The 115,343-nt window shown below is 47.8% G+C and carries 112 protein-coding genes, 2 riboswitches and 1 other annotated feature (1 of these 115 running past the window's edge); of the genes, 77 read left to right on the top strand and 35 right to left on the bottom strand.

Translation table 11 applies throughout. The features are described 5' to 3' along the window. Positions 1–473 precede the first annotated feature (473 nt). The 7 genes from B9Y93_RS21160 (at position 474) to B9Y93_RS21130 (ending at position 5,213) form a co-directional block, all read left to right on the top strand. A complete protein-coding gene (locus B9Y93_RS21160; RefSeq protein ID WP_085497982.1) occupies positions 474–773 on the top strand; it encodes a LiaF transmembrane domain-containing protein in 300 nt (99 codons plus the stop codon). Positions 774–817: 44 nt separating this feature from the next. Next, positions 818–1,486 carry a PspA/IM30 family protein gene (locus tag B9Y93_RS21155; protein ID WP_085497979.1) on the top strand — a complete coding sequence of 223 codons (669 nt, stop codon included), beginning with the start codon at positions 818–820 and terminating at the stop codon, positions 1,484–1,486. A gap of 7 nt (positions 1,487–1,493) precedes the next feature. Further along, positions 1,494–2,006, top strand: coding sequence for a PspC domain-containing protein (locus B9Y93_RS21150; RefSeq protein WP_085497977.1), 513 nt, complete (start codon positions 1,494–1,496; stop codon positions 2,004–2,006). Position 2,007: 1 nt separating this feature from the next. After that, positions 2,008–2,682, top strand: a complete 675-nt coding sequence (locus B9Y93_RS21145; protein ID WP_085497974.1) for a PspA/IM30 family protein — start codon at positions 2,008–2,010, stop codon at positions 2,680–2,682. A 111-nt stretch (positions 2,683–2,793) separates the two neighbouring features. After that, positions 2,794–3,441 (top strand): cell wall-active antibiotics response protein LiaF, encoded by a 648-nt coding sequence (gene liaF, locus B9Y93_RS21140; RefSeq protein ID WP_085497972.1) that lies wholly within the window; start codon positions 2,794–2,796, stop codon positions 3,439–3,441. A 40-nt stretch (positions 3,442–3,481) separates the two neighbouring features. Then, positions 3,482–4,603 (top strand): HAMP domain-containing sensor histidine kinase, encoded by a 1,122-nt coding sequence (locus tag B9Y93_RS21135; RefSeq protein WP_085497970.1) that lies wholly within the window; start codon positions 3,482–3,484, stop codon positions 4,601–4,603. Then, positions 4,563–5,213 carry a response regulator transcription factor gene (locus B9Y93_RS21130; RefSeq protein ID WP_085498031.1) on the top strand — a complete coding sequence of 217 codons (651 nt, stop codon included), beginning with the start codon at positions 4,563–4,565 and terminating at the stop codon, positions 5,211–5,213. Before B9Y93_RS21135 ends, B9Y93_RS21130 begins: the two co-directional genes overlap by 41 nt. 201 nt (positions 5,214–5,414) lie before the next feature. Here B9Y93_RS21130 and B9Y93_RS21125 read toward each other — a convergent pair whose 3' ends face one another. After that, positions 5,415–5,807 carry a hypothetical protein gene (locus tag B9Y93_RS21125; protein WP_085497967.1) on the bottom strand — a complete coding sequence of 131 codons (393 nt, stop codon included), beginning with the start codon at positions 5,805–5,807 and terminating at the stop codon, positions 5,415–5,417. A 226-nt stretch (positions 5,808–6,033) separates the two neighbouring features. On the opposite strand from B9Y93_RS21125, the gene B9Y93_RS21120 reads away from it, so the two are divergent. From B9Y93_RS21120 to B9Y93_RS21100, 5 genes are all read left to right on the top strand, one after another. After that, a complete protein-coding gene (locus B9Y93_RS21120) occupies positions 6,034–6,825 on the top strand; it encodes a YwmB family TATA-box binding protein (protein ID WP_170936566.1) in 792 nt (263 codons plus the stop codon). A gap of 112 nt (positions 6,826–6,937) precedes the next feature. Then, positions 6,938–8,479, top strand: coding sequence for a glucose-6-phosphate dehydrogenase (gene zwf, locus B9Y93_RS21115; RefSeq protein ID WP_085497961.1), 1,542 nt, complete (start codon positions 6,938–6,940; stop codon positions 8,477–8,479). Between the two features lie 121 nt (positions 8,480–8,600). Continuing rightward, the gene (locus B9Y93_RS21110) at positions 8,601–9,047 is read left to right on the top strand and encodes a hypothetical protein (protein WP_085497959.1); all 447 of its coding nucleotides are present in this window, start codon (positions 8,601–8,603) and stop codon (positions 9,045–9,047) included. Positions 9,048–9,288: 241 nt separating this feature from the next. Next, the gene (locus tag B9Y93_RS21105; protein ID WP_085497957.1) at positions 9,289–10,872 is read left to right on the top strand and encodes a peptide chain release factor 3; all 1,584 of its coding nucleotides are present in this window, start codon (positions 9,289–9,291) and stop codon (positions 10,870–10,872) included. 204 nt (positions 10,873–11,076) lie between these two features. After that, positions 11,077–12,171: a MerR family transcriptional regulator gene (locus B9Y93_RS21100; protein ID WP_176228996.1), complete on the top strand. Its 1,095-nt coding sequence runs from the start codon at positions 11,077–11,079 to the stop codon at positions 12,169–12,171. A 106-nt stretch (positions 12,172–12,277) separates the two neighbouring features. On the opposite strand, the gene sspI is transcribed toward B9Y93_RS21100, so the two are convergent. Next, positions 12,278–12,493, bottom strand: a complete 216-nt coding sequence (gene sspI, locus B9Y93_RS21095; protein ID WP_085497952.1) for a small acid-soluble spore protein SspI — start codon at positions 12,491–12,493, stop codon at positions 12,278–12,280. Positions 12,494–12,666: 173 nt separating this feature from the next. Here sspI and B9Y93_RS21090 point away from each other — a divergent pair, with 173 nt between their 5' ends. Next, positions 12,667–13,335 carry a potassium channel family protein gene (locus tag B9Y93_RS21090; RefSeq protein WP_306456764.1) on the top strand — a complete coding sequence of 223 codons (669 nt, stop codon included), beginning with the start codon at positions 12,667–12,669 and terminating at the stop codon, positions 13,333–13,335. Positions 13,336–13,340: 5 nt separating this feature from the next. Further along, positions 13,341–14,144, top strand: coding sequence for a TrmH family RNA methyltransferase (locus B9Y93_RS21085; RefSeq protein ID WP_085497948.1), 804 nt, complete (start codon positions 13,341–13,343; stop codon positions 14,142–14,144). Between the two features lie 320 nt (positions 14,145–14,464). Here the strand turns inward: B9Y93_RS21085 and B9Y93_RS21080 are convergent, their stop codons facing one another. Both B9Y93_RS21080 and B9Y93_RS21075 read right to left on the bottom strand, forming a co-directional pair. Continuing rightward, the gene (locus B9Y93_RS21080; protein ID WP_085497947.1) at positions 14,465–14,800 is read right to left on the bottom strand and encodes a winged helix-turn-helix transcriptional regulator; all 336 of its coding nucleotides are present in this window, start codon (positions 14,798–14,800) and stop codon (positions 14,465–14,467) included. Between the two features lie 423 nt (positions 14,801–15,223). Beyond that, positions 15,224–16,171 carry a DMT family transporter gene (locus B9Y93_RS21075; protein WP_085497944.1) on the bottom strand — a complete coding sequence of 316 codons (948 nt, stop codon included), beginning with the start codon at positions 16,169–16,171 and terminating at the stop codon, positions 15,224–15,226. 212 nt (positions 16,172–16,383) lie between these two features. Between B9Y93_RS21075 and yunB the strand changes: the two genes are divergently transcribed. Beyond that, positions 16,384–17,514, top strand: coding sequence for a sporulation protein YunB (gene yunB / locus B9Y93_RS21070; RefSeq protein WP_085497942.1), 1,131 nt, complete (start codon positions 16,384–16,386; stop codon positions 17,512–17,514). Between the two features lie 146 nt (positions 17,515–17,660). Here yunB and B9Y93_RS21065 read toward each other — a convergent pair whose 3' ends face one another. Next, positions 17,661–18,671, bottom strand: coding sequence for a M23 family metallopeptidase (locus tag B9Y93_RS21065; RefSeq protein ID WP_370738999.1), 1,011 nt, complete (start codon positions 18,669–18,671; stop codon positions 17,661–17,663). Positions 18,672–19,101: 430 nt separating this feature from the next. Between B9Y93_RS21065 and lipA the strand changes: the two genes are divergently transcribed. From lipA to B9Y93_RS21050, 3 genes are all read left to right on the top strand, one after another. Continuing rightward, positions 19,102–19,986 (top strand): lipoyl synthase, encoded by an 885-nt coding sequence (lipA, locus tag B9Y93_RS21060; protein WP_085497940.1) that lies wholly within the window; start codon positions 19,102–19,104, stop codon positions 19,984–19,986. 86 nt (positions 19,987–20,072) lie between these two features. Continuing rightward, a complete protein-coding gene (locus B9Y93_RS21055) occupies positions 20,073–20,840 on the top strand; it encodes a YutD family protein (protein ID WP_085497938.1) in 768 nt (255 codons plus the stop codon). Between the two features lie 429 nt (positions 20,841–21,269). Then, positions 21,270–22,025, top strand: coding sequence for a CAP domain-containing protein (locus tag B9Y93_RS21050; protein ID WP_085497936.1), 756 nt, complete (start codon positions 21,270–21,272; stop codon positions 22,023–22,025). Between the two features lie 93 nt (positions 22,026–22,118). On the opposite strand, the gene B9Y93_RS21045 is transcribed toward B9Y93_RS21050, so the two are convergent. After that, positions 22,119–22,937 (bottom strand): NAD kinase, encoded by an 819-nt coding sequence (locus B9Y93_RS21045; RefSeq protein ID WP_085497934.1) that lies wholly within the window; start codon positions 22,935–22,937, stop codon positions 22,119–22,121. Positions 22,938–23,015: 78 nt separating this feature from the next. Continuing rightward, positions 23,016–24,224: a sporulation integral membrane protein YlbJ gene (gene ylbJ / locus B9Y93_RS21040; RefSeq protein WP_085498027.1), complete on the bottom strand. Its 1,209-nt coding sequence runs from the start codon at positions 24,222–24,224 to the stop codon at positions 23,016–23,018. A 496-nt stretch (positions 24,225–24,720) separates the two neighbouring features. Here ylbJ and B9Y93_RS21035 point away from each other — a divergent pair, with 496 nt between their 5' ends. Together B9Y93_RS21035 and B9Y93_RS21030 are read left to right on the top strand one after the other, a co-directional pair. Then, complete coding sequence (locus tag B9Y93_RS21035) at positions 24,721–25,107, top strand: globin domain-containing protein (protein WP_085497932.1); 387 nt, start codon at positions 24,721–24,723, stop codon at positions 25,105–25,107. Between the two features lie 98 nt (positions 25,108–25,205). Further along, on the top strand, positions 25,206–25,931 hold the full coding sequence (locus B9Y93_RS21030) for a DUF2225 domain-containing protein (RefSeq protein ID WP_085497930.1): 726 nt from the start codon (positions 25,206–25,208) through the stop codon (positions 25,929–25,931). A 143-nt stretch (positions 25,932–26,074) separates the two neighbouring features. On the opposite strand, the gene B9Y93_RS21025 is transcribed toward B9Y93_RS21030, so the two are convergent. Both B9Y93_RS21025 and B9Y93_RS21020 read right to left on the bottom strand, forming a co-directional pair. Continuing rightward, positions 26,075–26,311: a hypothetical protein gene (locus B9Y93_RS21025; protein ID WP_085497927.1), complete on the bottom strand. Its 237-nt coding sequence runs from the start codon at positions 26,309–26,311 to the stop codon at positions 26,075–26,077. Beyond that, the gene (locus B9Y93_RS21020) at positions 26,308–26,523 is read right to left on the bottom strand and encodes a YycC family protein (RefSeq protein WP_085497925.1); all 216 of its coding nucleotides are present in this window, start codon (positions 26,521–26,523) and stop codon (positions 26,308–26,310) included. The genes B9Y93_RS21025 and B9Y93_RS21020 overlap by 4 nt, the downstream gene beginning before the upstream one ends. A gap of 136 nt (positions 26,524–26,659) precedes the next feature. On the opposite strand from B9Y93_RS21020, the gene B9Y93_RS21015 reads away from it, so the two are divergent. Next, positions 26,660–28,453 carry a M3 family oligoendopeptidase gene (locus tag B9Y93_RS21015; RefSeq protein WP_088548712.1) on the top strand — a complete coding sequence of 598 codons (1,794 nt, stop codon included), beginning with the start codon at positions 26,660–26,662 and terminating at the stop codon, positions 28,451–28,453. A 304-nt stretch (positions 28,454–28,757) separates the two neighbouring features. On the opposite strand, the gene B9Y93_RS21010 is transcribed toward B9Y93_RS21015, so the two are convergent. Then, positions 28,758–30,971 carry a GH92 family glycosyl hydrolase gene (locus B9Y93_RS21010; protein ID WP_085497919.1) on the bottom strand — a complete coding sequence of 738 codons (2,214 nt, stop codon included), beginning with the start codon at positions 30,969–30,971 and terminating at the stop codon, positions 28,758–28,760. Positions 30,972–31,158: 187 nt separating this feature from the next. Between B9Y93_RS21010 and B9Y93_RS21005 the strand changes: the two genes are divergently transcribed. Then, entirely contained in the window at positions 31,159–32,031 is an 873-nt protein-coding gene (locus B9Y93_RS21005) for a helix-turn-helix transcriptional regulator (RefSeq protein WP_085497916.1), read from the top strand. Positions 32,032–32,289: 258 nt separating this feature from the next. On the opposite strand, the gene B9Y93_RS21000 is transcribed toward B9Y93_RS21005, so the two are convergent. The 3 genes from B9Y93_RS21000 to B9Y93_RS20990 all read right to left on the bottom strand — a co-directional run bounded on the left by B9Y93_RS21000 (position 32,290) and on the right by B9Y93_RS20990 (position 35,106). Beyond that, positions 32,290–33,546 carry a methyl-accepting chemotaxis protein gene (locus B9Y93_RS21000; protein WP_085497914.1) on the bottom strand — a complete coding sequence of 419 codons (1,257 nt, stop codon included), beginning with the start codon at positions 33,544–33,546 and terminating at the stop codon, positions 32,290–32,292. Positions 33,547–33,750: 204 nt separating this feature from the next. Continuing rightward, on the bottom strand, positions 33,751–33,978 hold the full coding sequence (locus tag B9Y93_RS20995; RefSeq protein WP_085497911.1) for an alpha/beta-type small acid-soluble spore protein: 228 nt from the start codon (positions 33,976–33,978) through the stop codon (positions 33,751–33,753). Positions 33,979–34,140: 162 nt separating this feature from the next. Next, positions 34,141–35,106 (bottom strand): aldose 1-epimerase, encoded by a 966-nt coding sequence (locus B9Y93_RS20990; RefSeq protein WP_085497909.1) that lies wholly within the window; start codon positions 35,104–35,106, stop codon positions 34,141–34,143. 249 nt (positions 35,107–35,355) lie between these two features. Next, positions 35,356–35,602, top strand: a binding site (T-box leader). Between the two features lie 83 nt (positions 35,603–35,685). Between B9Y93_RS20990 and trpS the strand changes: the two genes are divergently transcribed. Further along, complete coding sequence (gene trpS / locus B9Y93_RS20985) at positions 35,686–36,672, top strand: tryptophan--tRNA ligase (RefSeq protein WP_085497907.1); 987 nt, start codon at positions 35,686–35,688, stop codon at positions 36,670–36,672. 140 nt (positions 36,673–36,812) lie between these two features. On the opposite strand, the gene B9Y93_RS20980 is transcribed toward trpS, so the two are convergent. Beyond that, positions 36,813–37,013, bottom strand: coding sequence for a hypothetical protein (locus B9Y93_RS20980; protein ID WP_085497905.1), 201 nt, complete (start codon positions 37,011–37,013; stop codon positions 36,813–36,815). Between the two features lie 131 nt (positions 37,014–37,144). On the opposite strand from B9Y93_RS20980, the gene B9Y93_RS20975 reads away from it, so the two are divergent. From B9Y93_RS20975 to B9Y93_RS20960, 4 genes are all read left to right on the top strand, one after another. Then, entirely contained in the window at positions 37,145–37,366 is a 222-nt protein-coding gene (locus tag B9Y93_RS20975; RefSeq protein WP_085497903.1) for an alpha/beta-type small acid-soluble spore protein, read from the top strand. Between the two features lie 328 nt (positions 37,367–37,694). Further along, entirely contained in the window at positions 37,695–37,976 is a 282-nt protein-coding gene (locus B9Y93_RS20970) for a hypothetical protein (RefSeq protein ID WP_085497901.1), read from the top strand. A gap of 178 nt (positions 37,977–38,154) precedes the next feature. Next, a complete protein-coding gene (cyoE, locus tag B9Y93_RS20965) occupies positions 38,155–39,081 on the top strand; it encodes a heme o synthase (RefSeq protein ID WP_085497899.1) in 927 nt (308 codons plus the stop codon). A 26-nt stretch (positions 39,082–39,107) separates the two neighbouring features. Beyond that, entirely contained in the window at positions 39,108–39,719 is a 612-nt protein-coding gene (locus B9Y93_RS20960; protein WP_085497897.1) for an SCO family protein, read from the top strand. Between the two features lie 15 nt (positions 39,720–39,734). Here B9Y93_RS20960 and B9Y93_RS20955 read toward each other — a convergent pair whose 3' ends face one another. From B9Y93_RS20955 to B9Y93_RS20950, 3 genes are all read right to left on the bottom strand, one after another. Further along, positions 39,735–40,085 (bottom strand): toprim domain-containing protein, encoded by a 351-nt coding sequence (locus B9Y93_RS20955; RefSeq protein ID WP_085497894.1) that lies wholly within the window; start codon positions 40,083–40,085, stop codon positions 39,735–39,737. Positions 40,086–40,225: 140 nt separating this feature from the next. Further along, entirely contained in the window at positions 40,226–40,357 is a 132-nt protein-coding gene (locus tag B9Y93_RS24400; RefSeq protein ID WP_139829201.1) for a sporulation protein YjcZ, read from the bottom strand. Positions 40,358–40,523: 166 nt separating this feature from the next. Continuing rightward, the gene (locus B9Y93_RS20950) at positions 40,524–41,711 is read right to left on the bottom strand and encodes an MFS transporter (protein WP_085498025.1); all 1,188 of its coding nucleotides are present in this window, start codon (positions 41,709–41,711) and stop codon (positions 40,524–40,526) included. Positions 41,712–41,862: 151 nt separating this feature from the next. On the opposite strand from B9Y93_RS20950, the gene B9Y93_RS20945 reads away from it, so the two are divergent. The 3 genes from B9Y93_RS20945 (at position 41,863) to B9Y93_RS20935 (ending at position 45,640) form a co-directional block, all read left to right on the top strand. After that, positions 41,863–42,297: an ATPase gene (locus B9Y93_RS20945; protein WP_085497892.1), complete on the top strand. Its 435-nt coding sequence runs from the start codon at positions 41,863–41,865 to the stop codon at positions 42,295–42,297. A gap of 5 nt (positions 42,298–42,302) precedes the next feature. Further along, on the top strand, positions 42,303–43,478 hold the full coding sequence (locus B9Y93_RS20940; RefSeq protein WP_085498023.1) for a transglutaminase domain-containing protein: 1,176 nt from the start codon (positions 42,303–42,305) through the stop codon (positions 43,476–43,478). Between the two features lie 107 nt (positions 43,479–43,585). Further along, positions 43,586–45,640 carry a peptidoglycan D,D-transpeptidase FtsI family protein gene (locus B9Y93_RS20935; protein WP_085498021.1) on the top strand — a complete coding sequence of 685 codons (2,055 nt, stop codon included), beginning with the start codon at positions 43,586–43,588 and terminating at the stop codon, positions 45,638–45,640. 164 nt (positions 45,641–45,804) lie between these two features. Here the strand turns inward: B9Y93_RS20935 and B9Y93_RS20930 are convergent, their stop codons facing one another. Continuing rightward, positions 45,805–46,383 (bottom strand): helix-turn-helix domain-containing protein, encoded by a 579-nt coding sequence (locus B9Y93_RS20930; RefSeq protein ID WP_085497889.1) that lies wholly within the window; start codon positions 46,381–46,383, stop codon positions 45,805–45,807. 150 nt (positions 46,384–46,533) lie between these two features. Between B9Y93_RS20930 and B9Y93_RS20925 the strand changes: the two genes are divergently transcribed. From B9Y93_RS20925 to B9Y93_RS20905, 5 genes are all read left to right on the top strand, one after another. Continuing rightward, complete coding sequence (locus tag B9Y93_RS20925) at positions 46,534–47,244, top strand: AzlC family ABC transporter permease (RefSeq protein ID WP_085497887.1); 711 nt, start codon at positions 46,534–46,536, stop codon at positions 47,242–47,244. Next, positions 47,241–47,561: an AzlD domain-containing protein gene (locus tag B9Y93_RS20920; protein ID WP_085497885.1), complete on the top strand. Its 321-nt coding sequence runs from the start codon at positions 47,241–47,243 to the stop codon at positions 47,559–47,561. The genes B9Y93_RS20925 and B9Y93_RS20920 overlap by 4 nt, the downstream gene beginning before the upstream one ends. A 617-nt stretch (positions 47,562–48,178) precedes the next feature. Continuing rightward, positions 48,179–48,913 (top strand): Cof-type HAD-IIB family hydrolase, encoded by a 735-nt coding sequence (locus tag B9Y93_RS20915; RefSeq protein WP_085497883.1) that lies wholly within the window; start codon positions 48,179–48,181, stop codon positions 48,911–48,913. 83 nt (positions 48,914–48,996) lie between these two features. Further along, positions 48,997–49,479 carry a DUF456 domain-containing protein gene (locus B9Y93_RS20910; RefSeq protein ID WP_085497881.1) on the top strand — a complete coding sequence of 161 codons (483 nt, stop codon included), beginning with the start codon at positions 48,997–48,999 and terminating at the stop codon, positions 49,477–49,479. 53 nt (positions 49,480–49,532) lie between these two features. Beyond that, complete coding sequence (locus tag B9Y93_RS20905) at positions 49,533–51,161, top strand: putative polysaccharide biosynthesis protein (RefSeq protein WP_085497879.1); 1,629 nt, start codon at positions 49,533–49,535, stop codon at positions 51,159–51,161. Between the two features lie 113 nt (positions 51,162–51,274). On the opposite strand, the gene B9Y93_RS20900 is transcribed toward B9Y93_RS20905, so the two are convergent. Continuing rightward, a complete protein-coding gene (locus B9Y93_RS20900; protein ID WP_097676322.1) occupies positions 51,275–52,552 on the bottom strand; it encodes a DUF2515 family protein in 1,278 nt (425 codons plus the stop codon). Positions 52,553–52,733: 181 nt separating this feature from the next. Between B9Y93_RS20900 and B9Y93_RS20895 the strand changes: the two genes are divergently transcribed. After that, positions 52,734–53,075 (top strand): thioredoxin family protein, encoded by a 342-nt coding sequence (locus tag B9Y93_RS20895; RefSeq protein ID WP_085497878.1) that lies wholly within the window; start codon positions 52,734–52,736, stop codon positions 53,073–53,075. A gap of 272 nt (positions 53,076–53,347) precedes the next feature. Next, complete coding sequence (locus tag B9Y93_RS20890) at positions 53,348–54,367, top strand: COX15/CtaA family protein (RefSeq protein WP_085497876.1); 1,020 nt, start codon at positions 53,348–53,350, stop codon at positions 54,365–54,367. Positions 54,368–54,531: 164 nt separating this feature from the next. On the opposite strand, the gene B9Y93_RS20885 is transcribed toward B9Y93_RS20890, so the two are convergent. Continuing rightward, positions 54,532–54,711 (bottom strand): hypothetical protein, encoded by a 180-nt coding sequence (locus B9Y93_RS20885; RefSeq protein ID WP_085497875.1) that lies wholly within the window; start codon positions 54,709–54,711, stop codon positions 54,532–54,534. A 323-nt stretch (positions 54,712–55,034) separates the two neighbouring features. Between B9Y93_RS20885 and B9Y93_RS20880 the strand changes: the two genes are divergently transcribed. The 14 genes from B9Y93_RS20880 (at position 55,035) to B9Y93_RS20815 (ending at position 72,311) form a co-directional block, all read left to right on the top strand. Beyond that, a complete protein-coding gene (locus B9Y93_RS20880) occupies positions 55,035–56,825 on the top strand; it encodes a UbiD family decarboxylase (protein WP_085497873.1) in 1,791 nt (596 codons plus the stop codon). A 68-nt stretch (positions 56,826–56,893) separates the two neighbouring features. Then, positions 56,894–57,643 (top strand): Cthe_2314 family HEPN domain-containing protein, encoded by a 750-nt coding sequence (locus B9Y93_RS20875; RefSeq protein WP_085497870.1) that lies wholly within the window; start codon positions 56,894–56,896, stop codon positions 57,641–57,643. A 282-nt stretch (positions 57,644–57,925) separates the two neighbouring features. Beyond that, a riboswitch (SAM riboswitch) is annotated at positions 57,926–58,072 on the top strand. A gap of 222 nt (positions 58,073–58,294) precedes the next feature. Then, complete coding sequence (locus tag B9Y93_RS20870) at positions 58,295–59,320, top strand: methionine ABC transporter ATP-binding protein (RefSeq protein ID WP_085497867.1); 1,026 nt, start codon at positions 58,295–58,297, stop codon at positions 59,318–59,320. Further along, positions 59,320–59,988 (top strand): methionine ABC transporter permease, encoded by a 669-nt coding sequence (locus tag B9Y93_RS20865; protein WP_085497865.1) that lies wholly within the window; start codon positions 59,320–59,322, stop codon positions 59,986–59,988. Before B9Y93_RS20870 ends, B9Y93_RS20865 begins: the two co-directional genes overlap by 1 nt. Before the next feature lie 96 nt (positions 59,989–60,084). Beyond that, positions 60,085–60,933: a MetQ/NlpA family ABC transporter substrate-binding protein gene (locus tag B9Y93_RS20860; protein WP_085497863.1), complete on the top strand. Its 849-nt coding sequence runs from the start codon at positions 60,085–60,087 to the stop codon at positions 60,931–60,933. Between the two features lie 432 nt (positions 60,934–61,365). Next, positions 61,366–62,376: a glycosyltransferase gene (locus B9Y93_RS20855; RefSeq protein ID WP_085497860.1), complete on the top strand. Its 1,011-nt coding sequence runs from the start codon at positions 61,366–61,368 to the stop codon at positions 62,374–62,376. Between the two features lie 138 nt (positions 62,377–62,514). Then, the gene (locus B9Y93_RS20850; RefSeq protein WP_244903521.1) at positions 62,515–63,552 is read left to right on the top strand and encodes a hypothetical protein; all 1,038 of its coding nucleotides are present in this window, start codon (positions 62,515–62,517) and stop codon (positions 63,550–63,552) included. 37 nt (positions 63,553–63,589) lie between these two features. Further along, entirely contained in the window at positions 63,590–65,086 is a 1,497-nt protein-coding gene (wsfD, locus tag B9Y93_RS20845) for a glycan biosynthesis hexose transferase WsfD (RefSeq protein ID WP_085498017.1), read from the top strand. Between the two features lie 31 nt (positions 65,087–65,117). Further along, entirely contained in the window at positions 65,118–66,662 is a 1,545-nt protein-coding gene (locus B9Y93_RS20840) for a hypothetical protein (RefSeq protein ID WP_085497854.1), read from the top strand. Between the two features lie 10 nt (positions 66,663–66,672). Beyond that, a complete protein-coding gene (locus tag B9Y93_RS20835) occupies positions 66,673–67,923 on the top strand; it encodes a glycosyltransferase family 2 protein (protein ID WP_085497852.1) in 1,251 nt (416 codons plus the stop codon). Between the two features lie 16 nt (positions 67,924–67,939). Then, entirely contained in the window at positions 67,940–70,030 is a 2,091-nt protein-coding gene (locus B9Y93_RS20830; RefSeq protein WP_085497850.1) for a cellulose biosynthesis cyclic di-GMP-binding regulatory protein BcsB, read from the top strand. Next, positions 70,027–70,881, top strand: a complete 855-nt coding sequence (locus B9Y93_RS20825; protein ID WP_085497848.1) for a diguanylate cyclase domain-containing protein — start codon at positions 70,027–70,029, stop codon at positions 70,879–70,881. The genes B9Y93_RS20830 and B9Y93_RS20825 overlap by 4 nt, the downstream gene beginning before the upstream one ends. Positions 70,882–70,901: 20 nt before the next feature. Next, a complete protein-coding gene (locus B9Y93_RS20820; RefSeq protein ID WP_085497845.1) occupies positions 70,902–71,339 on the top strand; it encodes a GtrA family protein in 438 nt (145 codons plus the stop codon). A gap of 171 nt (positions 71,340–71,510) precedes the next feature. Next, the gene (locus tag B9Y93_RS20815; RefSeq protein WP_085497842.1) at positions 71,511–72,311 is read left to right on the top strand and encodes an SDR family oxidoreductase; all 801 of its coding nucleotides are present in this window, start codon (positions 71,511–71,513) and stop codon (positions 72,309–72,311) included. Positions 72,312–72,469: 158 nt separating this feature from the next. On the opposite strand, the gene B9Y93_RS20810 is transcribed toward B9Y93_RS20815, so the two are convergent. Continuing rightward, the gene (locus tag B9Y93_RS20810; RefSeq protein WP_085497840.1) at positions 72,470–72,715 is read right to left on the bottom strand and encodes a NifU family protein; all 246 of its coding nucleotides are present in this window, start codon (positions 72,713–72,715) and stop codon (positions 72,470–72,472) included. 90 nt (positions 72,716–72,805) lie between these two features. On the opposite strand from B9Y93_RS20810, the gene B9Y93_RS20805 reads away from it, so the two are divergent. Next, positions 72,806–73,060, top strand: coding sequence for a YuzB family protein (locus B9Y93_RS20805; RefSeq protein ID WP_085497837.1), 255 nt, complete (start codon positions 72,806–72,808; stop codon positions 73,058–73,060). Positions 73,061–73,099: 39 nt separating this feature from the next. Here the strand turns inward: B9Y93_RS20805 and B9Y93_RS20800 are convergent, their stop codons facing one another. Next, positions 73,100–74,179 (bottom strand): NAD(P)/FAD-dependent oxidoreductase, encoded by a 1,080-nt coding sequence (locus B9Y93_RS20800; RefSeq protein WP_085497834.1) that lies wholly within the window; start codon positions 74,177–74,179, stop codon positions 73,100–73,102. Between the two features lie 321 nt (positions 74,180–74,500). After that, the gene (gene mqnE / locus B9Y93_RS20795; RefSeq protein WP_085497831.1) at positions 74,501–75,610 is read right to left on the bottom strand and encodes an aminofutalosine synthase MqnE; all 1,110 of its coding nucleotides are present in this window, start codon (positions 75,608–75,610) and stop codon (positions 74,501–74,503) included. A 286-nt stretch (positions 75,611–75,896) separates the two neighbouring features. Between mqnE and B9Y93_RS20790 the strand changes: the two genes are divergently transcribed. Then, entirely contained in the window at positions 75,897–76,256 is a 360-nt protein-coding gene (locus B9Y93_RS20790) for a HesB/IscA family protein (RefSeq protein ID WP_085497828.1), read from the top strand. 229 nt (positions 76,257–76,485) lie between these two features. On the opposite strand, the gene B9Y93_RS20785 is transcribed toward B9Y93_RS20790, so the two are convergent. Continuing rightward, positions 76,486–76,692 carry a hypothetical protein gene (locus tag B9Y93_RS20785; RefSeq protein ID WP_085497826.1) on the bottom strand — a complete coding sequence of 69 codons (207 nt, stop codon included), beginning with the start codon at positions 76,690–76,692 and terminating at the stop codon, positions 76,486–76,488. A 268-nt stretch (positions 76,693–76,960) separates the two neighbouring features. Here B9Y93_RS20785 and B9Y93_RS20780 point away from each other — a divergent pair, with 268 nt between their 5' ends. Both B9Y93_RS20780 and sda read left to right on the top strand, forming a co-directional pair. Continuing rightward, complete coding sequence (locus B9Y93_RS20780) at positions 76,961–77,623, top strand: YheC/YheD family protein (RefSeq protein WP_085497823.1); 663 nt, start codon at positions 76,961–76,963, stop codon at positions 77,621–77,623. 313 nt (positions 77,624–77,936) lie between these two features. Next, a complete protein-coding gene (sda, locus tag B9Y93_RS20775; protein WP_085497821.1) occupies positions 77,937–78,086 on the top strand; it encodes a sporulation histidine kinase inhibitor Sda in 150 nt (49 codons plus the stop codon). Positions 78,087–78,465: 379 nt separating this feature from the next. Here the strand turns inward: sda and B9Y93_RS20770 are convergent, their stop codons facing one another. Beyond that, positions 78,466–79,467, bottom strand: coding sequence for an NAD(P)/FAD-dependent oxidoreductase (locus tag B9Y93_RS20770; RefSeq protein WP_085497818.1), 1,002 nt, complete (start codon positions 79,465–79,467; stop codon positions 78,466–78,468). A 159-nt stretch (positions 79,468–79,626) separates the two neighbouring features. After that, positions 79,627–80,646, bottom strand: coding sequence for a YeiH family protein (locus tag B9Y93_RS20765; protein WP_085497816.1), 1,020 nt, complete (start codon positions 80,644–80,646; stop codon positions 79,627–79,629). A gap of 262 nt (positions 80,647–80,908) precedes the next feature. On the opposite strand from B9Y93_RS20765, the gene B9Y93_RS20760 reads away from it, so the two are divergent. From B9Y93_RS20760 to B9Y93_RS20740, 5 genes are all read left to right on the top strand, one after another. Next, complete coding sequence (locus B9Y93_RS20760; RefSeq protein WP_085497814.1) at positions 80,909–81,808, top strand: LysR substrate-binding domain-containing protein; 900 nt, start codon at positions 80,909–80,911, stop codon at positions 81,806–81,808. Positions 81,809–82,132: 324 nt separating this feature from the next. Beyond that, positions 82,133–83,329: an NAD(P)/FAD-dependent oxidoreductase gene (locus B9Y93_RS20755; RefSeq protein ID WP_085497811.1), complete on the top strand. Its 1,197-nt coding sequence runs from the start codon at positions 82,133–82,135 to the stop codon at positions 83,327–83,329. Positions 83,330–83,332: 3 nt separating this feature from the next. Then, positions 83,333–83,581: a hypothetical protein gene (locus B9Y93_RS20750; RefSeq protein WP_085497809.1), complete on the top strand. Its 249-nt coding sequence runs from the start codon at positions 83,333–83,335 to the stop codon at positions 83,579–83,581. A 113-nt stretch (positions 83,582–83,694) separates the two neighbouring features. After that, positions 83,695–84,357 (top strand): ribonuclease H, encoded by a 663-nt coding sequence (gene rnhA, locus B9Y93_RS20745; protein ID WP_085497807.1) that lies wholly within the window; start codon positions 83,695–83,697, stop codon positions 84,355–84,357. A gap of 249 nt (positions 84,358–84,606) precedes the next feature. Next, complete coding sequence (locus B9Y93_RS20740; protein ID WP_085497804.1) at positions 84,607–87,114, top strand: YcdB/YcdC domain-containing protein; 2,508 nt, start codon at positions 84,607–84,609, stop codon at positions 87,112–87,114. A 171-nt stretch (positions 87,115–87,285) separates the two neighbouring features. Here the strand turns inward: B9Y93_RS20740 and hemQ are convergent, their stop codons facing one another. Continuing rightward, complete coding sequence (gene hemQ, locus B9Y93_RS20735; protein WP_085497802.1) at positions 87,286–88,035, bottom strand: hydrogen peroxide-dependent heme synthase; 750 nt, start codon at positions 88,033–88,035, stop codon at positions 87,286–87,288. Positions 88,036–88,263: 228 nt separating this feature from the next. On the opposite strand from hemQ, the gene B9Y93_RS20730 reads away from it, so the two are divergent. The 5 genes from B9Y93_RS20730 (at position 88,264) to dnaI (ending at position 94,197) form a co-directional block, all read left to right on the top strand. Further along, entirely contained in the window at positions 88,264–88,560 is a 297-nt protein-coding gene (locus tag B9Y93_RS20730) for a YuiB family protein (RefSeq protein ID WP_085497800.1), read from the top strand. A gap of 503 nt (positions 88,561–89,063) precedes the next feature. Further along, positions 89,064–90,806 carry an ABC-F family ATP-binding cassette domain-containing protein gene (locus tag B9Y93_RS20725; protein WP_085497798.1) on the top strand — a complete coding sequence of 581 codons (1,743 nt, stop codon included), beginning with the start codon at positions 89,064–89,066 and terminating at the stop codon, positions 90,804–90,806. 79 nt (positions 90,807–90,885) lie between these two features. After that, a complete protein-coding gene (locus tag B9Y93_RS20720; protein WP_085497796.1) occupies positions 90,886–91,428 on the top strand; it encodes a flavodoxin family protein in 543 nt (180 codons plus the stop codon). A gap of 198 nt (positions 91,429–91,626) precedes the next feature. Next, positions 91,627–93,165, top strand: coding sequence for a DnaD domain protein (locus B9Y93_RS20715; protein ID WP_085497794.1), 1,539 nt, complete (start codon positions 91,627–91,629; stop codon positions 93,163–93,165). Between the two features lie 75 nt (positions 93,166–93,240). Continuing rightward, complete coding sequence (gene dnaI / locus B9Y93_RS20710; protein ID WP_085497791.1) at positions 93,241–94,197, top strand: primosomal protein DnaI; 957 nt, start codon at positions 93,241–93,243, stop codon at positions 94,195–94,197. 85 nt (positions 94,198–94,282) lie between these two features. Here dnaI and B9Y93_RS20705 read toward each other — a convergent pair whose 3' ends face one another. Continuing rightward, the gene (locus B9Y93_RS20705; protein ID WP_085497789.1) at positions 94,283–94,432 is read right to left on the bottom strand and encodes a YqzM family protein; all 150 of its coding nucleotides are present in this window, start codon (positions 94,430–94,432) and stop codon (positions 94,283–94,285) included. Positions 94,433–94,664: 232 nt separating this feature from the next. On the opposite strand from B9Y93_RS20705, the gene trxA reads away from it, so the two are divergent. Both trxA and uvrC read left to right on the top strand, forming a co-directional pair. Beyond that, entirely contained in the window at positions 94,665–94,985 is a 321-nt protein-coding gene (gene trxA, locus B9Y93_RS20700) for a thioredoxin (RefSeq protein ID WP_085497787.1), read from the top strand. Positions 94,986–95,270: 285 nt separating this feature from the next. Then, a complete protein-coding gene (uvrC, locus tag B9Y93_RS20695; protein ID WP_085498015.1) occupies positions 95,271–97,436 on the top strand; it encodes an excinuclease ABC subunit UvrC in 2,166 nt (721 codons plus the stop codon). A gap of 164 nt (positions 97,437–97,600) precedes the next feature. Here the strand turns inward: uvrC and B9Y93_RS20690 are convergent, their stop codons facing one another. Then, entirely contained in the window at positions 97,601–99,292 is a 1,692-nt protein-coding gene (locus B9Y93_RS20690) for a CPBP family intramembrane glutamic endopeptidase (RefSeq protein WP_085497784.1), read from the bottom strand. A 204-nt stretch (positions 99,293–99,496) separates the two neighbouring features. After that, positions 99,497–99,667: riboswitch (cyclic di-AMP (ydaO/yuaA leader) on the top strand. Between the two features lie 65 nt (positions 99,668–99,732). On the opposite strand from B9Y93_RS20690, the gene B9Y93_RS20685 reads away from it, so the two are divergent. After that, a complete protein-coding gene (locus B9Y93_RS20685) occupies positions 99,733–101,091 on the top strand; it encodes a TrkH family potassium uptake protein (protein ID WP_244903520.1) in 1,359 nt (452 codons plus the stop codon). A gap of 68 nt (positions 101,092–101,159) precedes the next feature. Then, entirely contained in the window at positions 101,160–101,822 is a 663-nt protein-coding gene (locus B9Y93_RS20680) for a potassium channel family protein (RefSeq protein ID WP_085497782.1), read from the top strand. 93 nt (positions 101,823–101,915) lie between these two features. On the opposite strand, the gene B9Y93_RS20675 is transcribed toward B9Y93_RS20680, so the two are convergent. From B9Y93_RS20675 to B9Y93_RS20660, 4 genes are all read right to left on the bottom strand, one after another. Beyond that, complete coding sequence (locus B9Y93_RS20675; RefSeq protein WP_085497780.1) at positions 101,916–102,647, bottom strand: hypothetical protein; 732 nt, start codon at positions 102,645–102,647, stop codon at positions 101,916–101,918. Then, entirely contained in the window at positions 102,647–103,546 is a 900-nt protein-coding gene (locus B9Y93_RS20670) for an ATP-binding cassette domain-containing protein (RefSeq protein WP_085497778.1), read from the bottom strand. The genes B9Y93_RS20675 and B9Y93_RS20670 overlap by 1 nt, the downstream gene beginning before the upstream one ends. Further along, positions 103,533–103,922, bottom strand: coding sequence for a GntR family transcriptional regulator (locus tag B9Y93_RS20665; protein ID WP_085497776.1), 390 nt, complete (start codon positions 103,920–103,922; stop codon positions 103,533–103,535). The genes B9Y93_RS20670 and B9Y93_RS20665 overlap by 14 nt, the downstream gene beginning before the upstream one ends. Positions 103,923–104,241: 319 nt before the next feature. Then, positions 104,242–105,096 carry a LysR family transcriptional regulator gene (locus B9Y93_RS20660; RefSeq protein ID WP_085497774.1) on the bottom strand — a complete coding sequence of 285 codons (855 nt, stop codon included), beginning with the start codon at positions 105,094–105,096 and terminating at the stop codon, positions 104,242–104,244. Positions 105,097–105,220: 124 nt separating this feature from the next. On the opposite strand from B9Y93_RS20660, the gene B9Y93_RS20655 reads away from it, so the two are divergent. Beyond that, positions 105,221–106,375, top strand: coding sequence for an MFS transporter (locus B9Y93_RS20655; RefSeq protein WP_085497772.1), 1,155 nt, complete (start codon positions 105,221–105,223; stop codon positions 106,373–106,375). Positions 106,376–106,492: 117 nt separating this feature from the next. Here the strand turns inward: B9Y93_RS20655 and B9Y93_RS20650 are convergent, their stop codons facing one another. Continuing rightward, complete coding sequence (locus B9Y93_RS20650; protein WP_085497770.1) at positions 106,493–107,383, bottom strand: LysR family transcriptional regulator; 891 nt, start codon at positions 107,381–107,383, stop codon at positions 106,493–106,495. A 309-nt stretch (positions 107,384–107,692) separates the two neighbouring features. Between B9Y93_RS20650 and B9Y93_RS20645 the strand changes: the two genes are divergently transcribed. The 4 genes from B9Y93_RS20645 to B9Y93_RS20630 all read left to right on the top strand — a co-directional run bounded on the left by B9Y93_RS20645 (position 107,693) and on the right by B9Y93_RS20630 (position 111,651). Further along, positions 107,693–108,367: a succinate dehydrogenase cytochrome b558 subunit gene (locus tag B9Y93_RS20645; protein WP_085497767.1), complete on the top strand. Its 675-nt coding sequence runs from the start codon at positions 107,693–107,695 to the stop codon at positions 108,365–108,367. 15 nt (positions 108,368–108,382) lie between these two features. After that, complete coding sequence (gene sdhA, locus B9Y93_RS20640; RefSeq protein ID WP_085497765.1) at positions 108,383–110,143, top strand: succinate dehydrogenase flavoprotein subunit; 1,761 nt, start codon at positions 108,383–108,385, stop codon at positions 110,141–110,143. Next, complete coding sequence (gene sdhB / locus B9Y93_RS20635) at positions 110,143–110,907, top strand: succinate dehydrogenase iron-sulfur subunit (protein ID WP_085497763.1); 765 nt, start codon at positions 110,143–110,145, stop codon at positions 110,905–110,907. The genes sdhA and sdhB overlap by 1 nt, the downstream gene beginning before the upstream one ends. A gap of 351 nt (positions 110,908–111,258) precedes the next feature. Then, on the top strand, positions 111,259–111,651 hold the full coding sequence (locus B9Y93_RS20630; protein ID WP_085497761.1) for a hypothetical protein: 393 nt from the start codon (positions 111,259–111,261) through the stop codon (positions 111,649–111,651). Positions 111,652–111,724: 73 nt separating this feature from the next. Here the strand turns inward: B9Y93_RS20630 and B9Y93_RS20625 are convergent, their stop codons facing one another. Continuing rightward, entirely contained in the window at positions 111,725–113,131 is a 1,407-nt protein-coding gene (locus B9Y93_RS20625; RefSeq protein WP_085497759.1) for an aldehyde dehydrogenase, read from the bottom strand. 86 nt (positions 113,132–113,217) lie between these two features. Here B9Y93_RS20625 and B9Y93_RS20620 point away from each other — a divergent pair, with 86 nt between their 5' ends. From B9Y93_RS20620 to B9Y93_RS20610, 3 genes are all read left to right on the top strand, one after another. After that, the gene (locus tag B9Y93_RS20620; RefSeq protein ID WP_244903519.1) at positions 113,218–114,171 is read left to right on the top strand and encodes a metallophosphoesterase; all 954 of its coding nucleotides are present in this window, start codon (positions 113,218–113,220) and stop codon (positions 114,169–114,171) included. Positions 114,172–114,260: 89 nt separating this feature from the next. Further along, on the top strand, positions 114,261–115,019 hold the full coding sequence (locus tag B9Y93_RS20615; RefSeq protein ID WP_085497757.1) for a metallophosphoesterase family protein: 759 nt from the start codon (positions 114,261–114,263) through the stop codon (positions 115,017–115,019). A gap of 118 nt (positions 115,020–115,137) precedes the next feature. Further along, positions 115,138–115,343 carry the beginning of a DMT family transporter gene (locus B9Y93_RS20610; protein WP_085497755.1) on the top strand. It continues 799 nt past the right edge of the window, so 206 of the gene's 1,005 nt are visible here — the first part of the coding sequence; the start codon lies at positions 115,138–115,140; its stop codon lies off the right edge, out of view.

The raw sequence follows: 115,343 nt of genomic DNA, 5'->3' as shown, positions 1-115,343 counted from the left end.
TCCAGTTAAGAAGGACATGCTGTTGCTTGGCTTCAGCTCTAGATATTGAGTTCATGCTTATTCATCATAACCTTATCATAATCAATATTACTTGATTACAAATGATTACAAAGAAAAAGATGTGAATAGTGGCTTGAGTTAAAATGGAATCATGTTCCAGACCTTGAGATCTTATAAGGTGATAAAGGCAACAAGACATAAGAAAGGGTGCTATGATGTGAGGCAAAGGCAAGTCAGAAGTGACGCTGAAATAATTCCTTCTATTATATAGTTAAAAAAGATCATCGGGTATGTGGATTCGCACGATGAAGAGGAGGAGGAGAGGTCTTAGATGGGCTCAATCTTAGGGAGGTTAGGTCCCCCGACTTCGGTCTAGGTCCAAAAACCGCCCGAAGCCTGTTTTGGCAAAATCGAAAACCACCTAAAATAAAGACATAAGCAAACGGGATAAACGAAAGGCGGTGACGAACAGCATGCAACGTAACAATGTAATGGCTTTGGTATTAATCGCATTTGGAGCGCTCATCTTGTTAGGCAAATTAGCCCCGTTCCTTGGAGGATTGTTCGGATACCTTATTCCGATCGCCTTGATTGCATTAGGCTATTATGGAATAAAGGCTGGGAATTCGTTCTTCGGGTGGGTATTCCTCATCATCGGAGCGATTGGCTTGATCGGCAAGTTCTCCTGGCTCATCGGCATTATCTTCGCCGGGGCTTTGATCTTCTGGGGAGTGTCGATGCTGAAGGGGCCTCAAAAACGAAGTCCATTCTGATGAAGTAGTGATCAAACAGATTGCAGTGAAGGAGGATATGGTGAATGAGCGGCATATTTCGTCGAGTAAGAGACATTACACTTGCATCATTGAATGAGCACCTTGATCGCGCAGAAGACCCGATTCAACTAATTGATCAGTTCCTGATGCGCACTCAGCAAGAGATCAACGAATCTGAGCGCTTGTATAAGCAGTATGTGATGCACGCCAATCAGATGAAGCAGCAAATGAATCAAGCAGTGGAGCTGCGAGATCGCAGGGAGCAGCAAGCGCTTATCGCCTTAAAAGCGAATGAGGAGTACGCAGCGAAGCTTGCCCTGCAAGAGAAGCTCATGCATGAGGAGAAAGCTCAGCATTATACAGAACTGTACAATCGCACGAAGGATTCAATCCTTGAATTGGAGCAACAGCTTCATACGCTGAAAGGCGAATTCCAAACGGTGTACGACAAGCGTCAGCTGTACATCGCAAGAATGCAAACCATTCGACTGCAGCAGCGTATGAACGAGCGCACCAATCACTTCGGCGGCAACCAGACCGACGGGATGTTCAGACGTCTTGATGATCGGGTGACCGATATGGAGTGGGAAACGCAAAGTCTAAACAACATTCGTCATATGAATCAGAATATTCAAGGTTCCTATGAGAAAGAAGCGCAGCTGCAGCAAGAGATGCAGCGGCTGCGAGAGAAATTGAACACACCGAAGGAGTGACAAGGCAATGAATAAGAAATTGTATCGTTCCAGACGCGACCGCAAGCTCTTCGGCGTGTGTGGTGGGCTCGCAGAGTGGCTCAATGTGGATGCAACGCTTGTTCGGGTGTTAACAGTCCTAACGATTCTCTTTACCGGCGTTCCGCTGTTTCTATACTTTGTCCTTGCACTTGTTGTGCCAAAGGAACCTCTGCCTTACGGTCCATATGGTCCATACGGCCACAATAGCGGCAATCCTTATGGTCAAGGCTATGATTACCAAGGCTACAACAACGGTGCAGGTTACACAGGCCCAAACAACTACGGAACTCAGGGAAATAACTACGGAACTCAAGGCAGCCACGGACAACGCAATACTTACGGACAATCGTACAACAATAATCAGTCAGGGAGCTATGGTACGAACCGTACAAGCTCAGAGCTTGACTCCATGATGGAAGACATCGAGAAGAAAGCAATGAAAAACGAAATTGAAAATTTGCGCGAGCAACTCGCGAGATACGAGAAAGGGGATAAGTAAAATGGGAGTATTTAAACGTATAAAAGACATGACAAAGGCATCGGTACATGATTTGTTGGATAAGGTTGAAGATCCAGTTGTAATGTTGAATCAATATCTTCGCGACATGGAGCAGGAAATTCGTGATGCTGAAGTAACGGTTGCAAAACAAATGGCAAATGAGCGCCGCATGAAGCAGCGCTATGAAGAGGCAGTTCGTGTTGCTGCTGAACGCGAGGGGCAAGCTGAACGCGCATTGGTAGCTGGACAAGAGGAAATGGCTCGCAAGTTCTTGGAAGAAAAATTGTACTACGATCAAAAGATCATTGAGTTCCAGGATCTGCACGCTCAAGCAAAAGCTCAAGCGGATGAATTGATGCACCAAATGCACGCAATGAAAGACGAGTTCTATAAAATGCGCAATAAGCGCAATGAGTTGTCCGCTCGTGCTCAAATGGCAAAAGCTCGCAAGCAAATGGCATCCATCAACACGCTTCACACCATCGAGAGCGGAAGTGCATCCTTAGGTTTCCACCGTATGGAGGAGAAAATTATGCAATTGGAGGCTGAAGCAGAGGTTGTTCGTGTACCTTATACAAGCGCAACTACTTATCAGCCGCCAGTTGATCCAGAGAAGCAGCTTAAAGTGGAAGAGCAAATTGCAGCGCTGAAGCAGAAGCTTGGCAAAACGGAATAATTGCTTGGGATTTAGCAATAAGTTGTGATATGCTAAATAAGAATGCCTACGGCGATGCGAGCTGCATCGCCGTAGTTGCCTTTTCCACATGAGAAGAACAGGAGGTGCGACATGAAAATGAACAACAGGCTGCTTGCCTACGTGCTGATAGTGGTAGGACTGATGATTCTTATCGGGAAATTTATCAGCTTTGGAACGTTTGTCGCTCTCATTATGCTTGTCTTCGGTGTGAAGAAGATTCAGAATATGGAAACAAAGATAGGCTACCTATTGCTTGGGGTAGGAGGAACCATTCTTCTGCTGGAGCATTTAATGTTATTTATCGGGATCATTGTATTGTCGCTTCTTTATTTCTATTTTCGATCCAGATCCATTCAGCCTCATGTACAAGCCATGAAGCGTCATAATTTGATGACAAGCTTGAAATGGGATCGTGAGCCATATCATTTGTACAGCCAGAGCTTATGGCATATGGTAGGAGAGAGTGATATTGACTTATCCTTGGCTATGCAAGAGGAGGATGAGACCACGCTGTTATTCCAAGGCGTGTTTGGTGACTTTGATATTACTATTCCAGATGATGTTGGCGTTGAGATTGAGGCGACTGTATTATTTGGTCAAATTGATGTCGCACATGACAGAGATACCGGTTTCTTTAACAAATGGACATGGCGCTCGCCGCATTATCATACGTGCGATCAACGCGTTAAGATATATTTGTCTTATATAATTGGAGATGTCGATATCAGGCTTCATTAAGAAATGGACGGATGAGGATGAAAGGAGCAGCGAATCCGCTATGAATAACAAGAAAAGCGTGAATATGGTCATTCGTATGATGGGAGAAACGTTGCTTCTTTCATTTATCTTGCTGTTTATCGTTGTCTACATTATGCAGTCTGCTGGATATGTACAGCCTTTTAACACGTTATATGACGGCGTAAAAGCAACCTTGACTGCTGTAATCGTAGTTGGGGTCGTCGCTATTTTGTTTGGCTTTTATCAAGGATATAAGATGAAGCATCGCATTGAGCTGCTGCGCGAATCGATGGTGCTCTTAGAAAAGGGCAATCTTTCAAGGCCGATGCCTGAGCTGGGTCATGATGAGCTAGGTCAGCTTGCCGAACAGTTGGGCCGAGTCAGCAAGCGCTGGGAGGAGCAGGTTACTTCCTTGCAGCGCTTATCCACAAACAACGCTCAACTTGCAGAGCAGGCGAGAATATCTGCTATTATGGAAGAGCGCCAACGATTGGCGCGGGAGCTGCATGACGCGGTAAGCCAGCAGCTGTTCGCAATATCGATGACCGCCACAGCGGTAAAACGAACATTAGGACGCGACTTCGATCGAGCGGAGCGCCAAGTCGAGCTCATCGAAGAGATGGCATCTGTCGCGCAATCCGAGATGAGGGCGCTGCTGCTTCATTTGCGGCCTGTTCACTTGGAGGGCAAAGGCCTTGTACAGGGGCTGAGGGAGCTGATTCATGAGCTCCAAACCAAAGTGCCCATTGACATGCATTGCGAGGTTGATGAGGATATTCATCTGCTCAAAGGCGTGGAGAATCACTTGTTCCGCATTGTTCAAGAAGCCATGTCCAACGCCCTTCGCCACTCCAAGGCTGAGCGAATGGAGATTAAGCTGCAAAATCGCGAGGATGCAGTGCGGCTTATGATCCGTGATAACGGAGTTGGATTTGAATGGGAAGATCATAAGCAGGTCAGCTATGGCCTGAAGACGATGCAGGAGCGGGTGCATGAGATTGGCGGCTCAATCCAATTCATTACGGCGCCTGGCAAGGGAACGCGTATTGAGATTCGTATCCCATTACCGAAGGATGAGCCAATTTGGAAGGAGGAAGAGGTTGAGGATGGATTCGATAGAGATGGAGATGGAAACGCCGATTCAAGTGCTGCTCGTGGATGATCACGAGATGGTTAGAATCGGCCTTGCTGCAGTGCTAAGCACAGAAGACGGCATTGAAGTTGTTGGTGAGGCAAGCAACGGAGAAGAAGGCATTCGATTGGCATTAGAATACAAGCCAGAAGTGGTGCTGATGGACTTGGTCATGGATGGAATGGATGGCATTGAGACGACACGCAAGCTGCTGCAGCTTCATCCTGATTGCAAGGTTATCGTGCTGACGAGCTATCTAGATGATGAGAAGATGTATCCCGTTATCGAAGCAGGAGCCTTCAGCTACCTCTTGAAAACATCTCGTGCTACAGAGATCGCGGAAGCGATCCGCGCAGCAGCGAGAGGACAGTCCGTACTTGAGTCTCAAGTCGCTTCCAAGATGATGAATCGCTTCCGTCAACCCAAGCCTGCTCAAGCCGCTCATGAGCAGCTGACTGAGCGTGAGATGGATGTCTTGACCTTGCTTGCCAAAGGCAAGTCCAATCAGGACATCGCCGATGAGTTGTTTATCGGTATCAAGACGGTCAAGTTCCATGTTACCAATATACTTGCTAAGCTGGGCGTAGAGGATCGAACGCAAGCGGCGATTTATGCTTATAAGAACGGATTGGCGGAATAAATATAAGCGTTTTGCTTATTTCTATGAAGCTTATGATCAATCGATCGACTGATATGTGACACGCTAAGCCTGACCAGCTCTCAGCTACGACCTTATATCTATAGTCAATAACGTACATGACGAATACACCCCGCAGTCTGAATGCTTTCAGCTGCGGGGTGTATTCGTATGATAGAGAGCGTGAACAAGCAGCAGGAACCTTTAGATAAGAAGGAGAAATAATAAAGCAATGAGGGCAAAGTCGAGCTCAATGCGCGGTCCATAAAAAGGATACGGTTGAGGTTGATAGGGATAGGGAGGCGGGTAACCTCCGCCGCCATAAGGACCATATTGAGACATCGCTGTAGCAGGCGCGGCCGCTTCTTTTTCCTTTGAGGTTTTGGACTTTGATTTTTTCCCTTTCTTGGATTGGCGAGGTTCTTTATGCTCAGCGTGTCCGCTTGAGTCCGAATCCGCTTGTTCATTCAAAATGAGCTTCCCCTGATGACAACGGCTTAGTTGACCTATATATCGACGGCCATCTTGGGTTACTACACAGACAGGTCTGCCGCATAATTGCGCGAGGACCTGCTCATCCAAAGGAATTTCCACCATGACCTATAGCCTCCTGTCAGTATCATGTTGCTACATTGTATTCAGCATAGACACTCGTGTATGGTTGATTACCCAGATCGAGCACATAAATCTGCCTATTCTTGTATAGAATTTCGGATTTTCACGAAAGTGTGTCTAGGCACAAGTAGAGACGATAAAACGTATGCAGTACCGTTCATGTTCTAGATGGGATGTCCTTTTGACAATTAGAAGATGGAGGTTTGCGATGAATAAAAAGCACATAGGCAAGCTTGCAGTATTGTGTCTTATTCTTCTTTCGTTATGCGGTGCGATAAAGGTTGGAATGGAATCCTCATTCACAGCAGGCTGGCTCCAATCTTCTAAAGAGCAAGATCTTGCTCCAGCTGTAGACATGGACAAAAAAGTGAACACATTGTGGGTGTTGGCTGATCTTATTGGCGGTCGCCATCTCCCAACTACAATTACGGTGCAGGGCTCCTTTGGAACAACCGCTGCTCACTTTGAACAAGCGCGCGAGGAATGGAAGAAGACCATTCAGGTGAATGCCAGCTTCAAGGCTGTAACGGAGCATGGCCGGGAGGTATTTCGACTTCATTATCAGGGTTTGGGCTGGGAGAGTCGTGTCCTGATGTTCTTCGAACAGGATGGCAAAGCTTATTATACGGTTACCATTGAAGGAGCTTCAGATGGCGGCAGAAAAGGGGCAATAGAAGAAGCTGAGCGTTTATATATGGTGCTTAAGGAAGCCGAATATGCAGTAGATTGGAATGCTGCTGTTAGAGCAGAGGCCGCGCTCGATCTTAAAGAAGCTTGGAGCAAGGCTGAGCAAGCCATACAGGAGATGGGTGAGGCACTGCCGCTGGATCGATATGAGGATGACCGAACGATCAGTGTCTCTTATCATGTGAGTTACATGGGACAAGGGGTGAAGATGAAGGACAGTACGGTGAATCTTCAGGTCGCAGCACATGAAAATGGAGAAACGGGGTTAACGAAGGTTACTTTTGGGACACCCTTAATAGCAGGAGAATACTAATGGGTTTTGTCTGGAAAGATGGAATCAGGCGCTTTTCTGTGATAAAATGGCATCACATTCGCAAGTGAATAAATAGGTACATCTATAACGAGTGTAAGGATGATGGAGAGAGATGACTGAGATGCAGAATCAAGAAACGGTGTTGTCGGAGGGAGCAGTGTTTTACATATTTGGTGCCACAGGCGATCTGGCGCGCCGCAAGCTGTTCCCTGCGATTTATAGCTTGTACCGTGAAGGCAAATTAACGGAGAACTTCGCTGTTATAGGACTAGCTCGTCGTCCTCGCACGAATGATGAATTCCGTGCTGATGTCCGCGCATCCATCGATGAATTCTGTCGCTATCAGGTTCAGGCGGATGAGGATTGGGGACAATTTGCAAAGCATTTTGAATACAAGCCTTTAGATATTAATCATGTTGACGGTTTCCGTGAGCTTAAGATTCAGACAGAGAGCTTGGAGCGTGAATTCAATATTCCAGGCAATCGTTTATTTTATTTGGCGCTTGCGCCAGAATTGTTCGGCGGCGTATCCCGCAATCTTCGCGATGGCGGAATGCTTGAAACAGAAGGCTGGAGCCGCTTGGTAATTGAGAAGCCGTTTGGCTATGATCTGAAATCAGCGGAGAAGCTGAATGAAGAGCTGCGCAGTGTCTTTAAAGAAGATCAGATTTATCGTATTGATCATTATCTAGGCAAAGAGATGGTTCAGAATATTGAGGTCCTCCGATTTGCAAATGCGTTCTTTGAGCCGCTCTGGAACAACAAGCATATTGCCAATGTGCAAATCTCGATGTCAGAGACAGTAGGGGTCGAAGAACGAGGCGGTTATTATGATCAGGCCGGCGCGCTTCGGGATATGGTACAGAACCATATGCTGCAGATGCTCACGATGATTGCGATGGAGCCGCCTAGCCGTCTGCATCCTGAGGATATTCGCGATGAGAAGGTGAAGGTGCTTCGCTCCTTGCGTCAGTATATGAATGCGGATGAAGTGTCCAACCATGTTGTTCGCGGCCAATATGCGGCTGGCCAGCATCGCGGCAAGGACCTTCCGGGCTATCGCGAGGAAGAGAAGGTCAATCCGGTATCCGATACGGAGACGTATTTGGCGGCGCGTGTATTCGTAGACAACTTCCGCTGGGCCGGAGTGCCGTTCTATATTCGGACAGGCAAGCGACTTCCTGTCAAGACGACGGAAGTCGTTGTGGAATTCAAGAGCATGCCTTCGAACGTCTATCTGGGCAGCAAGCATAAGCTGGAGCCGAATTTGCTCGTGATTCGAGTGAATCCGATGGAAGGCATTTATGTTCGCATTAACGGCAAGACGCCAGGCGCAGAAGGCGGCATTACGCCGCTTGCAATGGATTTCTGCCAAAGCTGCATGATCGGCATCAATACACCAGAAGCGTATGAACGCCTTATCTTCGACGCGGCTCGTGGAGATTCCACTTACTTTACCCGCTGGGATGAAGTGGCCGCAGCGTGGGCCTTCGTCGATCGTATTGCGGAAGCTTGGCAGGGAACCAATGATGATCTGCAAATGTATCCAGCAGGCTCATGGGGACCGGAAGCGGCAGATCAGCTGCTTCAGCAGGACGGCTTCCATTGGTGGCCGGTAAATGGACAAGAAGAGGACACTGTAATCTGGAAATAACATCAAGACGGACGTATGGATGTATAACGCCTAGCTGTGCCCGTCAAGGGCGCAGCTTTTTTCGAAAAGATAAGTTTGGACTCATACATCAAGCGTAATCACAAGAAGGGTTGGATGAATAATGGCTACTTTACCACGTATTTCGCAAAATAGTGCCGTGCTATTGGAGAAGGCGCGCAGTCTTGGCTTGTCGGATGAACAACTGCTTCACATCATTGAGACGAACGACATTACCCCGCTAGCTGATTCTAAGACCGATTATTCGGAATGGGTAAGCTATGCGCGTGAGCATCAAGAGGATCTGGCAGCTGCTGTTGCCGGCGGCTATCAAATGACCTTCAATACGGTATATGGACTGAAAAACTGGCTCAAATTCCGCTATGGCGTGGAAACAGAGAAGGATTATACTGAAGGAGAAGGACGCTTCAACGGTTTGACATTAGATGAGGCTGAGGCACGCTTTGTTCAAGCCGCGCTTGCAAGCAACTGGGTTGTGCTGGTAGAGCCGCAGGGAGATGCTCAAGTGGTCCATCTCGTTATGCGCGCCTTTTATCAGCCTGAAGCATAATAGGCGGCAGCAGAGCAGAGATGCTCTGGATGAGACATGCATTTCTTTTTAATACGATACCATGAGGATTAGGGTGAAGGGCTAAGGGCTACCTTCAAAGCCATTGTCAGCTTCATTCTAAAACGACTGGAAAAGCTTCTATCATGAAACTCTCCGATATGCAGCGAGATTATTTCATATAGAGGCTTTTCTTGTGTTAAAATAGTTCTTATGTGATTTTGTGATGAGAGGGCAATGGTGAATGAGCAAATTATCGGAACAATTACAAGAAGAAGTCGCGAAGCGCCGCACGTTCGCGATCATCTCACACCCGGATGCCGGGAAAACAACGTTGACAGAGAAGCTGCTGTTGTTTGGAGGCGCTATTCGCCTTGCAGGAACGGTCAAAGCGAGAAAAGCGAATCGTCACGCTACGAGTGACTGGATGGAGATCGAGAAGCAGCGTGGAATCTCCGTTACTTCCTCCGTGATGCAGTTCGATTATAATGGACATCGGGTTAACATCTTGGATACGCCAGGTCACCAGGACTTCAGTGAGGATACGTATCGTACGCTTACGGCAGCGGACAGCGCAGTCATGCTGATCGACGTTGCGAAGGGTGTCGAGGCACAGACTATCAAGCTGTTCCAAGTCTGCGCGAAGCGCGGCATTCCGATCTTTACCTTTATTAATAAATTGGACCGTGAAGGCCGCAGCCCATTTGACCTTATGGAAGAGTTGGAGCAGGTGCTTGGAATTCGCGCGGTGCCTATGAACTGGCCAATTGGCATGGGACGTGACTTGTGCGGCATTTATGATCGCATGAAAAATCAGGTTGAGCTGTTCCAAGGAGACGATCACTCCAATATCCAAGTGCAGAAGGTTGAAGATTATCAAGATCCGGTTATTCGCGATATGGCAGGAGAATTTCTTCATAATCAACTGTGCGAGGAGCTGGAACTGCTTGATGTCGCTGGCGATCCGTTCGACTATGAGAAGGTTAGCCGCGGCGAACTGACTCCGCTGTTCTTTGGCAGTGCAATCAATAACTTTGGCCTGCAGACTTTCTTGGAGAACTTCCTGCAGCTTGCGCCTAAGCCTTCCACGCGTCAAGCGACCGAGGGACCGGTTGCGCCTACGGATGAGAAGTTCTCAGGCTATGTGTTCAAGATTCAAGCGAATATGAACCCTGCGCATCGTGACCGCATTGCGTTCCTGCGGATCTGCTCAGGCAAGTTTACCCGAGGCATGTCGGTTAAGCACGTGCGTGTAGGCAAAGAAATCAAGCTGGCACAGCCGCAGCAGTTCTTGGCACAGGATCGGGATATTGTGGAAGAAGCGTATCCGGGAGATATTATCGGATTGTTCGATCCGGGCATCTTCCGCATTGGAGACAGCCTGAGCCAAGGCTCGGAGGTCACTTTTGACGAGCTGCCTACGTTCTCTCCTGAGATCTTTGCCCGTGTTACAGTAAAAAATGCTTTGAAGCATAAGCAATACCAGAAGGGTGTCGATCAGCTTACAGAGGAAGGGACCATTCAAGTCTTTACCAGCACAGGGGTGTTTGATGAAACGATTCTGGGCGTAGTCGGCCAGCTCCAATTCGAAGTGTTCGAATACCGGATGAAGGCTGAGTACGGTGTCGATGTGCAGCTGCAGCGCTTGACGTTCCAATTCGCGCGCTGGGTGGTTGGCAAGGATATTGATCCGACGAAGTTCCGTATTAACTCTCAGCTTGTGAAGGATAAGAAAGACAACTTTGTTGCTCTGTTTGAAAATGAATATGCGATGCGCACCGCGATGGATAAGATGCCGGACGTTCAATTCCTTGAGACGGCACCTTGATCTTGATTGTCATTACGGTGTATAGAAGAGATAGATATCCTGAAGCTTTATCCGCTTGACACATGATATCAATGAAGCCTGCTGCAGCTTAGTCCTGCAGCAGGCTTTTTTAACAGGAAGAGCTTTAAACAGAAATAGCCCCTTTACATTGACGCTGCGTTAATGTCTATAATGCAAGATATAACATCGGATCATGATGCGAGGATGGAACAAATACGAGGAATCGAGGTGATTGCCATGAGAATATTAGAAGCCGCACGGAGACTTGGCATGACAACGCGCACGATCCGGTACTATGAGGAGCGGGGACTTATTGAACTCAATAAGCAGGCGGATAATGGCTATCGGGAAGTAACGGAGAATGATCTAAGCGTGCTTCAGGTGATTGGCATGCTTCGAGAGCTCGATTTGTCCATCGAAGATATTCAGCTGTGTCTTGAAGATGTGCTGCAATCTAATCTAAAAGCGCTCATCCCGTTGCTGCAGCGCAAGCGCGAGCAACTGGGCAAGGAAATGGTGCAGATGAAGCTGCTCATTCGACAAATGGACCAGCTAACAGCGCATTTACAGCATAATAAAGGGGATGACACGATGAATGAAATGAGCAACATTACGGAGCGGTCCAAAATGCTTAAGCAGCTGAGGGAAGGCTGGGAGGATCGGTGGAACTTCAATGATCAATCCCTTCATTATGATCTTGCTGTGAAGAGGCATGAGGATCCGCTCGATGTCCATGCTAATTATGATGAGATATTGAGAAGAACCTGCGAGTCTGCCTCTATTGAATGTGGAGAACAGGGGCTGGATCTAGGCATTGGGACTGGGAATCTGGCAGCCTTATGCAGTGCCAAGGGAGCAGTGATGACAGGACTAGACCAATCAGAAGGGATGCTCATGCAATGTCAGCGCAAGCATCCTGACTTCAAGCTTCTTCTTGGCAATATGATGGAGCTGCCATTGGTGGATGAGAAATTCGACTTTGTCGTCTCTTCGTATGCGCTGCATCATTTGACGGATGAGCAGAAGCTGGTCGCGCTGGAGGAGATCGATCATGTGCTCAAGCCCGCAGGGAGAGTGGTTGTCGCGGACCTTATGTTTGAGAGCGAAGACGCAAGAATCCATTGTATGAAGCGCTTGAAGGAAGCGGGGCGCCAGGATAAGATTGATGATATTCACGATGAGTTCTATGCAGATCGGTCACGGCTCATAAGCTGGTGGCTGAACCACGGCTATGAAGTGCAGGCAGAGCAGATGAATGCCTTTATGCACCTCATATGTGCGATAAAAAAGGAAGCGTAAAGGACGGGGAAAGCGATAGGTCTGCCTGTTCGATAAAACCGTCTTTACATTGAAAAAGACGCGGGAAAAAGACAGCTTCGTTGCATGTCTACCGCGTCTTTGTGGTTTATGTCGTTTTGAGCTGCTGTTGAATCGTATCAATAAATTGTTGCTTGGCCGCATCATCGCTTTGCTTCCAGATCATTTCGAATAGGACGCCGAGTCCAGGCAGAGCCATCTCATCCCCGTCCACGGAATTCACGATCATCTCTTTCACATCTTCGTCGCTTTTGTTGGTCAACTTCTGGGCAATTGCTTGGCGCAAATTCAGCAATACACTCATCGATAGTGCCTCCTTCTGCATTGTATGGCTTCTACTCTATCCTAACCATCTCCTGTTGAACCCATGCATGGAGCAGCAGCACTAGAGGAGATGGCGAGGGTTGGATTGGGAGAATAGTCTTCATTATGGTATACTAAAGCATAATAATGACGGTAATAAAGAAGGTGACTCGTTTGGCAGTTAAGAAGCAGTATGCCGTGCTGGGAATGGGACGCTTTGGCTCAAGCGTCGCACAGAGCCTGAGCAAGATGGGCTTTGAGGTACTGGCCATTGATGAGAGCGAGCAGCGGATTCAAGAGGTAGCCAGCATGGTGACTCATGCGGTATCCGCAGACACAACGGATGAAGAGGCGCTGAAGGCGCTTGGCATTCGCAACTTTGATGTTGTGGTTGTGTCGATTGGACAAGATATTCAAGCCAGCATTTTGACAACGCTGATCCTTAAGGACCTTGGTGTACCGATGATTGTAACGAAGGCAGTCAATGAGCTGCACGGTAAGGTTCTAAGCAAGATTGGCGCTGATAAGGTTGTCTTCCCGGAGCGGGATATGGGGACTCGCGTTGCGCACAACTTAATTGCGCCTAATATTCTCGATTATATTGAATTGTCTGACAACCACAGTATTGTTGAGGTGCGCGCATCCCGCGGCATGGTAGGTCAGAACTTGATTGAGCTCGACATTCGCGCAAGATTCGGCTGCAACATTATGGCGATTAAGAATAATGGACATATTAATATCTCACCGCTTGCCGATTACCGCTTGCAAGAAGACGATATTCTGGTCATTGTCGGTCAGAACGATAATCTAAACAAATTGGAGCTGGCATTTCAGGAATCATGAATAGAATGAGAACGCAGCAAATCACCTCGCTGTCCAATGCGCGTGTAAAGCAGTGGGTTCAGCTTAAGGAGCGCAAATATCGGAACAAAGAGGGATTGTTTATTGCAGAAGGCATCCATCTTGTTCAAGAAGCGCTCCGTTCAAAAGCGAAGGTACATAGCATCGTTTATGATATGGAGCTAGGTCTCCCATCTGAGCTGCAAGAATGGGCACATAAAGGCATGGATGTAGAATGGATTGAAGTGAATGACGCAATTATTCGCAAATGCACCGATACAGAGACGCCGCAGCCGGTATTTGCTATTATCCAAAAGCCAGGCGCTGATTATCGCCTGCTCCTTGAGGCCAACAAGCCTCTTGTCATCGTTGTTGATGGGGTGCAGGACCCGGGCAATCTCGGTACAATCATTCGAAGCGCGGATGCGGTAGGAGCAACTGGAGTCGTGATCGGCAAGGGCTCCGTTGATCTGTACAACAGCAAGACCGTGCGCTCCACCATGGGCTCTTTATTCCATCTTCCGATTGTAGAGGCCGATCTGACCACGCTTCTGCCAGAAGTTAAGGGCCAAGGCATCCATGTTGTAAGCACAAGCCTTCAGGCCTCGCATACCTGTTATTCGTATGACTTTACACAGCCAACATGGTTCGTGGTAGGGAATGAAGGCAAGGGTGTGTCGAGCGAGGTGTCTCTTCTTGTGGAGGATCATATCTTGATTCCGATGAAGGGACACGCAGAATCCCTCAATGTCGCAATGGCGACGACGGTGATGCTGTACGAAGCGCTAAGACAGAGGGAGTTTGCCCTTTGATGGTATCAGGAGCAATAGTCCAAGATGCCGTAATGGTACAACAAGCCTTGTCCCCTAGCTATGAATACTTGTGATGCTGACTCTGGGAATTCTCGTATTTCCTTAATCCTTTATAGGCTGAGCATCATGAATATTATAAATGGCAGCATAACCTCACAAGAGGATTTGCTGCCATTTTTGATGAAGTCACTGCGGATTCGCCTAACAGTGTCTGCAAGAACCCGTTCGAGCTTGTCCGCAAACTCTGATGATACGGATTCAATATTGTCCATATGCGGCGCTAACAGCGAAGTACAGCGCAGATGCGATGTTATGACGAATCACTCTGCCGCATCGGCCAGCTCGACCCATTGGGAAGCCCAAGCTGCAATATCATCAAACAGAGGGGATAAGGCTTGTCCTTTTTCGGTTAATGAATATTCGATTCGAACCGGAGTCTCTGGATACACATCACGTCGAATCAGTCCTTCCTGTTCCAACTCCTTTAAGCGATCGGAGAGTACCTTGGAGCTTAAGTTAGGCAAGGAGTGCTCGATATGTGCGAAACGCTGTGGACCTAGACGCAGCTGATAAACGATAAGCGCAGCCCAGCGCTTGCTCAGAAGTTCTATCGCTTTCTCAAAACGCGGACATAGGGCAGGAATGTCGTGATTCATATCGCTCATCCTTTCGTTTAGAGATCAGTCAGTCGATGAATAAGGGAATAATGGTTAATAATATATAAAATATACTAAGTTACGAATCGTAAGTCAATGAAATGCCGTTTAAATTGTAAAAACAAGGGTGCTTACTGCTCATCCTCATTGCAAGTTGGTAATGACAATGCTCGTTACATTGAGTTGAACATAAAGCAATCAGGGTGTGACTTCAAGTATATCAAAAGCCTCCAGAAACTATCCTCAGGGATAGCGCTGGAGGCTTTCATTTTACAGCGATTTTACGCTTATACAGACATCAAACAGTTTATGACAGGCAAGCACCCATATTTATGTATGCTTGCTGGATCCTGCCGGGTTCATTTATCAGCTCAAATGGCTACCAAATAAGATAGCCGACTGCCTGTGTGTATTCTTTTGGACTTAGCGTGCAGAGCTTACGGGCTTGGATGATTCATTCTTCTGACGAGTTGTTCTCCCCAATATATTGGTGCCAATCACTCCGGCAAGGATCATCACAGCTCCAATCCAATGATAGCTATAGAGCGGCTCGTTAAGGAAGATAACACCTGAGGCAATCGTAATGATGGTGCCGAGATTGCCAAATACACTCATCTTATACGCCTCCAGCTTGGAGAGCGCATAGTTGGAGAGAAAGGCGGTCACGAGAGAGGACAAGACGCCTAGATAAATGATGGACAGCAAGAACTTGGGTTGTTTCAAAGGCATGAAGAACTCATGCATGGTTCCATTGGCTAGATGAGGAATAATGGCTGCAAGGTTGAACACCACAAAGCCAATCCCTAGCATCATGCAGGTCATATCCATCGGCTTATACTGTTTGGCGAGCGGTCGAGCCAATACACTGTACCCTGCTAAGGAGAGCACAGACAGCAGCAGCAAAAATAGTCCAGTTAGATGATCGAACTGAATGGAGGCCCCCTGCATAATCAGTATGAACATCACACCGGCCACCGAGAGCAGAATCGACAGCTTCTGTCCCCAATTGGTTCTCTCCTTTAAGAATAAAGAAGCTAAAAAGACTGTAAATATCGGCACAAGCGCCATCAAAATTCCGCCTTCAGAGGAGGTTGCATGAAGGAGGCCAAAGCTTTGGAATCCGAAAAACAGTGCCGGATACAAAATGCCAAGCGGCATGATTCGAAGGATGTGCTTCCAACTCATGTTAATCTTAATGATGCGTAAGAGCACAAGGATGACAACCGCAATAATGGAAAAGGTAAAGCGGTGAGCAAGCGTATCAAGCGGACTTGCATCCACTAAGGCAATCTTTAGAAACAGGAAGGACAGCCCTACAATAACTGCGTTCAGCACTGCTGCAGCGTAAGCTTTTCCGAGTTCTGGCTTCAAGGGATCACCCCTCCTTTATTTACAAATATTTTCTATATCTCTATATTAACATAGTCGTGCTTCGAATAGTCCAGTGCATAGTGCCACAACATATGTTCGATTATCGACAGCACTGCGAATTTCAAAACAAGCTTTCGAATGGTACAACCCCTCCGATGCATACATATAGTAAGGTACAGGCCCAACCTTGCCAAAAGACTGGAGGGGTGTTCATGCGTTGGGGAAGCCGTAATGTGCTGAAAAGGCTGCTGCAGGACCTGCAACGTCCGAGACGAAACCGAAGATGGGGACGACCTGCGCTCCAGTTTCCAGCCAAATCTCAATCCTTGTTCTCCAAGCGGACAAGATGGCGTTCAGCATCTTCCTTTTCAGAGCGAGGTTATCGCAATCAAAAGATAATTCAAATAAGCAGTCAGGACAAAGCAGGAGGCAAAGCTGTTAAAGCAGCCGGATGGAAGTCGCCTCCTTCTAAGCCGAAGCGAAGGCGGCGAGCTTGGTTCATCGCACTAGTCATTTTCCTTGTCTTATCGGTACAGATGTTTATTTACGTGGATCAGAATTTGAAGGGGCCGCTTATGCACTTGGCCAAGATTCGAGTCAAGCAGGTGGCCACACAAGCGATCAACCAAGCGATTAGCAGTCAGGTGATGCAGGGGCGTGAATTGGATAAGCTCATTGAATGGAAGACAGATAATGAGGGCAAGGTTACAAGCTTTATTCTAAATTACAATGAGCATATGAGGATCACGTCAGAGACAGCAAGCATCGTGCAGCAGACCTTGCTTGATACCGAGCAGTTTGATGATCATATTCCGCTCGGTCAGGCGTTAGGAAGCGCCATTATAGCTTCCTTTGGTCCTCGAATCCCTGTGAAGATGGAGCCTCAGGGCGCAGTGAAGGTAGAGCTGAATACACGGCCGCGTGAAGTGGGCATCAATATGGTGCTGGTCGAAGTATTTGTTAAGGTGGTCGAAGAAGTAGCAATCGTCATCCCGTTTGACTTGGAGCCTGAGGTTATTGAGACCGAAATTCCGATCTCTTACCTGCTTGTCGTAGGGGATGTGCCGATGTATTACTATGATGGAAGCGGGAAGCCGGTCGGAGACAATCGAGATCAAGCGCCATCGCTTGCCTTGCCTCCGCTGCCTTCAGATAAAGATGCTTCAGCAGGAGAAAGGAAAGGGGATGCTGCTGGCATTAGCAGTGATGAGAATAAGGGGATCTCAAGCAATGGATCACGTTCTTCTCACTCTGTCTCAACCGATAGTGGAGAAGCAGCGAACCTGAAGGGACAGACGATTACGGTTCCGCCATTGGAGCCTGGCGATGTGTCAGAAGAATAGCCTAGCAGTAAAGAACGACTGGGACATTAATAAGGACCTCCATGCCGCTGATAAAAAATCTGGCGAGGAGGTCCTTTTGATATGCAGCTATATATGGTGAATCTTACCTAGCATAACAAAACGATGGTAGATCTTCTTGCCTTGTCTTAAGAGGATTTCTTTTTCTGCTTTGCTTTCAGCTTGCGATAGTCGCTGTTTTCCCAGCTTTTTAATGAAGGATAAGGGTCAAATGCATATTCAATAAGCCCTTTGTCCCGATAGATGCCATAATGCAGATGGGGTGGGAATTTCCCTTGTGTTCCGGGCTTGCCGTACCCAGAGCTGCCAACCCAGCCAATGACTTGACCGGGGCTCACGATATCGCCTTGCTTAACATTTTTCTCATAGCCAGACAAGTGAGCATAATAATGGTATAGATTGTTCACATCGCGAATGCCGATTCGCCAGCCCCCATAACGGTTCCAGCCCTTGATCTCGACTACACCGTAACAGGTGCTTCGGACAGGTACACCGTGTGGGGCGAAGATGTCGGTTCCTTCATGGATGCGAAACCCTCCGTAATGCCTCCCCATTCCCCATGTGCTTCGATAAGAGTACGTTGACTTTAAAGGAAGGGGAAAGGTATAATCCGACAGCTGCAAGCGATCAAAGTGCTCGTAGAGCCGGGCAAACTGCTGTATGCGCTGCACCGCTCTGCTGTTCTCATAATATTTCCATAAGCCAATAGCAAAGTCATCATTGCGCAGGGTCGAAGAGCCGATGACGGAAGCGATGCTAAAGAGCAGATCCATGTCATTATCTCGACTTGCTACGCCATCGCCGGATCCATCTCGTCCCATTCCATGAAACCATTGAATGGACTTGGGGTTGCAGTCCTCGTGATCGGGATTTAGCATGCCGGCCCATTTGACAGGGTCTACAAAAATACTGATGACAGGAGCGGTTTGTTCTCGATTTTTTTTGTTAGCCTTGGTTAATGTTCGTTCATATTGGTCAATAGCAGCCAATCGATACCAGGGAATTCCGGTAATGGTGCTGAATCGTTCGTACAGCATACGACGCTGTTCAAACGGATCTGGCTGCTTGGTTTGTTCTTGCTTGGTGGAGCTGTGTTGAACGGCCATCGCTTGAGGTCCAGCTTCTGCCTTGGAAAGCATGCATAAGCTCCATGTTAACAAGAATAAAGTAATCATTATTGAAGTGCGCAGCACATTAGTACCTCCTTATCCGATGCCTTGTACATATAGGATGTAACGGAACTTCTGTTATTATCCAATCAGGAAGTTGTCATAAGGGAATAAATTGATTGGAAATATAAAGTATGCTAAGCTTGGAAAGGTTCTGTAATCGATGATAGGAACTGACCCTTGTCCTTGCATGTAAGGCGCTTCGAGAACTGTAGTATAGCAGTGATGATGCTTTTGTTAACTGTTATAGTGCAGTTTGAGATTCATTGATACAAGAAAAGTCCTTACATATCAACATTTTGCATACCCTGTACTATAAATGGGGTTTCAATGTTTCGATGATTGTGACATAATAATCTCTGAACGAGTTAACAAGTGACATAGAAGAGAGGGTTGCTCCATGAAGAAACAAGGTCCTAAAAAGCCGGATTGGATTCGTATTAAGCTTACGACTGGAGAAAACTATACAGAGATCAAAGATATGATGCGTTCGAAGACGCTGCATACAGTATGTGAGGAGGCGCGTTGTCCGAACATTTATGAGTGCTGGGCAAACCGCACGGCAACATTCATGATTCTCGGTGACATTTGTACTCGTGCATGCCGATTTTGTGCAGTCAATACTGGAATGCCAACAGAGCTTGACCTTCAAGAGCCAGAACGTGTAGCAGAGGCTGCTGAACGCATGGGGCTTCGCCACTGTGTTATTACCTCGGTTGCTCGGGATGATCTTCAGGATGGAGGAGCAAGCATCTTTGCTGCGACCATCCATGCGGTTCGCAAGCGGCTGCCGCTATGCTCAGTCGAGGTATTGATTCCAGACTTTATGGGCAGTGAAGAGGCGCTTAAGGTAGTCATGGATGCGAAGCCTGACATTTTGAATCATAATGTAGAAACGGTAGAGCGTTTGTCTGACCGTGTTCGCGCAAAAGCAAAATACGATCGCACACTAGAGCTTCTCCGTCGTGCAAAGACGATGCAGCCTAAGATTCCTTCAAAATCAAGCATTATGCTTGGTGTAGGGGAAGAATGGGATGAAATCTTGAAGACGATGGATGATTTGCGTGCGCATGATGTGGATATTTTAACGATCGGACAATATCTGCAGCCAACGCCAAAGCATCTTGTTGTAGAGAAATATTATACTCCAGAGGAATTTGCCCTCTTAAAAGAAGAAGGTTTGAAGCGCGGCTTCAGTCACGTAGAGTCTGGACCGCTTGTTAGAAGTTCGTATCATGCGCATGAGCAGGTTCAATCGGCGCAAAAGAACCTCGTGCAGGCATAATCTGGTCGATGATGGTATGAAGGCTCTTATTGCCAGCACTTGCAACATGATATACGATAAAACCATGAGAGGAGGGACGGCTTCGTATGATCTTTATTGGCGGGAAAAGTTATGAACTTGTGAAAGAGCATCGTACGGCATGGAATCCAGAAGTATTCCGGGAACGCTACAGCGAGGTCTTGGAACGCTATGACTATATTGTTGGCGATTGGGGATACAATCAGCTTCGTTTAAAGGGGTTCTTTAAGGAGACCCATCCAAAGTCAACGAAGGATAGCTCGGTATCCAGTATTATGGATTATATTAATGAATACTGTAACTTTGGATGTGCTTACTTCATCTTGGAGAAGGTGCCTAACAAAGGTGGACGCGAGCCTCAGGATGATCTTGGTGGCGAAGGTCAAGCTTCTTCAGAATTGGTTGAGTTCAATGAAACAGCTGCAGCTGCACAGGAAGGGATTGTGTTATCCCCTAAACGAACGCAGGGAAGACAGGAGCAAGAAGGCGCTGAAGCTTCCGTGTCGGCTAAAGCGGAGGAGACCGCTGCTCGACAAGATCGCAAAGAACGTGGAGATCAGCCGCGTCGTGAGCGGTCAGATCGGAAGCGTGCGAATAGAGGATCGGACAAGCAGTCTCGACTCGAGCAGGATGCAGGCAAAGAGCAGCAAGGGGAACGCAAAGAGCGTCCGAATCGCTCTGATCGACAGGAGCGATCGAAGCCAAACCGCAATCGCAATCGATATCACAAGTCTAAGGGAGCCAAATCGCAGGATGCAGGCGATGCCAAGCCTGAACAGCCTAAGTCATCCAACAAGCAGGGTTCTGAGCGGTCGATGGAGAAAGTTCATACCTAATATGGAACTAAAGGATATCTGACTTTGGACAGATGTCCTTTTTTTATGTAGGGCAGAATGCTGCTAATAATTGTAAAACGTGTAGAGGGATAGCTTTCCATGTATCCACGTATTGCAATGAACCAACTTTTCTAGCGGTTTGCGGATCATTATTTCACTATAAATGGTAATCTTGTTTCCATTTAAGGAATATTGGACCTTTCTTATATGATTATGGTGAAAAATCTGTGGTTACAAGGAAAGTTATTAACAAATTGTAATAAATTGCGTCTAATTACATTATGTTTAAAATGAATTGTGCATCTTCTCATGTTACGATCATCTCGTACTCAATAAACCGTCCAGACTTGTATCATCACAAAATGCTGAAGGTCTAAGCAGCCTGCACATGGTGATGATAGTCTCTGCAAGGCGGGAAAAGGAGATGTTATGTTGAAGAAACAATCTATGATGACACTTATCGTCGCAACAGCATTAACCGTAACCCCATTTGTTGCTGGCAGCCAAGCCAACGCTGCAGCAGACCAAGGTAAATCGAGCACATTGTGCAACTATACATGGAATACATCCTTGAATATTCCGGATTCTTGGTTGAAGCAATGGCTCCCTATTGATCTTAAGCTTCCATTCCAGCCTGGACAGGCGCAGGAAGATCAGCAGGCAAGCAAGCCGGGAGTTCCTTCCGAAGAGGTTGAGGTAACAACTCCGGAGCTTCCTCAGCAAGAAACAGAGGTGACGACGCCTCAAACACCGCAAACACCGCAAACACCACAAACGCCGTCGCAGCCAGAGACAACACCAACGGTAACCAAAGATCAGGCTGCATTCGCAAGCCGCGTAGTGGAGTTGGTTAATCAAGAGCGTGCCAAAGGCGGACTAGCTCCGCTTAAAATGGATGACAAGCTGTCCCAAGTCGCCATGATTAAAGCGAAGGACATGTATGACAATCATTACTTTGACCATCAATCTCCAACCTATGGTTCTCCATTTGACCTCATGCGTGCACAAGGTGTGAGCTACAGCTACGCAGGCGAGAATATTGCCAAAGGCCAAACATCGCCCGAGCAAGTGATGCAGGATTGGATGAACAGTGATGGGCATCGTAAAAACATTATGAATCCTAATTACACATCTATTGGCGTTGCTTACTATAATGGCGAGTGGGTACAAGAGTTTACAGGCTGATTGCAGGTATTATAAGATCCTATCTTTATGAATAAACAACCCCCTGAGGGCAGAAGGCTATCTGCTATCCTCAGGGGGTTGTTGTGTGTATGATTATGTTTGGTCTCCATAGCCTAGGAAGGCTTCGCGCACACGATTCCAAAAAGGGAATGGACGATATCGTACAAACGATACGTTCTGGTCGGCGACGCGGCAGCGCACGGCATGCAGATTCTCTATGGGTCTGTTTACATGATCGATGGTCAGCAGCAGGCGCTGCTTTTTCCGAGAATAAATATCAAAATGATGATGCTTCGGCAGCACGATCGGCGAGCCTAAAGTACGAAAGACTCGGTTGTTGATGGAGGCAATCTCAGCAAGCTGTATAGCCGCAATCGTAGGGTGAATCATTGCGCCTCCCAAGCTCTTGTTATAGGCTGTGCTCCCAGATGGCGTGGAGATGCAAATCCCGTCTCCGCGAAACATCTCGAACAGCTCATCATTAATATCAATCTGAGCAACGATGGTGGTGTCTATGCTCTTAATCGTAAACTCGTTAAGTGCAATATGTGTTTCTTCTTCGCCATTCTCATACGTTATGGTAAGCTCAATCAATGGATATTCCACTCTGCGAGGGTGTGCTTCCTCATCATGCTGCTCACACATAGCCTCTACAAGCTCCTTGATCTCATCTGCCTTCCAATCAGCATAGAATCCCAGATGTCCGGTATGAATACCAACAAAACCAAGGGAATCAAGTCGATGCTTGTATTGTTGAAACGCCTGCAGCATCGTTCCGTCACCACCGATCGACACGACGATCTCAGGTTCTTGATTGTCATGAATAAGTCCACGTTCTGCTGCAAGCTGATGCAATTGGGCCGTAAGCTGGCGTGAGAGTTCGTCTCCTCGATCTAACACTGCATACTTCAAGATGGCTTCTCCTTTATGGATGGATTCATATCCATCTTAATCGTTCCGCGCATGGAAAACAATCACGATCTCTGATCATTATCGTCGAAACATGCGAATGATAAACGAGAGCAGCAGGAGAAGAAGCAGGATGGAAGCTAGGATAATCAGACTAGATGAAGCAAATAACCCAAAGTGTCTCCAGCCAGAATCCAACACAGAAGACGAGGATAGATGTAGAAACGTAGGCAGATGCTCTCCCTTGGGGGCAAGCCATGGGAAAAGCGCATAGGCAAGAACAGCAGCGAGTAAACTATGCAGGAATCGAGCAAGCAGGAACGGCTGGTATCTGAGATCCGTTTGATTCAAAATGCTTGCGATCTGAGCATGAACCGACAGGCCTGCCCAAGACAAGACCCATGCCGCGGCCACTGCCTGCATATGAAGCCCGGCTGTCGTTGCGGTGCCGGCTGCCTTTGAACCAATCGTTACTTCGAACAAGCCGCCTGTGAAGGCTTCTGCCAGTGTAGGTGAAAGCTGAAGCCAAGACAGCAGCGAAGACAGCGCTGCATTCCAGCTATTCATGATATTTGTGACAGTGAGCATTTCCATGAAAAAAGAGAAAAATACGACGAGTCCCCCGACGACAACCATCAGCTTCAAGGAGGACTGAACAGCATCACGAAGCAGGGTGCCAAGCGGCCTCCCGTCTTGGATTCTTGCAGTATGCATCGCTTGGAAGGCTTGCTGCAGCATGCTCCAGAGGGAGCCTTCAGGGCTGCGCTTTTTCGCTGACATTGGAGTAGCAGGAGCCTTAGAGTCGTGAAAACGCATGAATAATCCTAACAACAGCCCTGAGCCATAATGGGCAGCAGCAAGGGTCAGGGCGATTCCAGCATGGCCAAAAAAACCGACGGACACGGCACCAATCAAAAAAATAGGGTCAGAGCTTGTTGTAAACGAAACCAGTCGCTCTCCTTCTGCTCGTGTAATCAGCTTCTGCTCACGCAGTTGACTTGTAAGCTTGGCGCCTACCGGATAACCAGAGGCATAGCCCATCGCAACAACAAAGCCGCCCACACCGGGCACACGAAACAACGGTCTCATGACCGGGTCAAGAAGCGTTCCGATAAAGTGCACGATGCCGAAGCCAAGCAGTGCTTCTGAAATGATAAAAAAAGGAAGCAAGGAAGGAAACAGCACGTCCCACCATATGGAAATGCCACGCAGAGAAGACTGAATGGCTTCTCGGGGATGCAGCAGCAGTAACAGAATGAAGAGCAAGGCGAACAGTACAATGAAGAGCATCGAAGCTCTTGAGCGATGCTTATACAACGAATGGCACCTTCCTTCTCTTACGTTCATAGACATGTGAGGGTCCATAATCATCGTATGTGCAGCCAAGCAAGAACATGTCCTAAATAATCGTCAACAAACTGCCGTCAACTTTGTCGAATATTACAGCTGTGTAACAGAGTGCTGTAATCAAAACGTAAAGAAAGCGATTGCATCAAAGGATAGGATTTAGCCGATGCTTATGATAAAATTATATATACAGAGATAAACGTTGTAACTGTAACTAGGGGTGATACGGATGAGTATTATTGCTGGCATCCTTGTTTGTGCTTTCGTTTATGTCATTCGAGAGTCATTAATGGGTCCACCGGAAGAATGGGAATCTTAATAGCCAAGCTGCTTAAGTCATGGTGCTGAATATTCAGCGCCTTTTTTGTTGTAAGCCGCTGGTAATTATCTGATATAATAGAAGAGACAGTGATTATTATAATGATCTAGGAGTATACCTATGGAACGATATCATCAAACTCTATATGAGTTGCTCGGCGGTGAAGATGCCATTCGCCGCATTGTTGAAGCCTTCTACCCTAAGGTACAGGCTCATCCGCTGATTGGCCCGTTGTTCCCAGACAATATCTTGCCTGTGATGGAGAAGCAGCGCTTATTTTTAACTCAGTTTTTTGGTGGTCCAATGCTGTACTCGGATCAGTATGGGCATCCCATGATGAGAGCGAGACATCTGCCCTTTGAGATTACACCAGAGCGCGCTGAGGCTTGGCTGTCCTGCATGCGGGAAGCGCTTAAGGAAGTTAATGTGAGTGAGGAGCTAAGCGCCGCAGTTCTGGCGCGGTTGTCCGGTCCTGCCCATCATTTTGTCAATTCACCTTCTACCTGATGTTCAGATCATCCCGAAGCGTTAAGCACAGAGATATGACATCATAGACACGAACAACAAGAACTCATCATCGATCTGACTAAGGGGGATTCATCGTAATGGAAGTGGAACCTTTATATCAATTAACGGCACATTGTCCAGCTTGTCAGCATGATTTCAAAACATCGCGTATTCGACCGAAATTCAAGCAGGTTGAGCGCATGGATAGTGACTTCTGCCCGCACTACAAGCAAGAGGCGTTGAACCCGGATTATTATGTCGTACAAGTATGTGATCGCTGCGGCTGTGCGACTACAGAGCATGCGAAGAAGACATGGACAGAGCAGGATGTGGCCCAATTCAATGCTCAAGTATCCGCGCATTTTTCGTCACGTGATTATGGTGGGGAGCGAACGCTTGCGCAGGCAATTGAGACTTACAAGCTTGCGCTTCTGACTGCGCAAACCGTGAATGAGAACAGCCGGATTATTGCAGGCTTATTGCATCATATGGCTTGGTTATACCGCTACCAAGGCAATCAGCAGCAGGAAGAGCGGTATATGCGCTTTGCGCTTGATGCTTATCGGGAGGTCTATGAACGCGATGCAGGCAGTGACGTGAATGATGCCCGCCTGATCTATATGATGGGTGAGCTTCATCGCCGATTAGGCGAATTCAATGAAGCGGCCATGCATTTCTCAAGGCTCATTCATGACAAGCGCATCATGGATGCTGCGATGATTCGCGCAGCAAGAGAGCAGTGGGCCGAGATGCGCGAACAGATGCATAAGCTCAAGCTTGAGGTTCCAGATGAAATGTTCGAGGAAAAAAAGTTTACCATTTAACGTCAGTTGACGTTATTTCATGTTATTTGAATAATGGTTCAAGTTGTACTTGAACCATATCTGAACTGATTTATTTGAAGGACATAATCTTAAGCCCCTCCCTTCTGTTGAAGGCAGGGGCTTTCGTGTTAGCTAATGCACAATTATTTGGAACGGACAGGGGTGTCAGCTAGCAAATAATCAGAATCACAATCAACAATTGTCACACGGTGATTGCAGCAGGGAAACACGAGCAGGCGCTTCTTTCCATCATGAATCAGCGGGCGCTCCTTAGGCTTGATGGGCAAGCGAACGTGATGGGCCTGGCAGAAGGGACAATCCTCAACGTAGAGATCTCCCATCATCTCATCGTAAGGGATTGTATTTTCAAATGGAATCATGCTTCTTCAGACTCCGAATCTTCAGATTGGGAAGCAGAGGATGAATTCAGAGCATCCGTGTTCTTATGTTCATCTTCTGCTGCTGACTTGGCTAGCTCAGCAAGTTTTGCTAATAAAATATGCTGCGGCATGTGCATCAGATGCTCGACAGGAACACCAAGAGCTTGGGACAATTTCACAGCTGTATCGGCAGAAATCTGTAATGGTTTCATATTTAAATATTTAACCTCCTGTTAATTAATCCATATTGTCGGTATAATTTAGTTATACACGCTGCGATCTGAAATGACAAATAAGATGCAGCAGGCTGTAAATCATACATATTATAGACCGGAAAGGGTGTTAGATGTGAACAAACCGCTTCAAATGACTTGGGATTTGGAAAATATCTTTCCTGGCGGCTCCTCTTCAGATGCCTTGAAGGCTTCCTTGGCTCAAGTAGAGCAGGACATTCAAGCGATGAATGAGACGCTGATTCGCGTATCAGAGGACACTTCCAGCTTGGACATTCCATCCTTCTCAGCGCTTATCGTAGAGCTGCAAGAAGTGACAAAGCGTCTTCGTGAAGCGAGAGCATTCATCGGATGCCTAACCGCTCAAAATACGAAGGATAAAGCAGCGACACAACTTAGCGGCAAAAGTCGTGCAATCAGCTCCAAGTTTTCTGCCTTGGGCACGCGTGTAGATGAAGTGCTGGCAAAGCTCACTCAAGAGCAGTGGAATCAGCTTCTGGCTCATGAAGAGATGGCGAAGGTTGCCTTCAACCTGAATGAGCGTCGGGAATGGGCCCGGGAGAAGCTTCCTCCGGAGCAAGAAGCCTTGGTTGCAGCCTTGTCTGCAGATGGATACCATGGCTGGGGCGATCTGTATAATACGACGGTCTCACATGTGCGTGTGCCATATGAGGAGAATGGTCAGGTGCAGGAGCTGTCTGCAGGCCAAGCCCATAACAAACTGTCACACCCAAGCCGTGAGGTTCGCGAGCAGATGTTCGAACGCTGGGAGCAAGCCTGGACGGACAAAGAAGACTTTTGCAGTGAGGCGCTGAACCACTTGGGAGGCTTCCGTCTCAAACTGTATGAGCAGCGCGGATGGGATTATATCCATAAGGAACCGTTGAAGATCAATCGGATGACTAAAGAAACATTGGATACGATGTGGGACACCATTGTTAAGAACAAGCCTAAGTTTGTGGAATATCTGAACCGCAAAGCGAAGCTGCTTGGCGTTTCTAAGCTGTCATGGTGTGACGTGGAAGCGCCGCTTGGCAGCCAGCAGACGACGATCTCCTACGACGAAGGTGCTGAGACGATTGTGGCTCAGTTCCGCAAGTTCAGCGAGCGCATGGCGGACTTTGCCGTTCGCGCCTTCGACCATAACTGGATAGAGGCTGAAGATCGCGCTGGCAAACGTCCAGGCGGATTCTGTACGTCCTTCCCGGTTAGTGAACAAACACGGATCTTTATGACCTATGCGGGCACGCCTTCTAATGTATCAACGCTTGCGCATGAGCTTGGACACGGATACCATCAGCGTGTTATGGATGGACTTCCAGCAATGGCCCAAGGCTATGCGATGAACGTTGCCGAGACCGCATCTACCTTTGCCGAGATGATCGTATCGGACTCTGCGGTGAAGGAAGCAAGCAATGAGGAAGAGAAGCTTGCTTTGCTTGAAGACAAGATCTCTCGCTCTATCGCCTTCTATATGAACATTCATGCACGCTTCTTGTTCGAGACTCGCTTCTATGAGGCGAGAAAGCAAGGAATCGTTTCCCCTGAGCAATTGAATAAGTTGATGGTGGAAGCACAAGAGGAAGCTTACTGCGGCGCGCTTGATTCTTATCATCCGCACTTCTGGGCTTCGAAGCTTCATTTCTACATTACGGATACGCCGTTCTATAACTTCCCGTACACCTTCGGGTACCTGTTCAGCACAGGCATATATGCGCGTGCGCAGGAAGAGGGTCCTACGTTTGCGGACCGATACGACGCTTTGCTTCGCGATACGGCCAGCATGACGGTCGAGGAGCTCGCGATGAAGCATCTTGGAGAGGATCTTACGAAGCCTGACTTCTGGCAGCGTGCAATTGATGTAACGGTGAAAGATGTGGAGTTGTTCCTTGAGATGACAAACAAATAAAGCTAGGCAGTGATGCCGAGTATTTATAAAAATAACGGAGCAGGCGCTTGATGCATTCTAACATCAGCACGGCTCGATAACAAAGGCCGCAAGCCTTGCTCGTCTTGAGACGATGCAGGCTTGCGGCCTTTTAAAGTTGCATATTTAGTGATGCTTCAAAGGATGGTTGCTTTTTTGTAGTCGAATAAGACTATTGTTCTGCAATGAGGCGGGCGGTTCATCGCACACTGTTTTCACTTGATGGAAAAGAATGCAGTTAATGAAGTTCCATCAAGCTCGATATACAGAGCCTTGTTCCACCTTTTTACGCTCTAGACATAGCGTAAGGCAGGTCAGCTTCGCTGTAGCTGATCTCTTGCGGCGTCTCAGTCAACTGGAATTGCAGCGTTGCGCCGTTAGCGAGCTCTTCATGAGTCACATACAGCTTGCTCATCTCAGCATTGTTATATTGGATGCCAGATACGTATGTGGAACCTTCCGTCTCATGGTTGGCTTCGATCACGATATCCTTGCCGTTCTCTAGATGAAGCGTCATGCGCTTGAACAATGGAGAACCAACCACATATTGTGGAACACCTGGGCTTAGCGGATACAAGCCCATAGCACCGAATACGTACCATGCTGCTAAGCTGCCGTTGTCCTCATCCCCAGGATATCCATCTGGATTCGCGCTGAACAGTTCATCCATCGTCTTGCGAACCCAGTATTGGGTAAGTGCTGGGTAACCCAATGCCGTATAAATATATGGAATATGGAAGCTTGGCTGATTGCTGATAGCGAATTGGCCGAAGTCAACAAGCGCCATCTCCGACATCTCATGAATCTCGAAGCCGTAGGAGCCAACCTTGAACAAAGGCGCCTCTGCAAACAATGCGTCAAGACGCTCCTTGAACCCTTCACGACCGCCCATTAGGTCCGCAAGGCCGAGGAAGTCATGCTGTACAGCCCAACTGCTCTGCCATGGTCCGCCTTCGCAGTAAGCACCACCCCATTCGTGCTGGTCGAATGGAGACAGCCAGCTTCCGTCAGACAATACGCCGCGCATGAAGCCGATGCTTGGGTCATAGAGCTTGTTGTAGTTTTTCGCACGCTCCATGAGCATCTTATGGTCTTCTTCACGGCCTAGCTGCTTGGCAATCTGAGCGATACAGAAGTCGCCGTAGATGTAGTCAAGCGCATTGCACACACTTTCATGCGTATATAGATCAGCAGGCAAATATCCGTACTTCAAATAATCTGCTGTTCCTTTGCGTCCATAATGCGGATCTTCTGCTGGCGTTGTCGCATGCTTGAACAATCCCTCATAGGCCGTCTCCAGCTCGAAATCTGTGATGCCTTTTACAACCGCGTCCGCGAATGTAACGTCGATTAAGGTGCCTGGCATCATGCTGCGCTCACCAGGAGACATCCATTTAGGCATCCAGCCAGTCTCTTTGTAGGCATTCACAAAGCCTTGCAGGAATTCATTCATGCGGCTAGGGAAGAGCAAGTTGTAGAGCGGGAATGAAGTTCGATACGTATCCCAGAAGCCAATATCGGCAAACAACGGACCGTCTTCAATCTTGCCGTTATAAGGGCTGTAGTGAACTTGCTTGTTTTGTTCATCATACTCATGAATGGCATGTGGGAACAAGCAAGTGCGATACAAGCATGTATAGAATGTAGCAAGCTGCTCTTGGTTGTCGCTTTCGACCTCAATCGTGCCGAGCTGCTTCTCCCAAGTCTTCGCGGCAAGCGCGCGGATGTCCTCGAAGGATTGTCCGCCAATTTCGCGGTTCAGGTTGGTCCAAGCTTGTTCTTCACTGATGAAGGAAGTCGCGATGTTGACGTTCACGATACCGTCTTCAGGCAGCTTAAGTCCTACATATCCGCCAATTCTCTCGCCGGTATGAGACAAGCTCTTGATTGGCTTCATGTGCTCATCGGACAGTCCGCTATCCTCTGCAATAATGTCGCAGTCGAAAGTGAGCACAAAGTGCATGCGGTAGTTGTCTTGCACGCCGCCAGCATGAGCCTTCGTCCAGCCCACAAGGGTGCGCTGCTCTGGGTTGATTGTGACAGAAGATTCACGCGGGAACGCGGACAAAATAAAGCGTGCCGGGCCTTGCTTGGTATCAAAGGCGACGCGCATGCTCGCGCCTCTTGTTGTTGGCGCAAGCTCCAGCGTGCTCATATAGCGTCTCATGTAGATCTTGAAATAGTCCGGTGCTACGCTCATATCCTGCTTGCGGAATGAAGTCGAGCGATCATGAGCAGACAGCTTCAGCGGGCCTGTCTGTGGGAGCAATGTTAGATGCCCATAGTCACCGATCCAAGGGGACGGCTGGTGAGTCAAGCGCACCCCTTCAAAGCGAGTGTGGCTTGGATGGAACCACCAGCCGCCGCCAGCTTCATTCGTTTGCGGAGCGAAGGAGGCCATCGCAAATGGAAGGGCAACGAGCGGCAAGGAATTGCCGTGGGAACGCTGATATACGGATTCTGTACCCTGCAAAGGGTTGACATATTGTAACAGTGACATGAGGATTCTCTCCTTTAAGGTCGTCGTAATGATCCTTTAATTTATCATGATTGAAGCTTGCCGTACTTATTCTTTATTGTAAAAGGATCGGCTCATTTCAACCTATCATAAATTTATAAAACATCTCATGTTTAATGATACAATAGCAGCTGAGAGATCTTTAGCTTGGCAGGAAAGAGGGATAGTCATGTTTCCAAATAACCTTCATGGCGATGATGAAATATATGGTGATTTTCCATTTACGCTAAAAATCCATCAGCTGCCTTCGTCTGTGCCCGCGCATGTCCACCATTTTATTGAGTATACCTATGCCTTTCGAGGAAGGGGAACCGAGCTGGTGAATGGGGTAGCCCGCGAACTGGTGCCTGGGACGTTTACGTTATTGTTTCCGCATCAGGTGCATGAGATCAGGGTGGAGCCTGGGGAAGAATTGCATTTGTATGTTGGCGCGATTGGGTTGAAAGGATTTTTCGGGCCGGAGGATTCGCTTTATTCTCTGCATCGCCTGCTAAGAGATGCAGAGAATGATGCGATGTCCACTTATAGGCTGGATGAAGAGGCTGCTGCGGCGATGATGCATTTGCTTCAGGAGATGCATGCTGAAGTGCTGGAGGAAGGGCCATGGTACCGCATGATGTTTCTTGCGAAGCTGATCCAGCTGTTTATCGTCTTTGACCGATATCGGCAGCGGGCGTTAGAGCCTGCGAGGGATAAACGATTGGTTCAAGGCAGAGGCGGAATGTGGCAGGTCATTCAATATGTATATCAGAACTTTAAAGAGGACATAGGTCTAGAATCGCTTGCTCAGCAGTTCAACTACAGTCCCTCTTATGTGAGTTCTGCCTTTAAGCAGATGATCGGGGAGAATTTCAACTCCTTCTTGGAGCGGATACGGATCGCACATGCGGTTAACCTTCTGCTTGCTACGGATATGAAGATTACAGATATTGCTTATGAGGCTGGCTTCAAGTCGTATTCCACGTTCGTACGCGTGTTTCAGGAGCATATGAAGATGTCGCCTACGGCGTATCGCAAGCATCAAGGAATCGAGACGCAGTAAACCCCGTATGCAGAACAAACACAAATCAATGGAAACGTAGTGAATGGTGAATACAGCTTGCTGAGCAAGCACCAAGGAAATGGAACACAGTGAAGCTGTATGCAAATATAGGTGTGAGCTTTTGGAGCTTATTGCGGCCAGGATATTCGGCTTGCAGCTAGCTGCGAGTTATTGTTCAGCAGTTAGCTTAAAGGGCCGTTCATCAGTCAGCATATGCTGACTGATGACGGCCCTTGTTGGTGTATGTCATGTTGAATCCTATAACTTGAATACTTGAATGATGCGTTGCAGCTGAAGCACCTTCTGCTGAAGCTCTTCAGTAGACTCCAGCATGCTCTGTACGGAATGAATCTGTTCATTCATCGATGCAGAGACCTGCTCCGTTCCAGCAGCTGACTCCTCCGTAATGGCAGAGATGTTCTCGATCGAGCCTGAGATGTTGCGCGCATGCTCCAGCATGAGATCGCTTTCGTTTGCAAAGTTCGTGATTTGATCAGTAATAAATTGAACGCTTCCCACAATATCCTTGAAGATGCGTTCCGTTTCTTGAATCATGGTGGTTTGCGTATACACGACATCTTCGTTCTTCTTAATGTGTACAAGCGCTTGTTGAATACCTTGTTCAATGCCTTTAACAAGCGTGAAGACTTCCTTCGTCATCGAAGAGGATTCTTCCGCGAGCTTACGCACCTCTTGAGCTACGATGGCAAAGCCGAGTCCATGCTCCCCAGCACGCGCAGCTTCGATGGAGGCGTTAAGCGACAGCAGATTCGTCTGCTCAGCGATCTCGGAGATGCTGCGAGTAATCTTCGAGATGCCGTTGGCTTGGCGGGCGAGCTCGCTGATCGTCTCCGCTACTTGCTCGGTAGCTTCCACGTTGCGCTTCATCCCTTCAGTCTGCGTATCAATGGCCGAACGGCCCTTGTGAACCAGCGCTAGTGTCTGAATGCCGCGCTCATTCATTTCTTTGGTGGAATGAGCATACGACGCGACTCTGTCCTCAATCTCCTTCATCGATTCCGTCATTCCCGCAATATCCTCTGAGATCTCGGAAGATCCGACTGCAAGCTCATTAGAGGAGGCTGCCACCTGCTCCATGACGAGCTTCATGTTCTGATTCTTCAAGTACATGTCTCTTCCTGAATCGGAGACATGCTTAGACAGATCTGTCGTCTGCTGAAGAATCTGGCGCAGCTGTTCAACCATGCGGTTGAAGGTGTGGCCTAGATCGCCAACCACATCGTCGGCATTGACTTGAAGCTTCTGCGAGAAGTCGCCTTTAGCGACCTGAATCGCTGAATAGGATATTTCCTTGATCGGAGCACTAAGTGAACGATCAATCATATTCAGGATCGGATAGCTCGCTGCCAGGAGAATCACAACGGCGATCAACCCGACAAGAAGAGAGGCATCAAGCAGGAGAAGAATCAACATGCAAAGGGAGAATAGTCCCAGAATACTGTAACAACCCAATAATAGCTTCTGTCTAAAGCTTAGTGCTGATAACCTATTCAAGTTGACCGCTCCTTCACCAATAGTATCCAAAACTAGGCTTATTATAGCATTGGGTTAATCAAGCAGTCTATGAAAAAGTACCCAGATGGTAAGAATGATGGCGAAAGATATCGAACAAAAGGAGATCACGTAAAATGAGCTCTCAACTTGGCGTTGAAAGCTCGATAATCGTAGTTAAGTATATGGGGTGTAAACAAGAATGAATTAACGTACGGAGCGGCCTTGAAGCTGCTGCTCAGCCATTTGAACAAGACGTTTCGTCATGTAGCCTCCGATGGAGCCTGTATCACGAGTTGTATAGTTGCCATAGTAGCCATCTTGCGGAACTGGGATGCCAAGCTCGTTTGCAATCTCCATCTTCATTTGTTGAAGAGCTGCAGTAGCTTGAGGTACAACCAGGTTGTTTGAGCGGCCGGATTGTTGAACTGCCATGTGGATCACCTCCTTGTGAATGTTATTATGAGAAATAAAGAAGTTAATATTCAAATGATTCATAGTGCTAGAGATGTAAATAATGCCAAGACACGACCATTCTGTGTCTTGGCATTATTTCTTTCCCATAGAACTTATGCTGGCATACAACTTACTTACTCTTTATGGGTTGATTATATCTAGATCCAAAATCAGCTCGACAGGCTCATTAGGCTTAAGCTCGATCAAACCCGTTGTTTCTTGATCAAAAGGAAGGTTAGGGGCATCTGGAAGCCAAGTATACGGTTCTATGCAAATGATCTCATCAGCTTCGCCGCGTGTATATAAGACCCAATGCTTAAAGAACGGCTCATTGCCTGCATAGCGAATGCGATATCCATCATCACGAGTCAGCCAGGCTTCAGGCTTGTGCTCCCCAATGCTGAATACAGTATCGAAGTTGGTTCCCGTAAGCTTCAGGCCATGATTCAAGGCATCGAATGCTTGAAGAGGTTCAGTGCGTCCTGTCATGATGAGTTCCTCGTCCAATTCATAGATGCCGGTAACAGGCACCTTCAAGTTCCAGCGATCAGGCTCGCCATCAATGTTGAACCAAGTATGGGTTCCAAAGCCAAATGGAGCATTCGTATCGCTGAGGTTCTGTATGACGAGCTTCTGTGTCAATTTCCCTTGTGAGAGCTCAAGCGTCATGGCAAGCTCTAATGGCGTTGGATATTGTCTCGTCCAATTATTATCTTCAGCAGTAAGAAGAGTGCAAGTAACGGAGCATATTTCATCTTGAACAGATTCATTTGCCACCGTCCATGCCTGCAATCGATGAAGCCCATGAATATGATTGTCATTTGCCGTGTTTTGATCAAATTGATAATCTACTCCTGCATAGCTAAAGCGTCCCCGGCGAATTCGGCCAGGAGGCATAAGCATTGGAATGCCAAAGTGATAGGGCTTGGTCATATAGTAATCAAGATCGCTCTCAGCGGGTGTGCGAAGCACATCTCGTTCCGCCTTTTTGTCCCAAAGTCGAATGACGTTGCAGCCAAGCGCTGGCAGCAATGTTGCCTCCAGTGTGTCGCTATGAAGAATCAGTGTCTCATATCCATTCCATTGCCCTCTTGTTATCTGATGCATGGTATCTTCTCCTCGCAATCCTTATGTTGATCTCTCCATCATGTGCAGCAGATGCTGACATCACTAGGTTATCACAACGATAATCGTTGGAAAAGTTAACATCGACACAGTGAGCGGCTAAGGAGGAAAGGATCATCTTGGCTTCACCTGCAGGCCATGACCATTTTTTGGTCTTAAGAATTGACAAATGAATGGATTATCATTATTGTATAGGGTAACTTCATGGTGAAGCGTACGATTCACCTGTGGAATAAATCCATGATGAGGATAAGTAGGTTGTTGCCCGCAGCAACAGAGAGCCGATGGCTGGTGGAAATCGGTGCTGTGGAATAGCTGAATGGACCTCGGAGTGCTGGGAGGAACCATCTTAAGATCAGCAAAGGTCGGTATCTTAAGATTCAATGCCCAGCCGCTGACTCGGCGTTATCGGAGTTCAAGGCTTATGCAGTTCAGGCATAAGCGAATTAGGGTGGCACCACGGTCTTTCGTCCCTTTCCAGGGATGGGAGGCCTTTTTTTGTTTGCATTAAATAATCGATCCATGCAAGACAAGGATAAATAACAAGAGGAGTGATGGCACGTGAAACGTGTATTATCTGGTATTCAGCCAAGCGGGCAGCTGACAATTGGAAATTATATTGGCGCTATGAAAAATTTTGTGAAGCTGCAAGAGGATCATGAATGCTTCTTTATGGTCGTCGATCTTCATGCAATTACAGTTCCTCAGGAGCCAGCTATGCTTCGTGAGCAAAGTGAACAAGTAGCGGCACTCTACATTGCGGCAGGCATCGATCCAACGAAGGCGGCAATCTTCCTGCAATCCCATGTCCCTCAGCACGCTGAGCTAGGATGGCTGCTGACGACGCTTACCAATATGGGTGAGCTTGAACGGATGACGCAGTTCAAGGATAAGGCGGCAGGCAAGGATTCTGTAGGCGCTGGATTGTTTGTGTATCCATCCCTGATGGCTGCTGATATTTTGCTGTACAATGCGGATCTCGTTCCAGTCGGGGACGATCAGAAGCAGCATTTGGAATTAACACGTGATATTGCGGGCCGATTTAATCATCGCTTCGGTGAATTCTTCCATGTGCCAGAGCCTTATATTCCTGAGGTAGGCGCTCGGATTATGTCTCTTGATGATGCTTCGAAGAAGATGAGCAAGAGCAATCCGAACCCTGGCAGCTTTATTACACTGCTTGATGATCCTGCCGCCATTAAGAAGAAGATCAGCCGTGCCAAGACGGATTCTGAGGCGCTTGTCAAATATGATCCGCAGAATAAGCCTGAGATCAGTAACTTGATTGGCATTTATGCTCATGTGGCGAATATGTCGATTGCGGAGATCGAAGCGAAGTATGAAGGCCAAATGTACGGTCCATTCAAAAAGGAGCTGGGTGAGGCTGTTGCTTCGATGATTGAGCCGCTTCAAGCTCGCTATCATGAGGTTCGCAAGTCTGGCGAGCTCTATGATGTCCTTCACTCTGGGGCAGAGCGTGCTCAAGAAGTTGCGGAGAAGACAATGGACGAAGTGAAGAAGCGTATGGGATTTGTATTGCCGCGCTAATGCGATGATAGGATATATAGCAAGCCAAAGCTTCATTAATTAGCCATAAACGAACAAAATAAAGAGCAGGATGAAAGCCCTCATTTGGATGTTAGAGGACTGCATCCTGCTCTTTTGCTTATGATTTATGCGGAATGCGGTTAAGAAGAGGCCGAACTGGCTGCGGACCCTCCCTCAGCTCTTCTTCGTCTTGCCTTTACAATAAAACCAGCCCCCATATTGAGAATCGACAAGATGCCAAACAAGATTGCAAGCCAAGCAGAATAGCTCATGGATATCGCAGTAACCATTAGAAGGGCAACAGAGGAGCAGGCGAACCATAATGACAGACCTTTGCTCACGGGAATCTCTCCTTTTCATATGAAGTACAAAAATGATGTGGGTGCGTGAATAACAATCCACTCAACGGATAAAATAAGTTTGCAAGCTTGCAACTACTCATAGCACCAGCTTGAAAGGAGATTTTATTATCATGACAAACAATCAATCTCGCACAAACAATTTGGTCGTTCCTCAAGCTACTGCAGCTCTTCAACAAATGAAATATGAAATTGCAAACGAATTGGGCATTCCAATTCCGCAAGATGGATACTATGGTAACTACACTTCCCGTGACACGGGTTCCATCGGTGGTTACATGACGAAGCGTTTGGTGCAGCAAGCACAACAAACGTTGTCTGGCTACAACCGTTAATCGGCGCTTAGCCAAGTCATCCATACTTGAAGCTCTCGTTGTTAAAAGGTATTTCAAAGGTCGTCCCAAGCGCGCGGGGCGGCCTTTTGCTGTGTTGAGGAAAAAAATGTAACATTATGACGAAGTTAGACCTTGGGAAGTTGCACGCTTCCCTGTATAATTACACTGTACCACGATTTCCATCTTTCGGAAAGAATGTATAGAGGACTGGAGCAGATCGTTCTCTTGCAGCTAGACCCACTCCCTGAAAGCACCATGGTCGAACAGCCGAGACGGTGGGAATAAAGTGAAATGACTTACAAGTCAAAGGTTGAGGAAAGGATTAGATATGAGTCGAATTATATTTGTAGAGTATCGGATTGATCCAGCGCAAAGAGAGAAATACTTGCGATTAATCCAGGCGAAGCTTGCTTCCTATTCGAATGTAGTCTTATATGAAGGAACCGATCAGCCTAATGTATTTGTTGAGCAATATATGGGTACGACTCCGGAGGACTATGTCACAATGAAGCGTATTCGTCTTAACGAAGAGAGTGATTGGGATGAGGTTACAGACTGCATTCCAGGCGGGCGAACCAAGCTTCATATATGGGAATTTGAATCAAAATAATCCTCTCATGGTTAATCGTTCATAAAAAATAGTCATCTAATTGTCAAATTGATGAACGATTGCTGTGGAGATTGTCACAGCTTGATGATATTTGCTATGATGGGTTTGCTGGGAAGTTAGAGCGTAATATCGTTACTTTCTACTTCTCTGTGTGAAACAACAAGGGGGCACGGTGCTAGTGGACAAATCAGTAACTTATCGGACCTCTTCCGATTCCGTGTTGACACCAGGACCAATACGTTTCGGATTATGGAAAGAGTTTATTCAATTAACGAAGCCAGGCATCATTCGCTCGAATCTAATGGCAACGTTTGCCGGATTCTGGGTGGCTGCCCGCTGGGATATCCCTTGGCTCAACCTGCTGTGGGTGCTGCTGGGCACAACGCTAGTGATGGCTTCTTCATGCGTTTTCAATAACTACTTTGATCGCGACTTTGATATGAAGATGGAAAGAACGCGTAATCGAGCGCTGCCAACTGGGCGATTGAAGCCTTCGACGGTATTAGGCTACGCGATCGCTCTCGGCGCTCTTGGAACGCTGGTCCTGTTCTTTTTGGTGAATACGCTGGCCGGAATATTTGGGCTTGTCGGCATGTTTGTGTACGTTGTCGTATACACGCTGTGGCTGAAGCGGACCTCGACTTGGAGCACATCCGTTGGCGCTATCTCTGGAGCGATGCCGCCAGTTATCGGCTATGTAGCCGTGACCGGGCAGGTTGATCTTGCAGCATGGCTGTTGTTTGCTCTGTTATTCCTGTGGCAGCCGCCACACTTCTGGGCGCTCGGCATTCGTCGAGTGGAGGAATATCGTGCAGCAGGCTATCCGCTGCTTCCAGTCGTTAAGGGAATCAAGCGTACGAAGTGGCAGATGATCCCTTATGTGCTGCTGATGCTGCCACTGCCATGGTTGTTCTATGCTTACAACTATACGGGCTTGATCTATGGGGTCCTTGGAACGGTTATTAACGCCGGATGGCTCTATATTTGCATTGAGGGCTTCTGGGCAAAAGACGATGAGAAATGGGCGAAGAAAAACTTCATTATGTCTGTAAATGTTCTAATGCTTCATGTTATTGTGCTTGTGGTGAACACGATTAGCGGATAACAGGATCGACGGGGGGAGAATGTTTCATGGTTTCATTTGCCAAGCGATATTCACTGCAGATCTTTTTATTTGTGCTTGTTCTCATATTTGCCATTGCGGCCACTTGGATGTATTGGCCGAAGAAGCAGGAGCTGCCGATTGAACGGAATGCTCCCGCCTTTTCGATGGAGAATGTGGATGGAAGCACGGTAACGCTTGCCGGTACGAACGGTAAGGTTCGCTTGTTTTATTTCTTTTTTTCACATTGTACCGATGTTTGTCCGCCGACAACCTACATGTTGAATGAAGTGCAGGATCTGTTGAAGGAGAAAGGAGTCTTTGGCACAGAGGCCAACCTCATCTCGGTCACCTTTGATCCACTTCGCGATACAAAGGAAAGGCTGATGACTTGGGCAACGGAGATGAACAAGGCTGATCTGAGCGGCTGGTACTTCTTGCGAGGCGATGAACAACAAACAGCAGAGCTGATGAAGGGATTCGGCTCTGCTGTGATGAAGGACAACGACGGCAATTTCTCTCACACGAATTTGGTGACCTTAGTCGATCAAGAAGGTCGTGTACGCAAGTACTATAATGCTAATGATCTAGAGATTACGGCTGAGACGATTGCTGATGGCGTCATGTCCCTCCTTAAATAATGCGCATGCATATAATCAAGCAAGCGGGGTTGGATCCGGATACACGATGTATTCCTCCAGCCCCGCTTTTTCTAGCTGCTGTATCATATACTCCTCAGGAGTACCTTCTACACCCGCGTAACCTCTTCGGGTATAGATATGTTCAGCGTCAGGGAAGGTATCACGAAGCACGCCGCGGATGCGTTTGCCGGATGGATCGTTATCCATGAACAAATACACGGTACGATCTCCTGCTTGCTTGAGCAAGGCTTCTGTCTTAGTGGTGTTAAGCGTTCCATATGTACACAGGATCAAGACGCGATCATCAACAAGCCTTCGCAAGCGGCTGCGGTCATTTTTTCCTTCCACGATGATGACGATATCCATAGGCTCACCTCAAGCTTTAGACGATTTCTTTATGTTAGTGTACCACAAGCAGCAGAATTGAATCTTGTCTCGACCTCTCACAAAAAACGAACGGCTTGCTGTTAACAGCAAGCCGTATGAGGAGAGAGCGAGATGACATATTAGAACAATCCGGCACGCAAGATAATGACCAAAAGGATATAAAGAACAAGAATTGTTCCAGTAGTCGTCCAGAGGCCAAATCCACCGTAGCCAGGACCGCCGCCTGCGCAAGGATCAACACAATGTGACATTCAATTCACCCCTCTTTCAAATCTCTAAGTCGTGAGACACAATGTATTCTATGTGGCTCTGGGGGAATCGTACTGTGCGTATACCCAATGCGTCCAAACTTAGGTAAACGCCTGTTTATTGGTCAACTGTGAACCCTATGTATGCTCAGTGATTTGGCTGGTCTTCTTATGACGCCTTCGTATTGGGTATCGTGGGAGTGCGAAGGGATGGCGGCAGAATGGCTTTGCGAGCAGGGATAAAAGTAACGGCAAGAATGAGCACCAAAAAAGCGATAAAGAACGGCGAGACATAGGCTCTTAGCTGCCCTGCCAGCAACGGGCCGGCAAACGAGCCGATGGATGAAGCAATGGACAGGTAGGAGAAGATGCGTCCATACTTTACGCCCCCGCTTAAGATTAGTAGATGGGCAGATAGGGCTGGCAATATGACGCCTTTTACCATGCCGATCATAAAGAGTGTGACAATAAGCGGAACAGGCCAATGCACGGCGATTAGGAAAAAGAGGAGCGATAAAATAAAGGTCCCGATCCACGTTCTAGCGTATGCAGGGTAATCGTTTAGAAAGAGCATGCTCAAGGTGCATAATGCGCCTAAGCTTACTGCCGTAAATAAAATTCCGGTATCCATGACGCTTTGAAGCTGGTTGCCGATGAAGGGAAGTTCAAAGAATAGGATGCCTTGCGAACAGGATATGGCTAATGGAAGCACATAGAAGCTCCACGGTACTTGTGGTTTCTTGACCACTGGTGCCAGCTTGTCAGGCTCCGTTAACGCTTGTTCTTGTTCATGATGAGCGGATGGATGCTGCTCAGGCTGCTTGATCATGAATATGGCTAAAAACCCGATGAAGATTAAGCCGATGCCAAGCGCCTGAAAGGCCATCGTAAACCCAATTTGGGACACAAGATAAGCCCCAGCAGCGGGAGATACGACAGAAGCAAGCGTATGGATAAGACCGTTGCCTGCCATGAGCTTGCCTTGCTCGACCTGGGACTTGGCATACCTGGCGAGCAGAGCAAGACAAGCAGGCGAAAGAAATGCAAGCACAAAGCCGCTAATGGAACGAACAACCAAGAGCTGCCATGGATTCGTGACATGTGCCTGGAAGATCATCAGAATCCCGGCTCCAATTAAGCTGATAATAATGAAGATTCGGCTGCCGAAGCGATCAATGCTGTGGCCCGCAATAAGATTGCCTGGTAAATGGGTGAAGGAGTATATGCCCATCATCAGTCCAATAAAAGAGGGGGCTGCTCCCAGTGATACGGCGAAAGGAGTCAGAATGGGATACTGGGCATGTAGATCAAAGAATGCGATGAACAAAAATAAGTAAAGCCAAACGACGGAACGCAACATCGTCACCTCCACATATGCTATGGTATTACTTGTACGCTTTGATGGACGAACTTAGACCCTTTATAATATGGAATGGTATGGTTACGATGGATTGGTCAATGCTGTATAATACGTCTGAATGCTTAATGGAAAGGGAGATTTGAGGCTTATGGATATGAATATGCTGTTTGAATTTATTCAGCAGAACTGGCTGATCTTTTTAATCGCACTGATTATATTGCTCGTTGTCGTCAACGTCGTGAAGACCATGGTGAAATGGGCGCTTGTCATTGTTATTGTCGCAGCTGTGGCTGTCTACAGCGGCATTTCGTGGAATGACATTAACCAAGTGGTTACCACTGTCAAGGATGAGACCGTACAAAAGTTGAAGGATCAAGCGATGCAGGCGATGGTAGATGAAGCGAAGACAGCGACCTACGAACGAAATGCTGACGGCAGCTTTGTGATTAAGTCTGATAATCTTGAGCTGAAGGGAACAGAAGGAAGCAGCAAGGTTGAGGTTGCCTTTAACGGTGTATCCCTTGGCAAGTGGGAGATCAACGATACGATCAAAGCATTTATGGAGACTGCGAAGCAGCGGTGATTGCCATGTGGAACGATATGATTCAAGCGAATGTCGTAACGATCCTTTTTTTGCTTATTTTGATCGTGAATATATGGAGAGGGATGAAGAGGGGCGGCACGGGTTCCATGCAGCACCTCTTTTTTACCATTATTGATGTCGCTTTGACGGTGCTTTCCATCTTTGTTGCGTATCAGATCTCACAGGCGTTCTCTCCTATCGTCTTAGACTGGCTGAAGAAGCTTGACCTTCAAGTGCCTGTCAAGGAGCTTGCCTGGTGGGAAAACATCTATTATACCGCTGTCATCAGCTTACGAGATCTTGCCTTGCTGCGATTTGCCGCGTTATTCCTGCTATTATATCTCGTCATTCGATCTGTGGCAGGCGGATTGGTCGGAGCTCTTTTCTACTTATGGTCGAACGATGAAGGGCGAGCAAGATCGCTTAGCAATGCTGACGGCAGCCAATCTTCAGCAGCCCGTTTTGGCAGCGGTCTTCTTGGAGCCCTTCTAGGCGGGATTACAGGCGCTGTGCGCATCCTGCTGCTCGTGGTGCTGTTGTTTGGATTTGTGACCTTGAATCCAGGCTCGCCTGTGAGCCGTCACATCCAGCAGTCCAACGCCTATCAGCTCGCTGCAGGTCAGGCTGTTGAACCCTTCGCAGGTGATTGGGTGACTGCCAATCTGCCTGTGTTTACAGCGGAGGTGAAGAATCAGCTTACGGCGCTGATGCAGCAGCGCTATGACGTCATTGATATTCAGCTGCCTAAGGATATCGAGAAGGCCGCCTTGGAAGTGACAAAGGATGCTGCAACCCAAGAGGAAAAAGCGCGCAAGCTCTATGATTGGGTGGGGAGCCGTGTGAGCTATGATTGGAATAAAGCCAATCAATATATCGAACAAAGGATATGGAAAGAGCAGACTCCACAGGATACATTTGAGACGAAAAAAGGCGTGTGCATCGATTATGCTCGTTTGTACGCGCTGATGGCGCGAGCAGTCGGCCTTGAGGTAAGGGTCGTAACTGGACTTGGCTATGATGGCAAAGGCGGATATGGTCCGCATGCATGGAATACTGTGCTTGTGGAGGACAAGGGCTGGATATCGCTTGATGCCACATGGGCGAGTACTGGAGATTGGTTCAATTCGCCTAATTTTGAATCGACGCATATTCCCGATCAGCAAGCTGCTTCTGGCACTTAGGATTATGGCTGTAGATGCCTTTGAGCCTGCGTTATGATTATGCTAAACTAGGGCTTGAGGTAAAAGGAAAGTCTCAAGAATGTAATGCAAGAAAGGAAGAAGCAGCTTTGAATCATTCGAACTCCGATGATCCACAGAAGAATGAAATTTCGAAGAGACGCCATTTTTCATTTCGGTTAAATGGCTTTTTCTTCTTTACGTTTGTTGTCTTTACCGTTCTCATTGTTCGATTGGCTATTCTGCAGTTTGTTGAAGGTCCAACGATGAAGGATGCGGAGCTTCGACTTAGCTACAAAGATAATCCGATCGCGCCTATGCGCGGAACGATCTATGATGCATCGGGGAAGTCTAGAATTGCTTATTCGACTTCCACCCAGTCCTTATATTTTAATATGGATAAAAACTACTCCACGGATGAAAACCGTGAGGAAGCCTTGAAGATGGCAAAGAAGCTTGAGGAGATATTCAAGACTTACGGGGACCCGAATGAGGAGCAGCTGACCGCGAAGGAAATTGAAGAGCGGATGGACCTTACGGCTCGTAAAAATTACAGCTGGACGCCGCGTCTCATTAAGACAGGGCTCTCCAACAAGGAGATTGCGTATTTCCTTGAAAATAAGCCTGAATTCAAGGCATTCGAGGTTGTTGAGGACAGCGTGCGCAACTATGACGAAGACAACGTAGCGGTGCAGCTGGTCGGTTATCTGAACAAGTTCAGCGGGGCACGCAATAATTTGGACTACTACAAGGATCTTTATGACAGGCGAAAAGAGCTTCCAGAGGAAATGCGCTATCTGGAAACAGAAGGAGTAGGCGCGGATGGGCTTGAGCTGATGTATCAGGAGCAGCTTCGCGGTAAAAATGGCTCGAAGAAGGTTCCAGTCAATGTCGCGGGCAGAAGCATCGGCCAAGTTGAAGTGACGAAGCCGGAGCGAGGCAATGATCTGTATCTGACGATTCACAAATCTGTGCAGGAGAAGACGGAGCAGGCGATAATGGATCACCTGCAGAAGCTTCGTACTTCGTCTAACTCCTTGGAGTACGCACCGAACGCGCGCTCTGGCTATGCGGTGGCAATGGAAGTGGATACGGGGAAAGTAGTAGCGATGGCGAGCATGCCGGACTATGATCCGAATGTGTGGAAAAATGGCTCCATCAGTTCAGCGGATTATAAGGAAAGCTCCCTCTTTATTACAAATGGTGCAATTCGAGAGGCGCCGGCTCCGTATCAGGATGACAAGGAACGAAGCAAGCATCCAGGCTCCCTCGTTTATCTTGGTTCGACGATGAAGCCGTTAAGCGTGCTTATTGGTCTTCAGGAAAAGCTGTTTGGACTCCATGAGACATACTTTGATCAGGGCTATGCGGAATTTGGACGCAAGGGCTATGAGACGAAGGTATGGAACTCCAGCAGAAAGTACAATGGCTATATCGATGCGGCTGAAGCGCTCCGGGTATCCTCCAATGCGTTCATGGTCGATATGATTGGTAAGCGGCTGTACTCGCGTCCGGACATTAACGGCGTAGAGGTATGGGATAAGTATATGGAGCAATTCGGCCTTGGCGTGCTGACTGGAAGCGGTCTGCCGCGTGAGATTGAAGGGAAGAAGGACTACTTGGTTGAAGCTGAGACAAACAATGCGCAGTCCGCGCTCGTTTATTCCTCCTTTGGCCAGCTTGGGAAGTATACTACGCTTCAGCTTGCACAGTTCGCTGCGACATTGGCGAGTCACGGCAAGCGCATGAAGCCGCAATTTGTTGACAAGATTGTGGATGCAAATGGCAATGTCGTGCAGGATTACAAGCCAGAAGTGCTAAACGAGATTCATTTTGACGATGCTTACTGGGACTTGGTGGAGCGAGGCATGAGCAAAGTAACGGCTCATGGCTTTGATGGTTTCCCTTATAATTTCACTCGGAAGACAGGTACTTCGCAGCAAAGTGTAGCAGGCAAGCTTGTAGAAAATGGGGTGTTTATCGCTTATGCGCCATCCGAGAATCCTAAGCTTGCTGTCGCGGTTGTTGTGCCAGAAGGCGGCTACGGCTCCTTCAGTGCTGCTCCGATTGCAAGACAAATCTTCGATGCTTATGATGAGGCGGTTGGGCTGACAGGCACACCGCGCAAGCCGGCAAATGATCAGGCTTCGACGACGGAAGAGTAAGCACTAATTCGTGAAGATGCTCGCAAGAGTTAGTTGATGGACTTGGCGATCATAGCTGTTATATCTTATCGTGCAGGACAGGCAAACCGTATGATTACGGAAGCCTGTCCTGTTTTTTTTGCTGTTTCAGCGCGTTTGACGCGCTAAAGAGGAGGAAATAGCGGCTAGAGCGCGTTTTTGGAGGTAGCGGCATTCGTGTAGAGGATGGAAACCGCAATCTCGCAAATTTCTTCAAACGGGTTCTTATAAAGATGTCCTGTATCGGCAGAGAAGGATATAGAGTCTCCTTTTTCCAGCAAACACGTTTCAGGGCCGACCTCAAGCTCCATCTTGCCGCTGAATACGGTAATGGATTCAATGACGCCAAGTCCATGAGGCTCGGAAGCATAGGAGCATCCAGGGTGAAGATTCGCCCGAAAGGTCTCAAGCGATATGCCAGGGGCTGCATACGTATTATGGGCTTCAAAGCGGTTGTGGTCTTCTCGAAAAGTCGGCTGATCCTCCGCCTTCAACACCTTTAAGGATGGGTTCTCAAAAATAAATGCGGTAAGCGGCACTTGCAGTCCAGAGGCAATCTTCCATAGCGTAGCCACCGTTGGATTAGAGGTGCCTCGCTCGATCTGGCTAAGCATCGGCTTGCTTACTCCAGTAAGCTCTGCAAGATCATCTAGGGTAAGATTAAGCTGCTGTCGATAGTGCCGCAAACGCTTACCAATGCGGTCTGAAATGAGATCTTTCTCCATAATAACCTCCTGTTACGATCGAAGTGTTTAATGTTAATCAATAATTATGATTTCTGACTAAAAATTGCACGAAATAGATCTTGAACTTGCTTAAAAATATGCTATATTATTCTTTGGGATTTAATATAACATATAAGGGAGAAGTCGCAGATGGCAGGCATTGCATCACCTAGAATAACAAAAGAACTCCGGTTGGGGAAAGAGTTTATGCGAGCAGCGGTTGATGTATTTCCGCTTGCCCTTAGTGTATTTACGTATGGCTTGGCCTTCGGTGCGCTTGCGAACAACACCAATCATTTTACCATGTTGGAAACGGTATTGATGTCGTTCTTCGTATTTTCCGGTGCAGGACAGTTTACGATCTTGTCGCTCTTGCAGCAGGATGCTACACTGTGGGCAATTGCCATTAGCACATTTTTAATCAATGCCCGCTATCTGATCTATGGACTATCCCTAGGAAGAAATCTAGCCCCATGCCATCGCGGCCATCTAATATGGCTTAGTCATGGGATTACAGACGAAAGCTATAGTGTAGGGACATTAGAATCTGAGCGGAGCAGGCTTGGGCTCGGATATTTGGCAGGTGCTGGCATGATGGTGCTGCTATCGTGGACTTTAAGTTCAGCCGCAGGCTATCAGCTTGGCGAGTTTATTGCAGATCCGGCTCGCTTTGGACTTGATTTTGCCTTTACCGCTGCCTTTATCGGCCTTTTGGTTGTGCTGCTTCGAACCAAGAGCCAATACATTGCGGCAATTCTCGCCTTAGTCGTGTCTGCTGCAGCTTACCACTGGCTCGGTACGTCAGGGGCGGTATTCGCTGGTGCGGCAGCGGCATTTTTCGTAGGGGTGTACGCCAAATGATCTCGATGGAGCTGCTGCTTGTTATTATCGTTGCGGCTGTGGCGACATACCTGACTCGTTACCCGAGTATGGTGCTAAGCCGCTATCTGAAGGTATCCCCGGCGGTGGAGCGAGGATTTCGCTATATGCCGATCGGCGTATTTGCTGCCTTGATTGCCCCAACCATTGTCTATCACCCTACAACCGCTGGACAGATCGAGTGGGCGTTCTATGCGGCGGTCGTCGTTGCGGTTCTGACGGCTTGGCTAACAAAGAGTGCTCTGTGGTCAATGCTGGCGGGCGTTCTGGTTATCGCCTTGCTGCGAATTGTGCTGTAGCATAGCTAGTTATGTCGTCACTTGCATGTTAATGAAAAAATCAACGGCTTAATCCATGACAGGGTTAAGCTTTTTTTTTGTTTATTGAGGAAAAAAAGGAGATGCAGAAGCTTTTCATAGTGGAGGAGAAGGCGTTTCTTCCCCCTTGCCCAAAAGTTGCACAAAAGAAACTTTATTGTATATATTAAAAATAAAGGCGTGTAGTAAAAACAACAACCACTCATAGGAGGAGGCGTTTACGATGAAAACATCAAAAAGGTGGAAAGGGCCGCTGAAACGATTCATCATGACCCTGCTCTATTTTTAAGCTGTTGCAAAGAGAGGGACATCAGGCTGTGCAAAATAAAAGGACGAATAAGCCGGGAAGAAGCGCTAAGGCGAGCAGCTTCTTTACCCGGCTTTGTGTTGTATTGGAATGAAGGATTCAAGGCAAGGCCTGTCTCAAATGATAGCAGCAAAGCTCTATTGTCATCTACGCATCTCATTATCAGATAAAAAGAGGTGCGGTCGCACAGGACGTTGATGTGAAGAGGGTGGTGGGCACGTCGCCTTGGTGGAGGGAATGGGATATGGTACAATGTCGTTATGTTATTTAGAGTCGGGACAGGAGTGATGACATGAGTCAATACGCATTGCTGGAGCTAGACATGGATGGTACGCTGCTGGATGATGAACAGCGTGTCAGTGATGAGAATAAACGAGCAATTGAAGAAGCCATGCGCGCAGGTGTGACGGTAATTCTATCCACTGGACGAGGCTTCGTCAATGCTGTGCCATATGCGGAGGAACTGGGTCTTACAGGTCCGATGGTTACCGTAAACGGCGGAGAGGTATGGAAGAATCCGAATGAGCTTCATCTTCGCCATCTGCTCGAACGAAGCAAAGTGCAGCAGATGTATGAGGTGTCTCAAAAATATGATACCTGGTTCTGGGCCTACTCCATTCAAGGCATATATAATAAGGAAAAATGGACAGCTGTGATTGAGAAGGAAGACTGGTTGAAGTTCGGCTATTATAACGAAGATGATGAGGTCCGCGGCAAGATTATGGACGAGCTTCATCAAATTGGCGGCCTTGAGCTGACCAATTCCTCTCCTTACAATATCGAGATCAATCCACTTGGCATCCATAAGGCAACGGGGGTGCAGTCCGTATGTGAGCTGCTTGGGCTCAGCATGGATCAGGTCGTGTCCATAGGAGACAGCTTGAACGATCTTGCGGTCATTCAGCAGTCAGGGCTTGGTGCGGCAATGGGAAATGCTCAGGATGCAGTAAAGGAAGCGGCGGACGTTGTCGTCGCTACAAATAATGAGCATGGAGTGGCTGAGCTGATTTACAAGTATATGCTGTAGCTCTTCTTAATGCGAACTCAGACACATTGCTATGCATTGTGATCGCTCTCGCGCAGGAAGAAACTTGGGAAGGAGGTTAATCCATGGTAGATGTTCTTGGTTGGATTCTCGTCATTGTGTTACTGTTAGTCGGTATGGGCGGTGCCACCTTTCCCATTCTTCCTGGAGCGCTAGCTATATATGGTGCGTTTTTTGTATATGGCTTGTTTTTTAGCTTTGAGCCATTTGGATTTTGGTTTTGGAGCATACAGACCATTATTGTCATTGTGCTGTTTGTTGCGGATTATGCCGTTAGCGCATGGGGCGTGAAGCGTTATGGAGGTTCAAGAGGGTCAGTGATTGGCAGTACGATTGGCGTCATTTTAGGCCCCTTCGTCATTCCGGCCTTCGGACTTGTTATCGGTCCTTTTCTCGGAGCGATGCTTGGCGAGGTGATTGCTGGATCATCGCTTGAACGCTCATTCAAGGCAGCAGTTGGTGCTGTCGTCGGATTGTTTACGAGTATGGTGACAAAATTCATTCTACAGCTTGTCATGATTGTGTTATTTGTAATATGGATTATTTAAACGATCTGATGTTAAGAGCCGTGAGCGGCTGAATTGAAAGTAGGGGAAAGAAGTTGGCGAAGGAGTCATTTATTAAAGGGACGCTGATTATAGCCGCAGCGACGTTAGTCACGCGGTTTCTCGGCTTGTTCCAGCGCGTGCCGCTTGAGCACATGCTTGGTGCCGTGGGGAATGCGGCGTTTGCAACCTCACAGAACGTGTATCTGCTTATTTTGGCGGTAGCCACAGCAGGTATTCCAAGCACTTTGAGTAAAATGGTGTCAGAGCGATATGCGCTCAATCAAGTCTATGAAGCGGAGCGTATTTATCGAGCAGCGCTATTATTTGGATTAATTTCAGGTGGCGCAGCGACATTGCTTCTTGTGCTGCTCGCCCCTGCATATGGCGTGATGAGCAAGCAGCCTGAAGCGGTGCTGGCCATTCGCTCACTCGCCCCGGCCCTTCTTCTGTTTCCGATGCTTGCGATGATGCGCGGGTATACGCAGGGTCGGAATATGATGGAAGCAAGTGGTGTTTCGCAGATTGTCGAACAAATTCTGCGAGTTGTGACGGCGATTGGGCTCGCTTACTTCTTAATGGCTGGCGGTCAAACGCAGGAAATCATTGCTGCTGGCGCCTCCTTTGGCGGCGTATTGGGGAGCGTTGGTGCCTTCGCTGTAATGATCTATTATTTGCGCAAGCTGCGTCGTATGGATCGTGAAGCAGGTGTTAGAGCAAGAAGAGAAGGCAGGGAGCATCTGAAGACGAGCAAGATCTTTGCTACGATATTTACGATGTCCATTCCGATTGTACTGGCTTCGCTTGCTGTTCCCGTCGTCAACTTTATTGATTCAACGATTACCGTTCCGCTACTATCTCCTGATGTGGGAGAAGAAACAGCGAAGTATTTGTACGGCATTCTCGGTCAGCGCGCGCAATCCATTGCAGGGATTCCACCTATCTTGGCTATTGCACTAAGTACATCTCTTATTCCGATCATTTCTTCGGCTTATGCTAAGCGTGACATGGACCATCTGAAGCGCCAAATTTCGCTTGCGATGAGAATCTCTGTTCTAAGCGGCATGCCTATCGTGCTGGCGCTAAGTGTTAGTGCTTATTCCGTGAATGGCTTGATCTTCAGTACACTGGATGGAGCAGGCATTATCGCGATGCTGACGCTGGGCACGATCTTCCAGATCACCATGATGACATCAAGCTCCATTCTGATTGGGCTCGGCAAAGCAGATATTGCCATGATCAGCGTAATCCTAGGGATGATCATTAAGCTTGCAGCAAGCTTCTTGTTTGCTCCGTTCTTTGGCATTTACGGGATTATTCTGGGGACAATGATCAGCTTCTTGATTATTACGTATCTTAATCTTCGAGTAATGAAGAAAATCGTACCCTTTGCAGTTATCGGCAAACGCTGGCCGGGCTTCCTGCTCGCTAGTGCTGTCGCTGGAGGCGTTGGCTATGGTATTGAGTGGTTTGGCGAATGGATTGCTAAGCTGCCGGCTGTACCGGACAAGCTTGCGTTTTTCTTTACAGCAGGCATAGCAAGTGTAGTGGTCATGATCGCATTCTTGATGGGGCTTATCTTCTTCCGCGTTATTCGCAGCAGTGAGATGAGCAGCTACCCTCGAATGGTACAAAAGGCGCTTCGACCATTTATGAAGCTGCAACGAAGCAGTGCCAGAGGCTAGCGCAAATATATCGTATTGAGTCGTATTCTTTATACGAAGGGATTAACGGATGTCTAAAAAAGGACCGTAACGCTCACCATTCCCTCAAGAGTTGATGGGGACACAGGAAGAGCTTACGGTCTTTTTTCTGGGCTGCTGCCCTTGTTTGCAGTCTGCAGCGCATACAACGCATGAAGCTCTTCCCACATTCGTTCGTGAAGCTTCGTCATCTCGCATGACAGAGGAGGGAGAGGCGCTTGCAAATATTGGAGCGGCTCGCTGCTGCACAGCCAGTCCCACGTCTCAAGCGGAGCATGCCGCTCGTCCTTGTAGACTTCATTAAGCTTCGGACTATATAGAAGTGATTGGTTGTCTCCTCCTTTGGACAGCCTGCATGCTGTGAAGCGATGCGGCCAATAGTCCATGCGGGAACCCGTATGCGGGACAGCCCTTGCAAAATGAAGAGCACCTTCGAGTACCTCTTCTTGATGGAAGAGTATGGCGTACAGCTGTTTGCCAAAGGCAATTCGTTCAGGAAGGTGATGGAATCGCTCCAGCGTTAGCCCGACAAGCGGAGTTGGCGCATAAGCAGAAGGTATGGTTGTTGGAAATACAACCTGATTCATTTGCAGCCAGCCATGGGCTTTGAAATCCATGTGATCCAGCACTTTTTGCTGGTAGCTGGGGTGCTGAACAACTTTGCCTTCAATGACATGCTGCTCATTAATAATAAGAGCGATGGTAAGCAAAGCGCTGTTAGGTTGGATCCAAAACGAATCCCATATCGGCTTCATGAAGCTTGAGACCTTGAATTCAGGCAGCAAATGAAACAAGCTTCTTCCTTGTCTTCGGCTCTCGGCATAGAGCAGGAGTTGGGGATAAGCATCGTGAAATATCATGGCATTGCAGCGCTCAAGCAGCCGATAGCTCCAATGCCGATATTCATTTGACATGAGAGCTTTCAGGATATCACTCTTAAGGTCTGTCATGCTCCAACCGCCATTGCGGGAAACCATATGCGCCAGCAAAGCCCAGTGAAGCTCAGGGAATTTCTCGTATATGCGGTGGTAAGCCGTTGTTCGTGTAAGGTTATTGCGATTGAGATTCATGACGGTGCGTTCAATATTCGATATGATCAGCCTTTCTTTTCTAGACAATAAAGGAGGCGCAAGCTGCTCCATCTTCCGTTGATCCATGCAGCGCATCCGTTCCTGCTCGGTGATGGTTCGCTTAATGAGCTCTGCAGCGCGGTCCGCCTGAAGGTTGTTCCATTGAAGCGAAGCGGGAGGGACTAGGTTTATATGCTGACGAAGATGGACAAGCTTCTGCAGGAGCAGCTCTTTTCCTGTTCCAAGCATCTGTTGAATCAAGCGAATAACAGACAGCCAAGGGGGCGGATTGGTTGTATTCACAGCAAGGCTCCTCCTTCTCTTTCACGTTTTTTCAGCGTCCTTACACCTTCTGGATCGCTCCTTGCAATCGTTCAACAACTAGTATGCCCGATCAAATGCTTTTATCAGCATGGCGATCAGCGACCCATTTTACAAGGTGTGATTTATGTTATAATAAGTCCAACAGAAGGAGTGGTTGAACATGGAGAAGGTACAAACGGCAGAACGTTTTAACGAATGTATTGCAAATGAAGGAAGCACCGTAGCTGTATTCAAGACTAGCTGGTGTACAGACTGTCACTATATTGAGCCTTTTATGCCTGAGCTGGAGCAAAGCTACAGCGATATTCAATTCATTGAGGTCGATGCTGAAGCGCTTGTTGATATTGCGCAAAGCTATCATATTATGGGGATTCCAAGCTTTGTTGCCTTTAAAGGCGGCAAGGAAACGATTCGCTTTGTTAACAAGCTTCGCAAAACGAAGCCTGAGATTGAACAGTTCTTGGACCGTGCATTGGAAGTATCTTCTGCGCTCGGGAAATAACGGTTTGTTCACCACATCATGCACAACTATGCGCTTGCCAAACACAAGGCTCTTATCCGATCGGATAAGGGTCTTTTTTGCCTGGATAAGGTTCCGTCTAATTGTCCTAAGCGCTGCACTAGCGGTCTAATATTGAGCAGATATGGGCATGAACTCAACCTTTTAACGGTGTTAAAAATGTCACAAAATAGTCGAACAATCTACAACATTTTCCGTTATAATGAAATTAATTGGAATGTTATGCCACTTTCGGCAGCGATCCAAATTGAATAATGGGTCAGGTGAAACGAGTGAAGACGAATCTTACGATCCAGATCAAAAGACTCGCTTACGCCGTATGTATTGGCATGTTCCTTGTCGTGCTGAATGGGGCATTGGTGACGAAGACCGAATCTGGCTTAGGCTGTGGAACGGACTGGCCGCTTTGCAATGGGAAGTTTGTTCCCGCCTATACAATAGAATCTATGGTGGAATATTCCCACCGTGCCGTGACAGGTGTGGTAGGGCTGATGGTGCTGGCTGTCTTTGTAATGGTTTGGCGCCATATGAAGGAGAAGCGGGATGCCTTCATGTATGCTTCTTCGATCCTATTCTTTACAATCGTTCAGGCCATTATGGGAGCGCTTGCGGTCGTTTATACGCAGAATGCAGCGGTTATGGCTCTTCATTTTGGATTTTCATTGCTCGCTTTTGCCTCATCCTTTTTGCTTGCAGCAGCCATGCGCCGATATGCGGGTGAACTTGATGAGAGTGCACAGCTGGGGACGAAGCCGCCTTCATCGAATGCTTCTCATGCCTTTGTAACGGAGACGTTCCGATACGGGATTTGGCTGACGCTTCTGTATACGTACATAGTGGTTTATTTAGGCGCATTTGTGCGCCACACCGAATCCTCTGGCGGCTGTATGGGCTGGCCGCTCTGCAACGGTGAAGTCATTCCCGATCTGTCGGGCGGCACGTTGATTGTGTTTATGCATCGCGTGGCAGCTTTGCTGCTGTTTATATTGGTAGCGTGGGTTGCCCATATTGCCTATCATCACTACAAGCATATTCCGGAGATTCGGTCATGCGGGGTGTGGTCGCTTGTGCTGTGTGCAGGGCAAGTATTAAGCGGAGCGCTGGTTGTGTTTACAATAACGGATGAGAATCTTCTGCTGTTTTCAAGCCTGCTGCACACTGTATTTATTTGCGGACAATTTAGCTTGTTATGCCATATGAGCATCAGGGCGTGGCAGTGGCGTGATCAACGTCAAGGCATTCCATCAGACTCTTCTAAGCAGCATGTAATCTGAATCTTCTCTAAATCTTCATGATGATCGAATATGCAAAAAGCAGACCTTTGTCAGGAACGCACCGATGCGTTTTTAGGGTCTGCTTTTTGAATGATTCCACAGCAACATGGATATTTGGTTGTTTGTAATGGATGGGTCGAATATCATAATCATCGTGGGTGAGCTTATGCTCCTTTAGGCTGCTGATCGGCTTCCGCCTCGCTGCCCTCTCCCAGAAATACAACAGCGCAGGCAGCTCTTGCTGCTTCAAGCCAGCGTGGATTCCAGCGAACAGGCGCTTCATTCTTTCTATTGTATCTCGTTGCTTTTGCTTTGGTTTCGTTAAGATGATGCGTTGTTTTCATTTGACGTTCCTCCTTTGAATTTCTTGTTGCTGTGGCTTGATGTTTTCATTGTAAAGGATACAGGAACGATGGAGCCATAGTTTGAGCTTACGCGATTCTTACAATGTCGTCATCTCTGATTTCTTCTTATATTGTGACAACTGAAGTCAGATGCTTGGGATTCGCTTCGAAAACGATTATACTTAAGACTATGAGTGCTCCGTGCCGTCCTATGTTTCCAGAATGGAAATAAACATGCGTAAAGAAGCTCATGATGATGGATGTGAACGTGGAGCATCATCCATTTCGTATGATAGGATTTGTCTTGTCTAAGGAGGACCATAATGGCATTTACCAATATTCGATCATTTGTTGAACAGCTCAAGCAAGAACAGGATATCGCGATTATTGATACGCCTGTCGATCCGTATCTTGAAATTGCGGAGATTCATCGCAGAGTCATCGCTGAGCAAGGGCCGGCCCTTCTTTTTACCAACGTCAAGGGAAGCCCGTTTCCGGTGGCAACCAATTTATTTGGCACAATGCGCCGTGTGGATATGTCGTTTGGCACGAAGCCAGAACAATTCGCGAATCAGGCGATTGAGGCCATACATAAGCTGATGCCGCCTACGCCGAAGAAGCTGTGGGATCAGCGCTCCATGTTTTTTGATTTGTTAAAAGTAGGGTTGAAGACGGTATCGCCGAACCAAGCGCCGATTATGCAAGTCCGCAAAACCGATAAGCCCTTGGAAGGACTTCCTGCGCTGACCAGCTGGCAGCTTGACGGAGGCCCTTTTATTACGCTTCCGCTTGTGTATACAGAGCATCCAACCTTAGGTTCAAGTGATCATAATTTAGGCATGTATCGCATTCAGATCTATGATGATCACACCACTGGCGTGCATTGGCAGATTCAAAAAGGGGGCGGCTTCCATTATCATGAAGCAGAGAAGCTCAATCAGGATTTCCCGGTATCGGTCATTGTAGGGGGCCCGCCTTCCTTGATCGCTTCTGCGATTGCGCCGCTGCCAGAGAAGCTGCCTGAGCTGCTTATGGCTTCCTTTATGCTTGGCGAACGTCTCCCTGTAGTAGACAGCGGCTTCGGCGGACATCGAATTCCTGCGGAAGCAGACTTTGTTATCCAAGGTTTTGTGCCGCCGCATGTTCGACGTCCAGAGGGGCCATTTGGCGATCATTACGGCTATTATTCATGGGTGCATGACTTCCCTGTGCTGAATGTGAAGCAGATGTATCACCGCAAGGATGCGATCTATCCGGCAACGATAGTAGGCAAGCCACGCCAGGAAGATTACTTCCTTGGCGAGTATCTGGTGCGTCTCTTGTCGCCAGCGTTCCCATTTGTCATGCCTAGCGTGCGCAAGGTTCATCCTTACGCAGAGACAGGCGTTCATTCAATGGCTGCTGCGGTTGTGCGTGAATCCTATTCCCGTGAAGCGCTTATGTCAGGCTTTAGAATCCTGGGCGAAGGACAGCTCAGCTTAACGAAGTTCTTGTTTTTAACAGATCAGATGGTGGATCTTGAGAACTTCCCGCAGCTCTTGGAGTCTGTGCTAGCACGCTTTAAGCCAGAGTCGGATCTATACGTTATTAACAATACGTCTCATGATACTCTTGATTATACCGGACATAAGCTTAATCATGGCAGCAAGGGAATCATGCTGGGGGTAGGAGAACCTGTTCGCGAGCTCCCGCACGAGTATACGGAAGGGGTCATTGAGGAGATTCAGGATGTGGCTCCGTATTGCGGCGGCTGCCTTGTCATGTCTGGCGCCAGCTACGAGCAGGAGCCTGAGCTTGCCTTACGCCTCATGCAGCGTCTTGCGGACAAGGGAACCGAGTGGCCGCTCGTCTTCCTCGTCGATGATGCAAAGACGACGGTGCAGAGCCAGCTAGAATTCCTATGGGTCGTATTTACTCGATTCAATCCGGCTTCTGACATCTATGCCGCTTCCGAAGTTCGTCAGCACCATCTGAGCTATAAGCTCCCGATCGTTATTGATGCGCGGATGAAGCCGGGCTACCCAGATGAGCTTATCCCTCGCGAGGATATTGTGGAACTGGTTGATGAGCGCTGGAAACAATATTTCCCGAACGGACTTCACGGCAAAGGTTGATCAGCGAATCGTTGGATATACTATACGTTACTTCGCAAAGGACAACGGGAAAGAGTGGAGGATTGACCATGCTTCGAATGATCTTCGGTGAGGAGCCGCGCAAAGATGAGGGATTGTTGAAGGATGCCATGAATGCAATGGACAAGTACCTTGTCTATCTCAGGCAGGAGATCGCTAAGGATGGGGATCCTAATCATCGCTATCGTCAATTAGAGATCTGGACTGTTGGACTGAAGACATCGCTGGATGAGCTGGAGCAAAGCTTGTATGTGGCTGATCGCTTCGCGGATCGGGTGACGAAGGCTTATCAGGCTGAGATGAGTGAGAATGAGCTGGATGACTATTACCGGCATGTCTATTTTTATAAAAATGGGTTTATCCGTGTGTTCTCGATACTTGATAAGGTGGGGAATGTCGTGGATGATGCGCTGTTTCTTGAGACGGAGAAGATCAAGCAGCGCTTCTCTTTCTTTACCGTGTTGAGGAATATGGAGCATAAGAAGGTGGCGCAGGGGCTGTTCAATCGTCTTGCTGTGATAAAAGAGGAATATCGGCTTCCCCTGCAGCACCTCCGCAAGCGGCGCAACACAGAGATTCACCATATGAACACAGAAATGCAAGATGATTTGTGGCAGCGCCATCGAAGCTTGAAGGAGAAGCTTAAGCTCGAAAATATCGATGAGCACATGGAGGATCTAAGACAAGGCTTTGTGGCGGTATGCCGCATCCTTGTTGAGATTTTTGCTTACCTTGAACGCGAGAGAGCGGTCAGACCTAAGCCCAAAAGACATGTGACGAGGCGTCGAAAAAGTACGTAAGCAACTAAAGCCGAAGATCCGGATGGAAAACAAGTATGGATAACCATAAAACCAACAAGTGAGAAACGGCAGTCCCGGTTCATATAGTAAAGGCTCTTGATGAAATCGAACTTATGCTATCTTCACTATTCCAATGATTTAATTCGAATTGTTTGTCTATGTCAATGTGTTTCTAGCTGGCATTCAGAAAAATTCAGAAAACTTGCAAAAAGTTAAAAAATGTATGTTGACATGCTTAATTCCGTCTTATATACTGTGAATTAACTTCAAATCAACCATTTTTTCTTATCCAGAGAGGCGGAGGGACAGGCCCGATGAAGCCCGGCAACCGATCGTGCGAGCCCGGACATGCATTACTGCAATGCATGCTTGCACGGTGACTATGGTGCTAATTCCTTCAAGACACGTATGTGTCTTGGCAGATGAGAAAAGGGAGCATCCTTATTTCGCATGTTTGATATCGTCGAGGAACCCCCTTTTGGCAGCTGCCAAAAGGGGGTTTTTGCATGAATAAGGCAATTCGCGTGAATCGCTTGCTGAGATGAGACGAGTTGGGATTGGAGGAAATGGGCATTTCAATTGACCCTCGTTAGATTGATGGGTTGCCCGTGAAATGCACATGATAACACAAGGAAGGAAGGTGTTAGCACCTTGATTGAAATTAGACAATTATCGAAGCGCTACCCAGGCAAGGGCAAGACAGAAGGTCTGCTCGCCTTGGATCGCATCGATCTTCACATAGAAGCTGGTGAGATCTACGGCATTATTGGACATTCAGGAGCAGGGAAGAGTACGCTGCTTCGCACCATGAATTTGCTCGAGCGGCCAACAGAAGGAAGCATTCAGGTGGCGGGTATCGAATTAACGCAGTTGAACAAAAAAGAGCTTCAGCAGCAGCGAAGCAAAATCGGGATGATCTTTCAGCACTTTAACCTGCTGTCATCCGCTACGGTTTACGACAACATTGCCTTCCCTTTGCAGCTGGTGAATACACCGAAGCACAAGGTGGATGCCAAGGTGAATGAATTGATTCGCTTGGTAGGCTTGGAAGCGCACCGGGATAAATATCCGGCACAGCTCTCAGGCGGCCAGAAGCAGCGGGTAGGCATCGCGCGGGCCTTGGCAAATGATCCTAAGGTACTGTTGTGTGATGAGGCGACGTCAGCGCTTGATCCACAGACGACCCAGTCCATCTTAAGCTTGCTTTTGCAGATCAATAAGCAGTTTGGCATTACAATTGTGCTGATCACGCATGAGATGCACGTTATTCAAACGATATGTGATCGAGTAGCAGTCATTCATGGGGGACGTATCGTGGAGCAGGGGAAAGTGGTTGATGTATTCTTGAAGCCATCACATGCGGTGACACAAGAGTTCATTATGGAGGAGAATCACTTGGGCGACCTGTCCTCATGGGTTAGCTTCAAGAACGGGCAAGGGGTTCATTCTAGGATTATGAAGATTCATTATCTTGGCGAGGTAACCTATGAGCCGATTCTTCATCGAGTGCTGTCCGCTGCAGGTATTGAATTTGCGATCCTGCAAGGAACAATCTCGCGCATGAAGGATGTCCCTTATGGTCAGCTGATCATCCGCATGGATGGCAAGGAAGAGGCGCTTCGGCATGCCGCAGTAGCGCTCGCTGAACAAGGACTTGAAGTGGAGGTGCTGGCCTAATGTTTGCAGAGCTATGGAATGAGATAAGCTGGAGCGAGGTATCGAAGGCCTCCACAGAAACGCTGAGCATGCTGGGCTTCTCCGTGCTGTTTACCCTGCTGCTTGGGCTGCCACTTGGTATATTCCTGTATTTAACAAGCCGATCGAAGGCGGTATGGGTGCAGATCATTCATAATGTACTATCCGTTGTCGTAAATATTCTTCGTTCGGTGCCTTTTATCATTTTGATGATCGCAATCATTCCATTAACGAAGACTCTCGTAGGAACCTCAATTGGGATCAAAGGGACAATTCCTGCTCTTGTATTAGCTGCAGCACCGTTCTTTGCCCGCTTAGTCGAGACTTCGCTACGTGAAGTGGATCGCGGGGTTATCGAAGCCGCGCAAGCGATGGGCGCTTCGACTTGGCAGATCGTACGCAAGGTATTGCTGCCTGAAGCGATGCCAGGACTCATAGCCGGCTTAACGATTACAGCTGTAACCCTGGTGTCCTATACAGCCATGTCGGGCTTTGTCGGCGGCGGGGGTCTTGGAGATCTAGCGATCCGATACGGATACCTGCGCTACGAAGCCACGGTGATGGTCGTGGCAATCATCGTACTCGTGCTGATGGTTCAAGCCTTGCAGTGGATTGGTGATGCTTTTGTCAAACGCTATACGAGAAAGTAAATTACGTTAAATCGCTCGCTTCGAGCTTTTTATATCTTCATCCAAGTTAGTCATATCGAACACCAATTATCGTTGCATTGAAAGGGGAAATCTTAGATGAAAAACGCAGGAAAAAAACTAACGCTCTTCGTATCTATTCTTACTTTGGTAGCTCTTCTGGCTGCTTGCGGCAATAAGCCGGCACAAGAGGATAACAGCGCTGCTGCAGGCAATGACGCTCAAGCAACGACCAAATTGGTGGTTGGCGCTACAGCTGTGCCTCATGCTGAGATTCTGAAGCATATCGAGCCTGCTCTCAAGGAGCAAGGCATCGAGCTTGAAATCAAAGAATTTACAGATTATGTACAGCCAAATGTGCAGTTGGATGAGAAGCAGCTTGACGCGAACTTCTTCCAGCACAAGCCGTACCTTGATGAGCATGTTGCCAAAGCAGGCTTGAAGCTCGTATCTGTAGGAAATATTCATGTTGAGCCATTCGGTGCTTATTCTCAGAAGCTCAAATCCATTGACGAACTGCAGGATGGAGCAACGATTGCTATTCCAAACGATCCTACAAACGGCGGCCGCGCATTGCTCTTGATCGAGAAGCAAGGCTTGATCAAGCTTAAGGAAGGTGCAGGATTAACTGCAACGCTTCGCGATATCGTCGAAAATCCAAAAAACCTTCAGTTCAAAGAGCTTGAGGCAGCAATGCTTCCACGTGTTCTTGGTGAAGTTGACTTTGCGCTGATCAATACGAACTATGCCTTGCAGGCAGATCTTAACCCAACAGCAGACGCATTGTTCATTGAAGATAAGGATTCTCCATATGCCAACATCTTGGTGACACGTGAAGATAACCAAAATGATGATGCGATTCAAAAGCTCCTGAAGGCCCTGCAGTCTGATGATGTGAAGCAATTTATTGACGAAAAGTACAAAGGAGCTATTGTCGCAGCATTTTAATCATGAAAAGCATGCGTCATAATTTCCATAAGATGATGCGGAAGACAGTCTGTTCTCTACTATAGGGGACAGGCTGTTTTTTTATCTAAACGTATTGTCGAATATAAGGAATAAAATGGTTCTATTGTTCTATACTTTTTTCTTACGACAAAATCATAAAAATGAATGAAAAATGATTGACTTCCTTTGAAAAAAACCAGAAAATGATGAAAGATAATTTGTGATCTACGAAAATTGTAATAATATGTCTATATACACGGTGAAATGATATGTTATATTGGTTGAGGCCATATTTAAGTTAAAAACGAATTAATTTTGAAGTAATGGTTTTTAATGTTTCATAATTTATTTAGTTCTCTATGTTATGATAGGTCGATAGGTTCTAAGACCTAATCGATACAGTTAATTAGTACTACTTAAGGTGGGAGATAAATGAACGATAATTGCATATCGGTTGTGATTCCTGCTTACAATGAGGAAGAGGTCATCCTTCGTTGCTACGTAGATTTAACGGAAGTGATGAGCGCTGTAAGTTATCGATATGAGCTTATCTTTGTCAATGATGGTAGTAAAGACCAGACATTAAGCATCCTGACCGATCTGGCGAAGCGGGATGCGCAGGTAAAGATCATTAATTTTGCAAGGAACTTTGGACATCAGGCTGCTGTAACGGCTGGCATTAATCAAGCTGAAGGGGATTGTGTCGTGATCATTGATGCAGACCTTCAGGACCCGCCTAATGTTATCCCTGAGATGCTGGTCAAATGGGAAGAAGGCTATGATGTCGTGTACGGCAAGCGCAAAAAGCGCAAAGGGGAAACGGTGTTTAAGCTCGTTACTGCTTCCATGTTCTATCGCTTTCTTCAGTATATGTCTGACACCGAAATTCCGCGCGATACCGGTGATTTTCGCTTAATTGATCGAAAAGTCGTGCATGTATTCAACCGAATGACTGAAAAAAACAAGTTTATTCGCGGGATCGTAAGCTGGATCGGCTTCAATCAAACTTACGTGGAATACGAGCGCGATGAACGCGCGGCTGGCGTGACCAAGTATCCGCTGCGCAAGATGATTGCATTTGCATCAGATGGCATCTTTTCTTTTTCTTCTAAGCCGCTTAAGCTTATTACCCGCATGGGAATGCTGACCGTTGTTCTTGCTTTTGTGGTATTGGTCTACTCTTTATGCGCGAAGCTTTTGCATCTGCCGATGGTTGAACGAGGCTGGACTTCGCTGATGACCGCAATCACCTTGTTTAGTGGAGTACAAATGCTTTCTCTTGGCATTATGGGGGAATACATCGCTAGAATCTATGATGAGAGCAAAAATAGACCTCAGTATATTGTGCGGGATACGATTCAATATAGGGGGGAAGGCAATATTCCGCCTTCTGTAGGTGCATCGACAGCAAGTCAACAAGAGCTTGAAACCGTTCATAAATAACACCTGAATGAGGGTTGGGGTGCAGCTTTGAATAATGGAAACAAGGGTAATAACAAATGGGCGAGCCTCATGTGCGTCATTTTGTTGCTAAATGTACTTGTAGCTTGTGGCAACATACCAAATGAGGCTTCAAAGCCGATGAATCATACCATATTGCCGGAATCGAATTACGGGAATCGGATGAAGTTGGAAAGAAAGCGCAAGGAGACGGAACATTTTATTACAGATAGCATGTCAGGTCCTTATGGCGTATATACCAACTTCCGAGATTCCCTTCAATCCGATCCGGCAGCCACCGGACACGAGGTGCTTAGCGAATCTGCGGGGATTCTGATGAGGTATTACGCCCTAACGAATCAGAAGGAAGCCTTCTTAGCAGAATGGAAGCGAGCAAAAGAAACATTTGAGCTGCCGTCGGGCTTCAGCTATCGATATAGTCCAAAGCAAGATCGCGCTTATACGATCAATGCTGCCGTGGATGATATGCGCATCATTCGAGCGCTGCATGAGGCAGGCCAGCAGTTTGACGAGCAAGAACTTCAGACTCTTGCCAGCGTCTATGGCACACGTTTTGTTGAGCATAACATCAGGGATGGGGTATTATACGATTTTTATGATGAGAAGTATAAGATGACAAATGACTTTGTGACCCTGTGTTATATCGATTTGACCACACTCAAACTGCTTCCGATCTCCGCTTCTGAGCAAGTGCGCTTGATCGAGCGTATGGAGAAGGTGATCCAGGGTGGATATTTGTCTAATGAATTCCCATTCTATGAGACAAGATATCATTATGATACGGATACATACGATTCGGAGGGCATTAATACCGTCGAATCTCTGCTGACGATTCTGTCGCTTGCAGAAGCAGGACAGCATCGTTCCGAGAGCATTGAATATGTCAAGGAAAAGGTGCGTTCCGGCACGTTGTATGGGAAATATACCAAAGATGGTGCTCCTATGAATGATATTCAATCAACGGCGATTTACGCAATTGCAGCCATGATTGGATCTGTATTACAAGATGCTGAGCTGTACAAAGACAGCATCATGCAAATGGAGAAATTCCGCATTGATGAGCAGACAAGTTCGTTCTACGGAGGGTTTGGAGATCCTTCCTCAGAGATGGCTTTCTCTTTTGATAATTTGATGGCATTGCTCGCTTATGCTTATTGATCAACAGTATGGCGAGCGTGAAGGGCAGGTGGTAAGCATGACAAGGCACCAAAGGTTGGACAAGCTTAAAGATACAATAAGGAAATATAGTCGCTATGTATCCCCTGCCCTGCTAGCGGCTTCTTTGGTAGCCATCATCACGATCATTGCTCTATTTATACCGCCTTATATTGGCATGGCGGATAATGGAGACTATTTTCGTATGCTGTATAGCAATGGTTTATATTTTAACGCCCCAGATTATGACAGCCTCTATTTAGGCTACTTCAACAAGCAATTTGGAATCTTCCAATATTTCAACGAGAATGGGGCAACCCTGACATCCTCACAATCACTGCTTATCCGTTTTTCCATTTGGGTGAATCAATGGTTTGACCAGCATGTGTTTGATATACGCGTTCAAGGCGCTATTTTGACACTGCTGTATATCGCAGCCGTTTATCTGATGGTCGAGGCATTGACTTGGAAGATGCCTGCCAAGTATGGCTATATAGTGGCGATATTGTCCGTGTTTGTATTTGCGGATACTGCCTATACGGCTTTCTTTAATTCATTTTTTAGTGAAAGCATGGTTTGGATCATGCTCATTTATTTGTTCGCTTCAGGACTTCTGATGTTTCGGAAACGATACAACGATTACGCCATGATGGGCATCTTTTTTATTAGCGGGCTTTTGCTTACGACAAGCAAGCAGCAGAATGCTCCTGTCGGGGTTATTATCGCGGTAATTGCTGTTATTTATATTTTTGTTCGCAAGGAGCGCAGCTATCGGGTTCTGATGGCTTCTTCCTTGGCGTGCTTAATGCTGGCAGGAGTGGCTACGTACGTATTAATTCCAAAGGAGTTCGTCAATATCAACAAATATCATGCCATGACACGAGGCGTGCTTATGGAGTCAGAGGACCCCGAAGAGACGCTGCAATCATTCGGCATTGACAGGCAGTATGCCGTATTGAACAAGAGCATCTATTATGAGCCTTATACGACAATTGATGTGGACTCCAGTCTGTTGGAGGATGAATTCTACAGCCATTATGGATTTGTATCCATTCTTACCTATTATATTGCTCATCCTGAGCAAGCAGGCAAGATGCTGGATCTGGCAGCGAAAAATGCATTTACGATTCGTCCGCCTGCCATGGGGAACTACGAGAAGTCTGTTGGCAAGCCATTCGGCGCCCAAACGTCGTTCTTCTCCGGCTATAGTGAGCTGAAGCGAGCACTGGCACCGAAGACCTTCGGCTTTATCGTCATTTGGATGCTCGTTATTTTAGGTATTTATATGCCGCACTTTATCGCAGCCATCAAGGCAAAGCATGTACGCAGCATGCTGAGACTGCCCTTAATCCTGATGGTCATGCTTATGGGCTTGTCCGGTATTTTCGTTTCCATTATAGGCGCGGGGGACGCAGACTTGTCCAAGCATGAATTTTTGTTTACGGCCGCGTTTGATTTGGTCACGTTAACCGCTGTAGCGGATGCGATCTGCAGACATCTATGGCAAAACAAGCCGGAAGCGCTGAAAAAAGCATGACGAACCGTTATAGAGGAAGGAGGCATGCAGTGTGAAAGCCAAGCAAGGATGGCGCAAGAGCGTATTGGTCATGATGACGATGCTGCTAATGCTGCCGGCACCGCTTCAAGCGAAGGCTAAGCCTGAACCTTCTTCCCTGCTGATTGTATACGACAGCTTGGCACTTGGAACCTCGCGCGAAGGGAACGTAGAAGCTTTGCAGCGGCTGCTGGCATCGTTTCAGGTTCAGGTTACCGTGGAATCGCTTGCTGCCTACCAACCAGGCACCTTGACACAATATGACAAGCTGATTGAAATCCAAAACCGTTCAGATATGTGGGATACGCCATCTGAATACGTGAAGGATCTGGAACATTATCAAGGGGAGATGCTGTTCATTGGAGAGAAGCCGAGGGACAGGCTGTCTCAGGCGCTAGGGCTGCAATTGATGGATAAAGCTGCAGCTGCTGACCTGTCGATTGGACCCTTTCAGGAGAATTCCGTTCAGGTTCCGTATCTGTACACGTCGTCTTTGGGCGAGGACAGCTGGTATGGCAGTCTTAAAGCGCATCACGCTGAGGCAGCTTATCCATATGGAGTGAGGGTAGCGCCTTATGCGTATGTTCCATTTCTTGAAAAAGATACGCTAAGCGAGCTGGCCATTAGCTACTTGTTGAAGGATTGGCTTCAACCCTCCCAGCCATCTCATTATTACGTTGTATTTAAGGAAATCTATCCTTTCTCGGATCTCGCGCTGCTTGAGCAATTAGCAGATGAGCTGTTTGAGGCAGGCATTCCATTTATTGCGAGTATTCGTCCAGTATTCAGCAATACCGATTATCCTGCGATGAAGAGATATATACAGGCTTTAAATTATGTTCAATCCCGCAATGGGACGATTGTGGTTAACGCCCCGGTTGTTGCTTCTACGATTCAAGATCTTGATCGAAGCTTATACAACCTGATGGAGCACTTTATTGACGTACTGGCGCAAGACGGGGTCATTGCACTTGGCATGGGAACGGAGATGTATTGGACCTATGACGCGCATTATGCGGATGAAGGCATGAGCTTTTTTGATTCTGCAATTCTATTCCCGAATGAGCGTCTGATGTATAAGTCCAAAAGCAATACATCAGTGGCTTTTTCATCTTCTTTATATAGTATGGATCCTGCCTTTCTGAAGCGTTATTTGATTGACGAGCGCTTGCTTGAGCCGCTACCAATGGATACGGCCTTCACATATGATTTGGTGCAGCAGAAAGAAGAGCTTCTGTCGATTGCAGACAGGCTCAAAAGCAGCTGGATCACATTTGAAGATTACAAGAATGATAGCCATATTGTAAGCACCCCAGCCTATGAGCTGAAGTCAGAACGAGGAGCGCTGTATCGCAATGGGGAACGGATGGGCATTCAGGCAGGCCGCGAGGAGACAAGCGGTGATTATGTCTACAAGGAGCAAGAAGAGAAGAGCTTCGAACAATGGTTCACCGTACAAAACAAAATTTTCATCGTGATTATTTTTATTACTTTGATCGTATTTACCGGTTTCCTTATTATTGGATACCGCATGTACAAACGGAAATATTACAAGTAAGGAGGCAGCCATGACTGTTGCAGACATCCTGATGATGATTGCGGTTGTCAGTATATGGTCCTTGTTGCTCGTCAACGTGGTACTGATCATCGCAGGCTACTTATATTACATCGAGAATGAAAAACGGGAGGTGCCTCCGCTTCCTGAAGACGCGCCGTTTGTCACCATTATGGTTCCTGCTCACAATGAAGGCAAGGTCATAACTCAGACGGTGGAGTCCCTATTGAGGCTGGATTACCCGCATGATCGCTATGAGATTATCGTCATTAATGATAATTCCAGCGATAACAGCAGTGAACTGCTGGCGAAGCTGCAGGACAAGAACCCAACTCGCAATCTGATCATTATTAATACGGATAATGTGACCGGGGGCAAAGGCAAGTCCAATGCGCTGAACATTGGCTTCAAGCAGAGCAAAGGGGAATATATCGCCATTTACGATGCAGACAATACACCAGAGAAGACAGCGCTTCGCTACCTTGTCGGCGAGATCACCCATGATCCGTCCTTAGGGGCTGTAATCGGAAAGTTCCGAACAAGAAATCGCAATGCCAGCCTGCTTACGCGCTTTATTAATATTGAGACGCTGTCCTTCCAATGGATGGCTCAGGCTGGGCGCTGGAAGCTGTTCAAGCTGTGCACGATTCCGGGCACGAACTTTATTATGCGCCGAGAAATTATTGAACGCATTGGGGGCTGGGATGTCAAAGCGATCGCTGAGGATACGGAGATCAGCTTCCGCATCTATATGATGGGCTACCGCATTAAGTTCCAGCCGAAGTCTGTGACCTGGGAACAGGAGCCGCAAACGCTTAAGGTGTGGTTCAAGCAGCGAACAAGATGGGCGAAGGGCAATATATATGTGATTGTCAAAAATATACCGCTGCTCTTTGATCGCTCCGCGAAGCGAATTCATTTTGATCTTTTGTACTTTTTGTCGATATATTTTTTACTGCTCACTTCATTGGTCATGTCCGATGTGCTGCTCATATTGCATGCGCTTGGCTATGTTCATACCACCATTGCAGGGCTTAGTTCCTTCTTATGGCTGCTTGCGGTCATCTTATTCGTCACGGGCACATTCGTCACGCTGATTACCGAGAAAGGAGAGATGAGACTCTCCAATCTATGGATTATTATGCTGATGTATGTATCCTACTGTCAGCTGTGGATGGTTGTAGCGGCGTATGGCTTATACAACTACATTAAAGATTCAATATTCAAACGAGAAGTCAAATGGTACAAAACCGAACGTTATTAAGAAGGGGGGAGAAATCATGAATCGGAGGTCCCTAATCTCCAGCATTCTATGCTTTTTCCTATTGTTCATCTCATGTGGCCAGGTCTATGCGCTTCCTGATCTAGGCGGCAATCGTCTAATCTACGATGCAAAGCTGACAGCGAATCATGTGTCGTTGTCAGGCGTGACTGCGGCGCGCTCGCTTTATATTACGCTTGAAGATTATTGGAACGTCAGTGATCTTACGCTTCATCTTGATTATCAGGCAACACAGCTTGCAAGAGGAGAAGATTCCAGCGTTACGCTTGCTATGAATGGAACGCGCTTCTACTCTTTCCGCCCCGTTATCGATGATCAGAAGAAGCAGACGCTGACGGTATCTGTGCCGAAGGATCTATTGGTCAAAGGCAGCAACACGCTATCGCTTGAAGGATACATTACGACCAATCGGCCCGATCAAATCTGTGTGCCGCCGGAGAAGCGGGACAGCTGGCTCGTGCTGTACAACAGCTCTTTTTCTACAACGACCTTTACGAAAAATGAAGTGATCACCAGCATCAAAGCATTCAACCAACAGTTTGTCGGTCTTGATACATTGTCTGAGAAAAAAAGCGCGATTGGGGTTCCAAGCGACAGTGATTCATCTGAGCTTGCGGCAGCTGTCCATGCCCTTTCCGGCTTCGCGAAGAGCAGCCGCTCTGAAGAGGCTGCTGTGCCTATGCTTCCCTTCCTAGATCCCAAGCTGGACGAGCGGGAGTCCGTCGTCATCGTGGCTTTGTATGATCATTTGCCAGACAAATGGAAGTCAGCGCTTGGAAGCGTTAGCGTCAACAGCAAAGCACTTATTAAAGTTGTGAACACACCCAGCCAGTCGGCGCTGATTGTAACATCGGAAGATCCGATGCTGCTGGAGAAGGCGGGTCGCCTGCTTGCTAACCAGACCCTTGTCCAACAGCTTGATGCAGCTGAAAAATGGGTGGAGGCGAATACGGACGTGGATACACCAGACGTAACGGTTCGTCGTGACGTCACCCTGACCGAGACGGGAGATAAGCTGACGGGCATGATGCATCAGGAGAAGAGTTATTTTGTATCGCTGCCGTCCAACCGATTTATAGCTGATGCGAGCAAAATCAATCTCGATTTCCGCTACTCCGACAATCTTGATTTTGATCGGTCATTGGTTACGATATTCATTAATGATACTCCGATCGGGAGCAAGAAGCTGACGAAGGAACTGTCGAATCAAGATCAGTTGTCGCTGACGATCCCGAAGAACTTGGAGATTTCAGGTAATTTCTCAGTTACGGTAGCCTTTGATCTAGAGCTCAAGAGTGCGGGCTGCATTGAGATATCCGATCAGATGCCGTGGGCTTTTATTACGAAGGAAACCATGCTTCAGTTAAACACAAAGGATCGTACCGATTTATTGTTCAACAATTATCCGAATCCGTTCTTACGAGATGCGAGCTTCAATAAGCTTGCGGTGTTATTGCCAGAGAAGATGGATTCGTATGATTATCTGACAATCGGCAATCTGTTTCACCTGCTTGGCAAGTATGCCGAAGCCAACACAGGAGAAGTGATCTTCTATCATGCCAATCAAGTGCCAGAGGATAAGAAGCTAGAGCCTTATAACATCATTACCATCGGTTCATATATGGATAATCCTTGGATCAAAAAACACAATAAGGAGCTGTTCTTTCGCTACAGCGAGGAAGGCTCGCGAATTGTCTCGAACGAGAAGATGAGCATTGATGAGGAGTATGGCAAGCGAATTGGAACGCTGCAGCTCCTTGAATCGCCGTATGCACCCGGCTATGGCTGGCTTGCTGTGACCGGGGCGAGTTCGAAGTATAGCTATTTGGCATCGAATCTGCTTGCAACGGAAGCGGCCAAATGGAAAGTATTTGGCGATGGCGTCGTAACGGATGTTGATGGCAATATTCAAGCTTTCCGCTTTAAGAAGCAAAGTGAACAAGAGGCAGCCGGGATTCTCGACCAGATTGCAGAGCGAAGCGATGTACTGGGCTTTGTTGTCGTGCTGGGGCTGATTCTGATCATGGTGCTGCTGTCGCTTATTCTCTTGATTCGCAAGTATAGAAAGAGAGCAGGTGAACAACGATGAAGCGCTATCGGAGCAGCTTGCTGTCGGACGCAGCATTCCTTTTGCTGTTTGTCATCTGTTTTATTCATATCGTGTTTACGGCGGGGGATCAGGACCGCTACTTGATCAATATGATCCTATTGAATGTGTCCTTCCTGATCGCGATTCTGACCTACTTTACAAGCATTATGGTAGGGCTTATTCTCAATATTGTGTTTATTTTTGGATACGGTACCTATACGCTGTATCAAACGTTTATTGTAGGCGAGTCGCTGCAGGCGTATCATTACTATTGGCTCATTATGACACCAGTGTTCACCATCATTGTTGCTTTGCTGACGTATGCCAATCGTGAGCTGCAAGAGGAAAAGGAGCAGCTTCAGAAGCGAAACGCATCGCTTGCTACCATTGATGAGCGCACCAATCTGAAGAATTCGCGCTCCTTTCAAAGTGACGCGAATATCTTCATGGCGCTGTCGACAAGATATCATATCCCCTTGACGCTGTTGGTGATGACTGTGAAGCACTGGGATGAATTAAGCCGCATGATAAGCGAAGCGCAGATTACCGAGATGGTATATGATATTTCCAAGCTTAGCGAAACTAGCATTCGAATGAATGACTCCTTGTACATGCTTAATTCCGATCATCCAACCTGGGGCTTGCTTCTCTTTACCGATCAGGACGGTGCAAATGTAGTGGTGAATCGTCTTAAGGAAAAGCTGGAGTCTTTTAACACAATAGAGTTCTCCAACAAATATAAGCACGAGATGAAGCTGACAATTGGCACCATCCAGTACAATCCGGAAGAGATTCCGACGCCGCTTGATTTCATCAAGAAGGCGCGCCAGAAGATGGAGTACGATGTATAGAATAGAAGGAGAGGCACAGAATGCACAATGAGAAGCTGCAATCACTGCGCTCGTTTGTCACGTTTGGTCTTGTGGGTGTGGTGAATACCGGCGTTGACTTTGCTGTCTTTACCTTGCTTGCCTGGTGTCAGCTGCCTTGGCTTCTTGCTCAAGCAGCGGCATACAGCTGCGGGGTGCTGAACAGCTTCTTCATGAATCGCAAATGGACCTTCAAGCAGCAGGAAGGACCTCTGCTGAAGGGGTTGGCTCGGTTTGTCATTCTAAATGCGATAACGCTTGTAGTGACTTCCATTGTCATCTGGCTGCTTCACCATCATTTGGGGGCTGCGATCTTATGGAGCAAAGGTGCCGCTACGCTTATTGGCGTTGTGTTGAACTTCGTTGGCAGCCGCCTATGGGTATTTAAGCCGGCTGCTGCAAGCGCGGAATCCTCCATGTTATCAAGATCATCAGGGTAATCTTGCTGGGCAAGGAATCCCGTCATAGTCGCGATTCAGGCAGAGACGTTATGGAGTAGTCATGACTATCCGTAGCGTCTCTGCCTTTTTTCGTTATGTTGTTCTTGCAAGTCAAATCTTTTATACTGAATATGGAAACGATGATCTTCAGTCAAGGGAGGGGCTTCGTGCGTGGATAAGGAGCGAAGAACGGCTCTCATTACGGGGAGTGCCAAAGGACTGGGGAAGATGACAGCACTGACTTTGGCTGAATCGGGTTGCGACATCATCTTGAATTACGTACATAGCGAACAGGAAGCGAAGGAACTGATGCGAGAGCTTCAAGGCATGGGGGTTCGATGTGCGTGCATTCAAGCCGATATTTCAAGACCAGATGATGTGAAGCGAATGGTGCATACGATCAAGACAGATGCTGTCATGCCGGACATTGTTGTGAACAACGCCGGTCCTTTTATTCGTGAACGCAGAGAGTTTGTCGATTATACAGAAGAAGAGATTTTTTATATTGTAAATGGAAACTTAACAGGTGTTATGCTGCTTGATCATCTGCTCTTGCCCGCGATGCGAGAGAGAGGATGGGGAAGAGTGATACACTATGGGTTCGGACATGCTGCAGAAGCAAGGGCATGGCCTCATCGCGCCGTATATGCTGCTGCCAAGGTAGGCTTAGTGTCCTTTACGAAGACACTAGCTGTAGAGGAGGCGCCGCATGGGATTACGGTCAATATGGTGTGCCCAGGGGATATTCGCGGCATGGACAAGGAGCGTACGATTGCAGAAGTGGCTCATCGGGCAGATGCGGAATCACCTCGCGGAAGACCCGGATCAGGCGAGGATATTGCTCGTGTCATTCACTTTCTATGCGAAGAGAAGTCGGACTTTATTACAGGCAATATGATTGACGTATCTGGGGGCTTGGACCCGATTCGGGCGATTATTGAGAAGAAGCCGTCTCTAGGCAGCAAGCGATAATCCTTGTATTCGATGATTGGGTTGATCTCTACAGCTTATAGCAGCTGCTAACGTTTTTGTGACGGAGAATGAGCCAGCATGAATCAAAAACAAAAAAAGTGCTGACTAAGCTCTGGGCTTAGCAGCACTTTTTACTTCCATCTAGGATGGAGAAGGCATTAGAATACTTGTACGACTTCTTGTACGCCTTCGATCTCTTCCATCAATGCGCGCTCAATACCTGCTTTAAGCGTGATGGTTGAGCTTGGGCAGCTTCCGCATGCACCCATCAGACGCAGCTTGACGATACCGTCCTCCACGTCAACCAATTCAACATCACCGCCGTCGCGCTGCAAGAACGGACGAAGTTTATCCAACACTTCTAGCACGTCATCATACATGCCGTTTTGTGTAGCTTCACTCATTAGGTCCAACTCCTTTCATCATTGCTTCTTTTATTATATTATAAAGCTAGCGTAATTCAAAGAGACAAGCGTAAAGGGAGGATTCTGTCAATGAGGCCGATCATCGAATTCTGCGTCAACAACATGCATCATGGCACGGATGTGCTCATGAAGGAGTTGGAGCAGAATCCAGATTATGACGTCATCGAGTACGGCTGTCTTGGCAACTGCGGTGAATGCTACATGTTTCCCTTTGCTTATGTGAATGGCGAGATTGTAGCAGCTGAAACAGTCGATGAGCTAAGAACGCGCATCTTAGATGAAATCGAACAAATAAAACAATGGGAGCAGCTTGATATCGATTGATATCACTGCTCCCTTTAATATGTCTAGCCGCTTAATCGATTATCCAAAGTGATGCTTGGACATCCAGAGCACGCCGCTCTTGATGACACGAGGGACATATCCAACCAGTGGATGCTTCCCGAGCATGGCAAAGCCGGATTTCTTGCCGAGTGAGCCAAGTGTCCCCTTCAGCTTAATGCGGCCAAGCGTCGGTGTCTCGCCTTTCCATAGCGCAAGCGCGACATCTGCGATTTGCTCGCCTTGCACGCCTGCTGCTTGTGCGCTTGGCGATAAGGGAAGGCTCGCACAGTCCCCAACCATGAATACATTAGGATGAGCAGGGATCTGATGGTATACATTGATCTTTACTCTTCCTTGGGGATCCTTTTCCACTTGAAGATTCTGTACAACCTCGACTGGCTGGATGCCAGCGGTCCATACCGTTACCTCGGAATCCATCTCTTCATAATCGTCTTCACGCTTGTTATAGATAACTCCTTGCTCAAGCTTCACGACGTTGATATGGCTGCGAAGCTCAACATCATGCTCATGGAACCATGAGGATACGAAGGTAGACAGCTTCTCAGGAAATGGAGACAAGATGCGCGGTCCCCGATCACATAAGCGAATGTTCAAGTCCGGACGGCTCTCACGCAGCTCAGCCGCCGCCTCAACACCACTTAAGCCGCCGCCGATGATTGATACTTGGCCGTATGGCTTAATATCGTTGACGAGCTGATAGGTTCGGCGTGTCTCAGCAAGCGATTGGATGCTGTTGCCGAAGGTCTCTGCTCCCGGAATGCCGTGATAGCGATCTGTACACCCAAGGCCGATCACGAGCTGGTCATAAGGAATGACCGGATACTCTTCATGATCAAGGTGAACGAGCTGCTGTTCTAGATCAATGCTCGTAATATCGCCGTAGCGAATGATAACGCGAGGATCGTTCGGGAAAGCAACCCGAATCTCCGTTTCTGCTACGGTACCTGCGAGAAGTGCGTAATATTCGGTCTTCAATCCTTGATATGGCATGCGGTCAATCAGCGTAATCTCAACGTCAGAAGGAAGGCCTCCTTCAAGGAGACGATTAATGATTGCAAGGCCCCCATACCCTCCACCACACACTACAAAACGCTTCATATTAGATATTCCCCCCAAGATGCCGATTCACTTGTGTTCCCGCAATGTATTGCGGATCATGATCAGTACGGCTCCTTATCCTTATCCAATGCTGCTTCTCTTCTTAGGTGCAGTTTACGATCTAGGAGTAGCTTATCTCTTTCCTGAGCTGACACTGTAGAAAGCTATATATATTTAACGGGTGATGGATAATATGGAGCATGCTCAAGCTTATCCATCATCTCCGATGCAGCCTGCTGGAAGCCCTCGATCTAGAAGGCTGTACAAGCGGTTATTGCTGAACACAGTCGTAAGCGGACCTGAATCAGGCCCGCTCTTCTATTATTCATACACTTTTAATACATTGTAGAAGGTATCGCGTTCGATTGGCGTACGGCCGGCACCCTTGATCAGCCAGACAAGCTCATCGCGAGTTAAGCCTTCAGGCGTGAGTGCGCCTGCGGAGTGGCTGATCCGCTCTTTTACGAGCGTACCATGAACATCGGAAGCACCGAAGGTAAGCGAGAGCTGAGTGAGCTGTGTGCCGATGTTGATGAAGTAGGCTTTGATATGCTGAATGTTGTCAAGCATAAGGCGGCTGATCGCAATCGTCTTAAGGTCTTCATAAGCCGAGTTGCGGCGCTTGATGCTTGCCTTGGGACTCTTAGGCTGCATGGACAATGGGATAAAGACAAGGAATCCATTCGTCTCATCTTGGAGCTCACGGATGTGGATCATATGGCGTACACGATCCTCATGCGTCTCGATGGCGCCGTACAGCATTGTCGTGTGTGTCTTAAGACCAAGCTGATGGGCTGTGCGGTGGACTTCAAGATAACGCTCAACGCCAGCCTTCTCGACTCTCATCTTCTTGCGGTATTCATCAGAAAGAATCTCGGCACCGCCGCCTGTTAACGATTCAAGGCCAGCATCAATCAACTGGCGCAGCACTTCTTCGATGCTGAGTCCGGAGATGCGGGTGAAGAAATCAATCTCTGCCGCTGTGTATGCCTTTAGCGCGACCTGTGGATAACGCTCTTTCAGCGCTTTTAACGAATCCACATAGTATTGAAAAGGAACATGCGGGTTGTGTCCGCCAACGATGTGAAATTCCTGAACGTTAGGATTGATATGCTGATCTACGTAAGCGATCATTTCTTCCCCAGACAGCGTATAGGCACCTTCATCGCCTTCATCCTTGCGGAAGTTGCAGAAGGCGCAGTGCGCTTCACATACATTTGTGAAGTAAAGGGACATATTTTCAATAAAATAGACATTTTTGCCGTTCTTGCGCATGTTGGCCAGATTGGCTAATTGTCCCAGGGTCAAAATATCGTCACTTTCATATAAATATACGCCGTCTTCGAGCGTCAAGCGTTCACCGCGTTCTACTTTGTCTGCAATCTCAGACATGCGCGGATCTGCATGACGTGTCCATAAAGCTGTCGTCATTAAGTAGTACCTCCTAGCGCGAATTGTATCGAACTCTATTCTGCTGACGTTCAAAAGAAATACTCTACCGGGCAGGCAGAGAATGGATGTCAAAAAAGTACGATAACGCTCTTTTCAAAAAATACAGTGAAACCAATCACATGTACAACACATTCATTATACTCCTGCCTCTAATAACGGGCAATACATCCAGGGAAGACAATCGGCATCATTTTCCATAATAGATGCTCTCTTGTGTGGAATTCGCAGGATGGTTATACTTAGAAATAGAAGGAGGGATGTTAAGATGATCACAATCAGCGATTTGGCTGCACAGAAGATTAAGGAAATGCTCGAGCAAGAAGAGAATCAGAACATGTTCTTGCGTCTTGGTGTGCGTCCTGGAGGCTGCAGCGGCTACTCATACGGCATGGGCTTTGATGATGAAGAGACCAGTGAAGACGTGCATCTCGAGAGCCATGGCATGAAGGTTGTTGTCGACAAGGAGAGCATCCCGCATCTGGCAGGTCTTGAGATTGACTACAAGGAGTCCGGAATGTCGGGTGGATTCACCATCGAGAATCCGAACGCCATTGCGACATGCGGCTGCGGATCTTCCTTCCGTACAGCGACAGCTGCGGGCAAAGCGGAGAAATGCGACGATTAATGGATTGAAACTGCGTGTTGATGCGAAAATACATGAATAATGCGTGATGAAGCCCCCTGATCCTTAGTTGGATTAGGGGGCTTGTTTTGTGTTGAGGCTGTGCTCAAGCAAAAGAAATCCTTGCTCGCAAGAGGGCATCTCTTGCTTGTATTCTTCTAAATTCGAATGCGGCAGAATGGCCTATATGGCATAGTTGCTCAATCGGTCAGCATTGCGCCGGCTGCTTAGCTTATAAAAAGGTCTGCTTGAACATCAGGCTGATCAAATAAAAGCAAAATAATGAAAACAAAAAGGCACCGATGCCGAGCGGAAGCTTGCGCTGCTTCAAAAAGCGAATGCTGATCGCAAAGATCCCTGCATTAATGAGTACGAGCACGACAGCCATGCTCACAATGGCAATCCAATACAATACCTCCATTACGGAAGCGCTTAGCATATGCTTTCCCCCCAAGTGAAGCCGAACTTCCTTATCCTCATTTGGTACTAACATACCATCCATTACTTGGTAATGACAAGCTTGAATCTTGGCTATTTCATGACGCTGCCAACTATTAGATATTGTGGGCTGCACGCTATTAGTCTAGCAAGCTATTGCAAGGATTGCGGTTTCTATCAAAATAAAGGCGTTCGCCGTGGACAATCATACAAGAATAGAAGAAGGAAGATGAGTATGTATAAGTATAACGCTGAAAGGGGATATTCGCATGGAAGGAAGACAGCTGGCCAGCAAATGGCTGAAGACAGAAGCGCTCTTGTCAGACCCACGCGTCGCATCCTATGTGCCTGCCACACGGATGTATAACAGCTCGAATCTTCATCAGATGCTAAATAAATACGGTTTCGTCGTCATTAAGCCTGTCGTAGGAGGGGGCGGGGCGGGCGTCATCAAGGTTACGAAAGAAGACGGCACCTATCGTTATACGTATATGGCCAAGACGCGGTCTTTTCAAAGCTTTGATGGGCTCTACAAGTCATTGTCCCAAGCCAAGCGCAAGCGCTCATACCTGATCCAAAGAGGTGTTCGACTTGCAACAGTAGGCGGCCGACCAATCGATTATCGTGTAAAAGTCGTTAAAACGAGAGGGAAGTGGGTCTTTCGATCTTTGGTCGGTCGAGTCGCAAAAAGAGGTCTGTTTGTTACAAACCTATGCAAAGGTGGGTATATGGTTACTGCAGGGGAAGGAATCAGACGCTCCATATCTGGACGCTCTGTGCGCTCGAAGAAAGCTGAGATGCGCCGGGTAACTCGAATCTGCACCTCGATCCTAGAATCCAAATATCCTGGGATTGGGCAATTGGGCTTTGATTATGGCATTGACCGCAGCGGCAGAATGTGGATCTTTGAAGTAAACACAAGACCGCAATAAGCCTGTCCAGCTCAGCAGGCCAGCAAGCGTTCTAGCAATCTCTTATTCATCTTCTAAATACATCACAAATGATAGATTTTATTTGTTAAGTTAGGCATTGCAATTAAAGTTACTTATTATTCCAGATGGATCACAGGCTGTGGATAAGGCTATCCACATTATTAACCCACGGTAAAGATAGGATATCGACAGTTGTTAACAAATTATGCACAATTTTTCCACATGTTCCTGTGGATAACAGAACGCTTGTTCTTGGATTTTTGGTCATGCTATGATGTTTCTGCAAGAAATAATAGGAAAGGTTGTGAGTGATATGGCATTGCTGTCTGATGAGTTATTGGTCGATTCCTATTATCAGGCTGTACAGCTGAACTTGGATGAGGAATTTATCGCGCTGCTCCTTGCAGAAATTCAAAGACGCGGCCTGCATCCAACCATCCGGCTTGTACAGGTAGTTCACTAACAGATATAGAATCTACCACGAGACTTTATGATTCGATGTCTAGGTGAAGTGCGTCAATGTACGTCATCGTATGACAATGTTCACAGTATAGGATATGCACACACGAGTCTGAATTAGAACCGTATAATTCGTATGAGGCATCTCCCTCTGCTGCAATCCGAACTTCTTCTTGATAAGGAGCATAAGGTCCAACATAATCTTCCCGTTTGCCACGATCGCGGCTTGGGTTCAAGCAGTTCGGACAGTGAAAGTCTGGGCTGATGAGGCCGTTACAAAGTGGACAAACATGAAACAAGGGTATCCAACCTCCAGTACACAGATGATATGGAGTAGGATACCCTTTCTTTCCTTTTATATGTGATTATACCAAGACGAGAGCTTACATCTTCATGTTGCTGCTGTGTCCAGGCGACAGCTTAGCCGTAGGATCAATATATACTTTAGCGTTGTTAATGGCAGTCGGCGCTTCGCCAAATCCAACCGCAATCAGCTTCAGCTTCCCTGGATATGTTGTGATGTCTCCAGCTGCGAAGATGCCGGAAATATTCGTCTCCATTCTTGAATCTACGACAATGGAGCCAGATTCGATATTGAGCCCCCATTCGGCAATCGGCCCAAGAGAGGATACGAATCCGAAGTTGACGATAACAGCATCTACTTGAACTTCTGTCGCTTCTTTTGTCTTCACATGTTGAAGCGTTACCTTCTCGATGCGGTCTGTGCCGTGAAGCTCGGTAATCTCTGTAGGGGTAACGATGTTAACCTTCGAATTCATCAGCTGCTCCACACTGTGCTCATGGGCACGGAATTTGTCGCGTCGATGAACGAGTGTAACGGATGCCGCAATCGGCTCAAGCATGAGCGCCCAATCCACTGCAGAGTCTCCCCCGCCGCTGATCAAGACATGCTGGCCGGCAAATTTGTTCAAATCGTTAACGAAGTAGTGCAGGTTGCTCTTCTCGAACGACGCTGCCTCAGGAAGTTCCAAACGGCGGGGTTCAAATGCGCCGACGCCAGCCGTAATAATAACGGCCTTCGCATAATGCACATCCTTATCCGTCGTCACTTCAAACAAGCGCTCATCGAGCTTCTTCACGCTTTGAACTTTTTGCTCAAGCTGAATATCAGGGTTAAAATGATCCATTTGCTGCTTCAAGTTGTTTACCAGTTCTTGTGCGGTAACTTTTGGGAAGCCAGCAACGTCATAGATGTATTTCTCTGGGTAAAGGGCAGCTAATTGTCCGCCAAGTTGAGGCATACTTTCAATCAGACGAACGGAAGCCTGACGCATACCTCCATAGAAGGCTGCAAACATTCCGGCTGGGCCGCCGCCAATGATGAGTATATCAACAGGTTGTTGCTGTGTGGCCGAAGTTGTCATCTAATCCGAGCACCTCCAAATGGTGATGTGACTAATTTCATAGCATTGCACAAGTCTCATTATAAACCTTCGGGTCAGGATTGAAAACTCTATGAGTTACAACTTCTTTCATGAGTGCGCTCGAAAAATGTCGAATTTTCAGAGTGTTTCACTAAATATTCACATTACAAGCCACATGCCGAGTCCTGACAATAGCAGTGATCCGACAAGGCAGGCAATAAAGGCTTTGGTGCCATGCAGCTTAATATCCGCAATGCGCATGTTCAGTCCAAGCCCTGCCATCCCCATGCCAAGCAGAATATAGGCGATGTCTACAAGGGTTGAAGCCGCACTGGCAGATACCCACCCCATGCTGCGGACGGTAGCTGCCAGCAGGAAGCCGACAACAAACCAAGGGATTGGCAGCGCCTTGAGCTTGGCTGTCCACGATACTGAGATCTCGCTAGCGGCCGCGGCATAGACATCAGACGAACGCTGGCGTTTTCTTGAAGTGAGGAAGCCTAGCATCAGCGCAACTGGAGCGAGCATCGCCACGCGTGCTAGCTTCACCATGATGGCGAGATTGACCGCATCCGTACTCAGCCCATCTGAAGCTGCAACGACGTGTGCAACCTCATGCAGGGTCGCTCCCACCAATTCACCGTACTGCGTCTCAGACAAAGCGAGCATGGGCAGAACAAAAGCGTATACTAACGTCATGATCGTCCCCATCACACACACGACAGCAACCGCGGTGCCTGTCTTGGCGCGATTGGCTTCAACCTGAGGAGCGACAGCAACGACGGCTGCAGCTCCACAGATTCCTGTTCCGCAGGAGACAAGAATGGCCATGTCGCGATCAATGCCAAGTGCTCTTGAGAGGGCATATACAATGGCAATGCCGAAGAGAAGACAGACGGCTGCAAGTCCAATCACTTTTGGACCGGCTTGAATGAGATCCTGCCAGTTCAACCTCAAGCCCATTAAGATGATGCCCAGCCGAAGCAGCTTCTGAGCTGAGAATTGAATGCCGGCATCCGCTGACGCTGGCACTGAAAACCAATGACGGACCGCAATTCCTAGAAGGATAGCGATAACTAACGGCCCAAGAATTTGCAAGTAGGGGAGGCTCCCGATAAGCTTTGCAATGAGAGACAGAATCAGGGCAAGCCCGATTCCGTACAGCTTTCCATTTCGCATGAATCATCTCTCCTTGATGAATGTTAAGCGTAGTTGTTGTTAATACCACCATACGCTTGATTTATCATAAATGGAAATCGATATTTATTAACTTAATCATCAAAATCATCTATGATAGAACGAGGTAAGGATCATTGAAGGGCAGCCCCTTGTGTCGTTCCTTTATAAAAGGATCATTTTTGTTCTTCTATTTATATATTCAAATTTTAGATAATGACGAACAAGTTGAACACGAAATATTTTGGAAAAGAGGGTTAGCGCTATGATGGATTTGGAGTTGTTGAAATTATTTATTACGGTTGCCGAGCAGCGGCACTTTTCCCGGGCCGCCGAGATTCTGCATTTGACGCAGCCCACGGTCAGCATGCGAATCCGACAGCTTGAAGAGCAAGTCAAGGTCCCTTTATTCGAGCGTTCACCGAAGCGGGTTGAACTAACTCCAGCCGGACACATTGTGCTTAAGCATGCGCGTGATTGTGTGAAGAGCATGGAGCAGGCGCTGCAGGATGTGCAAAGGCTGAGCACGGAAGTAACCGGGGAATTGACGATCGGGGCAAGCTTTACGATTGGCGAATACATGCTGCCTCATTGGATTCGTTCGTTTAGTGAGATGTTCCCAAATGTGCAAATTCGGGTAAGTATTAAGAATACGATGGATATCGTTCAAGATGTGTATGACCATCTGCTGGATGGAGGCTTCGTAGAAGGGGGAGTCCGCAGACAGGATATGCAGGTGAAGCGGTTTGCTGAGGATGATCTCGTGCTGGTCGCGGGAGTGAATCATCCGCTTGCGATATACAGCAATGTGCAGCTGGACCAATTGAGCCATGAGACGTGGATCGTAAGGGAGCCTGGATCAGGAACCAGATCCTACACCGACCAATTCATTAAACAGCATGATTTGGCAATGGAGCGGAGCTTCGAATTCGGCAGCAACCAAGGTGTAAAGGAGGCGGTAAGAGCAGGACTTGGGGTTGCGATCTTGTCCAAGCATGTTGTGTCACGCGAGCTTGAGAGCGGTGAACTCCGCGCGCTGCATGTCATTGGCGAGAAATTTGTTCGTCCGCTGAGTATCGTCACACGCAAAGGAGCCGTCTCCACGATGGCGTGGGAACAGCTGCTTCATGTGGCGATGTCTACTGTCAATCCGCACAAGAGTTGAGGAAATAGTTAACATTATAAATCGCTTTCATCGTAACGCAAACCAAAATTACTCTTGTAATTTAGTTGAAAAATAGCTATTATTGCATTTGGATTACTAGAAGCAATTGTCTCATTAAGTCGCAATTGCTCTACTTGTGCAGACTATATTGTAACGATATGGACGCAGCTTGTATGTGATGTTTATTACTGCTCAAGCTAAGCGGTCTAATCATCCAATTACCTTTCAATACACGCATATCCATTGTTGTGGCGATTTTCACACACATGGGCTGCGTGAAGGATTATACAATGAATGGAACGAAAACTGGGAGGCGTTAAGGCGATGAGTAATATCCCTAAGGTAGTCATTTTGGGTGCAGGCTATGGCGGCATCATGACCGCACAGCGTTTGCAAAAGGACTTGAATTATAATGAAGCAGACGTAACATTGGTTAGCAAGCATGATTATCACTATTTCACGACACATCTTCACATGCCAGCTGCAGGTACAGATGCGCTTGAGAATGCACATGTGCCTATCTCTAAGCTGATTGATGAGTTCAAGATAGATTTTGTGAAGTCAAGCGTGAAAGAAATTCGTACTGATGAGAAAAAAGTGATCTTGGAAGACGGCACGTTGTCTTATGATTACTTGATCATCGCTGTTGGCGGCGAGACGGAGACCTTCGGCGTGCCGGGCATGCATGAGCATGCGATGTTCATTCGCAGCATCAACTCTGTTCGCGCTATTCGCGAGCACATTGAGAAGCAATTCGCGGAGTACAAGAAGAACCCTGAACGCAAAGAGCTGCTTACCTTCGTTGTCGGCGGCGCGGGCTTTACGGGCATTGAGTTTGTAGGCGAACTGTCTGATCGCATTCCACAACTGTGCCGCACGCATCAAGTAGATCCTTCCTTGGTGAAGATCTACAATGTAGAAGCAGCGCCTACAGCGCTTCCTGGCTTCGACCAAGAGCTTGTGGATTACGCGATGAACACGCTGCAGAAGAAGGGCGTTACCTTCAAGCTTGGCACAGCGATCAAGGAATGTAAGGCAGACGGCGTGCTTCTTGCAACGGATGAAGAAATCAAATCCGCTACTGTCATCTGGACAGGCGGTGTCCGTGGCAGCAAGCTGATTGAAGAAGCAGGCATTGAAAATATGCGTGCACGCGTCAAGGTTGACGAGTACCTGAGAGCGCCTGGTCATGATGACATTTATATTATCGGCGACAACTCACTAATGATTAACCCTGCGAACGATCGCCCATTCCCTCCAACGGCGCAAATGGCGATGCAGCAAGGACCTGTGGCGGCGAACAATATCGTGGCATCCATTCGCAAGCAGCCGCTCAAGAAGTTTGAATTCCACAACAAAGGCACTGTTGCTTCCTTGGGTAAAGGACAAGCAATCGGCGTTGTCGGCAACAAGAAGCTGAAAGGCTTCATGGCTGCTCAATTGAAGAAAATTATCGATATTCGCTGGCTGTTCATCATCGGCGGCATCTCTCTTGCGCTTCGCAAGGGCAAGTTCCTATAAGCCATGAGGCACTGCAGTGTTCAAGTACGCGGTCTGCTGACTCGCGACGAATTGGATCGCTACAACGCCCTGATGGAAGTAGGTTCTTACTTGGAATCGCAAAGCCGTTATGATCTGTCCTATACCGTTCAAAAAGAGGTGGATCTTCTGATCCAGCCAGCGATTGAGCGCCTAAAGGATAAAAGCCGTGCGCGTGATCGCATGACAGAGGAATACTTGGCCTCCCTGCAAGCCGATGAGGACGAGGATTAAATGATGTATAAAAAGCCGGTTCGAGCTCTATGCTTGAATCGGCTTTTTCTGCCTAAGCGCGAATGTGCTAGAATAAGGAATACAATAGGTTTTGATTTTGGAAGGAGAATAGCATGGCGAAGCAAAAATGCTACGTGGTATGGGCAGGCAGAAAGCCGGGCATCTACACGTCATGGGCGGATTGTCAGGCTCAGATCAGCGGGTATACGGATGCAAAGTACAAATCCTTTGAATCAAGAGGCGCGGCTGAGCAGGCTTACAAGGAAGGATGGAAGGCGCATTGGGGCAAAGGAAGCAGTAGTTCTGCTTCGGGGAAATCCTCCTCTGGAACTCGCTATAAGAGCAAGATCCAGCCGCCGATGGAGCAGGAGATCGATTACAACAGCATCTCCGTAGATGTCGGGACGAGAGGCAATCCCGGTCCTGTGGAATATAAGGGTGTGGATACAAAGACAGGTGCCATCTTATTTTCATATGGTCCAGTTGCGAAAGGGACAAACAATCTAGGCGAGTTTCTCGCTATCGTGCACGGGCTTGCTTATTTGAAACAGAAAGGAAGCAATAAAACCATCTACAGCGATTCGGTCAATGCCCTGAAGTGGCTTCGCGAGAAAAAGGTTTCGTCCACTTTGGTTCGCGATGAGTCAACAAGAGAGATATGGACGCTTGTTGATCGTGCGGAGCAGTGGCTTCGAAACAATACGTATTCCAACAAGGTGTTAAAGTGGGATACGAAGCGCTGGGGTGAAATTAAGGCGGACTATGGCCGCAAATAGATCATAATCGCTTATTTAGGCAGTCACTCTATCGGGGTGGCTGCTTTTTATATAAACGGGTGATTGGCATAACATGCATAGAAAAAAGTCGGAAAAATACGTAATAAAGTGCGACTCTATCCTATTTACAGGTGTTCTATGGAGTGAGAACGATTTCAACTCGTTGTTAATTTGCATTCCTTTATTCATATCGGCATATGTCCGTCTGCGAGACGATGAAGTTTTAAATTGTGATCAAGGAGGCTGTCTATGAAGCATCATTTAGATGAATGTACATATCTCCAGCAAGAGAAGCCATTGCACGCATCGGAAGGCAATAGCTCCAACAGTACGATGAGGCCAGCGTGGCGCCTGGGGATGGCTGCACTGTTAAGCGCGAGCCTGCTCTCTACGCTGTTTCCCCATCCTACAGAAGCATTAGACAAGACAACGGCCAACGTCGGTTTAGAATGGGATCAAACTCAGCATGCAGCTGCTCAGAACTTAGCGGCGTATCCAGATAACCCGTCCGCTGCTATTAAGACGGAGCAGATCCATGTGCAAAAAGGCATAAGTGATCCATCCATGAAGCCAGAAGGGTACACGAAGCTAAAGCGAGAGCAGCAGAAGGCGGTTGATGCGGTCTTACAGCTGTTCCCTGTGCTTGCGAAGACACGGGTCGTCGATGTGAACAAGGGGAGCTTAAGTTCCTACCCTGATCGCAATCCGACAAGCTGGCATATTAGATGGGAATATACCACAGGCACCTCCTCAAGCAGCTTTAATTCTGTTGTCGACAGCAAGACTTATGAAGTCATTGAATCGAGTATTGGGCACGTAACGGAACTACTGGACTCACACTCGTATTATCCTCCACAAGTCAATGAAGAGCAGGCTCTGAGTCAAGCCTGGGCCATTCTAGCTGCAGCGGCACCAAGCATTAAGAAGGAGGATATTCGATATGACCCTTCCCGCATCTCTTCCCTGCCTCATGCGCTGTTTGGTCCAACGAGCTATGAATTTGCATTTCGCGTGAAGGTGAATGGACTAGAAGCAGATCATAACTTGATTACGATGCGAATAGACGGCAATGGACAGCTTCTCGAATATTTTAGGGGAGGCGTTTCTGACTTCCCGTCTATCGACTCGGTTGCGATATCGGAGAAGCAAGCCTATACAAGGCTGACGAGCAAGATGAGCTTCGAGGCACAGTATGTACCGATTGTGGGGAAAGGGCGCGAGTATGACTATAAGCTGGCTTATATTCCTGTTACAGGACAGTGGCCGCTGGATGCTGTGAGTGGACAAGAGCTGTCATCGCCTTGGAATGATACATATGCACAGAAGGAGATGAAGTCATTCTCTCCTCCTGACAAGGTCAAGCCATTTGAAGCTTCCAAGCAGCCGCTTGAGGATGCAGACGCAGCACTCGCGATCATCAATCGGCATTTCAAGGTGCCCGATCATTATCGCTTAACGAATCGATCATTGAATGCGGACTGGAATGATCCTAAGCGGGAAGTATGGATGTTCAATTGGCATAATATGAACCAGACGGGCGCTTGGATGGACAGCTACACGGCGAGAGTCGATGCGGCTACCGGCCAGATCTTAGAGTTTGGCCTGAGGCAATATGGAGGCATGCCAACAAATGAGTCGGGTGAAGATGTCAAGACGTTGACTTATGCCAAGGCTCAGGAGAAGGCAATCGAGATGGTTTATTCGCTATTGCCTGATGCAGAGCATTCGCTGCGTCTCATTCACCCTGCGGAGAAGGATCGCAAGCGAAGCACAGATGGAAACATTTCGATTCTATTTGCGCAGTATCATAACGAGTATCCTGTCAACGGAGGCAACGCAATGGTTATCATTCGTCCAGACGGAGAAATTATCCAGTACACGGCGAATATCATCGCGGCGAACAAGCTTGACGGGCTTCCTGTACAGGCAAGCGTTGCGGCGGAACAAGCGAAGCAATCCTGGCTTCAAGCGATGAAGCTTGAGCTTCAGTATATAATAGAAGGCGGCTATAGGACTGAAGCAGGCGAGGTGCCAGTTAAGACCAAGCTTGTTTATCAGTTCAAGGCTAAGGATAATCCGATGCAGCAATATTATGTGGACGCAACGACGGGTGAGCTGTTCTCAGCTTGGCCAGACAGCAGGGAGAATCAGACCAATCTGCATGAGCCGCCGACAGATGTGATAGGCCATGCAGCTGAGAAAGAGCTGCTTGCCTTGTGGAAGCACGGTGTCATCTTCACGGACAGCGATCATCGTGCTCATCCTGATGCCAAGCTGTCTTACGGAGAATTTCTGCAAATGCTGACCTATAGCTTCCGTCCAGAAATTGCAGACTCGACGAATCTTCCTGGCAGGGAAATTACGCTGCCGTTCTCTGATGTTGAGGAGGATTCTCCCTATTATCATGTGGTAGGCTGGGCTTATCAGTTTAAATGGTTTGATAGCGCTCAAGGTGAGTCAAGACGCTTGAATTTGGAGCGGACGCTGACGAGAGAGGAAGCGGCAAAGCTATTGGTCAAGGTGGTCCACTATGATAAGCTGGCCCAGTATATGCAGCAGGATAAGCAGGTGCTTGACCTTACAGATCATGGACAGATCAAAGCCAAGGGCGAAGTAGCGATTGCATTGAATCTAGGCCTGCTGGAAGCGGAAAATGGAGCCTTTCATCCGAAGGGCAGCCTGACAAGAGCAGATGCAGCTAGAATCATCATCGCGCTGGCGAAGCTTCAGGGACATACCGATCAGTACATCGGCTAGCTGGTACGATAAGGTCAGAGTAATCCATTTTCCCTTTATTACACAGCTCATGATAATCGTGCAAGAGTAATCAGCAGCACAATTGCAAAAACCGTCTGTGTCTCTTAAGCGCCTTGTGTTGATATCAAGGTGCTGTTGAAGAGAACAGACGGTTTTTGTATGCCTTATTACTTATTTCATCATTGCGATGAGGGACTCATCTGTGTGGCGGTTGCCAACAAAGAAGGAGCCAAATTCTCCGAAACGGGCGCTGACTTCGTCAAAGCGCATCTCGTATACAAGCTTTTTGAATTGCAGCGGGTCATCGCTGAAGAGGGTAACGCCCCACTCCCAATCATCAAGGCCAACGGAACCGGTAATAATCTGTTTAACTTTTCCTGCGTAGTTGCGTCCAATCATGCCATGGCTTCTCATCATGCCGCGGCGTTCTTCCATAGACAGCATATACCAGTTGTCCTGAAGGTCGCGCTTCTTATTCATTGGATAGAAGCAGATATGCTTCATCTTCGGCAGAATAGGCTTCAATCGCGCCTGCACCTCAGGGTTGTCCATTGGGTCGCCGGTTGCGCCTGGCTTCGCCATATAATTGCTCAATTCAACGATGCTGACATAGCTGTAAGCAGGGATCGTGTATCTGGCAAAGGCCGTCTTGTTGAATTCAGTCTCAAGCTCATTCAGCTCTTCAAGCGTTTCTCTTAAATGAAAGAATACCAAATCCGCCTTTTGTCCAACGATGCTGTAGACGACAGAGCTGCCGAGATTATCATTTTCTGTCTTCTTCCACTGCTCCCACAGGGATTGAAGATCATCTAGGGCATGAGCCTTTTCTTCATCATCTGCCTTGTTCCACAACGACCAGTTAATCGTTCTGAAGTCATGCAGTGCATACCAGCCTTCAAGAGTTAATGCTGCTTCATTCATGGCTTAGCCTCCAATATTGTAAAGGGTTAAATTCGTATGGGATCTTTCTCCACATTGTAGCTTATGAGAATGATTATTAGCAACTTTATGTGAGGAATGTCACGAAATGTTCGTTGATTTTTACAAGTTCTGCTAGTAAACTTAGACTAGTTTAATAGGAAAATGTTTGAAGTTGAATCTAGGGTTTGTTCATGAAGCGAGATGGAATGATATTAGGGGGGAAATGACATGCAGGGCTTCGTGATGGTCATTATACTCATGCTGCTTTTCTTTGTCATGATGTTTGGCATTGGGTTTATATTGAACATGTTGATGAAGACGACTTGGTTCCCGGTGGGGTTCTATCTAATTATTATAATACCTGCAACAGTCATCATGCTGTGGAGCAGCGATAAGTCGTGGACGGAGAATCTGTTGAATTACGGTCTAGTTGACTATTTGACGGGCATTGCAGGACTGATGGGAGCGATGCTTAGCGGCAAGATCATTGGAATGCTACGCCAGAGCGGCTACAAGATGTTCTGATGGCATGCTTATGCGGCGCTGCATCATCAGACTGCGCGTTGCATTTTACGAATGGAAATCATATACTTAAACGTGAGCAAGATTATGCTGAAGAAAGGGTAAGGTATTTCGAACATGAACAACTAATCCGTCAGAGACGAACCATTTTGAAGGCAATTGGATATCAAAATGAACGTTATGAGAGGATTAGTCTGTCTATATCGAGCCTTACACCGAAGGTTATGATGCATGCGCACGCCTGTTGTTTGGTCTAGGAATGCTTTCTAGACGCCAATCGCAGCTTTAGCGCATCGATGCTTCATGAATCAATGGCGCCAAGTTGGATGCGAACCAGAGTGAAAGAGGAGCATGTCTGTCTGTGAACAGCGCATAAGCCCAACGCTTGTGCAGAATGCTCCAGCTGTGTTCTTTGTTCGTTATTCATGCGGTGGCACAGGTGCAGCTGCGCTCTTTTTTCTACAGACCACAATCCTCTCTAGGGACGTTCCTAGGGAGGTTTTTTTATGAAGATATTAATGGAAATGAAACATATAAGCATTGCCTATGGAGAGCGAGTCATCCTAGAGCATCTCGAAGTATGGCGTATGTATGCAGGCGAGTGCATCGGCATCGTAGGAATCAATGGCGCAGGGAAAACGTCCCTGCTGCGGACGCTGGCAGGAGAGATGCTGCCTGAACAAGGGACAGTCGAATGGCACGGGAGCCGCAGCTATATGACGCAGTGGGATGATCGCAGCGTGAGCTCGCCAGCTGGCAGCGATCACTTGAGCGGCGGGGAGTGGACGAAGGCGAAGCTTGCTTCAATCATTGACGAGAAGGCGGACATTTGGCTCTTGGATGAGCCGACCAGCCACTTGGATGTTGGCGCGATTGAGCAGCTTGAGGAGCAGATCATCAGGCATAAAGGACTCACGATTATCATTTCCCATGACCGAATGACGCTTAATCGCGTGTGTACGAAGATCTGGGAAATCGAGAACCAGAAGCTGATCTCCTATCGAGCGTCGCGGCCGGGTGCGTACGAGGCTTATCGCAGTGAAAAGGCGCGCCAGCATACCGAGCAAGTACGCGCATATGAGCAGGTCGAAGAAGAACGCAGAAGGCTTCAGCAGATGCTTGTCGATAAAAGAGAGCATGCGAAGGAGGTGGGAAAGGCGCCGAAGGCAACCCGCATGACGAGCAAGGAAATTCGTTCAGCCAAGCCTTTCTTCAGCCGCAAGCAGGGAAAGGTGGATAAGGTCGCCAAGTCGATTGAATCTCGCATCGCGAAGCTGCCTGCTTTGGCCCGGCCTTATGAACGTCCTGAACTGCATTTTGATCTCAATAATCACGAGCCGATATTTAGCAAGATTATTATAGAAGCGGATGCGCTCAGCCTACAGGTTGAGGACGGCCCTCGCCTTATGCCGGACTTTACGATGCGCATTCGGCCAGGGATGCGCCTTGCGATCACTGGAGACAATGGAGCAGGCAAGACGACTCTTATTAGACTGCTGAAGCAGGGCTATGAGATGGTAAGAGCAGCTGGCAGCACAAGGTGCCAAGCGGCAGACGCTGCACAGACAGGAATTGCAGCCAGCGGTGTGCTTCAATATGCGCCGAAGGCGAGAATCGGTTATTTTGATCAGAACTTGCTCAGCTTGGACGGCGCAAAGAGCGCTCTTCGAAATGTAACAGCGACAAGCCGCTATCCAGAGCACGTTATTCGTACAGCATTTGCGCGCTTGGATCTAGAGGGGGATCGGGCCTTGCTTCCAGTCTCACAGCTTAGCGGGGGAGAACGCGTGAAGGTGCAGCTTGTCAAGCAGTTTATGAGTGAGTGCAATCTGTTGATCTTGGATGAGCCGACGAATTATTTGGATATGGAGGCTTGTGCGCAGCTGGAGCAGCTGCTTAAGCATTATCCAGGGACGCTCATCTTTGTATCCCATGACCGCGCCTTCTGTTCAGCTGTAGCAACTCATCGTCTGCATATTAACGGTGAAGCGCCAAAGCTGACGGTATGGGAGCATGATGCGGCTGCAGGTTGTAAGCAGGGTAAGAACTCTTCAACGGGTGAACGGACCGCAGATGATGAGGGGAGCAAGGAAAACGAAGGGCTTACAGAAGAAGAACGGCTTCGCTTTCAACTGGATTGGTCTCAATTGCTCTCGGAGATGTCTTTGTCGAAGAAAGAGGAGGAGCAGCAGGCGCTGGAAGTGAAGTTCAAAGCGCTGCTAGCTTATAAGCAAGCTCACCGGTTGTAACCGCGTTGTATGCTGCGCCTGCTTTCGATATGATACAGATAGAAGGCAGCTGCCAATATCTATAGAAAGCAGGGGTTCGATGTATATCATTCAAGGAAGTTCGCGTGAGAATGGCAATACCGAGCAATTAACCGCGATTTTGACGAAAGGGATTCAAGTGGAGAGCGTGAACTTGCGAGACAAGAAGATCCTGCAGATCGTGGATGGACGCCATGCTGAGTCGGGATTCATGCCTGTGGAGGATGATATGGCTTCGATCGTAGACGCTATGCTCAAGCATGATACGCTAGTATTCGCGACTCCGCTCTATTGGTATGGAATGTCAGGTCATATGAAGACATTTATTGATCGCTGGTCACAATGTCTTCGCGATGAAGCCCTGCAATTCAAAGAGCGCATGCAGGGGAAAAAAGTGTATGTCGTCATCGTTGGCGGACCGAAAGCTAAAATGACGGGATTGCCGCTTGTGCAGCAATTCCAGCACATCTGCTCCTTTATGGGCATGAGCCTGGAAGGCTGGATCATTGGCCGCGGCTCTAAACCAGGCGATGTGCTGCTCGATCAAGAAACGATCGCGCAAGCGAAGGAATGGAATCGAGAATGGAGCGAGGAAGCAAAGTAAAAGGCTCTTAGAGCCTGTTCTTTTCTTCCATACATGCAGCTAACTTATCGGTTAGATAGACGTCATGAGCTGCTTCGACAATCTTAGAGCGGATTCGTTCATTACCACCATTTAATTGAAACGAGTCCGCTCTATTTGTGTTACAATAGGTAAACCATTGAGATCAGAGATCACGAGGAAAGGGAGCCCATACAACTGATGCGAATGTCGAATTTACTCCATTTTACGGAGCACCACCACTATGTCGTTTACCGTGAATTCGGGTTAAGTGAGCTGGATCAAAAAATGCTGACCCATGTATATCAGCCGATGGTGGGGGCATTTGCAATTGGCTTGTATCAGCTCTTCTATCAACATATTGCATCCAATCAGACAGGCTTCTCCGGCATGGATGTTCAGCGCAAGCTGTTCTTGCTGCTTGGGATGGAGCTAAGCGAGCAGGGGAGAAGCAAATTTATCGAAGAATCCTCGAAGCTTGAGGCTGTAGGACTCCTGCAGACATCTAGAATCATGCTGCCAGATGCAGAGGATTATATCTTCGAATATGAGCTGCAGCCGCCGCTGTCGCCGAAGGAATTTTTTGACACCCAGCATCTAACCTTGCTGCTGCGGGATAAGGTGGGCAAGTATTCCGTGCTAGCCTTGCGTGAGCAATTCTCTACGAAGGAGCCGGTCGTCTTTACAGGCAGCGAGCTTCATCGCGAAAATATTTCCATTCCCTTTTATGAAATTTTTAGACTCAATACGCATGTGGTGGATTATGAGCTGGAGCAGGCGCTGCAAGAGGTCGCGCCTCATCGTGGAAGCAGAACGCTGGAGCAGGCGGCAGAAGCTGACGCGCCTGTGCTTAATTACTCAGATATCATAATGCGTTTCCCGAAGTATTCCTACAATCGTCCATATGTGGAGAAGCTGCGCTATGATCGCGAAGGCATGGGCATTATCAATTATATTGTCCGCAAGTTCGAGCTTACGCCGCAGGAGACATGCCGTCTTCTGGATGAGGATGGTGTGTTCAATACCGATGGCAAGATTCTGCTGGACGAGCTTCAGCATCGAGCCCATCTACATTTTAGACAGAACAAGCGTCGCGATGAGTGGCGTGAGCGTGAACAGGTTCGTATTGAAAAGACCCAGCAGGCGACTGCGGACACAGAGCCTGAATACGCGGTGCAGATGGAATATTACTTAGAGGTGCCTAAGCAGTTCGGCGGGCAATGCGATGTGCATCAATACAATATGATGCTACGCAACACACCTTACACGAAGCTCTTGGAGAAGTTTTTTCCAGGTACGGTGCCTGATTTTATTCTCGATATTTTTGCGAAGCTGGATCTAAATTATAAGCTGACGGATGAAGTGATTAATGTCCTTATTCATTATTTGATGACGATGCTCGCAGGAGACAACAATCAGCGCCTTAATCGGAATTTTATTGAATCGATCGTCTCGAATATGCTGCTGAAGCAGGTGAAGAGCTATGAGGATGCGGTGCAGTATATTCGCAGCCAGCATACGGGCGAACTGGCTCAAGCAGGCGGAGAAGGCGCCAAGGCTTCCCCGCAAGCGCCAAGAGGGCGCAGGGGGACAGGATCAAGGTACGGCAAGCAGCAGAAGCCGGCAATTCCGATCGTGCAGCCTTCGCAAGGCGCAGGGGGAACGGTATCTCAAGAGGAGCTGGAGCGCGCAAGGGAGCTGGCGAAGCGTCTGGATGCCAATCGGAGATCAAGCCGCTAATGAATGTTTTTCTTTTGAATAGAAGTGAACATAAGTTATTTTTGAATGTAATGTTATGGTGAAGGAGGGATAGTCGTGGAGTCTTTAGGAGATATGCTGAAGCGTTCCCCTCTCGGTAAGCGTCGGTCTCAGATCGAGGCCAAGATGCAGGAGCTATTGGACCAGCCAGAGGTCAAGGAACTGCTCGCAAGCCATCCTGAGCTCGATCACAAGACGCTTAAGCTTAATTTGAACAAGCTGTATCAATATGTGAAGGAGAGCAGAGCCTGTGAGCATTGTCCTGGACTAGAACACTGTCCCAATGATTTTGAGGGCCACTTCACACGAATTGATGTTCATGAGCAGAACGGCCAGTATTATATGGAGGACCGCAAGGTTGCCTGTCAGAAGCTGCTTCATCGTGAAAGGCAGCAGGCTGTAAGGCGTCGCGTACGATCATTCTATGTCGATGAGACGGCACTGAATCAGGGGTATTCCGCCCAAGAGATTCTAGAGCGGGATTATGAACGAATCGGTGCTGTGACCCAAGTCATGGATTATATTGCGGATGTTAACGAAAAAGGTTTAACGTCTTCCGGATTATACTTGAGCGGCTCATTTGGCACAGGGAAGACCTTTTTGATGAGCTATCTGCTCTATGAGCTGGCAAGGCTGGACTATACAGGCGTGATCGTCTATATGCCCGAGTTCGTAGAGGAGTTAAAATCAATGTTCCAAGAGCCTGCTAAGCTGCGGGAAACGCTGGAGACATTAAAGGAAACGGATCTGCTCGTCTTTGATGATATTGGGGCGGAGAATATGACGCCTTGGGTACGAGACCATGTGCTTGGATCAATATTGAACCATCGGATGAATCGCAAGCCTACCTTTTATACTTCTAATTACGATCTGAGCGGGCTCTTGAAGCACTTTAGCTATACTCGTGAAGGGGAAGATATCTACAAAGCAGAGCGGCTTATGGATCGCATCAAGCCTTATGTAGAGGTCGTCACAGTAAATGGTCAGAACAAGCGCGGCCATAAAAATGAATAACAAAAAGCAGAAGTCCGAATTCTCCTTCTTTTAGGGAGGGAACTCGGACTTCTGCTTGTGTGTGGCATGGATGGAACTGGCTGAGTTAGGACATAATGAACTTGATGATAACCATGCCGAAGAAAATTAAGGTCATGAACCCGAGCATGCCGCCAAAGCCATTCATTACATCGCGTAAATCATCGGTAGGCGTTTCGTTCACATGCTCGCGCGGGTCGACAGTCTTAGCTTCCATAAAGCTAGTCCTCCCATCTGCCTGTTCCTGCAATGATGATCATCATAGCAATGCAGGAATATCGATTCTAAGTATAGCGAATATGGCTTCGATTTGTAAAGGAAAGGCTTGATTTTCATGCAATGAATGGTACAGATGTGGAAAACTCGAATTCGCATAAGCGCTGGAATTGTGGTATACTTTACATGTTGAAAAATAAAGTAAGCTACTTTATATAAAGGAGGAACTAAAGATGGCAATCGTACATGTATCCGACCAATCCTTCAATACTGATGTTGAAAAAAACAATGGTGTCGTATTGGTTGACTTCTGGGCGCCATGGTGCGGCCCTTGTAAAGCTCTTGCTCCTATCTTGGACGAGTTGGACAATGAGATCGCAGATCAAGCCACAATCGCTAAAGTGAACGTAGATGAGAACCCTGAGTCTGCATCTCGTTTTGGCGTTATGAGCATTCCTACGATCATCGTATTCAAAGATGGTCAACCTGTGGATAAGGTTGTAGGCTTGAACTCCAAGGATGCGCTTAAGAACTTGGTAGCGAAGCATCAATAATCCATGGATGAGTTTACATCCATTAACACTTAAGCCCTTCTGCTGCAGAAGGGCTTTTTCTCATGCCATTTAAAGTGATATAGTATACGTATGAGAGGGGAACACTATGCGAACAGACAGAGAGGGGGCGTGAAGTTGAGTCAGGATGACAACAAGAAGCCCGATTCCAAGAAGGAACCGGATCTAATCGATGAATCCTATCCCGGACAGCATTCCTCCAATTGGCGCTCAGAGCGTTGGAAGGAGCGCTGGAAGGATCGCTATGAAGCGAAGCAAGAGATCGTCATGACGGACGAGGAGCTTGTTCAGCGTGAGCAGGCGCTTGAACGCATACATGATAAGCTTGCTTTGCTTCCGGAGCTGCCAGGCTGTTATTTGATGAAGAATCATGAGGGCACGATTATCTATGTGGGCAAGGCCAAAGTGCTGAAGAATCGTGTTCGTTCTTACTTTAGCGGTACGCATGAAGGGAAGACACAACGGCTTGTCTCTGAGATTAGGGACTTTGAATATATCGTTACAGCAAGCAATATGGAAGCGTTGATTCTGGAGTGCAATCTCATTAAGCAGCATTATCCGCGGTACAATGTGCTGCTGAAGGATGACAAGAGCTTCCCTTATATCAAGATCACGAATGAGCGCCATCCAAGGCTTGAGGTTACACGCAGGGTGCTCAAAGACAAGGCCAAATACTTCGGGCCCTATCCGAATGCCTTCGCTGCTCAGCAGACGAAGAAGCTGCTTGATCGCTTATATCCGCTGCGCAAGTGCAACACGCTGCCGGACCGCGTCTGCTTGTACTATCACATCGGGCAATGCCTGGCGCCATGTGAGTATGAAGTAACGCCGGCGCAATATGAGGATATGACGCTAGAGATCGCACAGTTCCTTAAAGGCGGCCATGAAGAAATCAAAAAGGAACTCCGGCGCAAGATGGAGGAGGCGGCAGAGGAACTGCACTTTGAACGAGCGAAGGAATATCGAGACCAGCTCGTTGCTATTGATGCCATTATGGAGAAACAGCATATCAATACGGCTGATCAGCAGGATCGGGATATCTTCGGATTTGCCGTAGACAAGGGCTGGATGTGCGTTCAAATTCTGTATACCCGCCAAGGGAAAATGATTGAGCGCCATGCAACACTGTTTCCGTATTACGGAGATCCCTATGATGATTTCATGTCCTTTGTGACGCAGTATTACAGTGAGAATCCGGCGCTGCCTAAGGTCATTCTGCTGCCTGATGAAGCCGAGTGGCTCGAAGGTACGAAGGAGGAGCACGTGCTCTCCGTAGAAGCTGATCTGAAGGTTCTCTCCTCAGATGCTGAAGGAGAAGAAGACTTATCTATGCCTGCACCACGCGAAGAAGCAGATCAGGTGGATCACGTAATACATGCAGAACATGTAGAGCATGAAGAACTTGCGGATCGAGCAGAGAGCTCTGCACTCGAAGAACGTGCTGGAGAAGCGCCTATGACCATTCGCCAGCTTGCGCAGGCTGCGAGTGAGGAAGGAGAGCACGCTGATGAAGCAGCTGCTAACAATCCAACTACGGCCGGTGCGCTTCAAGAATGGCTGAATGTGAAGGTGCTGGTGCCAAAGCGGGGCATGAAGCGCAAGATGGTAAAAATGGCAATGGACAATGCCCAGGTATCGCTCGAAGAGAAGTTCAAGCTGCTGGAGCGGGACCAAGAGCGAACAGCGCTTGCAGCTGAACGGCTTGGCCAAGCGCTTGGCATTGGCGCCGCAAGTCGAATTGAGGCCTTCGACAACTCCAATATTCAAGGTGCGGACCCCGTATCCGCAATGGTTGTGTTTATCGATGGCAAACCGGCCAAGAAGGAATATCGAAAATACAAAGTGCGCACCGTTGTTGGACCAGATGACTATGAGACGATGCGCGAGGTTATTCGCAGACGCTATGAGCGGGTGCTTAAAGAAGGCCTTGAGATGCCGGATCTTATCATTGTCGATGGCGGCAAGGGCCAGATGTCGGCTGCTGTGGATATTCTTGAAAATGAACTGGGGTTATTCATTCCAGTCGCAGGACTTGTCAAAGACCAGAAGCATAAGACGGCACAGCTGATGGCAGGTGATCCGCCAATGGTCGTGCCGCTGCCGCGGGACAGTCAGGAGTTCTATCTGCTGCAGCGTATTCAAGAGGAAGTGCATCGCTTCGCCATTACCTTCCACAGAGAGCGCAGAGCCAAGTCGATGGTCGTCTCTGCGTTGGATGCTGTGCCAGGCATTGGAGAGAAGCGTCGCAAGCTGCTGTTGAAGCACTTTGGCTCACTGAAAAAAATCAAATCCGCTTCTGTAGAGGAGTTCAAGGAGATCGGCATAGGCAAGCAACTAGCGGAGACGATACTCGCTCATCTTAACCATGAAGAGGAAGAAGCGGTAGAGGAGCAGCATGCTTCTACAGCTGCTGAAGAGACGCCATCACCATAAGAGGAGATTGTACTCCATTAAGTCCTGATAGCTGACGCTCTATGGCTAATCGGTTTCATTCTATCATGTGAACATGAAAACACCTTCAAGCGAATGCTCCAATGTCAGCCATGGAGATCGCCCCGAAGGTGTTTTTTTGCTGTGAATATAACGTTAAGCCACTCTTATATCCTTGGTTGGAGATTTGCGCCGCCGTTATTCTTGTTGTTTTTAAAATGTCGAATGGCATAGACGAGCACGATGGGCAAGAAGAGGTAGATTGCGCCAATCATTATTCCTTCAAGTGAGCCCTCTAATAAATAGGAGATAACCATTAATAACGTATCCAGCATCAAATGGGCAAACAAGGCCGTCCAAAAATCATAGCGGACCATGATCCATACAAAAAGGAAGCCCAGTATCATTAGCTCGATCGGTCTTGAATAATACGGGTAGATCGGGTAAGTAACATGGCCTGCAGCCCAGACAAAGGTAGGCAGGATAGCGGCAATCCATGTGTTGTTGACCAGCTTGCGAAGCAGCCCGACACCAAATAACCGGAAGAAGGTCTCCTCTGAGATCGCTGCGACCCAAGCAACCAGTGGAAAAAAGGCTGGAATGCTTAGATTAAGCGGAGAGTTCTCTGCATCCGTGCTGGACCAAGCCTGCACACTGAATTCAAGAGCTGTAAAGATAATGGATTGCAAGCCGAGCAGAATGCCGGCGAAGGCCAAACCACGCCAGAAGGCCTTTACGAGCCGATCGCCAAAGCCTGCGTCCGACCATGTTGGCATAAGAGCTGGATAGGGAGATCGCTGCCATAGCCATTTTCCCGTTACCAAGGAAAAATATAAGGTGACACCGCCTTGAATGAACGTAATGGCCATTTGCAAAAGGATAGGAAATAGAAGTCGATCGAATGAGACGGCACGTGACAAACTGAGCATCGCTGCACTTGGTATTGCATTTAGGACATGCAAGATGGATATGACGCAAGAAATAGTGGTCAGCACCCACATCGTTACAGAGCGGAATCGAATCTTCTTGCGATAGACAAGCGAAAGAATGAAGCTGATTAAGCCAAACAATAAGGAAACAACCATATAGCCATAGGTCTCGATGGCGTTAGCTGTACGATCTTGCTTCTCCATCAGCATGACATAATCTTCAGGGATGCTCCAATCCGAAGTGACGCTGGCAAGTTGATCCTGGGACCACTTGACGATGATATGTAACGAAGCTTTCCCCATAATGGCAGCAGGCACCCGGTAACGAATATCTTGGACAGACTCCTCGCTCTGCGGTTCACGAACGACCTGCACCAGGTCATAGCCGAGCATTTGAACAGCCTCATCCGACCGTCTTAATCGTTCTTCCGTGGACATGGAGGATGCTGCCTGCAGGGGCTGTGACGGTTCGCTCCGATAGCCAACCATCTGCCCTGTGGTCATATGAATGTCAATGCTTGTATTGGATCTTGCAGCTTCTCCATGGTCGATAAACACGCGGTACACATCGTAAGGCGCTATTTTTTCCCATGGCTTATAGGAAGCTTGCAGCTTCTCCTTGCTGATGTAGCCCGATAAGAGCTCGTGGGTGTAATAAATGACTTTATGCTCAATATGATTAGATTCTGCTTGCGTTATTGCAGGAGTTTCCTTGCCGCTTTTTCCCATTAATTGATGATAGGCGTCCGAAGCTTTGGCAGCAGCTTCCTGCTTGTCAAGAAGAGGCTTGGCCTCTGATTCGGTGTTAGCTTGTGTCATGGGAATAACGATCTGCAAGATTAGAAATAATAAAAATCCAATAGCAGCTGCGATTGGCAGCCCCTTACCCCAACGTGTCGGTCTATTCCGACTGTCATGATCAGAGATCAAGGATATCCCCCTTTTTTGAACAATTTGATCTTTAGCTTAGCGAAAGGAACGAGCAACGTCAAGAAAACAAGCGCATTGGACTCGCAATGCATGAAAACAGGGTGATGTAAGCGCTCTTTATGGAGATTTTATTCGTTTTCGTCCCATTTTTGAACCTACAATCACTTTGTGAAGAATTCACGAAACGTATATAATCGCGTTATGAATTCCATATGGCCGAGTCTCATAATAGATGAGAGCGGGGGAACCATTTCTCTTGGGGTGAATTTTACAGAATCAGGCAGGCATGCAGTCTTGTCATGCTATTCTGTGAATAGGGCGTCTTGACGTGCCCGAATCCGTCAGCTAACCTCGTAGGCATGATCGTCAGGATACCAGCGAACGCTAAGCACTGGGACATCCAGTGCTTTTTTTCGTGATTTCAGAAGAGGTGACATCCGTTGGAGAAGCTTAAGAAATGGCAGACTAGTCTGTTAACGCCGCCGCGCATATTAGCAGGTGGCTTCGCATCCATTATTATGTTGGGGACCATTCTACTCATGCTTCCAATCTCCAATGCAAATGGAGAATCGCTGGCACTAGTAGATGCCTTCTTTACGGCCACATCTGCCACCTGTGTAACAGGGCTCGTCGTGGTGGATACCGGAACGCACTTTACGATGTTCGGGCAAACGGTCATTATTCTGCTCATTCAGGTGGGCGGTTTAGGGTTTATGACGATGGCGACGTTATTCGCAATGGCCTTTAAGAAGAAAATTTCCTTGAAGGAGCGCCTGATTCTTCAAGAAGCGATGAATCAGGGGTCGATGGAAGGGATTGTGCGCTTGATTCAAAAAGTGCTGCTATACGCCTTTGCAATCGAAGGAACAGCGGCAGCGTTGTTTACCATACGCTGGGCATTTGATTTGCCATTTGGTCAGGCTTTATATTTCGGTATCTTTCATTCCATATCGCTGTTTAATAATGCGGGCTTCGATTTGTTTGGCCAGGTTAGCGGTCCATTCTCCAGCTTAACGAGCTATGTGGGCGACCCGCTTGTCAACTTGGTATCCATGTCTCTCATTGTATTGGGTGGTATCGGATTTATCGTTTTATCTGATTTGTTTGAATTTAAGACGAGACGAAAGTTCTCTCTTCATACGAAAGTCGTGCTTTCGATGACGAGCTTCTTGATTGTTCTCGGAACAATCGTTGTCTTCATCTTTGAATTCACCAACCCTAATACGCTAGGCAGCATGAATTGGTTTGAGAAGTTCTGGGCCGCCATGTTCCAATCCATCACGCCTCGTACAGCTGGAGCGAATACGATTGATATTGGAGGCATGAGACAGGCTACTCAGTTCTTTATGATTCTGTTCATGTTCATTGGTGCTTCACCAGGCTCCACAGGCGGCGGGATCAAGACAACGACGTTCACGATTCTCGTTGGAGCTGTGATTGCAATGATTCGGGGAAAAGAAGATATCGTATTTTTCCGCAATCGCTTGGCTAAGGATCGTCTTAATAAGGCAGTTACGCTCGTACTTCTCGCATTGGGGCTGGTTATTGGCGTGACGATGATCTTGTCTACGACCGAAGATCATGCTTTCTTGATGATTCTGTTTGAGACGGTATCGGCATTTGGTACCGTGGGACTCTCCATGGGACTGACCACGGACTTGTCCATCGTTGGGAAGATCCTATTAAGCTTAACGATGTTTATTGGCCGTCTAGGGCCTATAACCCTAGCTTACGCGGTTGGACCTAAAAATGAGCGTGAGCTGTATCGACATCCAGAAGGAAAGATAACCATCGGCTAAACGGCACTTCAACGTTTTATGGCGCATGCGCCTTCAATTGATTTACAACAGATAGGGGATACTAGAACATGGATTCACAGCAATTCGCAGTTATTGGATTAGGACGCTTCGGTTCAAGCCTTGCCGGAGAGCTCATGAAGCTTGGCCATCAGGTGCTGGGCATTGATCGGGATGAAGAAGTCGTGGACGGAATGAGCGAGAGGCTGACGCATGCCGTTGTAGCGGATGCTACGGACGAAGAAGTGCTTCGCTCGCTTGGCATCCGCAACTTTGACTGTGTCATTATCGCGATTGGCGATGATATTCAGACGAGCATCCTGGTCAGCATTCAAGTGAAGGAGCTTGGCGTGAATAAGGTCGTAGGCAAGGCCTTATCTGATCTTCATGGCAGAGTTCTGGAGCGAATCGGGGTTGACCGCGTCATCTATCCGGAACGAGACATGGGTATTCGAGTTGCCCATCATCTGGTATCGCCGAACCTGTTGGATTATATTGAGCTGTCCAAGGAATACACGATTGCTGAGCTTAGTGTGCCGCGGTGCCTGGATGGTATCGCGCTGCGCGAGTTGAACCCTCGGGCAAGATTTGGCTGCAGCATCGTGGCCTTGAACAAGGCGACGGGCATGATTATTGCACCGACGGCTGACGATAAGCTGTCAGAGTCGGACATTATGGTGCTAATCGGAACAAACCGTCAAATTGAGAAGTTTGAAGAACAATACGGAGTTTGATGGGAAACAGATGAAGAGCCTTCTGCAGCAAGTAATGACGCTGTAAAAGGCTCTTTTTTACTATTTGCAATGGACATTTCTAAATATTAGGAGTTATTTGATGCGAGCTCGATATAGAAAATGTCCGATCAAGAAGAAGGTGCCTACAATAACCAGCCAGCTAATTAAAAATGGGTAGGCAGCCACCTCTATCCCCATATTGGACAGTATCAGCAACTCATAGCCCATAGGAAAGAAATTTAGCGCTGTAATGGCAAGAGCGACGCTGAGAACGCCGATCCATGTTCCGAAGCAGTAGAAGATCGTCCCGATAAGAAAGAACAGCATCCCAACCAAAAAGTACGCGGTGATCAGTTGGAAAATGGAGATGATATCCAAACTTTTTGCCAACCGATCTGGATTATCAAGGATTACAGCGAATATGCTGCTTATTCCCGTCTGGACAAGTGTGTTGAACACAGATATAGCCAGCAGGCTTATCGTAATGCTAAGCCAAGAAGCCACTCTACTGATGCCAAGTCCCCGATACAGCGGGAAGCTAATCGTTCCGCACATAATTCCCGCAACCAAGATGTATATTCCGATCGAGACAATGTTAATGTCAGGGGCAAATAGAACGTCTGTAATGGGATGGGCGTCATTTTTTGTGAGTTCTACCAGCGCGTCCATTAGATTGAAACTGACATGAGTATTGCCGAAGTTGAACGAAAAACCTTTCTGCAAATATTGAAACACAATATTTAGGGTTAGCATGATTCCCCAGAATACGAGTAAGGATACAGACCAGTCTTTCATCTGGAAGGTTACATGTTTTCGAATATTCATTACTGATGCCCTCCTTTTGCATGCTGTGATTGTGCTGTCAGATGCACAAACAGCTTCTGCAAAGACGCACTGCCAACATCTAATCCGCTTTGCTGCCAAGCTCGCTGCTCTTCCTCCGGCACATCCCACAGCAATACACCAACATGCCCGCCAAGCTGCTCCGTATGAAGCACCTGCTTGCCTTGAATCGCACGCTCCACGGCCTCTTTTCTTCCTGATAGGGTTAAGCCCCTCTGGAGGATCGCATCAGTCGCTCCTTGCAGCATGATCTGCCCTTGATGAATGAACGTAATATATTCAAAGAGCTGCTCGGATTCATCAATAAGATGGGTAGAGATCAGAATCGTGCGAGGATGCTTCGTATAGTCCTCAAGCAGATCATCATAGAACATTTGACGCATCGCAGCGTCCAGACCAAGAACAGGTTCATCAAAGAAGGTAATGGGAGAGCGGCTTGCAAGCCCGCGAATGGCGCCAAAGAGAGACTTCATGCCGCGTGAGAGCTGACTGTATTTTTTGTTGGGATTGAGCTGATAGCGGCTCATCAGCGCCATGGCGTACTCCTCATCCCAGTTCGGTGTGTTCAGCTTGAAAAAAGTGAGCAGCTTCTTAAGCTTGTATTCCTCCCATGGCTTTTCTGTTTCACGAACATAACAGATCTGCTGAATAAGCCTCTGCTGGTCTTTTAGGACGGTGCCGTCAATAACGACACTTCCTTGATTGGCCAAGTCGTAGCCTGCCATAATATTCAACAGCGTCGTTTTACCTGCGCCATTGCGTCCAAGCAACCCGTGGATTGAACCTGCTTCAAAGGCTGCATGAATCTTATGCAGGGCCTGAGTGCCTTTGAATTGCTTGCTGATGCCTTGAAGCTCAATAGACATTTCAGACGTTGTCATTATGTCTTCCCTCCTTAAGTTCCATGATCATCTGTATAAGTTCCTCTTTTGTAATCTGAACCGCTTGGGCCTCGTGAAAGAGACGTGGAAGTTCAATCTCAGCAAATTGCTTGCGACGTTTTTTAAGTACCATGCTTTTGGCTCCTTCGCTAACAAACATACCGACACCTCTCTTTTTAAACAAAATCCCTTCATCTACGAGTAGATTGATTCCTTTTGCAGCAGTAGCGGGATTAATCTGGAGCACCTTCGCAAATTGGTTTGTGGAAGGAACTTGCCCGTCCTCTTCAATTGTCCCGCTTAAAATATCATTTTCGATTAGTTCTGCAATCTGCAAGTAAATGGATTTGGTTTCGTCGATCAGCAATGGCTTCACCTGCTTTCTTCATAAAGACTAACAAGAGAGTGAAAAAGAATTGTTCATTGGTTCATTACTTATGTAACTAACCATACTACCAATGAAGTTGAAAAGCAAGGAAATTTATTCATTATTGCTAAAATAGGCGGATGTATCGGATCGAATCATAAGGGACTTGCGTTTCTCAAGGCATGTTCATGCGCAAAAAGACCTTGATCTCACTGTATGGTGAAGACCAAGGTCCATGATGAACGATTACGACTACAAGCTGTAATGGCATCGGGCAATCATCCGAGCAATAGGCTACAACTTTGGAGACAACTCCGATGGATTGGTTCTAAATAAGCTTGTTGCAGGAGAGAAAGGCTTGGATCACAGGACTTGCTTCCAAATAAGCCAATGAGATCGAGCGGCAGCTCTTCTGAAGAAGCCGCTTATGCTCAATCTGCGGATAAGCTCTGAAGAGCAGCTCAGGGCCCATCGTTAATCCCAGCCCTTGTGATACCATGTTGATGATCGTTTCACAATGAAGCACCTCCATGGTGATATTGGGCGTTATGCCATGGGATGCCAAGCATTCTTCCACAAGCGAGTAGTAAGAGCCCTTAGGCATAATAAAATCCTGTCCGTTCAGCTCATGAATGTCGATACGCTCCTGTCTGGTTAATCGATGCTCACTTGGCAAGCCGATAACAAGCTCATCTTGCAGCAGCGGAATCAGATTCAAGCGAGAGTGAGGATTAGACGGAACAACAAATCCTAGATCAATGGTTCCTTGAAGCAGCCATTCTTTGATCTCATCATAGGTTCCTTCAAACAGCACAACCTTGATTCCTGTATGCAGCTGCTTGACCTGAGCAAGCATAGGGGGAAGGAGTTGAGAGGCTGCACTCGTAAACGCCCCGATTCTCAAAGTCCCTTCGAGCTGCTGATTAGCAAGGGAAATCTCCTGTCGAATAATCGATTCACTGCGCAGAAGCTGCGAGATATGAGGGAGCAGGCGCTCTGCGATAGGCGTTGTGGCAATTCCAGCCTGCTTGCTGCGCTTCAGCAGCGAATGGCCGATCTCCTTCTCCAAGCTTGTGATCGCATGGCTTACCGCGGATTGGGTCATATTGAGCTGTTCGGCGGCCTTTGTAAAGTTACCGATCTCTGCCACTTTCTTAAAGATCTCGTATCGCGCAATTGTCATGAGATGTTCTCATGCCTCCTATGAAAAACATTAATTTCACTAATTAAACTATACTCGATACAATACATATGAGCAATGCATGTCTTCTTCATATGAAAATGCGATTTAAAGGAGGATGAGGAATATGAAGCATGTGGTCCTGCTTTTATTTGGCATGTTTGCGCTTGGGGCGGATGCCTATGTCATGGCCGGCATTCTCCCGCAGATTGCTGACAGTTATCAGGTATCGATTGGATGGGCGGGACAATCCGTCAGCATTTTTACACTGTGCTACGCCATCGCTGCCCCCTTATTTGCAGCCTTGGTCAGCCAAGTAAATACGAAGCAGATTCTGATCGGGGCGCTAGGGCTGTTCACGATTGCCAATGTGCTGACCGTATTGGCTGATGACTATATTCTACTCTTACTATCGAGGGGGCTAGCTGGGGTTGGAGCAGGCTTGTATTCTCCATTGGCGTCTGCCGCGGCGGTACAATTAGCTCCGCCCGAACGAAGCGGACGAGCGTTGGGATTGATTCTGCTTGGCATGAGCGCAGGCACGGTCGTTGGCGTCCCGCTGGGGATTTATATCTCCTCGATAAGCGATTGGCGATGGACGATTGGGTTTATCGCTAGCATCAGTGCCATCGGCATGGCAGCCTTATGGCTGCGTCTGCCAGGCGTTGCTGTCAAACAAGTGCCAACACTTAGGGAGCGGGTCGCGCTGTTCAAGCATCGCCAAGTCAAGAATGTTATGCTCGTGACGATGATTCTAAGCTTCTGCAGCTTGGGGCTCTACACGTATTTGGAGCGCATTCTTCTCGCTTATGGGTACTCCAAGCCTATGGCCTTTCTATGGATGTGGGGCGCAGGGGGGATTCTCGGAAGCCTTGCTATTGGATTTATTATGGATCGTTACAGACGGCCTAAGTCGATTGTACTCGTGCTGATCTTGCTGCTCATGACCTCCATGCTTCTAATGGGCCCCGCCCACCGGCATCCTTTTACGCTTGCTATCCCGCTGTTGGTGTGGGGAGCGGCAGGATGGGCTTCCATTGCTGCTCAGCAGAAGACGCTGGTTGAGATTAGTGCAGAGCATGCGGCCATTGCGATCGCCCTCTTAAGCTCTATTAATTACTTAGCCGGGGCGGTTGGAACGATGATCTTCGGCCTGCTGCTGGAGCAAGAAGCGGCTCCGTCGCTCCTGCCTTATATTGCAGCACTAGCGCTGCTAGGGGCAGCCCTCTTGCACGCTGTGCGAGTCATGGATAGACGAAGCAAGGCCTCTGTGCCGTCTTAGTCAGGCAGCTGATTCTTACGCGAACAAACAGGAAGTAAGCAAGACATTCAACAAGCGCCTTATGTGAGCTGGAGGTTGCGCTGGCCAGCTCGCATAAGGCGTCTTTTGTTAGAGCGGCTACCAGTCTGCGCGACCAGCAGCATCCGCGATAAATTGACGAAAGGAGTCGTTTAAGGACGCGGATTCAGCATAGATCAAGGAGGTGACGCGCTCGGTCTGCTCAAGCTCTTTTAGATGAACGACGCTTAAGTCGTTATCCTCCAGCCATTGCTTGCGCAAATACGATTTGGGCAGGAGAGCGGAAGCTTGGCAGGTGGAGAGCAGACGGCCGATCGCCTCGAAGGAATCAATCTCCATGCGAATGTCCGGCATGACCCGGTAACGCCGGAAGAGGTCATCGATCAGCTTGCGATACCAAGTGCCATTTGAGAACAGCAGCATGGGCAGGCCGCTTAAATGCTCGATGCTCCCCTCCTGCACGCTCGACAGCTCGTGATGGTTTGGGACGACCAGCTCTAGATGATCAGACAAAAGCGGAATGGAGATGAGACCCTGCTCGTGTATGGCGTCTGCAACGATACCAAAGTCAGCTTCCTTGTCGCGAATGAGCGAGACGATCTCGTGCGTTTTTCCAGTAATCAGCTTAAGCTGTGCCTCAGGATATTGCTCCTTGAACAAGTTAACGAAGATCGGCAGCGTGGTCTGCAGCGTGGTTAGGCTTGCCCCGATGCTTACAATCTTTTGACCTTCTGCTTTGTAAGAGGCAATCGATTTTAGATAATCGAGCTGGCGCTTGCGAATATCCACAGCGAAATCATACGTGAGCTGCCCAACGCGAGTGACCTCAAGACGCTTGCCGTTGCGGTGAAACAATTCGACATTCAATTCCTCTTCAAGACGAGCAATTTGTCGTGATAGGGCTGGCTGGGAGATGTTCAGCCGCTTCGCAGCCTGATTGAGGCTCGTGTGCTCTACAACGGTGGCGAACGCTTCTAGCAGGTCGAGCATGTCGGATATCCTCCTTTATTTGTACACAATAGGCCCCTCATTATTTCTCTTATGCAGATTGGTTATCGTTTATATAATAATCTTGCAATTCCATTATAAGGCATACAGGAGTATGATGGAAGTGTCACAGGTTGTTCACAACTGTGCCAATACTGCGATCATTTGTTACAGCGAAAGTGTGTAATAGGAGTAGAGATAGGGTATTTTTGGACGACAAAATGTTGACGCTTTCGACAGGCACAGGTAAAATGAGGGTGTTTTATTACCAAAATATTCTGGTACAGAACGGAAAGGGGAAACGGCACACATATGAAACGGGGTTATTTTTACTCGCGCAAGCTGCATTCTCTTCTAGGTATTATCCCGCTAGGCTTTTTTATCTTGGAGCATATGATTACGAACTATGCCGCGTATGATGGCGGGAAGGCAGCGTTTCAAGACAGCGTTAAGTTTTTGAATGAACTGCCGCTCATCTTCTTCTTGGAGCTCTTTGGCATATGGCTACCGCTCCTATATCACGGCGTATATGGGCTTTACATCGCGTATACGTCACGCAACAATGTAGGCAATTATAATTATGGCCGCAATATTGCTTTCATGATGCAGCGTATCACGGGTGTCATCACGTTCATCTTCGTAACATGGCATTTGTATCAGACGCGCTTCCAGATTGCGATCGGCGAGGTCTCTCATGAGGAGCTTGGTACTCACATGAACGATATCGTGACGCAGCCATTGATGTTTGTCGTCTACATCATCGGTGTACTGGCAGCATCCTATCACTTTACGAACGGCTTGTGGGCATTCCTCGTAAGCTGGGGCATTACAGTAGGGCCGCGTGCACAGAAGGTGTCTTCGATGATCTGCACAGGTCTGTTCGTGCTGATGTCCGTATTGTTTATTCTGTCCCTCATTGGATTCCGCAGCCAGGAATTCGAAGCAGCGGCAGCAGCTGTACAACAAGTTCAATCGGTAATCGGATAAGGAGGGTAACGCACGATGGCTAATCAGAAAGTAATCATCGTCGGCGGCGGTTTGGCCGGCTTGATGGCAACGATCAAGGCAGCGGAAGCAGGCGTGCATGTTGACCTGTTCTCCTTAGTACCTGTAAAGCGATCTCACTCGGTATGTGCCCAAGGCGGCATAAACGGAGCGGTGAATACAAAGGGTGAAGGCGACTCCCCATGGGAGCACTTTGATGATACGGTATATGGCGGGGATTTCCTCGCAAACCAGCCTCCTGTAAAGGCAATGTGCGAAGCGGCTCCAGGCATTATCCATTTGATGGACCGCATGGGCGTTATGTTCAACCGCACACCGGAAGGCTTGCTTGATTTCCGCCGCTTTGGCGGCACGAAGCATCACCGTACAGCCTTCGCAGGGGCGACGACAGGACAGCAGCTCTTGTATGCGCTTGATGAACAGGTCCGTCGCTGGGAAGCAGCAGGCTTGGTTAAGAAATATGAGTATTATGAATTTATCTCCGCGATCATTGATGATGAAGGCGTATGCCGCGGGATCAATGCGCAGGACCTTCGCTCCATGGAATCGAAAGCGTTCCCAGCAGATGCTGTTATTCTTGCCTCAGGAGGCCCAGGCATTATTTTTGGCAAGACCACAAACTCTGTTATTAACACAGGAACAGCGGCAAGCGCGGTGTTCCAGCAGGGCGTGCGCTACGCGAACGGCGAGTTCATTCAGATTCACCCAACCGCGATTCCAGGCGATGACAAGCTGCGCTTGATGTCAGAATCAGCACGCGGTGAAGGCGGACGCATCTGGACCTATAAGGACGGCAAGCCATGGTATTTCCTTGAGGAGAAGTATCCTGCATACGGCAACTTGGTTCCGCGTGATATCGCAACACGAGAGATCTTCCATGTGTGTGTGGATATGAAGCTTGGCATCAACGGCGAGAACATGGTTTATCTGGATCTGTCCCATAAGGATCCGAAAGAGCTTGATGTGAAGCTTGGCGGCATTATCGAGATCTATGAGAAATTCATGGGCGATGATCCGCGCAAGATCCCTATGAAGATATTCCCGGCAGTCCACTATTCGATGGGCGGCATGTGGGTTGACTATAATCAAATGACGAACGTTCCGGGCTTGTTCGCTGCCGGGGAATGTGAGTATCAATACCATGGCGCGAACCGTCTTGGCGCGAACTCGCTCTTGTCTGCCATCTATGGCGGAATGGTTGCAGGACCGAAGGCCGTGGAATACATCCGCGGGTTGTCGAAGGCGACAGAGGATGTAGCTTCTTCCTTGTTCGATAAGGAAGAGAAGCAGCAGTTGGCGAAATACGAGAAGCTGCTGAAGATGGATGGCACAGAGAATGCTTATGTCATTCATAAAGAGCTTGGCGAGTGGATGACAAACAACATGACGGTCGTTCGCTTCAATGACAAGCTGGAGAAGACGATTGTGAAGATTAAGGAACTGAAGCAGCGCTACCAGTCCATTAACATTAATGATGCCGCGAAGTGGAGCAACCAGGGGGTCGCATTTACTCGTCAATTGTGGAATATGCTGGAGCTTGCTGAAGCGATGACGAAGAGCGCACTCCTTCGCGACGAAAGCCGCGGTGCGCATTATAAGCCAGACTTCCCTGAGCGAGATGATGAGCGCTTCATGAAGTCCTCTATCGCGACATGGACGCCTGACGGACCTGAGATTACGTATGAGGAAGTCGATGTGTCTCTAATCAAGCCGCGCAAGCGTGACTATACGACGGACAAGAAGAAAGGAGAAAAATGATGGCGAACACGATGACAGCTGCAAAGACCGTGAAGTTTGTTGTGACACGCCAGGAAGCTCCTGACGCGAAGCCTTATACTGAGGAATTCGAAGTCCCGTATCGTCCGAATATGAACGTGATTAGCGCACTCATGGAAATTCAGCGTAATCCTATTAACGCAACAGGCAAACAAACGGCTCCGGTATGCTGGGAGTCAAACTGCCTGGAGGAAGTATGCGGTGCATGCTCCATGGTTATTAACGGCAAGCCGCGTCAAGCCTGTTCCGCACTTATTGATCAATTAGAACAGCCGATTCGCTTAGAGCCGATGAAGACGTTCCCGATTGTGCGTGACCTTGTCATCGATCGTCAGCGGATGTTTGATTCACTCAAGCGTGTGAAGGCATGGATTCCAATTGACGGCACGTATGATCTTGGACCAGGGCCGCGTATGGCTGAAACGAAGCGTCAATGGGCTTATGAGTTGTCCAAATGCATGACCTGCGGGGTCTGCTTGGAAGCTTGTCCGAACGTCAATGACAAGACGAGCTTTATCGGCCCAGCGCCAATCTCTCAAGTCCGCTTATTCAATGCTCATCCTACTGGCGAGATGAATAAGGAAGAGCGACTAGAGGCATTGCTTGATGATGGGGGAATCGAGGGCTGCGGCAACTCGCAGAACTGCGTAAGATCCTGTCCAAAAGGCATCCCGCTTACGACTTCGATTGCGGAGATGAATAAAGACACGACCAAGCTAATGTTCAAACATTGGTTCAAAATGTAGTTGAAACGGTTAAACAGATCATGATCCATATATGACTAAGATACAGACCTTCAGGAGCACGCATTGTGTGATTGAAGGTCTGTTTTTGTACAGGACTGGGAAGAATTCGACTTTTATTCAGAGTAGTTGCTGGGTCTGAGGAGAGAAGCCTATTTTTGTCTGCACAAAAATTGACAGCGTTTACTTTCTAAGCTCATTTTCATTTAGAAACTGAGAAATTTATGGTAGGCGAACCTAAACAATTACGTTATAGTAAGGATTAAGGATTTTAACCTATAAAATAATTATCTCTCAGAAAGTGTAAGCCGCGTTCTGAGCCAATAGCATTGATACGATGGGAGGACATCGTTCATGAAGGTTCATAGTGAAAGAGGAGAATGGTGCTCGTGCCGATCCTCGGTGTGGAGGAATATGAAGCCGCTGGTCGATGACTGGGACCCATTAGGCTTGCTGGCCCTTGGCGCACCGGATGATGAGTACGATTGCTTAACCTCATTCCTAACGGATTATATGGAACAGAACGAGAATTGGGAAGTATCACAGCTTAAGAGTGAACTAGAGCAGTTTGTTGAGGTTCATTTTGGAATAGGGCCTTCCATGATGAAGGCTGACCGGAGAGCACTGTGGCATAGTCAATTCACAGCATTCTCCAGTAAGCTATGGATGTTGCGCGACTCCTTATACTCTTTAGCGAAGACGCAAACTGAGGAATCTCCCCGTTTGGACCAAGGATCTTCATCGTAGGCCTCCATCAGCATAACCTCATTGACATGTTTTCCAAACCGTTGCTGTTCAAAAATGAAACCGCTTCGATCTCTTACTTCATCACCTTTTTCATCCATTTCAAAGCGTTTTTTACGCCTGGATAACGGAGGGCGAGATCGAAGCGATTGGTTTGAAACAATACACTTTTATGATGGCTAAAGGCGTCAAAGCTCGCCTTGCCATGGTAGCTTCCGAGTCCGCTTTCTCCTACTCCGCCGAAGGGGAGATAAGGAGAGGCAATATGCATAAGCGTATCGTTTACGCACCCTCCTCCAAAGGACACTCGGGACAAGACCTCTTGCTGCAGCGCATGCTCCTTAGTGAACAAATACAGCGCTAACGGCTTGGGATGCGCTTGTACCGCTTGAATGACTTCCTCCATGGAGCTATAAGTCAGCACGGGCATAAGCGGGCCAAAGATCTCTTCTTGCATGATGGCGTGCTGCCAGTTCATATCGGTTAGAAGTGTGGGCGCAATCCGGCGTCTCTCGGAATCACATTGGCCTCCCCAAGCGACAGTTCCTTCTTGCAGAAAGGCAGTGAGCCGCTGGTAATGTCGATCGCTAATAATCGATGGGTAATGGTCCGCTTCAAGCGGGACTTCGCCATAGAACTGAGTTACGGCCTTGCGCAGCTCGTGTTCCAAGGCATCCTTCATCGATTCATGTACATAAATATAGTCTGGCGCGATACAAGTCTGCCCCGCGTTCGTCCACTTGCCAAAGGCAATACGTTTTGCTGCAAGCGCAAGATCAGCATCGTGATGAACGATACAAGGGCTTTTTCCGCCAAGCTCTAGCGTTAACGGAATAAGCTGCTCCGCTGCCGCCTGCATAACCTTCTTGCCTATAGCCGTGCTGCCTGTAAAGAAGATGTAGTCAAAGGGGAGCTTAAGCAGTGCTTCACTTTCTTCTACTGCACCTTCGACTACAGCGACATGTTCTCGCGGAAATACAGATGTGATCAGCTTGGCGAGCAATGCGCTTGTATGAGGCGCCCATTCCGATGGCTTGATGATCGCGGTATTGCCTGCGGCTAGCGCACCAATTAAGGGGGCAACCGCTAATTGAAAAGGGTAGTTCCATGGAGCAATGATTAAGGTTGTTCCATAGGGCTCTGGCATAATGCGGCTTCGGCTTCCAAAGTGAGTAATGGGCGTTTTAACCCTTTTGGGCTTCATCCATCGCTTCAATGATTTAATGGTGTGCCTAGCTTCCATAAGAACGAAGCCAATTTCCGTAATATACGCCTCGGTTTCACTTTTATGCAGATCCCGTTTTAATGCATCTGAGATTTCGTGCTCATATTGCTCAATGGCTTGAATAAGCTTTGTTAAAGCGTGAATTCGAGCAGATGCTGCTCGTGTATGGCCTTGTAGAAAGAACTGCTTCTGCGTTTCCATTAATGCTGTCAGCTCTTGACGGTCCACAGATAATCCCCCTTTGTAACATGGCTGCATGATCCTCTAATCATAATGTATCACGATTTGCATTGCATATGCTCGTGATTCATAATGGATTGTAGTGCTGGTAAAGGGAGGAAATGATGTTGAAGATCCCTGAAAGGAAGCATTCGACCGCGGTCGTCTATTCCAGCGCCAAGGAAGATGAGCCTGGGAAGAGGAAGATGAGCAGGAGGACTTTTATACTCAGCTTGATAGGCGGCGCAGTTGCCGTGCCAGCGGTGCTAGGAAGCTATGCGAGATGGCTTGAACCAGCATGGCTCCAAGATCGTGAGCTTACCTGTTATCTTGACCGACTTCCACCATCGTTTGATGGGCTTCGAATTGCGCATATCTCCGATCTCCATTACAGGAATCAGGGTGGAATCGGTGAGGTTGAACGCTTGCTGGAGCGTGTTCTTGCGAAGCAGCCAGACATCATCTGCTTAACGGGCGATGCCGTTGATAGACGATTAGACAACCGAACGAGCGAAAGCGAATTCGTTAGGGTTCTGTCTCGCTTTCGTGCTCCGCTTGGACAATATGCCGTCCTTGGCAATCATGATTACAGCCGAGGGGAAGATCTCGCGACGAGACTGCTTCATGAAGCAGGATTTGATGTGCTTACCAATACGAATCGTGTGCTCGAAGCAAGAGGGGCAAAGCTTGCTCTCGCGGGTATTGATGATGCGCTCGATGGGAGTCCGGATCTGAATCAAGCCTTGGCTGGCATTCCGTCAGGGACATGCTGTGTACTGCTCGCTCATGAGCCGGATGTGGCGGATTGGACCTTAGGGCATGAGGTGGATATTCAGTTGTCTGGACACAGCCATGGCGGTCAGATGCGTGTTCCATTTATTGGGCCCGTGCTGCTTCCTCAATTAGGAGAGAAGTATCCTGATGGGAAGTACATTTTATCAAGACAAGCATCGGATGCGCCCTTACATACACCGCTTACCTTGTATACAAGCAGGGGGAGCGGGACGTCGCTGCTTCCGCTGCGCTTTTACTGTCCTCCAGAGTGGACGATGATTACCCTTAGGGTTGTAGCCGTGTGATTCTAGGTGTATAGTATCTAAAACAGAAGCTTATAGGGGTATAACGCAAGTGAAGTTGCGGCAGAAGTAATGAAGGGAGAAGATTCAAGTTGCAGAATATAGCGATCCTTTCTGATATTCATGGCAATCTTCAAGCACTCGAGGCGGTCCTCGAAGATATAGAGCGTCAAGGCGTAGATCGATTGATCTGCTTGGGAGATATGGTGGGCAGAGGACCGAATTCCGTCGAAGTGATGGATCTTCTACAAGCTGAGTGTGACATAATCGTTAGAGGCAATTGGGATGAGCTCGTGGCGCGCAAGCAGGATGAGTGGATATTCCGCTGGCATGCTGAGCAACTAGGGCAAGAGAGAGTCGCCCAATTAGACAAGCTGCCCTTTTCCTTTGACTGCTTGATTAGTGGTCGACACGTTCGTCTGCTCCATGCTTCCCCACAGAGCGTGTACCATCGTGTTCAGCCGTGGGATGCTCTTGAGAAGCGAAAAGAAATGTTCGAGTTCACCCCGAACTTAACGGAACCGCTGCATCCATGCCAGGCTCCCGATGTCGTTGTATATGGTGATATCCATCAGGCGTATGTGCAGCATATTGAAGGCAAGACGCTCGTCAATTGCGGCAGTGTAGGGAATCCGCTTGATATGACGCAAGCTTCTTACCTTATCTTGCAGGGCCAATATGGCGGTGTGGACCAGGCTCCATTTCGTATGCAATTATGTCGAGTTCCTTATGATATTGAAGCTGCTGTGCAAGCAGCTGAGCGTTCAGATATGCCGGAGATTAAGCCTTATGTAAGAGAGCTTCGGACAGGTGTTTATCGAGGGCTCCAGAAGAGTGAAGATGAAGGGTAGTTCTTTTCAACACCTATGATCGATGATAGTATAGATACATTGAAGCAAGGAATGAGCCGGTGCGACGAGCGCCGGCTTTGTTCCGCTTTTTCGTAAATAGAGAAGGGTGGAGCAGCAAGTGAAAGCAGAAAAATGGTTTACGCATCCTGTTGGTTTGACGGTGAGTGCGCTTGTATCAACACTTCTGTGGGGAAGTGCAATGCCTGCCATTAAGATTGGCTATGCGGAGTTGAATATACAGTCAAGCCAAATGTTTGAGCAGTGGGTATTTGCAGGGTATCGCTTTACCTTGGCTGGGCTCATGCTTGTGTTCTTTGCTAAGCT

The organism is Paenibacillus aquistagni (assembly GCF_900177815.1).
Taxonomy (GTDB): Bacteria; Bacillota; Bacilli; order Paenibacillales; family Paenibacillaceae; genus Paenibacillus_B; species Paenibacillus_B aquistagni.
Note: the sequence above shows the minus strand (reverse complement) of the source record. Positions and strands in the feature narration are given on the sequence as shown.

Coding starts and splice junctions, on each gene's coding strand:
- B9Y93_RS20970 (WP_085497901.1), top strand. CDS start 37,695: ATGAGTCGAATTATATTTGTAGAGTATCGGATTGATCCAGCGCAAAGA.
- B9Y93_RS24400 (WP_139829201.1), bottom strand. CDS start 40,357: ATGTCACATTGTGTTGATCCTTGCGCAGGCGGCGGTCCTGGCTACGGT.
- B9Y93_RS20865 (WP_085497865.1), top strand. CDS start 59,320: ATGTTTGCAGAGCTATGGAATGAGATAAGCTGGAGCGAGGTATCGAAG.
- B9Y93_RS20960 (WP_085497897.1), top strand. CDS start 39,108: ATGGTTTCATTTGCCAAGCGATATTCACTGCAGATCTTTTTATTTGTG.
- B9Y93_RS20880 (WP_085497873.1), top strand. CDS start 55,035: ATGGCATTTACCAATATTCGATCATTTGTTGAACAGCTCAAGCAAGAA.
- B9Y93_RS20720 (WP_085497796.1), top strand. CDS start 90,886: ATGTATATCATTCAAGGAAGTTCGCGTGAGAATGGCAATACCGAGCAA.
- B9Y93_RS20650 (WP_085497770.1), bottom strand. CDS start 107,383: ATGCTCGACCTGCTAGAAGCGTTCGCCACCGTTGTAGAGCACACGAGC.
- B9Y93_RS20875 (WP_085497870.1), top strand. CDS start 56,894: ATGCTTCGAATGATCTTCGGTGAGGAGCCGCGCAAAGATGAGGGATTG.
- B9Y93_RS20800 (WP_085497834.1), bottom strand. CDS start 74,179: ATGAAGCGTTTTGTAGTGTGTGGTGGAGGGTATGGGGGCCTTGCAATC.
- ylbJ (WP_085498027.1), bottom strand. CDS start 24,224: ATGCTCTTCATTGTACTGTTCGCCTTGCTCTTCATTCTGTTACTGCTG.
- B9Y93_RS20740 (WP_085497804.1), top strand. CDS start 84,607: ATGAAGCATCATTTAGATGAATGTACATATCTCCAGCAAGAGAAGCCA.
- B9Y93_RS21150 (WP_085497977.1), top strand. CDS start 1,494: ATGAATAAGAAATTGTATCGTTCCAGACGCGACCGCAAGCTCTTCGGC.
- zwf (WP_085497961.1), top strand. CDS start 6,938: ATGACTGAGATGCAGAATCAAGAAACGGTGTTGTCGGAGGGAGCAGTG.
- B9Y93_RS21135 (WP_085497970.1), top strand. CDS start 3,482: ATGAATAACAAGAAAAGCGTGAATATGGTCATTCGTATGATGGGAGAA.
- B9Y93_RS21010 (WP_085497919.1), bottom strand. CDS start 30,971: ATGTCACTGTTACAATATGTCAACCCTTTGCAGGGTACAGAATCCGTA.
- B9Y93_RS20750 (WP_085497809.1), top strand. CDS start 83,333: ATGAGGCACTGCAGTGTTCAAGTACGCGGTCTGCTGACTCGCGACGAA.
- B9Y93_RS20765 (WP_085497816.1), bottom strand. CDS start 80,646: ATGCGAAATGGAAAGCTGTACGGAATCGGGCTTGCCCTGATTCTGTCT.
- B9Y93_RS20675 (WP_085497780.1), bottom strand. CDS start 102,647: ATGAATATTCGAAAACATGTAACCTTCCAGATGAAAGACTGGTCTGTA.
- B9Y93_RS20715 (WP_085497794.1), top strand. CDS start 91,627: ATGCGAATGTCGAATTTACTCCATTTTACGGAGCACCACCACTATGTC.
- B9Y93_RS20850 (WP_244903521.1), top strand. CDS start 62,515: ATGAATCATACCATATTGCCGGAATCGAATTACGGGAATCGGATGAAG.
- B9Y93_RS21020 (WP_085497925.1), bottom strand. CDS start 26,523: ATGAAACCATTACAGATTTCTGCCGATACAGCTGTGAAATTGTCCCAA.
- B9Y93_RS20645 (WP_085497767.1), top strand. CDS start 107,693: ATGAAACGGGGTTATTTTTACTCGCGCAAGCTGCATTCTCTTCTAGGT.
- B9Y93_RS20620 (WP_244903519.1), top strand. CDS start 113,218: ATGTTGAAGATCCCTGAAAGGAAGCATTCGACCGCGGTCGTCTATTCC.
- yunB (WP_085497942.1), top strand. CDS start 16,384: ATGCGTTGGGGAAGCCGTAATGTGCTGAAAAGGCTGCTGCAGGACCTG.
- B9Y93_RS20855 (WP_085497860.1), top strand. CDS start 61,366: ATGAACGATAATTGCATATCGGTTGTGATTCCTGCTTACAATGAGGAA.
- B9Y93_RS21085 (WP_085497948.1), top strand. CDS start 13,341: ATGAGAACGCAGCAAATCACCTCGCTGTCCAATGCGCGTGTAAAGCAG.
- B9Y93_RS20945 (WP_085497892.1), top strand. CDS start 41,863: ATGGATATGAATATGCTGTTTGAATTTATTCAGCAGAACTGGCTGATC.
- B9Y93_RS21130 (WP_085498031.1), top strand. CDS start 4,563: ATGGAGATGGAAACGCCGATTCAAGTGCTGCTCGTGGATGATCACGAG.
- B9Y93_RS21120 (WP_170936566.1), top strand. CDS start 6,034: ATGAATAAAAAGCACATAGGCAAGCTTGCAGTATTGTGTCTTATTCTT.
- B9Y93_RS20830 (WP_085497850.1), top strand. CDS start 67,940: ATGAATCGGAGGTCCCTAATCTCCAGCATTCTATGCTTTTTCCTATTG.
- B9Y93_RS21035 (WP_085497932.1), top strand. CDS start 24,721: ATGGAACGATATCATCAAACTCTATATGAGTTGCTCGGCGGTGAAGAT.
- B9Y93_RS21065 (WP_370738999.1), bottom strand. CDS start 18,671: ATGCTTTCCAAGGCAGAAGCTGGACCTCAAGCGATGGCCGTTCAACAC.
- B9Y93_RS20785 (WP_085497826.1), bottom strand. CDS start 76,692: ATGCTAAGCGCTTCCGTAATGGAGGTATTGTATTGGATTGCCATTGTG.
- B9Y93_RS20975 (WP_085497903.1), top strand. CDS start 37,145: ATGACAAACAATCAATCTCGCACAAACAATTTGGTCGTTCCTCAAGCT.
- B9Y93_RS20915 (WP_085497883.1), top strand. CDS start 48,179: ATGAGTCAATACGCATTGCTGGAGCTAGACATGGATGGTACGCTGCTG.
- B9Y93_RS20920 (WP_085497885.1), top strand. CDS start 47,241: ATGATCTCGATGGAGCTGCTGCTTGTTATTATCGTTGCGGCTGTGGCG.
- B9Y93_RS21050 (WP_085497936.1), top strand. CDS start 21,270: ATGTTGAAGAAACAATCTATGATGACACTTATCGTCGCAACAGCATTA.
- B9Y93_RS21110 (WP_085497959.1), top strand. CDS start 8,601: ATGGCTACTTTACCACGTATTTCGCAAAATAGTGCCGTGCTATTGGAG.
- B9Y93_RS21145 (WP_085497974.1), top strand. CDS start 2,008: ATGGGAGTATTTAAACGTATAAAAGACATGACAAAGGCATCGGTACAT.
- B9Y93_RS20725 (WP_085497798.1), top strand. CDS start 89,064: ATGAAGATATTAATGGAAATGAAACATATAAGCATTGCCTATGGAGAG.
- B9Y93_RS21155 (WP_085497979.1), top strand. CDS start 818: ATGAGCGGCATATTTCGTCGAGTAAGAGACATTACACTTGCATCATTG.
- B9Y93_RS20630 (WP_085497761.1), top strand. CDS start 111,259: ATGAAGGTTCATAGTGAAAGAGGAGAATGGTGCTCGTGCCGATCCTCG.
- wsfD (WP_085498017.1), top strand. CDS start 63,590: ATGACAAGGCACCAAAGGTTGGACAAGCTTAAAGATACAATAAGGAAA.
- B9Y93_RS21160 (WP_085497982.1), top strand. CDS start 474: ATGCAACGTAACAATGTAATGGCTTTGGTATTAATCGCATTTGGAGCG.
- B9Y93_RS20930 (WP_085497889.1), bottom strand. CDS start 46,383: ATGGAGAAAGATCTCATTTCAGACCGCATTGGTAAGCGTTTGCGGCAC.
- B9Y93_RS20805 (WP_085497837.1), top strand. CDS start 72,806: ATGAGGCCGATCATCGAATTCTGCGTCAACAACATGCATCATGGCACG.
- rnhA (WP_085497807.1), top strand. CDS start 83,695: ATGGCGAAGCAAAAATGCTACGTGGTATGGGCAGGCAGAAAGCCGGGC.
- B9Y93_RS20820 (WP_085497845.1), top strand. CDS start 70,902: ATGCACAATGAGAAGCTGCAATCACTGCGCTCGTTTGTCACGTTTGGT.
- B9Y93_RS20660 (WP_085497774.1), bottom strand. CDS start 105,096: ATGACAATTGCGCGATACGAGATCTTTAAGAAAGTGGCAGAGATCGGT.
- B9Y93_RS20670 (WP_085497778.1), bottom strand. CDS start 103,546: ATGACAACGTCTGAAATGTCTATTGAGCTTCAAGGCATCAGCAAGCAA.
- B9Y93_RS20910 (WP_085497881.1), top strand. CDS start 48,997: ATGGTAGATGTTCTTGGTTGGATTCTCGTCATTGTGTTACTGTTAGTC.
- B9Y93_RS20835 (WP_085497852.1), top strand. CDS start 66,673: ATGACTGTTGCAGACATCCTGATGATGATTGCGGTTGTCAGTATATGG.
- B9Y93_RS20885 (WP_085497875.1), bottom strand. CDS start 54,711: ATGAAAACAACGCATCATCTTAACGAAACCAAAGCAAAAGCAACGAGA.
- B9Y93_RS20995 (WP_085497911.1), bottom strand. CDS start 33,978: ATGGCAGTTCAACAATCCGGCCGCTCAAACAACCTGGTTGTACCTCAA.
- sspI (WP_085497952.1), bottom strand. CDS start 12,493: ATGAGTGTATTGCTGAATTTGCGCCAAGCAATTGCCCAGAAGTTGACC.
- B9Y93_RS21005 (WP_085497916.1), top strand. CDS start 31,159: ATGTTTCCAAATAACCTTCATGGCGATGATGAAATATATGGTGATTTT.
- B9Y93_RS21080 (WP_085497947.1), bottom strand. CDS start 14,800: ATGAATCACGACATTCCTGCCCTATGTCCGCGTTTTGAGAAAGCGATA.
- sdhA (WP_085497765.1), top strand. CDS start 108,383: ATGGCTAATCAGAAAGTAATCATCGTCGGCGGCGGTTTGGCCGGCTTG.
- B9Y93_RS20925 (WP_085497887.1), top strand. CDS start 46,534: ATGGCAGGCATTGCATCACCTAGAATAACAAAAGAACTCCGGTTGGGG.
- lipA (WP_085497940.1), top strand. CDS start 19,102: ATGAAGAAACAAGGTCCTAAAAAGCCGGATTGGATTCGTATTAAGCTT.
- B9Y93_RS20680 (WP_085497782.1), top strand. CDS start 101,160: ATGGATTCACAGCAATTCGCAGTTATTGGATTAGGACGCTTCGGTTCA.
- trxA (WP_085497787.1), top strand. CDS start 94,665: ATGGCAATCGTACATGTATCCGACCAATCCTTCAATACTGATGTTGAA.
- B9Y93_RS20625 (WP_085497759.1), bottom strand. CDS start 113,131: ATGCAGCCATGTTACAAAGGGGGATTATCTGTGGACCGTCAAGAGCTG.
- sda (WP_085497821.1), top strand. CDS start 77,937: ATGGCATTGCTGTCTGATGAGTTATTGGTCGATTCCTATTATCAGGCT.
- uvrC (WP_085498015.1), top strand. CDS start 95,271: ATGACGGACGAGGAGCTTGTTCAGCGTGAGCAGGCGCTTGAACGCATA.
- B9Y93_RS20730 (WP_085497800.1), top strand. CDS start 88,264: ATGCAGGGCTTCGTGATGGTCATTATACTCATGCTGCTTTTCTTTGTC.
- B9Y93_RS21125 (WP_085497967.1), bottom strand. CDS start 5,807: ATGGTGGAAATTCCTTTGGATGAGCAGGTCCTCGCGCAATTATGCGGC.
- B9Y93_RS21105 (WP_085497957.1), top strand. CDS start 9,289: ATGAGCAAATTATCGGAACAATTACAAGAAGAAGTCGCGAAGCGCCGC.
- B9Y93_RS20780 (WP_085497823.1), top strand. CDS start 76,961: ATGGAAGGAAGACAGCTGGCCAGCAAATGGCTGAAGACAGAAGCGCTC.
- B9Y93_RS20825 (WP_085497848.1), top strand. CDS start 70,027: ATGAAGCGCTATCGGAGCAGCTTGCTGTCGGACGCAGCATTCCTTTTG.
- B9Y93_RS20655 (WP_085497772.1), top strand. CDS start 105,221: ATGAAGCATGTGGTCCTGCTTTTATTTGGCATGTTTGCGCTTGGGGCG.
- B9Y93_RS21030 (WP_085497930.1), top strand. CDS start 25,206: ATGGAAGTGGAACCTTTATATCAATTAACGGCACATTGTCCAGCTTGT.
- B9Y93_RS20810 (WP_085497840.1), bottom strand. CDS start 72,715: ATGAGTGAAGCTACACAAAACGGCATGTATGATGACGTGCTAGAAGTG.
- B9Y93_RS21100 (WP_176228996.1), top strand. CDS start 11,077: ATGGAACAAATACGAGGAATCGAGGTGATTGCCATGAGAATATTAGAA.
- B9Y93_RS20760 (WP_085497814.1), top strand. CDS start 80,909: ATGATGGATTTGGAGTTGTTGAAATTATTTATTACGGTTGCCGAGCAG.
- B9Y93_RS20890 (WP_085497876.1), top strand. CDS start 53,348: ATGGGTCAGGTGAAACGAGTGAAGACGAATCTTACGATCCAGATCAAA.
- B9Y93_RS20755 (WP_085497811.1), top strand. CDS start 82,133: ATGAGTAATATCCCTAAGGTAGTCATTTTGGGTGCAGGCTATGGCGGC.
- B9Y93_RS20955 (WP_085497894.1), bottom strand. CDS start 40,085: ATGGATATCGTCATCATCGTGGAAGGAAAAAATGACCGCAGCCGCTTG.
- mqnE (WP_085497831.1), bottom strand. CDS start 75,610: ATGACGACAGCTTTATGGACACGTCATGCAGATCCGCGCATGTCTGAG.
- B9Y93_RS21055 (WP_085497938.1), top strand. CDS start 20,073: ATGATCTTTATTGGCGGGAAAAGTTATGAACTTGTGAAAGAGCATCGT.
- liaF (WP_085497972.1), top strand. CDS start 2,794: ATGAAAATGAACAACAGGCTGCTTGCCTACGTGCTGATAGTGGTAGGA.
- B9Y93_RS20860 (WP_085497863.1), top strand. CDS start 60,085: ATGAAAAACGCAGGAAAAAAACTAACGCTCTTCGTATCTATTCTTACT.
- B9Y93_RS20790 (WP_085497828.1), top strand. CDS start 75,897: ATGATCACAATCAGCGATTTGGCTGCACAGAAGATTAAGGAAATGCTC.
- sdhB (WP_085497763.1), top strand. CDS start 110,143: ATGGCGAACACGATGACAGCTGCAAAGACCGTGAAGTTTGTTGTGACA.
- B9Y93_RS20990 (WP_085497909.1), bottom strand. CDS start 35,106: ATGCATCAGATAACAAGAGGGCAATGGAATGGATATGAGACACTGATT.
- B9Y93_RS20705 (WP_085497789.1), bottom strand. CDS start 94,432: ATGGAAGCTAAGACTGTCGACCCGCGCGAGCATGTGAACGAAACGCCT.
- B9Y93_RS20770 (WP_085497818.1), bottom strand. CDS start 79,467: ATGACAACTTCGGCCACACAGCAACAACCTGTTGATATACTCATCATT.
- B9Y93_RS21025 (WP_085497927.1), bottom strand. CDS start 26,311: ATGATTCCATTTGAAAATACAATCCCTTACGATGAGATGATGGGAGAT.
- hemQ (WP_085497802.1), bottom strand. CDS start 88,035: ATGAATGAAGCAGCATTAACTCTTGAAGGCTGGTATGCACTGCATGAC.
- B9Y93_RS20895 (WP_085497878.1), top strand. CDS start 52,734: ATGGAGAAGGTACAAACGGCAGAACGTTTTAACGAATGTATTGCAAAT.
- B9Y93_RS20940 (WP_085498023.1), top strand. CDS start 42,303: ATGTGGAACGATATGATTCAAGCGAATGTCGTAACGATCCTTTTTTTG.